General features: G+C 65.3%; 119 protein-coding genes, 4 tRNA genes and 1 pseudogene (2 of these 124 running past the window's edge). 77 read left to right on the forward strand and 47 right to left on the reverse strand.

From position 1 onward, the window contains the following. Positions 1-434, forward strand: partial view of an amino acid permease gene (locus tag ACR65K_RS01400; protein WP_440151057.1) — the end only. It extends 1,132 nt beyond the left edge of the window; 434 of the gene's 1,566 nt are visible here — the last part of the coding sequence; its start codon lies beyond the left edge, outside the window; the stop codon is at positions 432-434. A gap of 135 nt (positions 435-569) precedes the next feature. Here the strand turns inward: ACR65K_RS01400 and ACR65K_RS01405 are convergent, their stop codons facing one another. From ACR65K_RS01405 to ACR65K_RS01415, 3 genes are all read right to left on the reverse strand, one after another. Continuing rightward, positions 570-1,205, reverse strand: a complete 636-nt coding sequence (locus ACR65K_RS01405; protein ID WP_440151058.1) for a DUF2461 domain-containing protein — start codon at positions 1,203-1,205, stop codon at positions 570-572. A gap of 149 nt (positions 1,206-1,354) precedes the next feature. Continuing rightward, positions 1,355-2,851: a catalase gene (locus tag ACR65K_RS01410; RefSeq protein WP_056329529.1), complete on the reverse strand. Its 1,497-nt coding sequence runs from the start codon at positions 2,849-2,851 to the stop codon at positions 1,355-1,357. 7 nt (positions 2,852-2,858) lie between these two features. Continuing rightward, the gene (locus ACR65K_RS01415; RefSeq protein WP_056329532.1) at positions 2,859-3,344 is read right to left on the reverse strand and encodes a Fur family transcriptional regulator; all 486 of its coding nucleotides are present in this window, start codon (positions 3,342-3,344) and stop codon (positions 2,859-2,861) included. 80 nt (positions 3,345-3,424) lie between these two features. On the opposite strand from ACR65K_RS01415, the gene ACR65K_RS01420 reads away from it, so the two are divergent. Together ACR65K_RS01420 and htpX are read left to right on the forward strand one after the other, a co-directional pair. Beyond that, positions 3,425-4,696 (forward strand): MFS transporter, encoded by a 1,272-nt coding sequence (locus ACR65K_RS01420; RefSeq protein ID WP_056329533.1) that lies wholly within the window; start codon positions 3,425-3,427, stop codon positions 4,694-4,696. Positions 4,697-4,724: 28 nt separating this feature from the next. Beyond that, complete coding sequence (htpX, locus tag ACR65K_RS01425) at positions 4,725-5,591, forward strand: zinc metalloprotease HtpX (RefSeq protein WP_056329536.1); 867 nt, start codon at positions 4,725-4,727, stop codon at positions 5,589-5,591. An 18-nt stretch (positions 5,592-5,609) separates the two neighbouring features. Here htpX and efeB read toward each other — a convergent pair whose 3' ends face one another. The 4 genes from efeB to ACR65K_RS01445 form a co-directional block, all read right to left on the reverse strand. After that, the gene (gene efeB / locus ACR65K_RS01430) at positions 5,610-6,986 is read right to left on the reverse strand and encodes an iron uptake transporter deferrochelatase/peroxidase subunit (RefSeq protein ID WP_440151059.1); all 1,377 of its coding nucleotides are present in this window, start codon (positions 6,984-6,986) and stop codon (positions 5,610-5,612) included. After that, positions 6,983-8,179: an iron uptake system protein EfeO gene (gene efeO, locus ACR65K_RS01435; RefSeq protein WP_440151060.1), complete on the reverse strand. Its 1,197-nt coding sequence runs from the start codon at positions 8,177-8,179 to the stop codon at positions 6,983-6,985. The genes efeB and efeO overlap by 4 nt, the downstream gene beginning before the upstream one ends. A gap of 37 nt (positions 8,180-8,216) precedes the next feature. Continuing rightward, positions 8,217-9,077, reverse strand: coding sequence for an iron uptake transporter permease EfeU (efeU, locus tag ACR65K_RS01440; RefSeq protein ID WP_440151062.1), 861 nt, complete (start codon positions 9,075-9,077; stop codon positions 8,217-8,219). Positions 9,078-9,313: 236 nt separating this feature from the next. Next, positions 9,314-9,805: a YajQ family cyclic di-GMP-binding protein gene (locus ACR65K_RS01445; protein WP_056329547.1), complete on the reverse strand. Its 492-nt coding sequence runs from the start codon at positions 9,803-9,805 to the stop codon at positions 9,314-9,316. Positions 9,806-9,991: 186 nt separating this feature from the next. Here ACR65K_RS01445 and ACR65K_RS01450 point away from each other — a divergent pair, with 186 nt between their 5' ends. The 3 genes from ACR65K_RS01450 to ACR65K_RS01460 all read left to right on the forward strand — a co-directional run bounded on the left by ACR65K_RS01450 (position 9,992) and on the right by ACR65K_RS01460 (position 11,122). Next, positions 9,992-10,246, forward strand: a complete 255-nt coding sequence (locus ACR65K_RS01450; RefSeq protein WP_056329550.1) for a hypothetical protein — start codon at positions 9,992-9,994, stop codon at positions 10,244-10,246. A gap of 168 nt (positions 10,247-10,414) precedes the next feature. Then, positions 10,415-10,496: transfer RNA gene (locus ACR65K_RS01455), tRNA-Tyr, on the forward strand. 200 nt (positions 10,497-10,696) lie between these two features. Next, positions 10,697-11,122: a CBS domain-containing protein gene (locus ACR65K_RS01460; protein ID WP_056329552.1), complete on the forward strand. Its 426-nt coding sequence runs from the start codon at positions 10,697-10,699 to the stop codon at positions 11,120-11,122. Between the two features lie 90 nt (positions 11,123-11,212). On the opposite strand, the gene ACR65K_RS01465 is transcribed toward ACR65K_RS01460, so the two are convergent. Next, positions 11,213-12,226 carry a LysM peptidoglycan-binding domain-containing protein gene (locus ACR65K_RS01465; protein ID WP_440151064.1) on the reverse strand — a complete coding sequence of 338 codons (1,014 nt, stop codon included), beginning with the start codon at positions 12,224-12,226 and terminating at the stop codon, positions 11,213-11,215. A gap of 342 nt (positions 12,227-12,568) precedes the next feature. Beyond that, positions 12,569-13,303, reverse strand: coding sequence for a potassium channel family protein (locus ACR65K_RS01470; protein ID WP_056329558.1), 735 nt, complete (start codon positions 13,301-13,303; stop codon positions 12,569-12,571). Positions 13,304-13,374: 71 nt separating this feature from the next. On the opposite strand from ACR65K_RS01470, the gene ACR65K_RS01475 reads away from it, so the two are divergent. Together ACR65K_RS01475 and ACR65K_RS01480 are read left to right on the forward strand one after the other, a co-directional pair. Beyond that, positions 13,375-13,929 carry an acyl-CoA thioesterase gene (locus ACR65K_RS01475; RefSeq protein ID WP_056329562.1) on the forward strand — a complete coding sequence of 185 codons (555 nt, stop codon included), beginning with the start codon at positions 13,375-13,377 and terminating at the stop codon, positions 13,927-13,929. A 93-nt stretch (positions 13,930-14,022) separates the two neighbouring features. Continuing rightward, a complete protein-coding gene (locus ACR65K_RS01480; protein WP_056329565.1) occupies positions 14,023-14,457 on the forward strand; it encodes a thioredoxin family protein in 435 nt (144 codons plus the stop codon). Positions 14,458-14,526: 69 nt separating this feature from the next. Here ACR65K_RS01480 and ACR65K_RS01485 read toward each other — a convergent pair whose 3' ends face one another. Continuing rightward, on the reverse strand, positions 14,527-14,805 hold the full coding sequence (locus ACR65K_RS01485; RefSeq protein WP_056329568.1) for a putative quinol monooxygenase: 279 nt from the start codon (positions 14,803-14,805) through the stop codon (positions 14,527-14,529). Between the two features lie 103 nt (positions 14,806-14,908). On the opposite strand from ACR65K_RS01485, the gene ACR65K_RS01490 reads away from it, so the two are divergent. After that, the gene (locus ACR65K_RS01490; protein ID WP_056329572.1) at positions 14,909-16,585 is read left to right on the forward strand and encodes an AMP-binding protein; all 1,677 of its coding nucleotides are present in this window, start codon (positions 14,909-14,911) and stop codon (positions 16,583-16,585) included. Here ACR65K_RS01490 and ACR65K_RS01495 read toward each other — a convergent pair. Next, the gene (locus ACR65K_RS01495) at positions 16,582-17,181 is read right to left on the reverse strand and encodes a hypothetical protein (RefSeq protein WP_440151068.1); all 600 of its coding nucleotides are present in this window, start codon (positions 17,179-17,181) and stop codon (positions 16,582-16,584) included. The genes ACR65K_RS01490 and ACR65K_RS01495 overlap by 4 nt on opposite strands. Before the next feature lie 110 nt (positions 17,182-17,291). Continuing rightward, on the reverse strand, positions 17,292-18,275 hold the full coding sequence (locus ACR65K_RS01500) for a DNA-3-methyladenine glycosylase family protein (protein WP_056329577.1): 984 nt from the start codon (positions 18,273-18,275) through the stop codon (positions 17,292-17,294). A gap of 190 nt (positions 18,276-18,465) precedes the next feature. On the opposite strand from ACR65K_RS01500, the gene ACR65K_RS01505 reads away from it, so the two are divergent. Beyond that, entirely contained in the window at positions 18,466-18,870 is a 405-nt protein-coding gene (locus tag ACR65K_RS01505) for a VOC family protein (protein WP_056329580.1), read from the forward strand. A gap of 17 nt (positions 18,871-18,887) precedes the next feature. Here ACR65K_RS01505 and ACR65K_RS01510 read toward each other — a convergent pair whose 3' ends face one another. Then, positions 18,888-20,075 carry an ArsB/NhaD family transporter gene (locus ACR65K_RS01510; protein WP_440151070.1) on the reverse strand — a complete coding sequence of 396 codons (1,188 nt, stop codon included), beginning with the start codon at positions 20,073-20,075 and terminating at the stop codon, positions 18,888-18,890. 59 nt (positions 20,076-20,134) lie between these two features. Here ACR65K_RS01510 and ACR65K_RS01515 point away from each other — a divergent pair, with 59 nt between their 5' ends. The 6 genes from ACR65K_RS01515 (at position 20,135) to ACR65K_RS01540 (ending at position 26,339) form a co-directional block, all read left to right on the forward strand. Beyond that, the gene (locus tag ACR65K_RS01515; RefSeq protein WP_440151072.1) at positions 20,135-21,520 is read left to right on the forward strand and encodes a cystathionine beta-synthase; all 1,386 of its coding nucleotides are present in this window, start codon (positions 20,135-20,137) and stop codon (positions 21,518-21,520) included. A 27-nt stretch (positions 21,521-21,547) separates the two neighbouring features. Then, complete coding sequence (locus ACR65K_RS01520; RefSeq protein WP_056329588.1) at positions 21,548-22,711, forward strand: cystathionine gamma-synthase; 1,164 nt, start codon at positions 21,548-21,550, stop codon at positions 22,709-22,711. A gap of 111 nt (positions 22,712-22,822) precedes the next feature. Continuing rightward, positions 22,823-23,329: a winged helix-turn-helix transcriptional regulator gene (locus ACR65K_RS01525; protein ID WP_056329592.1), complete on the forward strand. Its 507-nt coding sequence runs from the start codon at positions 22,823-22,825 to the stop codon at positions 23,327-23,329. Between the two features lie 26 nt (positions 23,330-23,355). Next, positions 23,356-24,699, forward strand: coding sequence for an MFS transporter (locus tag ACR65K_RS01530; protein ID WP_440151455.1), 1,344 nt, complete (start codon positions 23,356-23,358; stop codon positions 24,697-24,699). A gap of 25 nt (positions 24,700-24,724) precedes the next feature. Continuing rightward, positions 24,725-25,495, forward strand: a complete 771-nt coding sequence (locus ACR65K_RS01535; RefSeq protein ID WP_056329599.1) for an SDR family oxidoreductase — start codon at positions 24,725-24,727, stop codon at positions 25,493-25,495. Positions 25,496-25,541: 46 nt separating this feature from the next. Continuing rightward, entirely contained in the window at positions 25,542-26,339 is a 798-nt protein-coding gene (locus ACR65K_RS01540; protein ID WP_056329602.1) for an alpha/beta fold hydrolase, read from the forward strand. Between the two features lie 14 nt (positions 26,340-26,353). On the opposite strand, the gene ACR65K_RS01545 is transcribed toward ACR65K_RS01540, so the two are convergent. The 4 genes from ACR65K_RS01545 to ACR65K_RS01560 are packed head-to-tail and all read right to left on the reverse strand — an operon-like array spanning position 26,354 to position 30,898. After that, the gene (locus ACR65K_RS01545; RefSeq protein ID WP_440151076.1) at positions 26,354-27,544 is read right to left on the reverse strand and encodes an acyl-CoA dehydrogenase family protein; all 1,191 of its coding nucleotides are present in this window, start codon (positions 27,542-27,544) and stop codon (positions 26,354-26,356) included. Further along, entirely contained in the window at positions 27,541-29,034 is a 1,494-nt protein-coding gene (locus tag ACR65K_RS01550; RefSeq protein WP_056334049.1) for an APC family permease, read from the reverse strand. Before ACR65K_RS01550 ends, ACR65K_RS01545 begins: the two co-directional genes overlap by 4 nt. Positions 29,035-29,047: 13 nt before the next feature. Continuing rightward, complete coding sequence (locus ACR65K_RS01555) at positions 29,048-30,259, reverse strand: glutathionylspermidine synthase family protein (RefSeq protein ID WP_440151078.1); 1,212 nt, start codon at positions 30,257-30,259, stop codon at positions 29,048-29,050. A gap of 3 nt (positions 30,260-30,262) precedes the next feature. Beyond that, positions 30,263-30,898, reverse strand: coding sequence for a Tat pathway signal protein (locus ACR65K_RS01560; RefSeq protein WP_440151080.1), 636 nt, complete (start codon positions 30,896-30,898; stop codon positions 30,263-30,265). A 178-nt stretch (positions 30,899-31,076) separates the two neighbouring features. Between ACR65K_RS01560 and ACR65K_RS01565 the strand changes: the two genes are divergently transcribed. The 4 genes from ACR65K_RS01565 to ACR65K_RS01580 all read left to right on the forward strand — a co-directional run bounded on the left by ACR65K_RS01565 (position 31,077) and on the right by ACR65K_RS01580 (position 34,732). Further along, on the forward strand, positions 31,077-31,730 hold the full coding sequence (locus ACR65K_RS01565; RefSeq protein WP_440151082.1) for an MOSC domain-containing protein: 654 nt from the start codon (positions 31,077-31,079) through the stop codon (positions 31,728-31,730). A gap of 395 nt (positions 31,731-32,125) precedes the next feature. Continuing rightward, on the forward strand, positions 32,126-34,228 hold the full coding sequence (locus ACR65K_RS01570) for a DEAD/DEAH box helicase (RefSeq protein ID WP_440151084.1): 2,103 nt from the start codon (positions 32,126-32,128) through the stop codon (positions 34,226-34,228). 298 nt (positions 34,229-34,526) lie between these two features. Beyond that, positions 34,527-34,598: transfer RNA gene (locus ACR65K_RS01575), tRNA-Thr, on the forward strand. 60 nt (positions 34,599-34,658) lie between these two features. Next, positions 34,659-34,732 (forward strand) — tRNA-Met (locus tag ACR65K_RS01580). An 80-nt stretch (positions 34,733-34,812) separates the two neighbouring features. Here ACR65K_RS01580 and ACR65K_RS01585 read toward each other — a convergent pair. Next, positions 34,813-35,202, reverse strand: a complete 390-nt coding sequence (locus ACR65K_RS01585; protein WP_440151086.1) for an SHOCT domain-containing protein — start codon at positions 35,200-35,202, stop codon at positions 34,813-34,815. A gap of 111 nt (positions 35,203-35,313) precedes the next feature. Between ACR65K_RS01585 and yidC the strand changes: the two genes are divergently transcribed. Continuing rightward, positions 35,314-36,111 (forward strand): membrane protein insertase YidC, encoded by a 798-nt coding sequence (gene yidC / locus ACR65K_RS01590; protein ID WP_440151088.1) that lies wholly within the window; start codon positions 35,314-35,316, stop codon positions 36,109-36,111. A gap of 22 nt (positions 36,112-36,133) precedes the next feature. After that, positions 36,134-36,688 (forward strand): dihydrofolate reductase family protein, encoded by a 555-nt coding sequence (locus tag ACR65K_RS01595; protein WP_440151090.1) that lies wholly within the window; start codon positions 36,134-36,136, stop codon positions 36,686-36,688. Here the strand turns inward: ACR65K_RS01595 and ACR65K_RS01600 are convergent. The 4 genes and pseudogenes from ACR65K_RS01600 to narY all read right to left on the reverse strand — a co-directional run. Beyond that, the gene (locus ACR65K_RS01600) at positions 36,673-37,893 is read right to left on the reverse strand and encodes an MFS transporter (protein WP_440151092.1); all 1,221 of its coding nucleotides are present in this window, start codon (positions 37,891-37,893) and stop codon (positions 36,673-36,675) included. The genes ACR65K_RS01595 and ACR65K_RS01600 overlap by 16 nt on opposite strands. Before the next feature lie 39 nt (positions 37,894-37,932). Further along, complete coding sequence (gene narI / locus ACR65K_RS01605; RefSeq protein ID WP_440151094.1) at positions 37,933-38,730, reverse strand: respiratory nitrate reductase subunit gamma; 798 nt, start codon at positions 38,728-38,730, stop codon at positions 37,933-37,935. A 2-nt stretch (positions 38,731-38,732) separates the two neighbouring features. Then, the gene (gene narJ, locus ACR65K_RS01610; RefSeq protein ID WP_440151095.1) at positions 38,733-39,353 is read right to left on the reverse strand and encodes a nitrate reductase molybdenum cofactor assembly chaperone; all 621 of its coding nucleotides are present in this window, start codon (positions 39,351-39,353) and stop codon (positions 38,733-38,735) included. Next, positions 39,350-39,982, reverse strand: a pseudogene (gene narY, locus ACR65K_RS01615) (nitrate reductase subunit beta); the annotation flags it as partial. The gene narJ and the pseudogene narY, both read right to left, overlap by 4 nt. A 160-nt stretch (positions 39,983-40,142) precedes the next feature. On the opposite strand from narY, the gene ACR65K_RS01620 reads away from it, so the two are divergent. Continuing rightward, positions 40,143-40,367 (forward strand): DUF3188 domain-containing protein, encoded by a 225-nt coding sequence (locus ACR65K_RS01620; protein ID WP_142117274.1) that lies wholly within the window; start codon positions 40,143-40,145, stop codon positions 40,365-40,367. Here the strand turns inward: ACR65K_RS01620 and ACR65K_RS01625 are convergent. Together ACR65K_RS01625 and ACR65K_RS01630 are read right to left on the reverse strand one after the other, a co-directional pair. Continuing rightward, a complete protein-coding gene (locus tag ACR65K_RS01625; protein ID WP_440151098.1) occupies positions 40,357-42,054 on the reverse strand; it encodes a SulP family inorganic anion transporter in 1,698 nt (565 codons plus the stop codon). The two genes, ACR65K_RS01620 and ACR65K_RS01625, sit on opposite strands and share 11 nt — an antisense overlap. Continuing rightward, complete coding sequence (locus tag ACR65K_RS01630) at positions 42,051-42,431, reverse strand: ArsR/SmtB family transcription factor (protein ID WP_440151099.1); 381 nt, start codon at positions 42,429-42,431, stop codon at positions 42,051-42,053. Before ACR65K_RS01630 ends, ACR65K_RS01625 begins: the two co-directional genes overlap by 4 nt. A gap of 96 nt (positions 42,432-42,527) precedes the next feature. On the opposite strand from ACR65K_RS01630, the gene ACR65K_RS01635 reads away from it, so the two are divergent. The 6 genes from ACR65K_RS01635 (at position 42,528) to ACR65K_RS01660 (ending at position 48,073) form a co-directional block, all read left to right on the forward strand. Next, the gene (locus tag ACR65K_RS01635; RefSeq protein ID WP_056334108.1) at positions 42,528-42,989 is read left to right on the forward strand and encodes an FAS1-like dehydratase domain-containing protein; all 462 of its coding nucleotides are present in this window, start codon (positions 42,528-42,530) and stop codon (positions 42,987-42,989) included. 2 nt (positions 42,990-42,991) lie between these two features. Then, positions 42,992-43,429: a MaoC family dehydratase gene (locus tag ACR65K_RS01640; protein WP_440151101.1), complete on the forward strand. Its 438-nt coding sequence runs from the start codon at positions 42,992-42,994 to the stop codon at positions 43,427-43,429. A gap of 10 nt (positions 43,430-43,439) precedes the next feature. Next, positions 43,440-44,711 (forward strand): MFS transporter, encoded by a 1,272-nt coding sequence (locus tag ACR65K_RS01645; protein WP_440151103.1) that lies wholly within the window; start codon positions 43,440-43,442, stop codon positions 44,709-44,711. Positions 44,712-44,733: 22 nt separating this feature from the next. Next, positions 44,734-45,801, forward strand: a complete 1,068-nt coding sequence (locus tag ACR65K_RS01650) for a UDP-N-acetylmuramate dehydrogenase (protein WP_440151105.1) — start codon at positions 44,734-44,736, stop codon at positions 45,799-45,801. Between the two features lie 38 nt (positions 45,802-45,839). After that, complete coding sequence (locus tag ACR65K_RS01655; RefSeq protein ID WP_440151107.1) at positions 45,840-46,943, forward strand: winged helix DNA-binding domain-containing protein; 1,104 nt, start codon at positions 45,840-45,842, stop codon at positions 46,941-46,943. Between the two features lie 155 nt (positions 46,944-47,098). Then, a complete protein-coding gene (locus ACR65K_RS01660; protein WP_440151109.1) occupies positions 47,099-48,073 on the forward strand; it encodes a type IV toxin-antitoxin system AbiEi family antitoxin domain-containing protein in 975 nt (324 codons plus the stop codon). 59 nt (positions 48,074-48,132) lie between these two features. On the opposite strand, the gene asd is transcribed toward ACR65K_RS01660, so the two are convergent. The 14 genes from asd to ACR65K_RS01730 all read right to left on the reverse strand — a co-directional run bounded on the left by asd (position 48,133) and on the right by ACR65K_RS01730 (position 60,926). Continuing rightward, positions 48,133-49,263: an aspartate-semialdehyde dehydrogenase gene (asd, locus tag ACR65K_RS01665; RefSeq protein WP_440151111.1), complete on the reverse strand. Its 1,131-nt coding sequence runs from the start codon at positions 49,261-49,263 to the stop codon at positions 48,133-48,135. Positions 49,264-49,389: 126 nt separating this feature from the next. Further along, entirely contained in the window at positions 49,390-49,905 is a 516-nt protein-coding gene (locus ACR65K_RS01670; RefSeq protein WP_056334130.1) for a hypothetical protein, read from the reverse strand. Positions 49,906-50,416: 511 nt separating this feature from the next. Next, a complete protein-coding gene (locus ACR65K_RS01675) occupies positions 50,417-50,824 on the reverse strand; it encodes a hypothetical protein (protein WP_440151113.1) in 408 nt (135 codons plus the stop codon). Between the two features lie 136 nt (positions 50,825-50,960). Continuing rightward, entirely contained in the window at positions 50,961-51,446 is a 486-nt protein-coding gene (locus ACR65K_RS01680) for a hypothetical protein (protein WP_056334135.1), read from the reverse strand. Then, positions 51,439-52,080, reverse strand: a complete 642-nt coding sequence (locus tag ACR65K_RS01685) for a hypothetical protein (protein WP_440151115.1) — start codon at positions 52,078-52,080, stop codon at positions 51,439-51,441. The genes ACR65K_RS01680 and ACR65K_RS01685 overlap by 8 nt, the downstream gene beginning before the upstream one ends. 30 nt (positions 52,081-52,110) lie before the next feature. After that, positions 52,111-53,085, reverse strand: a complete 975-nt coding sequence (locus ACR65K_RS01690; protein ID WP_440151117.1) for a hypothetical protein — start codon at positions 53,083-53,085, stop codon at positions 52,111-52,113. Between the two features lie 113 nt (positions 53,086-53,198). Next, the gene (locus ACR65K_RS01695) at positions 53,199-53,417 is read right to left on the reverse strand and encodes an NF038396 family protein (RefSeq protein ID WP_440151119.1); all 219 of its coding nucleotides are present in this window, start codon (positions 53,415-53,417) and stop codon (positions 53,199-53,201) included. Positions 53,418-53,421: 4 nt separating this feature from the next. Continuing rightward, positions 53,422-54,006: a dihydrofolate reductase gene (locus ACR65K_RS01700; RefSeq protein WP_440151121.1), complete on the reverse strand. Its 585-nt coding sequence runs from the start codon at positions 54,004-54,006 to the stop codon at positions 53,422-53,424. After that, positions 54,003-54,806: a thymidylate synthase gene (locus ACR65K_RS01705; RefSeq protein ID WP_440151123.1), complete on the reverse strand. Its 804-nt coding sequence runs from the start codon at positions 54,804-54,806 to the stop codon at positions 54,003-54,005. Before ACR65K_RS01705 ends, ACR65K_RS01700 begins: the two co-directional genes overlap by 4 nt. 67 nt (positions 54,807-54,873) lie before the next feature. Beyond that, on the reverse strand, positions 54,874-55,659 hold the full coding sequence (locus ACR65K_RS01710; protein WP_440151125.1) for a hypothetical protein: 786 nt from the start codon (positions 55,657-55,659) through the stop codon (positions 54,874-54,876). Positions 55,660-55,866: 207 nt separating this feature from the next. Further along, the gene (locus tag ACR65K_RS01715) at positions 55,867-56,835 is read right to left on the reverse strand and encodes an NUDIX hydrolase (protein WP_056334158.1); all 969 of its coding nucleotides are present in this window, start codon (positions 56,833-56,835) and stop codon (positions 55,867-55,869) included. A gap of 9 nt (positions 56,836-56,844) precedes the next feature. Continuing rightward, positions 56,845-59,094, reverse strand: coding sequence for an RNA degradosome polyphosphate kinase (locus tag ACR65K_RS01720; protein ID WP_440151128.1), 2,250 nt, complete (start codon positions 59,092-59,094; stop codon positions 56,845-56,847). A 130-nt stretch (positions 59,095-59,224) separates the two neighbouring features. After that, complete coding sequence (mshD, locus tag ACR65K_RS01725; RefSeq protein WP_440151130.1) at positions 59,225-60,193, reverse strand: mycothiol synthase; 969 nt, start codon at positions 60,191-60,193, stop codon at positions 59,225-59,227. A 34-nt stretch (positions 60,194-60,227) separates the two neighbouring features. Then, entirely contained in the window at positions 60,228-60,926 is a 699-nt protein-coding gene (locus ACR65K_RS01730; RefSeq protein ID WP_018769102.1) for a winged helix-turn-helix transcriptional regulator, read from the reverse strand. A gap of 339 nt (positions 60,927-61,265) precedes the next feature. Between ACR65K_RS01730 and ACR65K_RS01735 the strand changes: the two genes are divergently transcribed. The 6 genes from ACR65K_RS01735 to ACR65K_RS01760 all read left to right on the forward strand — a co-directional run bounded on the left by ACR65K_RS01735 (position 61,266) and on the right by ACR65K_RS01760 (position 66,694). Beyond that, positions 61,266-62,033 carry a permease gene (locus tag ACR65K_RS01735; protein ID WP_440151133.1) on the forward strand — a complete coding sequence of 256 codons (768 nt, stop codon included), beginning with the start codon at positions 61,266-61,268 and terminating at the stop codon, positions 62,031-62,033. 173 nt (positions 62,034-62,206) lie between these two features. Next, on the forward strand, positions 62,207-62,815 hold the full coding sequence (locus ACR65K_RS01740; protein WP_056334169.1) for a nitrobindin family protein: 609 nt from the start codon (positions 62,207-62,209) through the stop codon (positions 62,813-62,815). Between the two features lie 36 nt (positions 62,816-62,851). Next, a complete protein-coding gene (locus ACR65K_RS01745) occupies positions 62,852-63,586 on the forward strand; it encodes a flavodoxin family protein (RefSeq protein WP_440151135.1) in 735 nt (244 codons plus the stop codon). Positions 63,587-63,608: 22 nt separating this feature from the next. Continuing rightward, positions 63,609-64,691 (forward strand): CAF17-like 4Fe-4S cluster assembly/insertion protein YgfZ, encoded by a 1,083-nt coding sequence (gene ygfZ, locus ACR65K_RS01750; protein ID WP_440151136.1) that lies wholly within the window; start codon positions 63,609-63,611, stop codon positions 64,689-64,691. Continuing rightward, on the forward strand, positions 64,691-65,122 hold the full coding sequence (locus ACR65K_RS01755; protein WP_056334178.1) for an ankyrin repeat domain-containing protein: 432 nt from the start codon (positions 64,691-64,693) through the stop codon (positions 65,120-65,122). The genes ygfZ and ACR65K_RS01755 overlap by 1 nt, the downstream gene beginning before the upstream one ends. Positions 65,123-65,170: 48 nt before the next feature. Beyond that, on the forward strand, positions 65,171-66,694 hold the full coding sequence (locus ACR65K_RS01760) for a DHA2 family efflux MFS transporter permease subunit (RefSeq protein WP_440151137.1): 1,524 nt from the start codon (positions 65,171-65,173) through the stop codon (positions 66,692-66,694). Here the strand turns inward: ACR65K_RS01760 and ACR65K_RS01765 are convergent. The 5 genes from ACR65K_RS01765 to ACR65K_RS01785 all read right to left on the reverse strand — a co-directional run bounded on the left by ACR65K_RS01765 (position 66,656) and on the right by ACR65K_RS01785 (position 70,883). After that, positions 66,656-67,372 (reverse strand): GNAT family N-acetyltransferase, encoded by a 717-nt coding sequence (locus tag ACR65K_RS01765; RefSeq protein ID WP_440151138.1) that lies wholly within the window; start codon positions 67,370-67,372, stop codon positions 66,656-66,658. The genes ACR65K_RS01760 and ACR65K_RS01765 overlap by 39 nt on opposite strands. 27 nt (positions 67,373-67,399) lie before the next feature. Then, the gene (locus ACR65K_RS01770; RefSeq protein WP_056334189.1) at positions 67,400-68,425 is read right to left on the reverse strand and encodes an ATP-dependent 6-phosphofructokinase; all 1,026 of its coding nucleotides are present in this window, start codon (positions 68,423-68,425) and stop codon (positions 67,400-67,402) included. A 213-nt stretch (positions 68,426-68,638) separates the two neighbouring features. Then, on the reverse strand, positions 68,639-68,890 hold the full coding sequence (locus ACR65K_RS01775) for a PspC domain-containing protein (protein ID WP_056334192.1): 252 nt from the start codon (positions 68,888-68,890) through the stop codon (positions 68,639-68,641). Positions 68,891-68,893: 3 nt separating this feature from the next. Next, positions 68,894-69,151 carry a hypothetical protein gene (locus tag ACR65K_RS01780; RefSeq protein ID WP_056334195.1) on the reverse strand — a complete coding sequence of 86 codons (258 nt, stop codon included), beginning with the start codon at positions 69,149-69,151 and terminating at the stop codon, positions 68,894-68,896. Between the two features lies 1 nt (position 69,152). Next, on the reverse strand, positions 69,153-70,883 hold the full coding sequence (locus tag ACR65K_RS01785) for a PspC domain-containing protein (RefSeq protein WP_440151141.1): 1,731 nt from the start codon (positions 70,881-70,883) through the stop codon (positions 69,153-69,155). A 125-nt stretch (positions 70,884-71,008) separates the two neighbouring features. On the opposite strand from ACR65K_RS01785, the gene ACR65K_RS01790 reads away from it, so the two are divergent. Both ACR65K_RS01790 and ACR65K_RS01795 read left to right on the forward strand, forming a co-directional pair. Next, positions 71,009-72,370 (forward strand): ATP-binding protein, encoded by a 1,362-nt coding sequence (locus ACR65K_RS01790; RefSeq protein WP_440151142.1) that lies wholly within the window; start codon positions 71,009-71,011, stop codon positions 72,368-72,370. Beyond that, positions 72,367-73,056, forward strand: coding sequence for a LuxR C-terminal-related transcriptional regulator (locus ACR65K_RS01795; protein WP_440151143.1), 690 nt, complete (start codon positions 72,367-72,369; stop codon positions 73,054-73,056). The genes ACR65K_RS01790 and ACR65K_RS01795 overlap by 4 nt, the downstream gene beginning before the upstream one ends. 137 nt (positions 73,057-73,193) lie before the next feature. Here the strand turns inward: ACR65K_RS01795 and ACR65K_RS01800 are convergent, their stop codons facing one another. Continuing rightward, positions 73,194-74,411, reverse strand: a complete 1,218-nt coding sequence (locus tag ACR65K_RS01800) for a pyridoxal phosphate-dependent aminotransferase (protein WP_440151144.1) — start codon at positions 74,409-74,411, stop codon at positions 73,194-73,196. A 276-nt stretch (positions 74,412-74,687) separates the two neighbouring features. On the opposite strand from ACR65K_RS01800, the gene ACR65K_RS01805 reads away from it, so the two are divergent. From ACR65K_RS01805 to rplL, 9 genes are all read left to right on the forward strand, one after another. Further along, positions 74,688-74,760, forward strand: a tRNA-Trp gene (locus ACR65K_RS01805). A gap of 82 nt (positions 74,761-74,842) precedes the next feature. Next, a complete protein-coding gene (secE, locus tag ACR65K_RS01810; protein WP_056334214.1) occupies positions 74,843-75,127 on the forward strand; it encodes a preprotein translocase subunit SecE in 285 nt (94 codons plus the stop codon). A gap of 115 nt (positions 75,128-75,242) precedes the next feature. Continuing rightward, entirely contained in the window at positions 75,243-76,061 is an 819-nt protein-coding gene (gene nusG / locus ACR65K_RS01815; protein ID WP_056334217.1) for a transcription termination/antitermination protein NusG, read from the forward strand. A 128-nt stretch (positions 76,062-76,189) separates the two neighbouring features. Next, positions 76,190-76,621, forward strand: coding sequence for a 50S ribosomal protein L11 (gene rplK, locus ACR65K_RS01820; protein WP_003803853.1), 432 nt, complete (start codon positions 76,190-76,192; stop codon positions 76,619-76,621). Positions 76,622-76,799: 178 nt separating this feature from the next. Beyond that, entirely contained in the window at positions 76,800-77,507 is a 708-nt protein-coding gene (gene rplA / locus ACR65K_RS01825) for a 50S ribosomal protein L1 (protein ID WP_056334219.1), read from the forward strand. A gap of 115 nt (positions 77,508-77,622) precedes the next feature. Then, a complete protein-coding gene (locus tag ACR65K_RS01830; RefSeq protein ID WP_440151145.1) occupies positions 77,623-78,777 on the forward strand; it encodes a GNAT family N-acetyltransferase in 1,155 nt (384 codons plus the stop codon). A 7-nt stretch (positions 78,778-78,784) separates the two neighbouring features. Further along, complete coding sequence (locus tag ACR65K_RS01835; protein WP_440151146.1) at positions 78,785-79,903, forward strand: GNAT family N-acetyltransferase; 1,119 nt, start codon at positions 78,785-78,787, stop codon at positions 79,901-79,903. 297 nt (positions 79,904-80,200) lie between these two features. After that, positions 80,201-80,782 carry a 50S ribosomal protein L10 gene (rplJ, locus tag ACR65K_RS01840; protein WP_018769122.1) on the forward strand — a complete coding sequence of 194 codons (582 nt, stop codon included), beginning with the start codon at positions 80,201-80,203 and terminating at the stop codon, positions 80,780-80,782. Between the two features lie 77 nt (positions 80,783-80,859). Continuing rightward, complete coding sequence (rplL, locus tag ACR65K_RS01845; RefSeq protein ID WP_018769123.1) at positions 80,860-81,237, forward strand: 50S ribosomal protein L7/L12; 378 nt, start codon at positions 80,860-80,862, stop codon at positions 81,235-81,237. A 91-nt stretch (positions 81,238-81,328) separates the two neighbouring features. Here the strand turns inward: rplL and ACR65K_RS01850 are convergent, their stop codons facing one another. Then, positions 81,329-81,826, reverse strand: coding sequence for an aminoacyl-tRNA deacylase (locus ACR65K_RS01850; RefSeq protein WP_056334227.1), 498 nt, complete (start codon positions 81,824-81,826; stop codon positions 81,329-81,331). Continuing rightward, a complete protein-coding gene (locus ACR65K_RS01855) occupies positions 81,826-83,025 on the reverse strand; it encodes an acetyl-CoA C-acetyltransferase (protein WP_440151147.1) in 1,200 nt (399 codons plus the stop codon). Before ACR65K_RS01855 ends, ACR65K_RS01850 begins: the two co-directional genes overlap by 1 nt. Positions 83,026-83,246: 221 nt before the next feature. Between ACR65K_RS01855 and ACR65K_RS01860 the strand changes: the two genes are divergently transcribed. From ACR65K_RS01860 to ACR65K_RS01900, 9 genes are all read left to right on the forward strand, one after another. Then, positions 83,247-83,735 carry a hypothetical protein gene (locus ACR65K_RS01860; RefSeq protein WP_440151148.1) on the forward strand — a complete coding sequence of 163 codons (489 nt, stop codon included), beginning with the start codon at positions 83,247-83,249 and terminating at the stop codon, positions 83,733-83,735. 323 nt (positions 83,736-84,058) lie between these two features. Beyond that, the gene (gene rpoB, locus ACR65K_RS01865; RefSeq protein ID WP_018760463.1) at positions 84,059-87,568 is read left to right on the forward strand and encodes a DNA-directed RNA polymerase subunit beta; all 3,510 of its coding nucleotides are present in this window, start codon (positions 84,059-84,061) and stop codon (positions 87,566-87,568) included. Positions 87,569-87,672: 104 nt separating this feature from the next. Then, positions 87,673-91,572, forward strand: a complete 3,900-nt coding sequence (locus ACR65K_RS01870) for a DNA-directed RNA polymerase subunit beta' (protein ID WP_056334239.1) — start codon at positions 87,673-87,675, stop codon at positions 91,570-91,572. Between the two features lie 397 nt (positions 91,573-91,969). Then, entirely contained in the window at positions 91,970-92,344 is a 375-nt protein-coding gene (rpsL, locus tag ACR65K_RS01875; RefSeq protein WP_009358312.1) for a 30S ribosomal protein S12, read from the forward strand. Between the two features lies 1 nt (position 92,345). Continuing rightward, the gene (gene rpsG, locus ACR65K_RS01880; RefSeq protein WP_003803829.1) at positions 92,346-92,816 is read left to right on the forward strand and encodes a 30S ribosomal protein S7; all 471 of its coding nucleotides are present in this window, start codon (positions 92,346-92,348) and stop codon (positions 92,814-92,816) included. A gap of 69 nt (positions 92,817-92,885) precedes the next feature. Continuing rightward, a complete protein-coding gene (gene fusA / locus ACR65K_RS01885; protein WP_142117238.1) occupies positions 92,886-95,000 on the forward strand; it encodes an elongation factor G in 2,115 nt (704 codons plus the stop codon). Positions 95,001-95,256: 256 nt separating this feature from the next. Further along, positions 95,257-96,447: an elongation factor Tu gene (gene tuf / locus ACR65K_RS01890; RefSeq protein ID WP_056334246.1), complete on the forward strand. Its 1,191-nt coding sequence runs from the start codon at positions 95,257-95,259 to the stop codon at positions 96,445-96,447. 102 nt (positions 96,448-96,549) lie between these two features. After that, on the forward strand, positions 96,550-96,675 hold the full coding sequence (locus tag ACR65K_RS01895; RefSeq protein WP_440151149.1) for a hypothetical protein: 126 nt from the start codon (positions 96,550-96,552) through the stop codon (positions 96,673-96,675). Positions 96,676-96,780: 105 nt separating this feature from the next. Next, entirely contained in the window at positions 96,781-98,031 is a 1,251-nt protein-coding gene (locus ACR65K_RS01900) for an Nramp family divalent metal transporter (RefSeq protein WP_056334247.1), read from the forward strand. 36 nt (positions 98,032-98,067) lie between these two features. Here the strand turns inward: ACR65K_RS01900 and ACR65K_RS01905 are convergent, their stop codons facing one another. After that, on the reverse strand, positions 98,068-99,504 hold the full coding sequence (locus ACR65K_RS01905; protein ID WP_440151150.1) for a GH1 family beta-glucosidase: 1,437 nt from the start codon (positions 99,502-99,504) through the stop codon (positions 98,068-98,070). A gap of 407 nt (positions 99,505-99,911) precedes the next feature. Between ACR65K_RS01905 and rpsJ the strand changes: the two genes are divergently transcribed. The 22 genes from rpsJ to ACR65K_RS02015 form a co-directional block, all read left to right on the forward strand. Next, the gene (rpsJ, locus tag ACR65K_RS01910; protein ID WP_003803825.1) at positions 99,912-100,220 is read left to right on the forward strand and encodes a 30S ribosomal protein S10; all 309 of its coding nucleotides are present in this window, start codon (positions 99,912-99,914) and stop codon (positions 100,218-100,220) included. A gap of 17 nt (positions 100,221-100,237) precedes the next feature. Continuing rightward, positions 100,238-100,888, forward strand: coding sequence for a 50S ribosomal protein L3 (gene rplC, locus ACR65K_RS01915; protein ID WP_013601833.1), 651 nt, complete (start codon positions 100,238-100,240; stop codon positions 100,886-100,888). Positions 100,889-100,892: 4 nt separating this feature from the next. Further along, complete coding sequence (gene rplD, locus ACR65K_RS01920; protein WP_440151151.1) at positions 100,893-101,513, forward strand: 50S ribosomal protein L4; 621 nt, start codon at positions 100,893-100,895, stop codon at positions 101,511-101,513. Then, positions 101,510-101,815: a 50S ribosomal protein L23 gene (gene rplW, locus ACR65K_RS01925; protein WP_011692807.1), complete on the forward strand. Its 306-nt coding sequence runs from the start codon at positions 101,510-101,512 to the stop codon at positions 101,813-101,815. The genes rplD and rplW overlap by 4 nt, the downstream gene beginning before the upstream one ends. 29 nt (positions 101,816-101,844) lie before the next feature. Further along, positions 101,845-102,684, forward strand: a complete 840-nt coding sequence (gene rplB / locus ACR65K_RS01930; RefSeq protein ID WP_026264302.1) for a 50S ribosomal protein L2 — start codon at positions 101,845-101,847, stop codon at positions 102,682-102,684. 12 nt (positions 102,685-102,696) lie between these two features. After that, positions 102,697-102,978, forward strand: a complete 282-nt coding sequence (rpsS, locus tag ACR65K_RS01935) for a 30S ribosomal protein S19 (protein WP_003803803.1) — start codon at positions 102,697-102,699, stop codon at positions 102,976-102,978. A gap of 38 nt (positions 102,979-103,016) precedes the next feature. Continuing rightward, positions 103,017-103,382 (forward strand): 50S ribosomal protein L22, encoded by a 366-nt coding sequence (gene rplV, locus ACR65K_RS01940; protein ID WP_009358304.1) that lies wholly within the window; start codon positions 103,017-103,019, stop codon positions 103,380-103,382. Continuing rightward, the gene (rpsC, locus tag ACR65K_RS01945) at positions 103,383-104,213 is read left to right on the forward strand and encodes a 30S ribosomal protein S3 (protein WP_056334253.1); all 831 of its coding nucleotides are present in this window, start codon (positions 103,383-103,385) and stop codon (positions 104,211-104,213) included. It begins immediately after the preceding gene. Further along, entirely contained in the window at positions 104,214-104,630 is a 417-nt protein-coding gene (gene rplP, locus ACR65K_RS01950) for a 50S ribosomal protein L16 (protein ID WP_015937848.1), read from the forward strand. A 2-nt stretch (positions 104,631-104,632) separates the two neighbouring features. After that, the gene (gene rpmC, locus ACR65K_RS01955) at positions 104,633-104,962 is read left to right on the forward strand and encodes a 50S ribosomal protein L29 (RefSeq protein WP_018769136.1); all 330 of its coding nucleotides are present in this window, start codon (positions 104,633-104,635) and stop codon (positions 104,960-104,962) included. Further along, positions 104,959-105,264, forward strand: coding sequence for a 30S ribosomal protein S17 (rpsQ, locus tag ACR65K_RS01960; protein ID WP_018769137.1), 306 nt, complete (start codon positions 104,959-104,961; stop codon positions 105,262-105,264). The genes rpmC and rpsQ overlap by 4 nt, the downstream gene beginning before the upstream one ends. Positions 105,265-106,071: 807 nt before the next feature. Then, complete coding sequence (gene rplN / locus ACR65K_RS01965) at positions 106,072-106,440, forward strand: 50S ribosomal protein L14 (RefSeq protein ID WP_003803789.1); 369 nt, start codon at positions 106,072-106,074, stop codon at positions 106,438-106,440. Positions 106,441-106,443: 3 nt separating this feature from the next. Continuing rightward, positions 106,444-106,806 carry a 50S ribosomal protein L24 gene (gene rplX / locus ACR65K_RS01970; protein WP_015937845.1) on the forward strand — a complete coding sequence of 121 codons (363 nt, stop codon included), beginning with the start codon at positions 106,444-106,446 and terminating at the stop codon, positions 106,804-106,806. Next, positions 106,806-107,387, forward strand: a complete 582-nt coding sequence (gene rplE / locus ACR65K_RS01975; RefSeq protein ID WP_110541323.1) for a 50S ribosomal protein L5 — start codon at positions 106,806-106,808, stop codon at positions 107,385-107,387. The genes rplX and rplE overlap by 1 nt, the downstream gene beginning before the upstream one ends. An 82-nt stretch (positions 107,388-107,469) precedes the next feature. Beyond that, positions 107,470-107,868: a 30S ribosomal protein S8 gene (gene rpsH, locus ACR65K_RS01980; RefSeq protein ID WP_018769139.1), complete on the forward strand. Its 399-nt coding sequence runs from the start codon at positions 107,470-107,472 to the stop codon at positions 107,866-107,868. An 18-nt stretch (positions 107,869-107,886) separates the two neighbouring features. After that, the gene (gene rplF, locus ACR65K_RS01985; RefSeq protein WP_056334264.1) at positions 107,887-108,423 is read left to right on the forward strand and encodes a 50S ribosomal protein L6; all 537 of its coding nucleotides are present in this window, start codon (positions 107,887-107,889) and stop codon (positions 108,421-108,423) included. Positions 108,424-108,425: 2 nt separating this feature from the next. Further along, on the forward strand, positions 108,426-108,809 hold the full coding sequence (rplR, locus tag ACR65K_RS01990) for a 50S ribosomal protein L18 (RefSeq protein WP_056334267.1): 384 nt from the start codon (positions 108,426-108,428) through the stop codon (positions 108,807-108,809). Continuing rightward, positions 108,806-109,522, forward strand: coding sequence for a 30S ribosomal protein S5 (gene rpsE / locus ACR65K_RS01995; protein ID WP_142032007.1), 717 nt, complete (start codon positions 108,806-108,808; stop codon positions 109,520-109,522). Before rplR ends, rpsE begins: the two co-directional genes overlap by 4 nt. A gap of 2 nt (positions 109,523-109,524) precedes the next feature. Further along, positions 109,525-109,731, forward strand: coding sequence for a 50S ribosomal protein L30 (gene rpmD, locus ACR65K_RS02000; protein WP_009358731.1), 207 nt, complete (start codon positions 109,525-109,527; stop codon positions 109,729-109,731). Continuing rightward, positions 109,732-110,217, forward strand: a complete 486-nt coding sequence (gene rplO / locus ACR65K_RS02005) for a 50S ribosomal protein L15 (protein WP_440151152.1) — start codon at positions 109,732-109,734, stop codon at positions 110,215-110,217. Positions 110,218-110,427: 210 nt separating this feature from the next. Continuing rightward, a complete protein-coding gene (secY, locus tag ACR65K_RS02010) occupies positions 110,428-111,738 on the forward strand; it encodes a preprotein translocase subunit SecY (protein ID WP_056334276.1) in 1,311 nt (436 codons plus the stop codon). Positions 111,739-111,743: 5 nt separating this feature from the next. Continuing rightward, positions 111,744-111,852, forward strand: the 5' end (the start) of a protein-coding gene (locus ACR65K_RS02015) for an adenylate kinase (protein WP_200830555.1). 461 nt of this gene lie beyond the right edge of the window; 109 of the gene's 570 nt are visible here — the first part of the coding sequence; it begins with the start codon at positions 111,744-111,746; the stop codon falls past the right edge of the window.

Genomic DNA, 111,852 nt, shown 5'->3' on the forward strand with positions numbered 1-111,852 from the left:
CGGCGCGCCTCCAGATCATCTGCGGCGCCGCAGTTGCCCTGGTGGCAGGCCTCACCAATGTGGACCTGCTCGAGGAAATGATCAACATCGGTACGCTGTCCGCGTTCGTGGTGGTCAGCCTGGGCATCCTGGTGCTCCGCAGGAAGCGCCCGGACCTGAAGCCCGCTTTCCGCGTCCCGTTCGGCAAGGTGCTGCCCATCGTTTCCGCAGTGCTCTGCCTGTACCTCATGACCAACCTGGCTGTGGAGACCTGGATCTTCTTCGCCATCTGGCTGGTCATCGGCCTGGCGATCTACTTCGCCTACGGACAGCGGCACTCCCGGCTCAACGAGCGCTTCGCCGAAGCCAGCGTGTCCGTCAACGGCGCACCCGCTGCAGCCAGGACCGAAGCAGCCGCCGAGCGTGACGACGAGGACGAGCTGAGCCGCACCTGACGGCCCGCCGCTCTACGCTGTTGAGCTGCCCGCCCGGCTTCTGCCGGGCGGGCAGCCGCGTTTAAGAGCAACCTGTGTTTCCTGCGGTTCCTGTTTTCAGCGGCTCTGGTACCCGCGGGTCTTGGTTCCGGTGATTCAGGGCGCCGCATGCCGGCCCACCCATTCAATGAGCGGACGGAGCTGCCGCCACCTGCCTGCGATTTCCTCCGCGGCTGCTTCCGTGGAAATCCACTCCGCACGGCCCAGGTGGGACCCGCTGTACAGGGTCTTGTACTTGAGGAGTTCTGCCCGTGGATGGTCCCTGTCGAAGCCGCGGGGAACGGTCTTGAGTTTCTCCCCGTCAATACTGAAGCCGGCCGCAGTAATGGCGTCCACAATCTCCTGCAGCGCTGCGCCGTTTCCCGAGGCATCGGCCGCAGCCCGGAACCTGGCCAGTTGCGCCGGCGTATGGGAGCGGTAGCCGCCTCCCACCAGCAGCCCGTCCGCACTGACCTGCAGGTAGTAGCCCACGCCTTCCTGCCGGGTGGCGAAGGCGCCCTGTGCCGTTTTGTAGGGTGACTTGTCCTGCGAGAAGCGGACGTCACGGTAGGGGCGGAACAGCCTGGCAGGGCCAAACTCGGGCTCAAGCTGCGCGAGGAGCAGGGCCAGGGGTTCCCTGACTGCCCTGTCATAGGTGTCCTTGTGCGCAAGCCACCACTCGCGGTTGTTGTTGTCCTCCAGTTCCTCATAGAACCGGAAGGCTTCCGGGGGAATGCCTGAAAAAGTGTCCATGAACGGAGCCTAGGACGGGCGCGGAGAGCGGGACAGGGGCCCAGGGCCGTATGTGCAAAAAGACAGTGTGTGCAAAAAGTGCCGGGACCGAAAAAACCACCCCGCTGCGGAAACCGTGGCGGGGTGGTCTTTCAGTTCAAGCGGCAGGGTCAGCCGATCTTGTTGGCGGCCTCTGCGTCGGAGGTCGGTGCGGACGGAGCAGCGACCGCACCAAGGTTGGCGCGCAGCTTGGCGCCGAGTTCGGCGTCAACGTTGGTCCAGTACTGGATGGCGCGTTCCTTGATATCGGAGCGCTTCACGCCGCCCACGGCACCGGTGATGGTTTCCAGGAAGCGGGCCTTTTCACCTTCGTTGTAAACCTCGCGGTACAGCGCGCCGGCCTGGACGAAGTCGCCGTCCTCGGCGTGGAGGGAGTGCGCGGCGAGGGTCAGCTCGCCGTCGTTCTCCCAGCCGCCGGCGGTGTTCTGCGGCTCAACGGCGGCCGGGCCGCCGAAGGTGTTGGGGGCGTAGACCGGGACCGAGGGGGCGTTGAACAGGAAGCGTCCCTGGCCGTCCTGGCTGTAGTTGTTGACCTGGTTCCTGGGCTGGTTCACCGGGATCTGCGCGTGGTTGGTCCCCACGCGGTAGCGGTGTGCGTCCGCGTAGGAGAAGATGCGGGCCTGCAGCATCTTGTCCGGCGAGGCTGCGATGCCGGGCACGAAATTCGACGGCGCGAACGTGGCCTGTTCGATCTGCGCGAAGTAGTTCTCCGGGTTCTTGTTCAGCTCCATGGTGCCCACGTTGATCAGGGGGTAGTCCGCGTGCGGCCACACCTTGGTCAGGTCGAACGGGTTGAAGCGGTAGGTCTTGGCGTCCTCGTACGGCATGACCTGGACATGCAGGTCCCACGACGGGAAGTTGCCGGCTTCGATGTTCTCGGACAGGTCGCGGATATAGAAGTCCGCGTCGGATCCGGCAAGCTGTTCGGCCTGTTCGGAGCTCATGGAGTTCACGCCCTGATTGGACTTGAAGTGGTACTTGACCCAGAAGCGCTCGCCCTCGGCGTTGATCCACTGGTAGGTGTGCGAGCCGTAGCCCTGCATTTCACGCCAGGAGGCGGGCAGGCCGCGGTCACCCATCAGCCAGGTGACCTGGTGGGCGGACTCGGGGGACAGGGTCCAGAAGTCCCACTGCATGTCCGCGTCGCGCAGGTGCGTGCCCGGCAGGCGCTTCTGGGAGTGGATGAAGTCCGGGAACTTGATGCCGTCGCGGATGAAGAAGACGGGGGTGTTGTTGCCCACGAGGTCGTAGTTGCCCTCGGAGGTGTAGAACTTCACGGCGAACCCGCGGGGATCACGCCAGGTGTCCGGGGAGCCGTTCTCGCCGGCCACGGAGGAGAAGCGGATCAGCATGTCGGTCTCGACGCCAGGCTGCAGGAACGCGGCCTTGGTGTACTTGGAGATGTCCTCGGTGGTCTTGAACGTGCCGAATGCACCGCCGCCCTTGGCGTGCACTACGCGCTCCGGAACCCGCTCGCGGTTGAACTGGGCGAGCTTCTCAACGAGGTAGTGGTCGGTCAGGATGATGGCACCATCGGCACCAACTGACTTCGAGTGAGCGTCGGATGTAACCGGCGCACCTGACTGGGTTGTGGAAACGGCAGTCATTGTTCTCCTATTTCTCTTTTTCTTGCGAGGGACTGTGGGAAGGAAGTTTCTGGGCCTGCTGGCAGTCCTGGCAGATGCCCTGGTACATGACATCCGCGATCTGGATGGTCATGGGCTTGGCGTCCGGGTTCCAGTGGGGCGTGAGGCAGGGGGCGTGTCCGACGGCGCAGTCCACGTCCTCCACGCGTCCGCAGCTGATGCAGATGGCGTGGTGGTGGTTGTCGCCCACGCGCGTTTCATACAGGGCGGGGGAGTGCGGCGGTTCGAAGCGGCGCAGCATGTGCAGGTCCGTCAGGTCGCCGAGGACAACGTAGACGGACTGGGCCGTCAGTTCCGGCAGTTCGGCCCGGGCGGCGGCAAGGATGCTTTCGGCAGGGGAGTGCGGGTGGCGTTCGACGGCGGCCAGCACAGCCAGCCGCTGCTTGGTCACCCTGCGGCCGTGGGCGCGCAGGGCTGCAGCCCACGCTTCCTGGCCGTCAAAGTGCTCCGTCATGGCTCCATTGAAACACTTATTTTTAGCAACTCACAATAAGGCGCGGCTTACCTCATCGTGTCGGCCATTACTGTTACGGAGTGGGGAAATTACTTGCCGATGTCACACCGCTCAGGGAAAGCCCCGCATTCCGCCGGCTGTGGCTCGGATCGGCAGTGTCCGCCGTCGGCAGCCAACTCACCCTGGTGGCCGTAAGCCTCGAGGTCTACCGGCTGACGCAGGACAGCTTCTATGTGGGCCTGCTCGGCATCTTCGCACTGGTTCCCCTGGTCATCGGGGGATTGATGGGCGGCTCCATCGCCGACGCCCACGACCGCAGGCGCATTGCCCTGCTGGCCACCACCGTGCTGTGGCTGACCACCGGCCTGATCGCCCTGCAGGCCTGGGCGCAGCTGGGCAACGTGTGGCTGCTGTACCTGCTGGTGGCGCTGCAAAGCGGGGCCCAGGCCATCAACCAGCCGGCCCGCAGCGCCATCATCCCCATGCTCATCCGCAAGGAACTCCTGCCGGCCGCCAACGCGCTGAGCATGCTGTCCCTGGGCCTTGCCATGACGGCAGGGCCGCTGCTGGCAGGCCTGCTGGTGGCGTGGCTCGGATTCGGCTGGACCTACACCATCGACTTCGTAAGCTTCGCCTTCGTCCTGTGGGCGGTCTACCGGCTGCCGCCCATGGCTCCCACCGGGGGCCACAGGAAGGCGGGGATCCGCTCCGTCATAGAGGGTTTCCGGTTCCTCGGCACCCGCCCCAACCTGCGCATGACCTTCATCATCGACCTCGTGGCCATGATCCTTGCCCAGCCTCGGGCGCTGCTGCCCGCCGTCGCGGCCCTCATGATCGGCGGCGGCGAGGCAACTGTGGGCATCCTGCTGGCCTGCACCGCCGTCGGCGCGTTCCTGGCCGGCCTGTTCTCCGGGCCGCTGGGCAGCGTGCGCCGCCAAGGGACCGCCGTCGTGGTTTCCGTGATGGGCTGGGGCGCCTCCATCGGGGCCTTCGGCCTGGTGGTGCTGCTGGCCGGCCCCGCGCCGGGAGGAGCGGTGACGCTGTGGCTCCTGCCCGCGGCCATCTGCTGCGCCCTGGCCGGCATCGCCGACTCCATCAGCAGCGTCTTCCGCAACACCATCCTGCAGGCCGCAGCCCCGGACCACCTCCGCGGACGGCTGCAGGGCGTGTTCATCGTGGTGGTGGCCGGCGGCCCCCGGATCGGGGACCTGCTGGCCGGCGGCGCCACCAGGATTCTAAATGAGGGCTGGGTCCTGCTGATGGGTGGAGTACTGTGCATCGCAGGGGCGTGGCTGGCGGCGAAACTGCAGCCGGGATTCCGGGCGTACGATGCGAGGAACCCGGTACCTTAGCGGGCCGTTCCCTTATTGAGGAGGAAACGTGCACAAACACCACAACGGACTGAAGACCGCAGCACTGTTCGGGGTGCTGTGGGCGGTGCTGCTGGGCCTCGGCGGGCTCATCGGGGTGGGCACCCGCAGTTCCGCACCCATCTGGATCATGGCCCTGATCGGCGTCGGCACCACCTTCTACGGCTACTGGAACAGCGACAAGATTGCCATCAGGTCCATGCAGGCCTTCCCGGTGTCCGAAGCCCAGGCGCCACAGCTCTACCAGATTGTCCGCGAGCTTTCGATGCGCGCCAACCAGCCCATGCCGCGCATCTATGTGTCGCCCACCATGAACCCCAACGCGTTCGCCACCGGCCGCAACCCGCAAAACGCAGCCGTTTGCTGCACCGAGGGCATCCTGCAGCTCCTGGACACCCGCGAGCTCCGCGGCGTCCTGGGGCACGAACTCATGCACGTCTATAACAGGGACATCCTCACCTCGTCCGTGGCTGCCGCCGTCGCCGGCGTGATCACCTCGGTGGGGCAGATGCTGCTGTTCTTCGGCGGCGGTGACCGGCGCAACGCCAACCCCCTGGCCATGATCGCCATGGCCCTGCTGGCCCCGTTCGCGGCGTCGCTGATCCAGATGGCCATCTCCCGCACCAGGGAGTACGACGCCGACGAGGACGGTTCGCAGCTCACCGGCGATCCGCTGGCGCTCGCCTCAGCCCTGGCCAAGATTGAGCGCGGCGTCAGCATTGCGCCGCTGCCGCATGACCAGCGGCTGGTCAACGCCTCGCACCTAATGATCGCCAACCCGTTCCGCGGCGGTGCCATGAACAAGCTGTTCGCCACTCACCCGCCCATGCGGGACCGGATCGCCCGGCTGGAACGGCTGGCCGGCCGGCAGCCGTAGCAATCCAGGGCGCACGCCCTAGGTGAAGAGGCCTTCGCCGATGTAGCCGCCCGGCTTCACCCCGCCGGGGACGGCGAAGAGACCCGAGCCGGTGTGCTTCAGGTACTCGACGGCCAGCGTGTCGCCTTTCGCCATGGCCAGCTGCATGGGGACGTAATGCGTCCGAGGATCGGTGACGAAAGCGATGAAGAACAGCCCGGCGTCGAGATGGCCAACGCCGTCCGAACCATCCGTGTAGTTGTAGCCCCGGCGCAGCATCTGCACGCCGTTGTTGTGGCTGGGGTGGGCCATCCGGACATGCGAGTCCAGCGGAATGAGGGGTTTGCCGCCCCTGCCCTGCCGGTTAAAGTCGGGGCTTGTGAACTCCTCGCCGCCGGACAGCGGGGCTCCCGTGCCCTTGGTCCGGCCCACCAGTGCCTCCTGCTCGCCCAGTGAGGTGCGGTCCCAGATTTCGATGTGCATCCGGATCCGGCGGGCCACCAGGTAGCTGCCGCCGGCCATCCAGGCGTCCTGGGGCCGCGCGGCCTGGGCCCACACGTGCTGGTCCAGCAGTTGCTCATCCTCGACCTTGAGGTTGTTGGTGCCGTCCTTGAAGCCGAACAGGTTCCGCGGGGTCTGCTGCGCTCGGGAGGTGGATGATGTCCGGCCGAAGCCCAGCTGTGACCAGCGGACCCGCACCTTCCCGAACCCGATCCTGGCCAGGTTCCGGATGGCGTGCACCGCCACCTGCGGGTCATCCGCGCAGGCCTGGACCACAAGGTCACCGCCGCTGCGCCCGGGGTCCAGGTCATCGCCGGGAAAATGCGGCAGGTCGATCAGCGCCTCGGGCCGGCGGCCGGCCAGGCCGAAACGGGCCGCACCGTCCTTTTCGAAGAGGGCCGCCCCGAAACCGAAGGTCAGGGTCAGCTTTCCGGCATCCAGGTCCAGCGCCTCCCCGGTGTCTTCCGGCGGCGCGCCGTACGGCCCGTCCAAGGCACCCGTTGCCCCGGCCGGACGGCCCTGCGTCAGGGCTTCCGCAGCCTCGGTCCAGTCCTTGAGCAGCTGGATCAGTTCGTCCCGCTTGGTGGTGGTGACGTCGAACGCTGCCATGTGCAGGCGGTCCTGGGCAGCCGTGGTGATGCCTGCCTGGTGGTCGCCGTGGAAGGGGACCACCAGGGTGTCTGCAGCCGCGGGCGCGGCGGAGGCGGCCACGGCGTCGTGGCCCAGGAAGCCGGCAGCCAGGCCGGCGGCGGCGCCGCCCAATCCGGCGATGCCAAACAGGCCGCGCCTGCTCAGGCGCGCTCCCGCCGTCGGCTGTTCCCTGTCCCTGCCATCAAGCGGCGGGTCAGTGGAAACGGCGGATCCGGCCGCCCGGGAGGCTTCGGGCGGCCGGCCACCAAACGGGCACCCGGTCACAGGACCACGGCCGCCGTCAGCCGGGACAGCGGTTCCCCGAGCGCGTCCACCAGTGACGCGAGCCGCTGGACCTGTTCGGTGGCCAGCTTGTCGTAGGAGGTGAAACCGGAGCCCTGGGCATGGGTGGCAAGCTCGTCCTGCAGGGCGGCGAACTTCTCCTCCAGGGAGGCGGCCAAGGCAGCGTCCTTCTGCTGGAGGGCGGGCTTGAGGTTCTCAAAGGCGATGCGGGCGCCGTCCACGTTCGCCTGGAAGTCCCAGAGGTCGGTGTGGGACCAGATTTCCTCTTCCCCGGTCACCTTTCCCGTGGCCACCTCGTCCAGCAGTTCCTTTGCGCCGTTGCCCAGCGCGTCCGCGGTGAACTCCAGGGTCTTGGTGCGCTCCACCAGGTCCTTGGTGTCGGCCACCATGCGGTCGGCGATGCCGGACCGTTCGGCCGCAGTCATGGCGGTGTACTCCGCCGGCGGGAAGAGGTCCTTTTCGGCGCGGTGCCAGCCGGTCCATTCCTGGCCCGGTTCAAGGTCTGCCTCGCGGGCGTCGAGCTGCGGGTCCAGGTCCCCGAAGGACTCTGCCACGGGCTCAATCCGTTCCCAGTGCTGGCGCGTTGCGGCGTACAGGTCACGGGCCTGCGCGGTGTCGCCTGCCGCGAAAGCCGCGGCAAACTTCTCCGTGCCGCTGAGCAGCTGCTCGCTTTGGTCCTTCACATAGGACGCGTACTGGGCGGTGGCAGTGTCCAGGAGATGCTGGAAGTCCGCGTCTGCCGTGGGCTGGTTTCCGGACTGGGTGACCTCCAGGGCGCCCCTGATGCCGTCGCCCTCCATGCCGGGCTTGCACGCCGTGGTGTAGGTGCCGGCCGGGGCGGTGACCACCAAATTGCGGGTCAGGCCCGGGCCGATGTTCTCCACCTCGCCCAGGATGCGCAGGCCGTCCGACGCCAGGAGGTAGAACTCCGTGACTTCCGTGCCCTCATTCTTTACCGAGAAGTTGAGGTTGCCGCTGGGCACGCGGCCGGTGGACACCTTGCACGCAGTGTTGGAGCTGACAACCTCGATGGCTCCTCCCGAGGTATCTGCCGCCTTGGTGTTGTCCGTGCAGCCGGCAAGGAGCAGCGGGACGGCCACGACGGCGGCAGCGAGGCCGGCGGGCCTGTTTCGGAAAGCGTGGCGGGGTTTTTGGGGCAGGGAAAAGCCGGGCATGGGGAAGTCCTTTGAGTGCGGGGCGGGGATGAGGGGGTCAGACGGCCGCTGCGGCCTTGACGGCAGCTTTGGTGCCGGAAGCGGCGGGGCCGGCTGGGGCTTTGCGGTTGGTGCGCAGGTAGAGGAACAGCACGGGCACCACGTACAGGAGCCACGCGGCAGCTTCCAGCCAGGTGGTGGCCGGGGAGAAATTGAGTGTGCCCTTGAGCAGGGTGCCGTACCAGGACGACGGCGGGACCGCGCCGCTGATATCGAACGCCAGGGAGTGCAGCCCCGGAAGGAGACGGGCCTCCTGGAGATCGTGGATGCCGTAGGACAGGACGCCACCGGCGATGACGATCAGGGCCGCGCCCGTCCAGGTGAAGAAGCGGGAGAGGTTGACCTTGAGGACGCCGCGGTGCAGCAGGTAGCCCAGGCCGGCGGCAACTGCCAGGCCCAGCAGGGCGCCGACCAGCGGCTGGGTGGATTCGCCGGTGGCCTTGGCCGCAGCCCAGAGGAAGAGCGCTGTTTCCAGTCCTTCACGTCCCACGGCAATGGCGGCCACCACTGCCAGGCCCCAGCCCGCTCCGTCCGCGGATCTGTCAACGCGTGATTTTAGGTCGCTTCCCAGGGTCCGGGCGGTGCGTGCCATCCAGAAGACCATCCAGGTCACCAGGCCGACGGCGACGATGGACAGGCCTCCGCCAATCGCCTCCTGCGCCTCAAAGGTCAGCCCCTTGGGGCCGAAGGTCAGGAGGGCACCAAAACCAACGGAGACCACCACTGCCGCCGCAACGCCCGCCCACAGCCGGGGGAGGAGGTGGTGGCGGTCCGTCTTGGCCAGGTATGCCATGAGAAGGACTACCACCAGGGTGGCTTCGAGTCCTTCGCGCAGGCCGATCAGGAAGTTGGCAGTCATGGATGTTCTTTCGCTCAGGTAAGCCTTACTTAGGCAGGCCTAAGGAAGAGGTTACCCGCCGCGCGCTATTACGCAAACTAAACGTGCGGTAATTGCGTGCAGGTTACAGGGCCGCCTTTGCGCGTCCATGATTGGCCGCGATACGCAAAAGGCTGGCGCACCCCATGTGTGGGGCGCGCCAGCCTGTAACTGCAGCGAAAAGCACTTTGGGTGCCGAAGATGGCGGCGGTGGAAGGCTAACTGCGGAAGTTCACAAACTGCAGATCGGCTTCCTCGAAGTCCTTCAGCAGCGCCATCACAGCCTGCAGGTCATCACGGGACTTGGAGGAAACCCGCAGTTCATCACCCTGGATTTGGGACTTCACGGACTTGGGGCCCTCGTCGCGGATGAGCTTGTTGATCTTCTTTGCCAGGTCCTGGGCGATGCCTTCCTTAATGGATGCCTCCAGGCGGAACTCCTTGCCCGAAGCGTACGGCTCGCCGGCGTCCAGGGACTTCAGCGAAATTCCGCGGCGGATCAGTTTGGACTGCAGCACGTCCAGGACCGCCAGGACGCGCTCCTCGGAGTTGGCCTTCATGAGGATCTTCTCGCCGCTGAAGTCCACCTCGGCGCCGACGCCCTTGAAGTCGTAGCGCTGGGCGAGTTCCTTCTGGGCCTGGTTGAGGGCGTTGGCCACTTCCTGCTTGTCCACTTTGCTTACGACGTCGAACGTTGACTCGCCTGCCATGACTCTCCTTTGTTGATGGGAGCCCTGTGCGGGGACAGGGCCTGGATCACTGCCATCCAGCCTAGTACGGATGCCCCGGGGGATGGGGGCCGCGCATTCACAGTTCCCTCTCAGCGGACGCATCGGCGGAATGAAGGAGCGCCGGCGAGAGTTGGAGTAGATGTACCGCAGCCTGAAGGGAACACCATGCACCGCAAAGCCGCCCGCTACGTCACCCGGACCACCACGGCAGCGGCCGGGGCGGTGGCCACCGCGGCAACCTCGGTGGCGGCGGCAGCAGTGGCCGCCTCCATCATCTTCAGCCCCGCGGCGGATGCGTCCTCCCGCATGGACGGGGTGCGGGCGGACCTGCAGCGGGCGGTGCAACTTAATCAGATCACCGAGGAGCAGGCGCTGAGCTTCGAGGCCAAGCTCGCTGGACGCATCCTGGGCGAGGCGTAAACCCGCCGTTTTTCCGTGCCGTTCCACGGCTTTTGCGGCAGCCCAGGGCCCGATTCGATTCTTCGGCGGAAGTTCTGTAAAGTTGTCTTGCCCGCGGTTACTGAAGCGGAACGGACCGGAAACGGACCCTTTCGAACACTGCATCGGCGGGTACTTCTTTTGAAGTTCGGCAGATTACCCGAGCGGCCAAAGGGGGCTGACTGTAAATCAGCTGGCAACGCCTACGGGGGTTCGAATCCCTCATCTGCCACCCAAGGAAAGCCTCCGGAACCACCAGGTTCCGGAGGCTTTTTCGTGCCCTTTCCACTGTCTCCGCGCCGGCTGCGGAGGCCGCCTGCAAACGGTGCCAAACCGCCGTCGACACCGTGTTGGTGCGGGCGTAGTCTGGCAGAATCGGCGCACCTGCCTCGATGCCCTGCGTCGATAATTCCATCGATGAAGGAGGATTCAATGAGTGCTGTACGCGAATTCATGACCACGGATGCGCGATGTATCCGTGAAAGCGAGTCCCTTGTGGACGCCGCCCGGATGATGATGGACCTCGACTGCGGCGCCCTTCCCATCTGCGGGGATGACGGCAAGTTGAAGGGCATGATCACCGACCGCGACATTGTGCTCAAGTGCGTCGCTGCCGGCCGTGACCCGGGCCAGATGATGGCCCGCGACCTCGCCACCGGCAAGCCGTACTGCGTCGACGCCGACGCCAATGTGGATGCAGCCATCGACATGATGGAAAAGCACCAGATCCGCCGGCTCCCGGTGATCTCCGACCACAAGCTCGTTGGCATCATCAGCCAGGGCGACATCGCACGCAACTACTCCGAACAGCGCGTTGGCGAACTGGTGGAACACATCTCGGAGCGCCACGGGGTGTAGCCCCCGCAGCGCAGCATGGCCTTGTCCGCAGGTCCACCCCTTCAGGGTCCGGACCCGCGGACAAGCTTTGTAAACATCAGCTCACTGCGTTCAGTTCAGTGCGATCAGGAGCATCTGGCTTGTGCCGGGGATGCAGGTCTGCAGGATGGCCCGGGGGAAACCGCCGAAGACCGAAATCACGTCGTTGGTGGTTCCGGGATTGGGGACCGTCCCGCGCCCCGTCGCCGTGAAGGTTCCATAGCCCGGGATGCTGACCGTCTCTCCCACGCCGATTCCGGAGAACCTGGCCCACCCGCCGCAGAAATCGTGCTCCGTGATGAAGAGCGAGTAGCCGTCGTTGGGCGTGTAGTGGATGGGCCCGATGCACGCGTCAACCATGGACTGGCCGCCGGAGCCTGCAACGTAAATGGTCCGGACTGCAGGTGCTGCGGGCACGAAAACCGGTGCCGGTGCCGGTGCTGCAGCGGGAGCCGGAGCGGGTGCAGCGGCGTCAGGGGCAGGCGCCGGAGCCGGAGCCGGCGCAGGTGCGGCCACTGCTACGGGCGGGCCGGTCAGCAGGAGCGTCTGGCCAGGGTAGATGGTGCTGTAGGCGCTGAGCCCATTGGCGGCGAGCATGGCGTTCATGTCCACGCCACGGCTGGCCGCAATCGCCCCCACCGTGTCGCCGGGGGCCACCGTGTACAGGTTGGGGTCACCGCCGGGTTCGGGAATGGGCGCTGGTTCCGGTGCCGGTGCCGGTGCCGGTGCTGGTTCAGCTGGGGCCGGCGCTGCCTCGGCGGCCTGCGCAGCAGCCTGTGCTGCCACCGCCGATACCGCACCTGGATCAGCGGACGCCCCGGGGTCTGTTGCTGGTTCGGCTGCGGCGCTTGGCGACGCCGGTGCGGCGACTTCTGCCACCTGTGCAGCCGCCGTCGTGCCTCCTGTGAAAGCAGCCGGTGCGGCCAGTGCGCCCACGCCCACTGCGGCCACAACGGCCGCCGTGGCCATTCCGGCCCATAACCTGTTGCTGATAAGAGGCCGGCCGGTGTTGAGGTCGGTCCGGGGTTCGTCGGTGGCGAAGCTCCTGCTGATGCCGTCGGGGGAGGGGTGGAAAGGCTGGCTCATGGAATTGGCCCATCTGGGTTCGGTCCAGCCAGGCTGTGCTGCTGCACGCCGGTGCGCCGGACGGATGGAGAAGTCATTGCACCGCCGGCCCCGGCAGTTGCCGGAGCCGCAGGCGGCACAGGTTGGAGGCATCCGCATACCCAGAACATGCGGAGCTCCGCGTGAAGGCAGGAACTTCCGGAAGCCACCCGGGGGACCTGCCAGTGCGTGTTGGTCCTAGGAATCCCGAGTCTAGGAACCGCCCCAAGGGCGGGGCATCAGTAGGAGTTACCCGAGTTTCCGGGGCCGGTACCCGTCTGTGGCGGCGAAGCTACTCATCCGCCGGAGCTCCAATACTTGCTGCTACAGCGTCCGGTGCTCCCGTAGCTCCGCGATCTCCCGGCGCAATGCGGCAATCTCGGCCACCAGTTCGGTCACTTCAACCCGCAGGGGCTCCTCCACGGCCTCTGCCACAGTTTCCGCCGTGTCCTCAACGCGCTGGACCAGCCAGGAGGCAATGGAAGCCGTCACCACGCCCAGCACGGCGATGCCGCTCATCATCAGCGCCGTCGCCACCAGCCGGCCAATAGGCGTTACCGGATACATGTCCCCGTAGCCAACTGTGGTGATGGTGGCGGTGGCCCACCACAGGGCGTCGCCGAAAGTGGTGATTTTGGCCTCCGGCGCCCACTGTTCAACGTCCAGCACCGCCAGCGCGCCGACGAAGACCAGCAGCGCAGCGGAGCCCGCCACATACGTGACCACCCGTCCGCGCAGCGTTTCGCCAACGGTCCGGTGCAGCACTGACAACAACGTCACCAGGCGCAGCAGGCGCAGCGGCCGGAAGAAGGGCAGGGCCACGATCACCAACTCGTGCAAATTCCGGACGAACCACTGCCTTCGGTCTGCTGCCAGCCACAGGTTTGCCGCATAGTCCAGGACGAACACGCACCAGGTCACCCACATGATGGCCTCGAGCCAGTCAGCTCCACTGCCCTCAATCCGGCCGATGACCTGCCAGGCATACGCGCCGAGGAACACCAGTGCCGTCGCCATCAGGGGCCACTCCGCCAGGGCCCGGTAGCGTTGCTGCGTCATGCGGAAAATCCTACGGGGATAGCCGGCAGCACAGCATGCAGAAGAATGTTACCGGCGGGTAACATGAGGGCATGCACCTGCTCCTGAGAACACTGCTCATGCTCGTCCGTTCCGCGCGGCGTCCGCCGCTGACCGTCTGGGACCCGTCATCCCTGCCGCTGCGGGTCCTGCCCACGGACATCGACATTGCCATGCACGTCAACAACGGCATGTACCTGTCCCTGATGGACCTGGGCCGGTTCGACCTCATGGTGCGCAGCGGCGTCTGGACGCGGATGCGCCGCCGCGGCTGGACCCCGGTGGTGTCGGCGGAAACCATCTCCTTCCGCAAATCGCTGCAGCTCTGGCAGCACTACACCATCGAGACCCGCATCATCGGGCTGGACACCAAGGCGATCTTCTTTGAACAGCGCATGGTGGCCGACGGCGAGATTTACGCACGTGCCTACATCGCCACCCGCCTGGTGACCAAGGCCGGCCCGGTCAGCCAGGAGGACATCATGGCCGAGTTCGGGACCCCGCCGGCGGACCTGGTGCTCCCCGAATGGATCCACGAATGGCGCGCCTCCAGCGCCCTCCCCGGCAGCCGCACCCCGGCCCCGCACCTGTGGAATGCCAGCCGCTGAACCCGCGTGCCGGCGTCGTACGTCCCTCTATTCCCGATGACGCGGGGAGCGAACACGGGCGACAGCCGCGGCCGTGGCGCGTAGCGTAGACACATGGCTACCCTCGACATCACAGGTGAACAGTTCGCATCCACGATCGAAGGCAACGATATTGTCCTGGTCGATTTCTGGGCAGAATGGTGCGGCCCCTGCAAGCAGTTCGGCCCCACATACTCAGCAGTTTCCGAGAAGCACCCCGACGTCCTCTTCACCAAGGTGGACACCGAAGCCGAGCAGCAGCTCGCGGCGGAGGCAGGCATCACCTCCATCCCCACCCTGATGGCGTTCCGCGAAAAGGTGCTGGTGTTCTCGCAGCCCGGCGCGCTGAACGCCCAGCAGCTGGAACAGGTGGTGGACGCGGTGAAGGCACTGGACATGGAAGAGGTGCACGCCCATGTGGCCCGCCAGCGTGAGGAAGCGGCCGCCGCGGCCGGCAAGCCTGCCGGCCAGAGCGGCCCGCAGGACGGCACGCAGATCCCCGATTTCTAAGACCCGGTATTAAACAGGAATGCGGGACCTCCCTCTGGAGGTCCCGCATTCTTTGCGTTCAGGGCTGCGTCAGACGCGTTCCACCTTGACCGGTTCGGCCAGCAGCGCGCTCAGCGACTCGTTCAGGTCCTGCACGGCGGTGCCCTTGGAGTGCTTGTCCAGGTCTGCCTCGGACGCCCACTGCTCGGTCAGGACCAGCTTTTCCTCCGTGGCCTCGGTCAGCTCGTAACGGATGCAGCCTTGCTCGTTCACCACCTCATCGATCGCGATTTCCAGGGCCAGCTTGACGCGAAAGAACTCGCCGTCGTTGGGGATGAACGTTGCTATCAGATCAATCGGTGCACTCATGGATTTCACAATACCGGGGCTGCGGGGCCGCCCTGTTGTGTTGCGGCCGTTTCCCCCGCCTGTCCTCCTTCTCCTGCCGGGATCCTGTTGGTAGCGTGCCATCATGCGTGCTTACACAGCCGGGGACACTGACGTCCCGCTCCTGGAGGAAACCATTGGCGCGAACTTTGAGCGCGTGGCCGCGCAGTTCCCCCTCCATGACGCCCTCATTGAGGCCGCTCCGGTGCCGGGCGCCGATGCCCGCCGCTGGAGCTACACCAAGATGAACGACGACGTCGACCGGCTGGCGCGTGCGCTCCTCGCCTTGGGCATCGGCAAGGGGGAGCGGGTGGGCATCTGGAGTCCCAACTGCGCCGAATGGACGCTGCTGCAGTACGCCACCGCCAAGGCCGGCGCCATCCTGGTCAACGTCAACCCGGCCTACCGAAGCCACGAACTCGAATTCGTGGTCAAGCAGAACGGCATGCGCATGCTGTTCACGGCGCCGACGGACGCCAACAGCGACTACGTGGCCATGGCACGCCAGGCCCTGCTGACGTGCCCGGACCTGCGGGAGCTGGTGTTCCTCCCGGACCACGGGCTGGACGGGCTGACGGCCGGAAGCCCCCAAAGCGGCGCCGAACTCACGTACGCCGAACTGCTCAGGCGCGCGGACGACGTCGGCCATGCTGCCCTGAAGGCCCGCATGGCCGAACTCCATCCGCATGATCCCATCAACCTGCAGTACACGTCCGGCACTACGGGATTTCCCAAAGGTGCCACGCTTACGCACCACAACATCCTGAACAACGGCTACGCCATCGGCGAGCTGCTGGGGTACACCGAGCGGGACCGGGTGGTCATCCCCGTGCCGTTCTACCACTGCTTCGGGATGGTGATCGGCAACCTCAATGCCCTCAGCCACGGAGCGGCCACCATCATTCCGGGACGCGGCTTCGCGCCTGCGGCCGCGCTGGAGGCAGTGCAGGACTTCGCCGGGACCTCCCTCTATGGGGTTCCCACCATGTTCATTGCCGAGCTGGCGCTCCCGGACTTTGGCTCCTATGATCTGTCCACGCTGCGCACCGGGGTGATGGCCGGTTCGCTGTGCCCCATCGAGGTGATGAACCGGGTGATTTCGGAGATGCACATGGTGGATGTGGCCATCTGCTACGGCATGACCGAGACCTCGCCCGTCTCCACCATGACCCGCAAGGGCGACACCCTCCAGCAGCGCACCGAGACCGTGGGCAGGACCATGCCACAGCTGGAGAGCCGGATCGTGGACCCTGCCACAGGGGAGGAACTGCAGCGCGGGCAGATCGGCGAGCTCTGCACCCGCGGCTATGCCGTGATGGCAGGGTACTGGAACCAGCCGGACAAGACGGCCGAGGCGATCGACGCCGACGGGTGGATGCATACCGGCGACCTCGCCCGGATGGACGACGACGGGTACGTGGTGGTGGAGGGCCGGATCAAGGACATGGTGATCCGCGGCGGCGAGAACATCTACCCGCGCGAAATCGAGGAGTTCCTCTACACGCACCCCGACATCCAGGACGTGCAGGTGATCGGGGTCCCGGATGCCAGGTACGGCGAGGAACTGATGGCCTGCATCATCCTCAAGCCGGGTGCCGGGCCGCTGGATGCGGGGACGCTCGCGGAGTATTGCCGGGGGCGGCTGGCCCATTACAAGATCCCGCGCTACGTGGAGGTCCGCGAGAGTTTCCCGATGACGGTCTCGGGGAAGATCCGCAAGGTCCAGATGCGCGAGGAAGCAGTGGCCCGGCTGGGGCTCTAGGTGTCCAACCGGCGGCGGCCTGTGCCTGCCCGGCCTGCTCCTGTGCGGACGGCGACGACGGCCAGGACGGCGGCTACAGCCAGCGCCGCCAGGGCCAGGACCGCGCCACCTTCCCACCTGGTCAGGGATGTCAGCGGTGCGGTGCGGGTGCTGCCGCCGGCACTTTCACCGGCGGGAATGTTCCATTCGTCCGGAGCGGGGAAAATTCCGGCGGGCAGCTGCTCCTGCTGGAGTTCCCGCGCGGAGGCGAGCCGCTCCCGGACTTCATCATTTGGGGCAGGCACCACCGCATCCGCTGCCACCGCTGCGGACAAATCCACAAGGTAGGGCTCGCCGTAATACGCCGACGAAGCCACAGACTCCACCCAGGTGCCGGGCGGCGGCTCCACGCCGTGGCGGGAAAAGGCGGCAAGCAGCATCTCCCGGATCTCGTCCAGGCTCTTGCCCTCGGCCTCCCGGGTGACCTCGAAGATGGCCAGCTGGAGCTGCACCTTCTCATCCGCCATGGGGTCCTTGGCGCTGGGGTCCTCTCCGGTGGGATCGACGTCCAACGGCTCCCTGCCGGCCTGGTTCCTGGTGCCTGGGTTGGAGCTCATGGGGATCCTTTCGGTCGTAGTTCAGCAGTCCGCCTGGCTGGACGCGCTTACTGGGGCCGTACCCATTGCCAACCCGGGTCATGCGTTTGTTGCAGGGGGATCCCGGGAGTTCAGTGCCCCCGGTGGTCCTGGATGGTCATCCGCGGGCCGAAGGTGGGTTTCCGGAAGCCCGTTGCCTGGATCATCCGGACCACCCGCTGCCGGTGCCCCCGCCAGGGTTCCAGCAACCGGAGCATCCCGGCGTCGTCCGTCCTGCGTCCGGTCAGCGCGGCCCCCACGTAGGCGGCGAGGTGGTAGTCGCCCACCGAAATCGAGTCCGGGCAGCCGTGGGTTCGCTGCACCACCTCTGCGGCAGTCCAAACCCCGATGCCTGGAATGGCCTGCATCATCCGGGCAGCTTCCGCCGCCGGCAGCGCCGCAAGCCGTTCCAGCGCGACGGCGGAGCGCAGCGCCCGCATAACGGTGGCCGAGCGCTGTGGTCCCACGCCCGCCTTGTGCCACTCCCAGCTGGGAACCTGCAGCCACCGGGCCGCCGTTGGGGCCACCACCAGACCTGCCGGGGTGGACGTTCCGGCCGGGGGAGCCGGGGTGCCGTAGCGGTGCACCAGGTAGCGGTAGGCACGCCGTGCCTCGATGACCGTCACCTTCTGCTCCAGGATGATCGGGACCAGCTGGTCCACCATGCGGCCGCTCGAAGGCAGCCGGACCGCCAGGCTGTGCCGCCGGGCCTCCCGGACCATCCGGGGCAACGTGTCATGGAAGGACGGTTCGTCGAAACCCCGCCAGTCGTCGTCGGCCCCCAGGAGCCGGGGCGCTGCCTCCACCGCGGCCGCGGCGCCGGGGCCCCACGCCTGGATGTCCACCAGGGGCCCGCCTGCTGCGCCGCCTGCAGGGGCGAGCCGCATTGTTGCCGGGCCGGCCGGCGTCGTAAACGCATTCCAGATGACGTCGCCCTGGACGCAGAAGGAAGGATCACTGTTGCCGCGCAGGAGCGGCCCAAGGGTGCGGGAAAGGCTGTAGGGGGCCTCCGGATACCACCGCAGAGACACGTCCGCCGCGGCTGCCAGCCGGGGTGGTGCCTCTGCGATCGTCATGTCTTCCATCGTCCCACGGACCACCGACAGCGGCGCGACAACCATCCGGCAGATAAGCCAGACTTGAGCGGGAATACACCCCGGAAGCAACGGTAGAACGGCCCTAATTTCCCGCCCCGGCAAAACCTACAATCCACACGGCGGTGCGGAACCGACCGCGCCGCAACCAGGAGATGGCAGGAGCGCAGCAATGGGCGGAGTAGTGCATTTCGAGATCCCGGCGGATGACCGGGAACGGGCCAGGAAGTTTTACCAGGAAGCGCTGGACTGGCGGATAGAACCGGTGCCGGGGATGAACTACAGCATGGTCATCACCGCGGACATGGATGACAACGGCCAGCCTGTGGCTGCCGGCGCCATCAACGGCGGGATGATGGCCAGGGAGGGGCAGATCACCCACCCGGTGATCACCGTGGATGTTCCGGACATCAACGCAACGCTTGAGAGGGTAGAGCAGCTGGGCGGGTCGGTGGTCATGCCCAAGAACGAGATTCCCGGCATGGGCTTTACGGCCTATTTCAAGGATTCCGAGGGCAACGTGATGGGGCTCTGGGAGAATCTGCCGGCGGAAGGGGAATCGCGCCTGGATACCTGACTCGTGGTACAGGGGCGCTACGCCATCCCGGACACCAGCCACAGCGCCAGGACGGCCAGCGGCACCGTCAGCACCACGGCCACCAGGCCAGCCAGGGCGAACCCGCCCCACCTGATGGGGACGTTCAGCACGCGCAGCCGCTCATGCCACAGCAGCGTGGCCAGCGAAGCCCATGCGGTCACCAGCGGACCAAGGTTCACCCCGATGAGCAGTGCCGCAAACCTGGCCGGCGATCCTGCCACCGGTTCCAGGGCAAGGTAGGCGGGGAGGTTGTTGGCGGCGTTGGCAGCGCCGGTCCCCAGCGCGGCCAGCTGCAGGAGCGCAGGCAGGCCCTCGCCGGAACCGGCCACACCAGCCAGCAGGGACGTGAGGCCATGGGCGTGCAGTGCCTCCATGAGCATGAACAGGCCCACCGTCAGCATCAGCGGCCGCCAGGGAACCATGGACCACCGCAGGACGGACGGCCGGCGGCGGAGGAAAGCCGCAAGGAGGACGGCCGCGGCTGCCAATGCGGGGTACTGCACCGGAACGCCGGAGACCAGGGCAGGCAGCAGGACCAGGAGCGTGAGCGCGGCAACCTTCAGCAGTTTGGGGTCACGGACCGGATTCGCAGGCTGCGGTGCGTACGTTCCGCGCAGGTCCCGCCGGAACGCCAGCCACAACAGGGCGAGGGGGACCAGCAGGCCAACCAGGGCAGGGGCCCACACCAGCCCCGCAAAACCCCATGGGCTTAACCCCAGCCGGTCCTGGGCCAGGAGGTTGGTCAGGTTGGAAACGGGAAGCAGCAGGGACGCAGTATTGGCCAGCCAGATGCTGGTCAATGCAAACGGCAGCGGCGGGATCCGGGCATGGACGGCCAGGAGGACCACCACGGGCGTCACCAGCACCGCCGTGGTGTCCAGGGACAGGAACACGGTGGCCACCGTGGCCACCGCCACCACCAGGAGCCACAGCAGGAAGACCCGGCCCCGGCCCAGGGCGGCCAGCCGGTCCGTCACCACCCGGAACAGCCCCGCCTCGTCCACCAGCTCGGTCACCAGTGACATGGCCAGCACGAAGGCAAGGATCGGAATGGTCCGCGAAGCGAGTTCGCCGAAGGCGGGGAGGGGGAGAACTCCTAATGCCAGTGTGGCTGTCCCTGCCGTTAGGACGGCGCCGGGCAGCAGGTAGCTCCGGGCGGCTTTCAGCCATGCGAACTGCTTCACCGGCCTATCCTCGCATCCCGGGCAGGGAGCGCCGCGCAGGAAGCGGTAGCTTTGTACCTATGAAGTACGCCCAGTCCATCCTGGACCTCATCGGCAATACCCCGCTCATCAAACTCAACCACGTGACCGAAGGCATCAAAGCCACTGTCCTGGTCAAACTTGAGTACCTGAACCCGGGCGGATCCATCAAGGACCGCATCGCGGCGCAGATGATTGAGGACGCCGAACGCGAAGGCAAACTGAAGCCCGGCGGCACCATCGTTGAGCCCACCTCCGGCAACACCGGCGTGGGCCTTGCCCTGGTGGCGCAGCAGAAGGGCTACAAGTGCATCTTCGTGGTCCCGGACAAGGTGGGCGAGGACAAGCGGGCCGTGCTGCAGGCGTATGGCGCGGAAGTGGTGGTCACCCCCACGTCCGTCCCGCCGGACAGCCCGCAGAGCTACTACGGTGTCTCGGACCGGATCACCCGGGAGACGCCCGGCGCGTACAAGCCGGACCAGTTCTCCAACCCGGCCGCCCCGGGCAGCCACTACAAGACCACCGGCCCGGAGATCTGGCGCGATACGGACGGCTTGGTCACGCACTGCGTCATTGGCGCCGGCACGGGCGGCACCATCACCGGCACCGGCCGGTACCTCAAGGAGGTCTCGGCGGACCGGCCGGAGTCCGACGGCGGCGTGGTCCGGATCATCGGCGCAGACCCCGCGGGCTCGGTCTACTCAGGCGGCACCGGACGGCCCTACTTCGTGGAGGGCGTCGGCGAGGACATGTGGCCGGCCAACTACGACAAGACCATCCCGGACGACGTGATCGCCGTCAGCGACGCCGATTCCTTTGCCATGACCCGCCGCCTGGCCCGGGAAGAAGGACTGCTGGTGGGCGGTTCCTCCGGGATGGCCGTAGTAGCCGCACTCCAGGCGGCGCGGGACCTGCCGGAAAGTGCCGTCGTCGTGGTCATCCTGCCCGACTCCGGCCGCGGCTACCTGGCCAAAATCTTCAATGACCAGTGGATGCGCTCCTACGGTTTCCTCTCCGGCGGCGAGGAAACCTCGGTGGGGGAGGTCATCAAGTCCAAGAACGGCGAACTGCCGGACCTGGTCCACATCCATCCCAACGAGTCGGTCCGGGACGTCATCAACATCATGAACGAGTTCGGCGTCAGCCACATCCCGGTGCTGTCGCAGGAACCGCCCGTGGTCATGGGCGAGGTCCTCGGCGCGGTGGACGAACGCACGCTGACCGGCAAGCTGTTCCGCGGCGAAGCCAAGCTGACGGACAAGATCTCCGAGCACATGGGGCCCAAGCTGCCCGTCATCGGATCGCTGGAAACCATCTCCGCCGCCAGGGAACTGCTGTCCGACACGGACACCCTGATGGTCACGTTCGTGGGTGCGCCGGTTGGAATCCTCACCCGGCACGACCTGCTGGCCTACCTCAGCAACTGATTCTGCGTTACCCGTAAAGGAGCACCCATGCCTGCCTCTGAAAACCAAGGTTTCAACACCCGCGCCGTCCACGCCGGCCAGGAGTTCGAGCCCCGCACCGGAGCCGTGGTTCCGCCGCTGCACTTCAGTTCCACCTACGCCCAGGACGGAATCGGCGGCCTGCGCAGCGGCTACGAATACGGCCGCGGCGGCAACCCCACCCGGGACGCGCTGCAGGTACAGCTCGCGGCGCTGGAACTGGGCACCCACGCCTACAGCTTCAGCTCCGGCCTGGCCGCCGAGGACGCCCTCATCCGCGCGCTCACCCGCCCGGGTGACCACATCGTGCTGGGCAACGACGCCTACGGCGGCACGTACCGGCTGATCAGCCGGGTGCTTGGCGACTGGGGGATCGGCAACACCCCAGTGGACATGGCCAACCTGGACATGGTCCGCGACGCCGTGGCCGCCAACAAAACCCGCTTCCTTTGGGTGGAGACGCCCTCCAACCCGCTGATGAAGATCACCGACATCGCAGCGCTCGCGGACATAGCGCACGACGCCGGGGCCCTCCTGGTGGTCGACAACACCTTCGCGTCCCCCTACCTGCAGACCCCACTCGCCCTGGGCGCCGACGTCGTGGTGCACTCCACCACCAAATACATCGGCGGCCACTCTGACGTGGTGGGCGGCGCCGTGGTGGTGAAGGACGCGGAGCTGGCCGACAAGATCGGCTTCGTCCAGTTCGCCGTGGGTGCCGTGTCCGGCCCGATGGATGCCTTCCTGACCACCCGCGGGCTGAAGACCCTGGGCGTCCGCATGGACCGGCACAGCGAGAACGGCCAGGCCGTGGCCGAGTGGCTGCTGGAACGCCCGGAGGTGGAGGCCGTCCTGTATCCGGGCCTGCCCACCCATCCGGGCCACGAGCTCGCCAAAAAGCAGATGCGGAAGTTCGGCGGCATGGTCTCGGTGCAGTTCAAGGGCGGTGAAGCGGCGGCGCGGAAGGTGGCTGAGTCCACGTCCGTGTTCACCCTCGCGGAGTCCCTGGGCGGCATCGAGTCCCTCATGAACTACCCCTCCGAAATGACCCACGCGTCGGTCAAGGGCACCGAGCTGGCCGTCCCGGTCAACCTGCTCCGCCTGTCCTGCGGCATCGAGGACGTGGAGGACCTGATCGCCGACCTGGACCGGGCCTTCTCCGCCATCCCGTAAACCACCCCCGCGAGATGTCATTTCGCGGCAATGTTCGCAGCCCGGACTGCCGTTAAGTGTTATCTCGCGTAGGGCATGGCTTTCTTGAAGAAAGCCAGCTAGGGTTCCCCTATGCCTCTCCGCTCAAACTGGTCCCAACGCAGCTGCAGCATGGCCCGCGGCCTGGACATCCTTGGCGACCCCTGGTCCATCCTGGTGCTGCGCGAGGTCTTCTTCGGGAACGGGCGCTTCGACGCCATGAAGAGCCGGCTGGAGGTTGCCGACTCGGTGCTCACCAAACGCCTGGCAGGCCTGGTTGAGTCCGGGCTGCTGGCCAGGAAGGCATACGACGACGGCGGCCGCACACGCCAGGAGTATGTGCTCACTCCCAAGGGTGAGGACGCGCTCCCGGTCCTGAACGCGGTCACCATCTGGGCGGAAAAGCACCTGCCCGCGCCCTCGGACCAGGCACACCTGTACGTGATCCATACCGGCTGCGGGGAGCCCACCACCTCGGCAGACACCTGCACCCGGTGTGGCGAAAAGCTGACGGCGGCCAACACCAGCTGGCACAGCCGGTCCAGGTCGGACCAGCCCATCCGGCTGTCCACCGCCTCCGGAACGGGAGCTGCCTCGTGAGCATCCTGCCCGGCGAAGCGGCCGACATTTCATCCCCGGCCCCAAGCAGTTCAGCCCCGGCCCCGGGCACGCAGCCCCAGGGCCCGCGGCGCCGCCTGCATCCCGCCTGGACAGTTGCCGCCGTTGCCTTCCTTGCCCTGGTTGGGGCCGCCGGATTCCGGGCGGCCCCGGGCGTCCTGATGGTTCCGCTCCAGCAGGAGTTCGGCTGGTCCACCACGGTCCTCTCGGCAGCAGTGAGCATCAACCTGGTGCTCTTCGGCCTCACGGCTCCGTTCGCCGCCGCCCTGATGGAACGGTTCGGCATCCGGGCTGTCACGGCAACGGCCCTGGTGCTGATCGGTGCCGGGAGCGCCCTGACGGTGCTGGTGAACCAGTCGTGGCAGATCCTGCTGACCTGGGGGCTGCTGATCGGACTCGGCACCGGCTCCATGGCACTGGTCTTCGCCGCCACCATCGCCAACAACTGGTTTGCGAAAAGCCGGGGACTGGTCATCGGCATCCTGACCGCCGGAAGCGCCGCCGGCCAGTTGGTCTTCCTGCCCTTCATCGCCCTCCTCGCGCAGGATCCAGGGTGGCGGCAGGCTTCCCTGCTGATCGCCGCCGGGGCGCTCGCCGTGGTCCCGCTGGTGCTGAAGTTCCTCAAGAACTCACCCGCCGACGCCGGAGTGCTGCCCTATGGCGCGGAAGAGGTTGAACACCCGGCAGGCTCCGCAAAAGCTCCGGAAGACGGCCCGCGCAGCAACGCCGCCGTCCGGGCCCTCCAGGTCCTTAAACGCGCCAGCAGGGTGCGCACGTTCTGGGCGCTCGCTGCCGGATTCGCCATCTGCGGCGCCACCACCAACGGCCTGATCGGCACCCACTTCATCCCCTCCGCCCATGACCATGGCATGCCGGAAACCACCGCCGCCGGACTGCTCGCCGTCGTCGGAATCTTCGACATCATCGGGACCATCGCCTCAGGCTGGCTGACCGACCGCTTCAACCCCCGCGTCCTGCTCGCCGTCTACTACCAGTTCCGCGGCATCGGCCTGCTGGTGCTCCCGCTGCTGCTGAACGCCGAGGTGCAGCCCAGCATGATCGTGTTCGTGGTGATCTACGGCCTGGACTGGGTGGCCACCGTTCCACCCACGGCCGCCATCTGCCGCGAAACGTTCGGAGCTGACGGCAGCGTGGTTTTCGGTTGGGTCTTCGCGGCCCACCAGCTGGGTGCCGCCGCCGCAGCCATCGCCGCCGGGGTCCTGCGGGATGCCACCGGCCACTACACCTACGCCTGGCTGGGTGCAGCTGCCATGTGCACCATTGCCGCGGTCATCAGTGCCACCATCCGCCGGAACCGCAGTTCACGGGAAGCGGAGCCGGCAGCGGCCTGATCCGGGCCACCGCTAGGCTGGTCCGATGGAACCTGTCACACCCCTCCCTGCCCGCCCCGTTGCCCTGGTCACCGGTGTGGGGCGGCTGGCCGGCATCGGTGCCGGCATTGCCCGGCAACTCGCGGCGGACGGCTGGGACCTGGCGTTGTCCTACTGGGCCGAGTACGACGCCCGCATGCCGTGGGGGAGCGAACCCGAGGACGTGGTCCGCCTCACCGCCGAGCTGGAGGCGATCGGTGCCAAGGTCCATGTCCTGTCAGCTGACCTCCAGGACCCCGGCGTCCCGGACCGGCTCGTGGCGGAGGCCGCACAGCTTGCCGGCCCGCTGCAGGGCCTGGTGCTCAGCCACGCGGAGTCGGTGGATTCAGGCGTGCTGGACACCAGCGTGGAGTCCTTTGACCGGCACTTCGCAGTGAACACCCGCGCCAGCTGGCAGCTGATCGCCGCCTTTGCGCGGCAGGCAACGGACGACGGCGGCGCGATCGTTGCGCTGACCAGTGACCACACAGCGTTCAACCTTCCCTACGGCGCCTCCAAAGGGGCCTTGGACAGGATCGTGGTTGCCGCCGCCCGCGAGCTGGGGCCGCAGGGGATCTCGGCCAACGTCCTCAACCCGGGGCCGGTGGATACCGGCTGGATGACCCCGGAGATCCGCGCGGAACTCAGCGCGCGTCAGCCCACCGGCAGGCTGGGCACCCCGGCCGACGTTGCCGGGACCGTGGCGTTCCTGCTCTCACCCGCGGGTCGTTGGGTCTCCGGCCAGCTGATCAAGGCTGACGGCGGCTTCTCGGCCTGACGTCTGGGCGTAGGCAACAGGCTTCCGCAGTCCTACAATCGCGGATATGGATGCCGTCGAGGTAGCCGGACTCAGGATTGCCTACCAGCGGGCGGGCAACGGGCCACCGCTGATCCTGTTCCACGGTGCCGGCGAGGACAGCAGGATCTGGCGGCACCAGCTGGAGGACCTGTCCAAAGACTTCACGGTGATTGCCTGGGATGCTCCCGGATGCGGTCAGTCCGATGACCCTGCACCCAACCTCTCCGCCCGGGACCTGGGGCTCCTCGCCGTCGGCTTTCTGACGGAAGCTGCGGGCGGGAACGGAAAGCCGCACGTCCTGGGAATGTCCTGGGGCTCCATGGTGGCGCTGGAGTTGTACAAGGGGTACCCGGAGGTCCCAGCATCGTTGCTGCTGGTATCGGCCTATGCCGGCTGGGCAGGATCATTGCCGCCGGAGGAAGTGGATCGCCGGATTGCCATGGTGGAAGCGGAGATCGGCGAGCCGCCGGGCAAGTTCGTTCACGAGTGGCTGCCCACCCTCTTCGCGAAAGACGCCGACCCTGCAGTGGTCGCCGAAATTGCCGCCGTGATGCTTGATGTCCGGCCGGCAAGCCTACGGGCACTGCTCAGCGCCAGCGGACGCGCGGACTACCGCAGCGTCCTGTCGACGATTGCTGTTCCCACGCTTTTGATTCATGGGGAGGAAGACCAGCGCTCACCGCTGTCTGTGGCGCAGGAACTGCACCGGCAGATTCCGGGTGCAGCGTTGACGGTGATTCCCGGTGCCGGACATCTGGTGTTCGCCGAAGCGCCGGAGCAGTTCAACGCCGAGGTTCGGCGCTTCCTGCAGGGTCTCGCCTGAGGCGCACCCGGAAGTCAGTGGAAGGCGTCCAGTCCGGTGATGTGCCGGCCGAGGATCAGGGTGTGCACCTCGTCCGTGCCCTCATACGTGCGGACCGATTCCAGGTTTGCGGCATGCCGCAGCGGTGAGTAATCCGTGGTGATGCCGTTGCCGCCCAGGATGGACCGGGCCTCGCGCGCCACGGCAATCGCCTCCCGGACATTGTTTAGCTTGCCCATGGAAATCTGCTCCGGGCGGATGCTCCCCGCATCCTTCAGCCGGCCCAGGTGCAGGGCCAGCAGGGTGCCTTTCTGGATCTCCACCAGCATGTTCACCAGCTTTTCCTGCGTGAGCTGGTAGCCGGCCAGCGGCTTGCCGAACTGCAGCCGCTCCTGCGAGTACGCCAGCGCGGCCTCATAGGAATCGCGGGCCGCGCCCATGGCACCCCACGCGATGCCATACCGGGCCTCGTTCAGGCAGGTGAACGGGCCGCGCAGCCCCCGCGCTGCCGGCAGCAGGGCCTCGGGACCCAGCCGGACGCCGTCGAACACCACATCACACTGGATCGAGGCGCGCATGGACAGCTTTTGCCGGATGGGCGTGGCGGTCACCCCGGGGGTGCCTGCCGGCACCAGGAAGCCGTGCACGCCGTCGTCCGTCATGGCCCACACCACCATCACGCCGGCCACGGAGGCCAACCCGATCCATCGCTTGGCGCCGTTGAGCACCCAGCCGGCGTCCTCCCCGTTGCCGTCCCGCTCAGCAAAGGTGGCCATGGAGGCGGGATCCGAACCGGCGGTGGGCTCGGTCAGGGCAAAGCACCCGATCACCTCCCCGGCGGCCATCCGGGGCAGCCACTCCTGCTTCTGCTCCTCGGACCCCCAGGTGTGGATGGCCGTCATGGCCAGCGAGCCCTGGACGGACACGAAGGTGCGGATGCCGGAATCGCCGGCCTCCAGTTCCATCGCCGCGAGGCCGTATTCGACGGCGGACCGGCCGGGGCAGCCGTAGCCCTCCAGATGCATGCCCAGGACCCCCAGTTCACCCAGCTCCGGGGCCAGGTCCAGGGGAAAGACGGCGTCGTCATACCACCGGGCGATCTCCGGTTTGATCCGTTGATTGGTGAAGTCACGGACCTTCTGGCGGAGCTCCAGTTCCTCCGCCGAGAGCAGGGAATCGAGGTCCAGCACGTCGGAGGTGCCGGCCGTCATGGCTTCACCTGTCATTTCTTCACCTCGAAGTAGCCGCGGGTGGAGGGCAGGAAACGGCAGACGACGGCGAGGACCACGCCGAGCGCCAGCAGCAGCACGCCGCTCACGAAGGCGCCGCCGACGCCGAAGATCTGGGTGTCGCCGTAGGCCGGGTCCCACATCTGCACCGCCGAGATGAAGAACGCCGCGGTCAGCAGCAGCGCCCCGGCCAGGGGCAGGATGCCGCGGAACCAGAGGTTGCGCACCGATTCCCGCAGCGTTCCACGGAAGTACCAGAAGCAGGCAAAGCCGGTCAGGGCGTAGTAGAACGCGATGAACAGGCTGATGGCACTGATGGAGTCCGCCAGCAGGTTTTCGCTCAGGAAGCTCATGGCCACGTAGTAGGCCGCGGCTGCCCCGCCCATCACCTGGGTTGAAAAACCTGGCGTCTGGTTGCGTGGGTGCACCTCCGCGAACTTTGCCGGCAGTGCACCATGGACACCCATGGAGAGGGTTCCGCGGGCGGTGGGCAGGATGGTGGTCTGGGTGGAGGACAGGACGGACGCCAGAACCGCGACGACGATCAGCCAGCCCCATGGGCCCAGCACCACGTCCTTCATGGCCAGGAAGACATCGTCCTGGTTGGCCTCGTTGCCCAGGCCGATGCCCTCCGAGCCCACGGTGGCGTACATCATCACCAGCAGCCCCACGGAGACATAGATTGCCACCAGGACGAACGCCGAGATCACGGCGCCGCGGCCGGGGGTGGTGGACGGGTTTTCGGTTTCCTCGTTCACGGCAAGGCAGGTGTCCCAGCCCCAGTAGATGAACAGTGCCAGGAGTGCCCCGTGTACTACAGCACCGGGATCGGCGAAGGCGCCGGCGGGGTTGAACCACTCGAGATCGAAGGCCTGCCCTTCCGGCGCACCGCCCACGATCCGCACCACGATGGCCAGCGCAAAGAGGCCCAGCGCAATGTACTGGACATAGGTCAGCACCCGCTGGACGTGCTCGCCGAGGCGGATCCCGCGGTAGTTCACCAGCGTCATGAGGACGATGAACGCCAGCCCTGTGCCGGTGACCAGTACTTTGTTCCCCGCCAGGGACCCGTCGCCCACCAACAGCCACAGATACTGCCCGGCCACCTGTGCCAGGTTGGCCAGGACCACGATGCCGGCAAGTGCCACGCCCCAGCCGCCCAGCCAGCCCGCCCAGGGGCCGAAGGCCCGGCGGGACCAGGTGAAGGTGGTGCCGCAGTCCGGGATGGCGCTGTTGAGCTCACGGAAGGCGTAGGCGATGAACAGGACCGGAATGAAGCCCAGCAGCAGGATCAGGGGAGTGTAGTTGCCGTTAACCGCAACGATGAGACCCAGGGTGGCGGCCAGCGAATACACCGGAGCGGTGGAGGCCAGGCCCAGCATTACCGAGTCGCCAAGGTCAAGGATGCCGGCCCGCAACCCCTTGGCGGGCACAGGGATGCCGGTCCCGCGGCCGGGGCCGCCCGTCGTCGTCATGTCCGTGCTCATGCTGTCACCGGTTTCATAGAACGATTCCTGCCTTGGTGGTATTGGCCACCGCGGAAAGCGGCGCCGGCGCGTCAATGGTGTTGGGGACAAAGCGGCAGAAGTAGTCGGTGACCGGGCCGTCCGATTCGCGGATGCCGCAGCCCACGGACTCGCCGTCCACCACCCACAGGCCCAGGACGGGGTGGTTGCCGTCGAAGTCCGGCAGCGGGTGGTACTGCTGGTAGCACCAGCCCTCGCGGCCGTAGCCTCCGGGCTGTTCCAGGCTGATTCCGTCCGCGTGGATCCGGATGTTGTCGCCTTCGCGGCCGTGGAGGGGCTTGGCCACCCATTCCTTCAGCGGCCCCGGATCGGTGAGGTAGGCGGGCAGCAGGTTGGGATGGTTGGGGTAGAGGTGCCACAGGGCGGCGAGCAGGGCCTTGTTGGAGAGCAGCATTTTCCATGCGGGCTCCACCCATCGCGGGTTGTGCGCCCGCTCCAGGAGGCGGGGCCCGAATTCCTCCTTCATCATCAGCTCCCAGGGGTAGAGCTTGAAGATGGTGCTGATCATGAAGTTGTCCAGGTCCACGAAGCGGTTCAGGTTGGGGTCCCAGCCGATATCGGACATGTTGATCCCAATGGTGGTCCACCCGGCCTGGCCGGCGACGTCGCGCATGTAGGCCGCGGTCATCCAGTCCTCACCTGATTCCTCAACCTCCGAATGGGCAACGTGGAGGGTGCTCATGCCGGTGCGGTACTGGAACTTCTTCCACTGCCGGATCAGGGCTTCATGGATGCCGTTCCATTGATCCTTCTCCGGGTGGACGTCCTGCAGCCAGAACCATTGGGCGACGGCGGCCTCGATGAGTCCGGTGGGGGTGTCGGCGTTGTATTCGAGCATCTTGGCCGGACCGCCCCGGCCGTCGTAGATGAAGTCGAACCGGCCGTACACATCCACGTCGCCGGCCTGCAGCGATTCGGCCGCCAGTTCCAAAGCCTGCGGGCCAATGCCGATGCTGCCCATGGCGCCGGTGGCCAGGAATTTCGCGGCCTCCAGGCACATGCGGTGCATGTCCTCGGCCGCCGCCTCGAGGGTCTCCACCTCGTCCATGGTGAATTCGTAGTACGCGGACTCGTTCCAGTACTCGATCCGGCGCCCGTCATCCATGGTGGTGGTGGAGAACACCAAGCCCTGCTCTTCGATCTTCTGCTTCCAGCCCGGACGCGGCTGGGACAACATCCTCTTCATCCGTCAGCCCCCCGAAACTTTGCCGCCGCCACCGCTTGAGCCGCTTTTGGCGCTCGAGCCGAAACCGCCGCGGCTGACCGTACCGCCCTTGCTGCTGTAGCCGGTGGAGGCCTTGGCCCCGCTGGGGATGGTCCTGGTGTAGTTGGGTGACGTCGACCGGTTCTGGCCGATCGGCGGAACGCTTGCCCCACGGGAGTAGAAGTACCAGGCGTAAATGCCGCCGCTGCGGCCCGCCGAGCTGTCGCAGCTGGTGTCCGCCACGCGCTCGCCGGTTTCGTCGTTGAAGCACACCTGTGCGTATTCGGGGTCGTCCTCGTTGCTGGCCACCACTGCCGTAATGGTTCCGGCCAGGAGTGCCGTGACGCCCAGGCCCACCACCACCGTGCGCCGCTGGGAGCGCTTCTTCCGTGCCGCTGCATCGTTGAGCTGTTTTTCCCGCTCCCGGGCGAACGGGTCAACAGGAGTGACCGGTTCATTGAGGAGGTCGGGGCGCAGGTCCGGCTTGGGGACCTGCCAGGGCGGAGGCTTGGCGGTGCTGCCCCCGGGGGTTTCCGAAGGCACCTGCCCGGAGGCTCCGCCCCGTCCTTTGTCCTGCGTTTTGTTGGGGTCCTCGTTCGGGTCCATGGTGTTTGAATCCACAGCGTCCCCTTCAGTTGTCCACGTGAATTGGGCACAGCGCTGCACCCCCATTGCAATCCTCGGATCAGCGTAATCCCTCTGCCGGGCCGCTGCGAGTAAAACCGCGCTCCAAGGCGGGGGAGAAGTGCCCATGGCAGCAAGGCCGGGAGGCGGCGGGGGAGGACCCTAGACTGATGCCATGGAATCAGGTTCTGTCCTCGCCGTCTGCCGCGTCCACCAATTGATCGGGGACCAGGGAAACGTTGGTGTCACGGCCATCGACAAGCGCCCGGCGAACGGGCCCGTGAAGGTCCACAAGCTGGGCCTGCGCGGCGACATCCAGGCCAACAGGGCGCATCACGGCGGGGAGGACCAGGCCGTCTACGCCTACTCCCAGGCCGACGCCGACTTCTGGGCCGGGAGCCTGGGACGGGAACTGCCGCCGGGCGCCTTCGGCGAGAACCTGCGGGTGTCCGGCATCGAAGCCACCCACGCGGTGATCGGGGAGCGCTGGAAGGTGGGGCCCGACGTCGAACTCGAAGTCACCTCCCCGCGCACCCCCTGCGCCACGTTCCAGCGCCGGATGAAGGAGCCGCAGTGGGTGAAGCGGTTCACCGACGAGGGGCGGGTGGGGACGTACCTGCGCGTCATCCGCACCGGCAGCATCCGGGCCGGCGATCCCATCGAGCGGACCTTCGTGCCGCGGCACGGCATCACCATCGGCAGATGGTTCAGCGCGCCGGACGCGGAAGTCATCAAGGCCCTCCGCAGTGCAGAGGCCGACGGCGAGATCAGGCTCCAGGACGAATACCACACCAAGTTCGGGGTGCTTTTGCGGCGGCTGGGGCAGTAGCACCCCCGCCCTTGGCGGGCTGTGTGCGGAAGGTCACCGCCGCCGTCGGACCCTGAATTGGCGGTCAGTGGCGTCCATCCTTTACACTTGAAACATCCCCCACTCCGGAAATCCCTTATTCCTGCCCAATTTTTGAGGCAGGACTGGCAAGTGTTGGGGCCCGCGCAAGCGATGCGGGCATTTTCATAGGGAGAGCCGGCTAAAGAAAACGCTGTACAGACTGCTGGGATAGCAGCCAAGAGATGCAGCGCGAAGTCCTGCCACGGGATTGCGAAAGCGCCGGACTTCTGTGACCGGCCGGTCAACGTTTGCCCGGCATCATCGGCACGCGTACTGCGGCTCCGCTCACCTCGGGTAGTGCCGCCTGGCCCCCTATGGATGAGGAATATCTCCCTATGCCCGAAAATCAGAACGAAACCACCACCGAAGCAACCGCCGGCATTGAATTCACCGAGCCCGCTGCCCCCGCAGCAGAGGCCCCCGGCGTAACCGCTGAGGCTCCCGAAGCCGCCCCGGCCGTTGCCGCAGCCAAAGCCGAAGAAACCCCGGCACCCAAGGCTGGCGACGACGAAGAAGACGGCGTGCGCTTCGCCGATCTCGGCATCGACGGCCGTGTCCTGGCCGCCCTGCAGGACGTCGGCTACGAAAAGCCGTCCCCCATCCAGGCAGCCACCATCCCGCTGCTGCTCGAAGGCCGCGACGTAGTGGGCCTGGCCCAGACCGGAACCGGTAAGACTGCAGCATTCGCAGTACCGGCACTGTCCCGCCTGGCCGAGCTCCACGACCTCAACGGCCCGTCCCGCAAGACCCAGGCCCTGGTCCTGGCCCCCACCCGTGAGCTTGCCCTCCAGGTGGCTGAGGCGTTCACCTCCTACGCCAAGCACATCGACGACTTCACCGTGCTCCCCGTCTACGGTGGCTCCGCCTACGGCCCGCAGCTCGCCGGGCTGCGCCGCGGCGCCCAGGTGGTTGTCGGTACCCCCGGCCGCGTGATCGACCACATCTCCAAGGGTTCCCTGGACCTGTCCGAGCTCCAGTACCTGGTGCTGGACGAGGCCGACGAAATGCTGCGCATGGGCTTCGCCGAAGACGTGGAGCAGATCTTCCAGCAGACCCCGTCGGACCGCCAGGTTGCACTGTTCTCGGCCACGATGCCGAGCCAGATCCGCCGCATGTCCAAGCAGTACCTGAACAACCCGGCCGAGATCTCCGTCAAGTCCAAGACCACCACCGGCGCCAACACCCGCCAGCGGTACCTGCAGGTCATGGGCCCGCACAAGCTCGATGCCATGACCCGCATCCTCGAGGTGGAAGAGTTCGACGGCGTCATCGCCTTCGTGCGCACCAAGATGGCCACCGAGGACCTGGCTGACAAGCTGAAGTCACGCGGTTTCCAGGCTGCCGCCATCAACGGCGACATCCCGCAGCAGCAGCGTGAGCGCACCGTCGACGCGCTGAAGGAAGGCCGGATCGACATCCTGGTGGCCACCGACGTCGCCGCCCGTGGCCTGGACGTGGAGCGCATCAGCCACGTGGTCAACTACGACATCCCGCACGACACCGAGTCCTACGTGCACCGCATCGGCCGCACGGGCCGCGCGGGCCGCAGCGGTGAGGCCATCCTGTTCATGACGCCGCGTGAGAAGTACCTGCTGCGCGCCATCGAAAAGGCCACCCGCCAGCCGGTGGAGCAGATGCACCTGCCCACCGCAGAGACCGTGAACTCGCTGCGCCTGGGCAAGTTCGCCGAGCGCATCACCGAGACCCTTGAGTCCGAGGACGTCTCGATGTTCCGCGACCTGATCGCTTCCTACGAGGAAGAGCACAAGGTGCCGGCAGCAGAAATCGCTGCGGCACTGGCCGTCATGGCCCAGGGCGGGCAGCCGCTGCTGGTCAAGGAACTGCCGGCTGCTCCCGAGTTCCAGAAGCGCGAACGCTCCAAGGACGGCTTCGGCTCCCGTGGGCCCACCCGTGCGCTGACCGAGGGCAACGCCACCTACCGCATCGCGGTGGGCCGCCGCCAGCGCGTCATGCCCGGCTCCATCGTTGGCGCCATTGCCAACGAGGGCGGCATCTCCTCCGCACAGATCGGCGGCATCGACATCCGCTCGGACCACTCCCTGGTGGAGCTGCCCGCGGACCTGACCGCCGAGCAGCTGCGTGCCCTGTCCCGCACCCGGATCGGCGGCGAGCTGATCCACCTCGAGCTGGACAACGGCCGCAAGCCCTCCGGTGACCGTGGCGCCTACCAGGGCAACCGCGGCGGCGACCGTGGCGGCAACTTCAAGGGCAACGGCGGGTTCAAGAAGGAGTTCCGCAAGAACGACGGCGAGCGGTCCTCCGCCGACCGCGGCGGCCGTTCGTACAGCGAGCGCTCCTTCAGCGACCGTGGCCAGGCCAGCGACTCCCGCTTCGGCGGGCACGGCGATGGCTCCCGCAAGCCCCGCAGCGGCGGCGACAGCGGACACCGCGACTTCAACCGCAAGGGCAAGTGGTAAACCACCCCTTGCGTTGAGGAATTGACGACGGCGATGGGCCGGCTTACGAGCCGGCCCATCGGCGTTTAACTTCAAGAGTGTGGGGCTGGCCACATTCCTGCCCCGAGGCGGTGGTCAGGGGACCTTGGAAGGTGCTTGCCGCCGTCGTCCACTCTGCTGGCGCCAGCCCCTCTAGCCCCGGAATTCCGCGGAAAAAGCCGCTCCCGCGGTCCCCAAAAGCGCGTTGACAGTGGTCCCGAGAGGGCTCTTGGCGCCGATTTGTTGGTGCGTAAATCTTCCGGTAGAGTATTTACTCGTTGCCCCCCTAGCTCAGTGGTAGAGCGCGTTCTTGGTAAGAACGAGGTCACCGGATCGATTCCGGTGGGGGGCTCTGAATGAGGGCCTGCGTCAAGGCGGTTTGACCGGCTTGACGCAGGTTTTTCTCATTCGTGGCGGTGTAGCTCAGTTGGTTAGAGCGCACGACTCATAATCGTGAGGTCGGGAGATCGAGCCTCCCCACCGCTACAGGCTAAGCCCCCGGGTTCCGCAAGGACCCGGGGGCTTTTCTGTTTCCTGGATCCGCAGTAGCTGGGCAGGTGCCCGCGCTAAAGGTCCAGGATGCGGCGCTTGGCAGCGGAGAACTCCTCGGCGGAGAGTGCCCCGCTGGAATAGAGGTCGGCCAGGACAGCAAGTTCAGACGCCACGGAAACGTTCCGGCTGACGTTTGCAGGACCATGCGGCAGCTTGAACCTTCGGAGCAGCCTCGAATGGTCCAGCGTGAGGGTGACCAGAAGTGTTGCGCCGAGAAGGGCAATAAAGATGCCCAGAATGAACGACAGTTGCCCGAACGTGGTTCCCACAACTGTGATGACGACGCCGCTGGCCACCAGGCAAAGGCCCGCCAGCTGCACCGCCGTCCGACCGAGGCGATGATCGCCGTCTCGATATTCCAACAGATAACCGCCGGCCGCCCCTGGAACCGCACGCTCATTCATACGTTTGAGGATAGTCCTGGGAATTCTTCTTGAACATGGGCGCTTCCCGCCGGGGCTTTTCTGTTTCCTGGATCCGCAGTAGCTTGGCAGCAACGTGCGGATGGGGGATCGGTGGACTTTTTCACGGCGGTAATGGAGCCGTTCCGGTGGCTGGTGTCCGCCATCATGGTGTCTTTCCACGACCGGCTCAGTGCCTTGGGTATGCCGGCTGCGGGCGGATGGACCTGGACGCTGTCCATCATCGGGCTGGTGCTGGTCATCCGCGCGGCGCTGATCCCGGTGTTCCTGGCACAGGTGCGGGCCCAGCGCAGGATGCGGCTCCTGCAGCCGGACCTGAAGGAGCTCCAGGACAGGTACAAGGGCAGGACGGACCAGGCGTCGCGGCAGGCCATGGCCCAGGAGCAGATGGCCCTCTACAAAAAACACGGCACCAACCCGTTCTCGGCCTGCCTGCCACTGCTGATCCAGGCGCCGTTCTTCCTGGCGCTCTTCCAGGTGCTGTCAGGAATTTCCAATGCATCGCGCCAGGGTGAAGGCATCGGGGTGATGGGCCACGACCAGGTGGTCCAGTTCGACTCGTCCAGCATCTTCGGGGCGCCGCTGTCAGCTTCGCTGCTCCATGGCGGCGGCGAGCCCACCGCTGTGGCCGTGCTCGCCGTCGTCATGATCCTGGTGATGATTGCCAGCCAGTTCCTGACGCAGAAACTCGTTGCCTCGCGGACCATGGCCGGCCAGGACAGCGGGAGCCCGCTGTTCCGCCAGCAGCAAATCCTTCTGTACGTCCTGCCCGTGGTCTTCGGTGTGGGCGGGGTCTTCTTTCCCCTCGGAGTCCTGGTCTACTGGACAGTCTCCAACCTCTGGACCCTGGGACAGCAGTTTTTGGTCTCACGGGAGCCTATGAGGTCTTGACGTCAGACGGCAGAATGGGCCCATGGCGCAGCTGATCTACTCCGCAATCATGTCCCTCGACGGCTACACGGCGGACAGGGACGGTAACTTCACCTGGTCAGCGCCGGATGAGGAAGTCCATGCCTTCATCAACGACCTGGAGCGGGATGTGGGCACCTACCTGCTGGGGCGGCGGATGTACCAGGTGATGGAGGTGTGGGAAACCATGGGCACGGCCGGGGACCCGCCGGTCATCCAGGACTACGCCCGGATCTGGCAGGGGGCGGACAAAGTGGTGTACTCGACGTCGCTGGACAGCCCCGCTGCACCCCGGACCCGGCTGGAGCGGCAGTTCGTCCCGGCGGCGGTGCAGGACCTGAAGGCCGCTGCGGACAGGAACATCAGCATCGGCGGCCCCACCCTCGCGGCCCACGCCCTCAAGGCAGGCCTCGTGGACGAGTGCCAGTTCTTCATCAACCCGGTTGCCGTGGGCGGCGGCCTGCGTTTCCTCCCGGAGGGGCTGGAGGCAAAGTTCCAACTGCTGGACGAGCGGCGGTTCGGAAACGGGGTGGTGTACCTGCGCTACGGAGCCCGCTGAACCACAGGTGCGCCCGTCCTGGGCTGCACCGCGAAGAGGGTGAACAGCAGTGCCGCCAGGGCCGTGCCTACCAGCAGGAGGAGCCCGATTGAATAGCTGCGTGTTGCAGCGTCATACGTCGCGCCCATGACCAGCGGTGGAAAGTAGCCGCCCAGGCCGCCGGCGGCGCTCACGATGCCGCTGATGCTGCCCACCTTCCCTGCCGGCGACAGGACGCCGACCCAGGCGAAGACGCCGCCGGTCCCAAGGCCCAGTGCGGCCGCCATGGCAACGAACGTGGCACCGGCGGGCACTTCGCCGTCGGGCCGCATGTTCACCACCCAGCCCAGGACCGCGACGGCGGCAAGGGCTGCGATCACCACCGGCTTGGGGCCGAGCTTGTCGGCAAGGACCCCGCCCACCGGACGGGCAAGGACAGCGGCCAGGGCAAAACCGGCGGTCCGGGCGCCCGCGCCGGCGGGATCGAAACTGTAGACGTCCCGCAGATAGGTGGGAAGGTAGGTGGCAAAGGACACGAAACCGCCGAAGACCACGGCGTAGAGGAAGCACATCTTCCAGGTGACGGCCAGCCTGGCGGCGTCAAGGAGTTTGGGCAGCACCGGGGCGTGGTTGGGTGCCCAGTCGGGGGATTCCTTCATGAGGAACCAGACCAGCACCGCCATCACGGCCAGGACAGCGGCGATCAGCAGGTGCGTGGGAAAGTATCCGATCCCGGCGACGAGCCGGGGATTCAGGAACGCCGCCAGTGCCGTTCCGCCCATTCCCGCACCGAAGACGCCGGTGGCGAAGCCGCGGCGGGCCGGTTCATACCAGGCGCTGACGAAGGGGATCCCGACGGCGAACACGGTGCCCGCCACGCCAAGCAGCAGCCCGGCCCCCAGCACCAGCGCGAAGGAGCTGAGGAGCCCGCCGACCGACACCAGGAGCAGGGGAGGGATGGCGGCCAGCAGCACCACGGTGAACATCGCCCGGCCGCCGTATTTGTCGGTCAGGGTGCCCACCACGATCCTGCCCAGTGAACCGACAAACACCGGCATGGCCACGAGGATCCCGGTGGTGGCCGGCGTGAGTTCCAGGTTTTTGGTGTAGAACGCGCCCAGCGTGGCTACGGAGTTCCATGCCCAGAAACCTGCCACGGATGCCGCCGTCGCCAGCGCCAGGTTCAGTGCCCGGCCGGTGCCTGGCGTAGATGTTGTTCCGGCCACTGCCTGCTCCTCACTACGTCATCCAAAACGCACCGCCGGTCAGCGGTTGCGGGTGTCCCTGTCCGGCGTGCCCACGGCGGACCAGCCCCGGCCCTTCGTTTCCCTGTCCCGCGAGCGGTAGACGATGTACGGGCGGAAGAGGTAGTGCAGGGGCGCGGTGAAGGCGTGCACCAGCCGGGTGAACGGCCAGATGACGAACAGCGCCATTCCCACCAGGGTGTGCAGGTGGAAGGAGAACGGCGCAGTGGCCATCGCCGCGATGTCCGGCTGGAAGATGAACAGCGACCGGAACCACGGCGCCACGGTTTCGCGGTAGTTGTGCCCGTGTTCGCCCTCGAAGATGCTGGCCAGCGTGGTCCACAAACCGAAGACGATGGCAGCGGTCAACACCACGTACATGGTCTTGTCGTTCTTGGTGGTGGCCATGAAAACCGGCCCGGTGGTGCGGCGCCGGTAGATCAGCAGCGCAATGCCGCCCAGCGTTGCCACCCCGGCAATGCCGCCCACCAGCAGGGCGTTGAAGTGGTAGAACTCCTGGCTCATCCCCACCGCCTGGGTCCACGCCATCGGAATCACCAGGCCGAAGAAGTGCCCGGCGATGACGGCCAGCAGCCCGAAGTGGAACAGCGGGGAGGCGATCCGCAGGAGCCTGGACTCGTAGAGCTGGGAGGACCTGGTGGTCCAGCCGAACTGGTCGTATTTGTACCGCCAGATGAGCCCTCCCACCAGCACCACCGCCATGACATAGGGCAGGACGCCCCACAGGACGGTGTCCCAGGAGTTAAGGACGACGGCGGCTCCCGGCTCGGTTGCGAGCGCTGCGTTGAGTGCCGGCATGGTTACGACCCCCTGACCGGCAGCAGCCGCGGGTCGTAGGGATCCAGTCCCACGCGTTCGGAGGGTGGACCGTATCCGGCCATGCGCATCACTTCCTGCTCGTCCTGGGGTGACTTTCCGGGCAGGGTGGCGCAGATGGCCGCCAGGATGGCAGCGTGCGGCAGGTTGTCCCGCAGCAGCCCGAGCCGGAGCATTTCCAGGCTGGCCCGGTAGCGCTGCAGCAATGTCCGTCCGGCCGCGGAATCCACCCGAGCGGCGAATTCCAGCACCATGGGCAGGTAGTCGGGCAGCTCCCCGTCCAGGTCCACCAGGACGCCGCTGTTCCGGTAGGCCTCCTTGAACAGGCCCAGCACTTCGCCGCGGCGCCGGGTGTCCCCGTCCGTCCAGTAGCTCAGGTGCAGGGCGTGCCGCCGGCCCAGGTCGAACTCGCGCACGTACTGGGCCTGCAGCTCCATTGGCGGGCTGGTTTCCAGGAGGTCCAGCACCGGTGCGAATGCGGGCAGCGCACCGGGGAATTCGGCCAGCGCGGCACGGACCAGGGGGACCCGCTGCACCAGGTCCTCATCGGGGTAGGACAGGCACCATGCCGCGGCAAGGTAGACCACGTCATCGCGGCGGCTCATGGCTGGTCCTCCGCAGCCGCGAGGGTATCCGGTTCGGGCCCCTTCTCGGGGAAGAGCCCAGGCGGCGCCCCGCGACCGTCCCAGTTCAGCAGGTTCACCCGTCCCCTCAGGCTGGTGCCCGCCGCGATTTCGTCCGTGGTCTGCCGGTCCTTGAGGGCGTTGAACGTGTCCACGGCAACCGGGACGGGCCTGCCGCTCGCCTCACCAAAAGGCGAGGAATCCTGCATGCCCGGGCCGCCGTCGAAATCCAGCGAGCAGCCCATCTCCTCCAGGTCGTGGGCCTGCTCCACGTGTGCCTTGGGGATGACATACCGTTCGTCGTATTTCGCGATGGCCATCAGCCGGTACATCTCGTACATCGTTTGCCCGTCCATGCCCACGGCCTCGGGGATGGATTCGTCCGGATCGTTGCCCAGGCTGATCCCGCGCATGAAGGAGCGCATGGCCGCGAGCTTCCGAAGCACCATGGTGACCCGGTCCGTGTCCCCGGCCGTGAACAGCTCGGCGAGGTATTCCACCGGGATGCGCAGCGCGTCGATGGCGCCGAACAGGTTGCCGTGGTCCTCGCCGTCGTGCCCCTGGTCCCGCAGCAGGTCCACCACCGGGGACAGCGGCGGCACGTACCAGACGTGCTGGCCCGGCTCGATGGCAAGTACGCCGCGTTCGTGGTGAACCTGTCCCAACTGGCCGCCCGGACCATCGCCCTTGGTGAATACGCTTCGGAGGTCCCGGCAGTGCAGGAGTCCTTGTTCTAGCCGGTGCCGCAGGCCTGGACGGTAGACTTGCACGGTGCTGAACGAATTCTGGGCCACCGCGCCAACCCGTTACAAAGTCCTGGTCTTCAGCGCGATGGGACTGATCGCCGTCGGCATCATCCTGAACATCATCGGCAACACCGGCGGCAACCAAACCCTGGCCATGGCCTCCCTGCCGCTGATCGGGCTGGGCCTTGTCCTGCACGTCGTGGGCATCGTGGTCCGCGGCCAGTCGATCCGCAAGAACCTCAGGCGCTAGCTGCTGCGTTCCGCAGGACATGGCTGCGGGCGTGTTCCACGGCATCGGGCAGGTGCTGGAACAGGTGTTTGTGGTGCCGCAGCGAACGGATCACGCCCACGTTGGTCACCAGGTCCAGGTGGTCCGGCCGCACACCCTTGAGCAGGACCGTGATGCCGCGCAGTTCCAGCGCAGCGATGACCTCCACCAGCGCGTGGGCGCCGGTGGCGTCAAGCATCCGCAGCTGCGAGAGCCTGATGATTGCCACCTGGACGTCCTTGACCTGGCTGATCTCCTGGAGGATGCGCTCGGCGGCGCCAAAGAACATCGCCCCGTCCAGCCGAAGGACCGCAATGTGCTCATCGCCGTCGGCGGAAGGCCCGGGGATCGGCTCGCGCTGGACGCCGCTCAGCGAGGCGAATTTCCGCAGCGCGAAGAGCGCCGCCGCGGCCAGCCCGATCTGGATGGCCACGATCAGGTCGAAGGCCACGGTGATGATGGCCGTGAGAACGAAGACTGCGGCGTCTGCCCGGGTGGAACGCAGGATGGCGGCAACGGTGCGCCGGGAAACCATCCGTGTTGCGGTGACCATCAGGATCCCTCCCAGTGCTGCCAGCGGAATGCGGCTGACCATTCCGGACGCCAGGTAGGTGATGGCCAGCAACACGACGGCGTGAACGGCTGCGGCAAGGCGCGTCCGGGCCCCGGAACGTACATTGACCGCGGTCCTGGCGATGGCTCCGGTGGCGGGCATGCCGCCAAACAGTCCGGCGGCGATGGAAGCCAGGCCCTGGCCGGTCAGCTCACGGTCCGGGCTGTAGGGTCCGGTGGGCCTGCCGTCGGGGCCGGCCATCCCCGCGGCCACCCGGGCTGAGAGCAGTGATTCGATGGCGGCAAGGACGGCGATTGCCACCGCGGGCATGGCAAGGCTGCCCAAGGTGGCCACGTCCACGGCGGGCATTGCCGGCGCGGGAAGGGAATGGGGCAGCGCACCGATCCGCGGAACATCCAGCTGCAGGAGTTCGGCCGACGCCGTGGCCAGGAGGACCGCCACCAGGCTGGCCGGAAGGGCCCGGAACAGCTTTTGCAGCAGGACCATCACGACGGCGACCATCACCACGAGCGCCAGCGTCAGCAGGACAGTGGGCGCCTGCGCGGCTAAGGCAGCTTCAACGGCGGCGACCACAGTGTTGTGTCCCGGGACGCCGGACGTGCCCGTGGCGAGTGGAACCTGCTGGAGGAAGATAATGGCCGCGATCCCCAGCGTGAAGCCCTCCACTACCGGCCAGGGGATGAAGGCGACGGCCCGGCCCAGGCCGCTGAATCCCATGACGCAGACCAGCAGCCCCGCCATCAGGGAGAGCGGGGCCACGCTGCCCGGGCCGTGGACGGCCACGACGGGTGCCAGGACCACCACCATGGCGCCGGTGGGGCCCGAAACCTGCACGGAGGACCCACCCATGAGGGCTGCCACCATGCCGGCCACGATGGCGGTGATAAGCCCGGCCTCGGCGCCCACTCCGGAGCTCACCCCGAACGCGAGGGCCAAAGGCAGGGCGACAATGCCCACGGTGATGCCGGCCAGCAGGTCACTGCGCCACGAGGAGCGAAGGCCGGCGTAATCCTGCCGGGACGGGAGGAGCCTTGTAAGCCTCTGGGCGGCCCTGACAGTGGCGCGTCCGGTGTCAGCGGCGGAGGTGGCCGTCACGAGGCTGATTCGCGGGAGAGGTGCTCCGCCGGCAGCTGCTGTGCAAGCCGGAGCTGTTCGTTCGATTCGGACAGGCTGTCCAGGAGGAAGGTCCGGGCGATGGCGAGCAGCTCCGAAACCCCCGGGTGCGCCAGTTGGTATGTCACTGCGTTGGCGGTGCGCACCGAGGTCACCACCTTGTGCCTGCGCAGGGTGGCCAGGTGCTGGGAGAGGTGCGAGGCTTCAAGCCCGGTCTCCGCCAGAAGGTAGCTGACGGCCGCAGTTTCCTGCGGGGCGGCGGCCAGCAGTTCAAGGATCCGGATACGTGCCGGGTGCGCCAGGCCCTTGAACAGATTGGCCTTGATCTCGTACAGCGGCGCTTGGGCGGAAGACAGCAAGGGAGTGGCTCCTGGGCTGATTGATGAAATGATGAAACCATCATATCAGTGGGTTGCACAACGTGTCCCGGCTGCGCCGGGGATAGGCTGGAATCCATGACTATCAATCCGGATCTGCAGGGCCGAAGCTACCCTGCCGCAGAGGTGTACGACGTTGGCCGCGAGAAAATCCGCGAGTTCGCCCGCGCGGTCAAAGCCACCAACCCTGCACACTTCGACGTCGATGCAGCCACGGCCCTGGGCCACACGGACCTGGTGGCACCCCCCACCTTCGCCATCATCATTGCCCAGCGGGCCGACGCCCAGCTCATCGAGGATCCGGACGCCGGCATCGACTTCTCCCGGGTGGTGCACGCGGACCAGCGCTTCACCCACCACCGGCCCATCGTTGCCGGCGACCGCCTCGTCGCGGAACTCCACGTGGACGGCGTCCGGGCCATGGGCGGCGGCGCCATGATCACCACACGCTCGGAGATCTTCGCCCTCGGTTCCGGCGACGCCCGCGAACCGGTCACCACCACCACGTCATCCATCCTGGTCCGCGGAGAGGGACAGTAACCATGAGCCCCACCTTCAATGAACTGAGCGCCGGCCAGGAAATCGGCAGCCGCACCATCGAGGTCACCCGCACCGACCTGGTCAAGTACGCCGGAGCATCCGGCGACTTCAACCCCATCCACTGGAACGAGGCCTTCGCCACCGGCGTGGAGTTGCCCGGCGTCATCGCGCACGGCATGTTCACCATGGGCTCAGCCGTGCAGCTCGTCACTGACTGGGCAGGGGACCCGGGCGCCGTCGTGGACTTCCAGACCCGCTTCACCAAGCCCGTCCTGGTCACCGACACCACCGGAACCCCGGAGCCCGGCGCCACCATCGAGGTCAGCGGCACCATCGGAAAGCTCGACGCCGATGCAGGCACCGCCCGCGTCGACCTCACCGTTGTCTCGGCCGGGCAAAAAGTCCTGATGAAGGCCCAGGCCGTCGTCAAGCTGTCCTGAGCCCGCACCCTTGAGCGCAGGCACCGGAATCGAGGCCACGTCCCTCCAGGTCAGGCACTGGCGGAACGCCGTGGTGGTGGCCTACACAGCAAGCGGCCTGGCCTTCGCCTCCTGGGTGTCCCGGCTGCCCGCCATCCGGGACGCGCTGGACCTCAGCCCGGGCACCGTCGGGGTCATCCTGCTCTGCATGACGCTGGGTTCCTTCGCCTCCGTTTCCGCCTCCGGCCTTATCGTCCTGCGGCTGGGGTCCAAGAGGACCATCCGCACCGGCAGCATCATGGCCGGTGTCGGCCTGCTGACGGCGGGTTTTGGCACAACCGTGCTGTCAAGCCCTGTCGCAACCGCTGTCGGCCTGGCCATCATCGGCCTGGGAACGGGGAGTTGGAACACTGCCTCCAATGTGGAGGGTGCGGCAGTCGAGCGTGCGGTGGGCCGGCACATCATGCCGCGGCTTCATGGCGCCTTCAGTCTGGGGACCGTGGCTGGCGCGGGACTGGGTGCCGCTGCGGCTGCTGCGTCCGTGCCCGTGTTCTGGCACCTTGCTGCGGCAGGAACGGTGGTGGCCGTATCCGTGGCGACGGCGGCGTCCTGGTTCCGTGCCGACATCACCACGGCAGCGGAGCGGACCTACACCCCGGACAACTTTGAAGACCCCACCACGGGCCCTATTCCCGTGATCCACGCTGGAAGCCCGTCTGACGCGCCCCTGGACAACAAGCGCAGGATCGCCCAGGCGTGGCGGGACCGCCGGACGCTGCTGCTGGGCGTCCTGGTGCTCGGCCTCGCCCTGGCCGAAGGCGCTGCCGGAGACTGGGTGGCCCTTGCGCTGGCGGACAGCCACGGGCAGAGCGATGCCGCCGGTGCTGCCGGCTATGGGCTGTTTGTCACGTTCATGACCATCGGCCGGTTCGCCGGGACGGTGGTGCTGGACCGATTTGGCCGTGTGCCCGTCATGCGCTGGTGTGCCGCCCTGGCGGTCGTGGGTCTGGCAGTGTTCGTCTTCGCCCCCGCGCCGTGGCTCGCCTATGTGGGGCTGGCGGCCTGGGGCCTGGGCGCATCCCTGGGCTTCCCGGTGGGCATGTCCGCCGCGGCCGACGACCCTGCCAAGGCCGCGGCCCGGGTGTCGGTGGTGTCCACCATCGGCTACGGCGCGTTCCTGTGCGGGCCCCCGCTGCTCGGCCTGCTGGCCGAACACGTGGGGATCCTGCACTCACTCCTTGCGGTGATGGTGATGCTCGCCGTGAGCTTCGCGCTGTCCCCGGTGGCCCGGAAGGCCGGCTAGCTTTCCCTAGTATTGTTGACGGGTGACTCCCACACTGCTTTCCTCCCTGACCACCTCCGCCGTCGGCGGTCCTGCCGGCAAATTCATCGAGGCCCGGACCGAGGCAGAGATCATCGATGCCGTGCGGACCGCGGATGCTGCCGGCGAGCAGGTGCTGATCATCAGCGGCGGGTCCAACCTCCTGGTGTCCGACGACGGATTCCCCGGGACCGTCGTGAAGATCGCCTCGGAGGGGTTCACGGTCAACGCGGAGGACTCGTGTGGGGGAGTGGCAGTGGTGGTGCAGGCCGGCCACAACTGGGACAAGCTCGTGGAGCACGCCGTCCGGCACGCCTGGTCCGGAATCGAGGCCTTGTCCGGCATCCCCGGTTCCACCGGTGCCACCCCGGTCCAGAACGTGGGTGCGTACGGCGCCGAAGTGTCCCAGACCATCGCGGCCGTCCGCACCTGGGACCGCGAACGCAACGCCGTCCAAACGTTCACCAACTCGGAGCTGAAGTTCGGCTACCGCGACTCCATCCTCAAGCGCACCACGGTCAACGGCTCACCCCGGTATGTGGTCCTCACCGTGGAGTTCCAGTTGCCGTTGGGGCGGATGAGTGCGCCCGTCCGATACGCCGAACTGGCCCGCTCCCTGGGCGTGGAGGTGGGCAAGCGTGCCTACGCCAATGACGTCCGCCGGGAAGTGCTCCGGCTGCGCGCCTCCAAGGGCATGGTGTGGGATGGCGCCGACCGCGATACCTATTCCACCGGTTCCTTCTTCACCAACCCCATCGTCTCGGCGGACGTGGCAGACACGCTGCCGGAATCGGCGCCGCGCTATCCGGCGGGCCAGGACGGACGGGTGAAACTTTCCGCGGCGTGGCTGATCGACCAGGCAGGGTTCGGCAAGGGCTTTGGCCTGGAACCGGAAGGAGTGGCCGGCGGCCGCGCATCCCTGTCCACCAAGCACACGCTGGCCATCACCAACCGTGGCTCCGCCAGCGCCGCCGACATGGTGGCCGTGGCACGCGAGGTACGCGCCGGCGTCGAACGCCGCTTCGGCATCCAGCTGCACCCGGAGCCGCTGCTCATCGGACTGGACCTCTAGCCGTCCCGCCAGGGCCGTACCAGGCCTAGGATGGGCGCATGGCTGCATCTGGTTCCCCGCGTGACCGCAGGATGATCGGCAGGCTCCGGTTGGCCTCACAAAGGCTGGCCGGGGAGGGTGCCACCTCAGTAGCGGGGCTGGTCCGGTGGATGACAGCAATGCAGGCGCAGGATCTGCCGGCAGCCCTCTGGGCAGTGGGGGTGCGGGTGCCCGGTGCGGGGATTTCCGACGTCCGTGCCGCCATCGATTCCGGGACTGTGGTCCGGTCCTGGCCCATGCGGGGAACACTGCACCTCGTTGCCCCCGAGGACCTGCGCTGGATGCTTGACCTCACCGCCGAACGGCTCACCAGGAGCATCGCGGCCAGGCACCGGCAACTGGAAATCACCTGGACTGATGTTGAGAAGGCGCGCGACCTGGCCCTGGACCGGATCCTGGCTGACGGTCCGGTCAGCCGTCCCGGGCTGTTCAAGGTCTTCGAGGCCGGCGGCCAGCCCACGCAGGGCCAGCGCGGCATCCATCTCCTGGGTACGCTATGCAGGCACGGCTGGCTGGTTCCGGGGCCGCTCTCCGGCAACCAGCAGCTGATCGCGGCTTTCGACGAGTGGATCCCGGAGTCCCGCCGGATGGAGCGCCAGGAAGCCATTGCCGAGTTTGCGCTGCGCTACTTCCGGAGCCATGGTCCGGCCACCCTGCGCGACTTCGCCTGGTGGACGCAGCTGCCGCTGACCGAGGTCCGCGCCGCGTTCCAGCACGTCCGGCACCAGCTGGTGGAGCTCGAGATCGAGGGCACCAGCTACTGGCTCTCACCGGACGTGGCCGCGCTCCTGGATTCCGGAGTCCCCGGCGGCCGCTCCCTTCACCTCCTGCCCGGATTCGATGAGTTCGTCCTCGGCTACACGGACCGGACGCCCGTCCTGGCACCGGAGCATTTCGACCTGATTGTGCCGGGCGGCAACGGCGTCTTCAAGAAGACGGTCGTTGCGGCGGGGAAGGTGGTGGGCGCCTGGGCGCTCCAGGGCACGGGCCGTGGTGCCGCCGTCGTCCCCGAACTCTTCGATGGGACCAAGCCCATGGGCCCGGCAGCCCAGGCAGCCCTCACCAAGGCCGCTCACCGGTACATAACGTTCCTGGCAACCTGAGCCCTTCCCCTACCTCCCCGCATAACCGGCCCTGCACCGCATAACCGGTGTGGGCCCGCAACGCTTATGCTTGCCAGGGCCGCTCGTCTTCCTGGCAGTCCACATAGGGACGAGAGCGGCTGTCGCCAGTCCAAGAGACCAGCCACCCTTGAACGATGAAAGCCGATGCAGTGCGTGCCCTCGTTGACGATCGCTGGCCTGAGCGAGCTGTGGCCTCAACATCACAGTTGGCCGCCGCGGGGCTGGACGACCGCTTGCTGACGGCGGCCGTCAAGAGTGGTGCCCTGCTCCGCTTGCGGCGGGGAGCGTACGTCCGGGCTGCGTACTGGAACAGGATCAAACCGTGGGATCGGGACCAGCTGAGAATCATGGCGCATTTCGAGTCCACCTCGGGGCTGGCCCGGTATAGCCACGTGAGTGCAGCAAGGCTGCATGGCTTCCATGTATGGAACGCCGGATCCCTGGTGCACGTGACAACGCAGTATTCCAATTCGAGTGCCAGCGCGGGCAAGGACGTCCAGACCCACCGCCTCCCGCTCCCAGAAATTGAGTGCACTTCGTTATGGACGCCCGATGGACAGGAGATCATGACCACTGCCGTCGAAAGAACCGTCCTGGACTGCGCCCGGATCCTGCCCCTCGACAAGGCTGCTGTCATCGGCGATCATGCACTCCACAAAGGCGCTTCAATGGCCTCGATGCGGCGTTTGCTGGAAGAGAGCCCGGTCACCCGCGGGGGCAGGCGTGCCTTAGACCTGCTGGATGTTCTGGATGGGCGGTCGGAATCAGCGGGGGAGACACGGACCAGGCTGCTGCTCCGCTCATTCGGTTTGGGCACATTTAAGCCTCAGGTCGAGATCATGACTACTGCGGGCCTGTTCCGGGCAGACTTCGCCGACGCGGAAGCCCGGGTGGCGATCGAATTCGACGGCGCCGTCAAATACATGGACCATAAACCCACACAGGAAGTGCTGCTCGCGGAGCGCTGGCGGGAAAATGCCTTGGTGGAGGCAGGATGGCGTGTCTTCAGGCTGCAATGGAACCACCTGGACCGGCCGGGGGAGCTCCGCGCGCGGCTGGCAGCGTTCCTTGGATATCCCGAAACGCAAAAGCGGCCCCGGCCCGCATAACCGGCGCTGGGCGGCAGCGGTTATGCGGGCAAGGGCCGCTCGTGGGGCAGCTGTACGGGTTACAGGTTGCCGGTGGCGATGTTGAGCATGCGGCGCAGCGGCTCGGCGGCGCCCCAGAGGAGCTGGTCGCCCACGGTGAAAGCGCTGATGTACTGCGGGCCCATTTCCATCTTGCGGATGCGGCCCACCGGGATGTCCAGGGTGCCTGAAGCCGCAACCGGGGTCAGCTCGGCCATGGAGGCTTCCTTGGTGTTCGGAACCACCTTGGCCCACTGGTTGTCCTCGTCCAGCAGCTTCTCGATCTCGGCGACGGACAGGTCCTCGCGGAGCTTGAGCGTCAGTGCCTGCGAGTGCGAGCGCATGGCGCCGATGCGGACGCAGAGGCCGTCCATGATCACGCGGTTTTCCTCTGAGGTGCCCAGGATCTTGTTGGTCTCCACCCCGGCCTTCCACTCTTCCTTGGACTGTCCGTTGCCCAGGTCGGCGTCGATCCAGGGGATCAGGGAGCCGGCCAGGGGGACGCCGAACTGGGTGGCGTCGATGTCCGTGCGCTGGTGGGCCAGGACCTTGCGGTCGATGTCCAGGATGGCCGACGCGGGATCGTCCAGTTCGGTGCTGACCTCGGCGTTGAGCGTCCCGAACTGGCTGAGCAGCTCGCGCATGTGCCGGGCGCCGCCGCCGGAAGCTGCCTGGTAGGTCATGGAAGTGCCCCACTCCACCAGGCCGTTCTTGAACAGGCCGCCAAGGCCCATGAGCATGCACGAGACGGTGCAGTTGCCGCCGATGAAGTCCTTGGTGCCGTTCACCAGGCCCTTGTCGATGACGTCGCGGTTGATGGGGTCCAGCACGATGATCGAGTCGTCGTTCATGCGCAGGGTGGAGGCGGCGTCGATCCAGAGGCCGTCCCAGCCGCGGCTGCGCAGTTCGCCGTGGACCTGCTTGGTGTAGTCGCCGCCCTGGGCGGTGACGATAATGGGCAGCTTGGCCAGCGTGTCGACGTCGAACGCGTTCTCGAGCTTGCCGGCGCCTTCAGCGAAGGAAGGCGCGGCACCTCCCGCGTTGGAGGTGGAGAAGAACACCGGGTTGATGTTGGCGAAGTCGCCCTCGTCCTGCATGCGCTGCATGAGGACGGAACCGACCATGCCGCGCCATCCGACCAGGCCGACGGAAGGGGTAGCTGCTGTAGTCATTGGACTATTTTAGACGGCGCGACCGGAAGGGCGCAGTCGGTTACGTCACGCCCGGGCAGGGCACCGAGAAGGTCCGACGGCGGCACACACCTGAGCGGTGAGCGGCGGCGCGCTCGGAGCTATAGATCAAGTCCTCGGCTCCTCTGTTGGCGGTGGAGTGGGTGGAGCGTCGCCCGGGAACGGACGCGTACTGTCTGGGAAGTTTTCGCGGGTGATGGCGATGTGTGGCGGATTTGATTCGAACCAGGCCCGTGCCTGGTCATCGGTAAGGGCAAAACGCGGTTTCGGCAATCCTTTCAGCTTGCGCTTCTTGGTCGCCCGCAACTCGCGGCGTAGGTTGCCGATTCCCAAGAGCCAGCCTCCTGTGAAGAGGACCGTCCCCAGCAGTCCGAAAATGACAAGGATTAGATTGAGGCTGGCAAGTGCAATGATCAGCATCAGGGGTGCGCCGAGGGCCGGAATGGTCATGAGGGCTGTCACGACAACGAGCCCTGTTGTCGTGTGCACCGAGTAGTTTCCGGATGGCTGGGAGCCGCCGATGCCCCATTCGTCTTTCGTATACGCGTGGACCGTGCGCTCCATGCCGGTTGCGTAGAAGTACGGCCGATCCACAAGTAGCTTCTGTACGGCAGGATCGATCACCCTAGGTGACTCGCGCTTCATCGGGAAGCCGCAGGCGGCCGGAGCCTGTCCGGAGAATCACTGATTGACATGTCCTGCTCCAGGTTCCGGTGTATCGCGTTCCTTGCGCAGCTTCTTGGCCCGGTACTCGTCCCTTGCCAAGCCAAAGGTGTACCAAGCCCCGAAACCACCCAGGCCAATTGCAAACAATGCGCCCCATTCGGGGCCGTGCCCTGCCTGAAGGAGGCGAGGAACAGCACCGTAGAGCCAAGGAACATGAGACCCAGAAAGGCGGACACAATTCCCATGCCCCACCATGTCCGGATCTGCGCCTGGCCTCGCCCCGGCGAAAAACCGATCTCGTCCCCCGGGATAGCTGTGCAGTTCCCCTGTATTGGTCCTGCGCAGAACGCGCTTCTCACCCCGGGCAAGCGCGGCCTTATGCTCGGCGTACACCACGTCGTTCCGCCGCTCCCGGTAGTCGTTTTGCATCACGATCAACTCCGATCCCGCTGCTCTTGGGCCAAAGTATTCACCAGTCCTTCAGGCTCGAACGGCGCGTAGGAGGTTCCAGTGTCTTCCCTGCTGCCTTCCGTAAATGTGTGGCTTTGCGTTCCTTGAAGTAGTAACCCCATGATGTCGGCACAAGGAAAAGTACAACGGCGCAGCTGATAATAAATTGCACCCAGTCGGTGACGCCCTCACCCGTGAGGAGAATGATGGCGGCCCCAACCACAACTGCCGAGAACACCGAGATCAAAATAGCAAGGAAGAGCAGACCGCCCGCGGAATTGATGGGTTTGACGGCACTGCCGACGTCGCCCTTGTAGACCCCGTATTCCTCGGCCGTGAGTCCCTGCTTCGCGGCTTCCAGTTCCACCTGCTGCTCGTAGTAACCCTTTCGCCGGGCGCGCCGAGGTTCGGGTGCGTTGTGGTTCATCGGAATCTCCCTTCTGGCCTGTCGGCACCTAGCGCGGGGGCGTAACCGACAAGAGATCGGTTGTACGAATAAGGGAATCAGGGGCGTTGCTAATTGACCAGTTGAATGATTACTGAGGAAGGAAATGCATGGCAGCTCATGGCAGTTCACTTGGAAAGGGACGACGGCTGTTAGGGAAATTTTCCCGGGTGATCTCCAGCGTCCCTGGCCGTTCTTCAAACCACGCCCGCGCCTGATCATCCGTGACTTGGTACAAAGGCTTGGGAAGTCCACGCGTCCGCCGTAGCTTTCGTGCCCGAAGTTCGTCGCGGATTGAGCCCAGCGTGTAGAACCAGCCGCCCGTGAAGAGGACCGTGCAGACAAGGCACAGCAGAAAGACTCCGATATTCAGGTAGATAACCCCAATGATCATCCAGATTGGGGCAAGTATGGCAGGGACTGTTAAGAGCACCTCAATCAGGGTCAGTACCACCAGGCTGTGGGCCGGATTGTTGGAACTGTAGGCCGACGAACCGCCCAAACCCCACTCCTCGGGAGTGTAGGCGTTGATGATGTCGTCTTTGCCGTACCCGTAGTAGTAGGTGCGCAGGCGCTTGACGCTCTTCTGAACATTCTCAGTCATCGGTCAGGGGCGATCCGGTTCGAAATGAAAGTAAGGAATGGCGGAGGCCAGCTTCGCTGAGAGGCGCGGTGGCGGGACCGACGTTGTCACCGTGAACAGCCGCGCAAACCCACCCTTCCGTTTCCTGACGCACGAGGAGCCCATACTGCCCTTCAGGGCCGCTGGTCCTCAGACGCACACCACCTTCTGGATGCGTTGCCAGATGATCCCGAACCAGGTACGACTGTGCGGCCTCAGCGGAGGTGGCAGGATCTTGGGGCAGAACAAACCAGGCCTGCATTGTTCGTGGCTGGAACAACAGCTTTGTGCGGTCCGATTCGATCTGTAACACAGTGTCGCCCAAGACTGCGGATTGCAGGAGATCGATCTGCGTCCACCGTGCGGCCTTGGCCAAGGTATAAGCAACAACATCCACCTGGGGCGTGAATGACAGCTCAGACCCAGCTGTGGCGGAGGCCATGCCGCGTGCCACGAGAGATGACAGTCCGGCTCTGATCATTTCCAGATCGGTGCTCTCATCCTTGAGGCGCAGCCAATTAGCGCTCTCGGTAGCAGCTGCAGTGTTCTGGAGCTGGAGGATGTATGCCATCTCAGCAATGCCGAAACCTATGGAATTGTCTTCCGGTACGGTCACAGTAAGTCTTCCTTCATCTCTTGGTTTCTGCTAGAAACCGAAAAAGTCTTTGACGCCGTCGCCGATGTCAGAGGTAACGTCTTCGGCAAAGTCTCCAAAGGCGTCGAAGCCTTGATCAATTGCGTCTTTCGCGCCCGGAACCAATTCAACGGCAGCCCAGGCGCCACCGATCACCATACAGCTCACGCCGATTGGCCCCGGAACGAAGGAGCCAGCACCGATGAGAGTCTTCAGTCCGGATCTGACGGCGTCCCCGGTCTCGCCTTCACGGATTGCGTTGACGCTGTCGAGCCCGTCCAGGGCCACGCCTATCCCACCAAGAAGGTTTCCGGGGGCGTTCAACGCCCGCAACTGAGACCTCCCCAGGGATTCTGCGCCAACTCCCCGGGCTACTTCTACGAGGTCGCCAAATCTTCCGCTGACGAGGTTCAGGGTGCCTGAAAAGGCGCCGCGGAGTTCATCTGCGGCAGCCGAGTTTTTCCAGAGTTCTTTGCTCCAGATTGCACGCCAGTCACTTGAGAGAATCTCGTCGTGCGTGCTGGCGAACTGTTGGATATCCCGGAGCCCGAGGGGAGCACCCTTTATGCCCAGTACACCGTTGTAGGCATCCCAACCCTTCCGGAATGGGGAATCTCCTTCAGCGATCCACTCGGGGCCCCAAGGAACGAATGACGTGGCCGGGCCGCCCGCGGGGCCGCCGTGGGCTACACGCTCTCCGTCGAATCCAAGCGCGTCGGTGCTGGCCTTCTCCTGCTCGTCGGCGTTCTTCAGCAGGACCTTCGACTCCTGCTGGAGCCGGGTGACCGTCTGCTGAAGAAGGGTGCGGTGGTTGCTGTTCCAGTCAGAGCGGAAGCGCTGGGCGTCCGCGCCCTTCCACGCCGGATTGTTGTTGATCTGGCTGCTCAGCTGCGTCGACTGCTGTTGCAGCAGGTCCGCGATCTTGCTGAACTGCTGCGCCAGGGTGCGCAGTTGTTCGACGTCGGCACCCCACAAAGTTCCTGCCACCAGGATTCCCCCCAATATTTATCCCGCAGCAGTTCAGAGTGCTGCGGGCCCCAGCCTAAGGCAGGATCACCACTGCCGCGATGGGTTGTCCTGCCCATGCACGGCAATACGCGCTAGCTCCGGTCCGACTCCTCCAGCACGGCTGCCTTCCGCGCCCGCAGGGCAAAGAACGCGCCAAAGGCGAAGACCTGGGTGACCACCACCAGCACGATGGCACCCGCGATCTTGTTGCCGCCCAGGATCATGGTCAGCCCCACGATCGCGGACAGCAGCGCCAGCAGCGGCAGCAGCATGTAGCCCAGCACGAACAGGGTTTCGGGTTTCTTCAGCATGTTCCTAGCCCTCGGTCCGTGACCATTTGGTGAATCGGTAGCGCGTGCCGTTGGCGGCGGTCAGCCAACCGTCCGGCGGGACGGAGGCGGAGGCCTCCCAACTGGGGCCAAGATCCGGGGCGAACGTGTCACCGTCGGCCTTCACGTCGATGGTGGTGACCACCGCTACGTTGGCGAGGTCCGTGGACTGGCGGAACACGTCACCGCCGCCCAGGATCCACACCGTCTCGCCGCCGTCGACAAACTGCGACTCAAGGAGCGCGTCATCCAGGGAAGGAACCACGACGGCGCCCTCCGCCTCAGGCGTGCTGGCCCAGCTTTCCTGCCGGGTGATGACGATGTTCGTCCGGCCGGGCAGGGGACGGTACTTGTCCGGGAAGGACAGCCAGGTCTTGCGGCCCATGATGACCGGGTGCCCGGTGGTCAGCCGGGTGAAGTGCTTGAGGTCCTCGGGCAGGTGCCAGGGCATGTCCCCGTCCTTGCCGATGACGCCGTCGGAGGTCTGCGCCCAGACCAGTCCGACACCGGTGATGGAGGCAGCCAGTTCCTCCGTGAAGGACTGCGGATCGGTGAAGTTCTCGGTGCTCATACGGCGATCGGCGCCTTGATGGTGGGGTGGTGCTGGTAGCCCACCACTTCAAAGTCCTCCAGCGTGTAGTCGAAGATCGATGCCGGCTTTCGGGTGATCTTCAGCTGGGGGTAGTCATACGGCTCGCGTTCCAGCTGCTTGAGGACCTGGTCCATGTGGTTCTCGTAGATGTGGACGTCGCCGCCGGTCCACACGAACTCGCCGGGCTCAAGCCCCACCTGCTGGGCCACCATGCAGGTGAGCAGCGCGTAGGAGGCGATGTTGAACGGCACGCCCAGGAACATGTCGGCGGACCGCTGGTACAGCTGGCAGGAGAGCTTGCCGTTGGCCACGTAGAACTGGAAGAACGCGTGGCACGGCGGCAGCGCCATGTCGTTGAGCTCGGCCACGTTCCAGGCGGAGACCATGTGCCGCCGGGAGTCCGGGTTGGACTTCAGGTTCTCGATGAGTTCGGCGATCTGGTCGATGTGGCCTCCGTCAGGGGTGGGCCAGCTGCGCCACTGGACGCCATAGACGGGGCCAAGATCGCCGTCCTCGTCAGCCCATTCATTCCAGATGGTGACGCCCTGGTCCTGCATCCACTTGATGTTGGTTTCGCCGCGCAGGAACCACAGGAGTTCAACTGCCACGGACTTGAAGTGGACCCGCTTGGTGGTGATCAGCGGGAAGCTCTTGGCCAGGTCAAACCGCATCTGGCGGCCGAAAACGCTGGTGGTTCCGGTTCCCGTGCGGTCCGATTTATGGGTGCCGGAGGCCAGGACATCGCGCAGGAGGTCTTCATAAGGCGTTGGGATGCTCACGCCCCAAGTCTACTGGCTGGCCGTTGGGAAACGCCGGGTGCCCCGCGGCCGGACGTCCCTACGGGGGTCACGACGTGGCGGGCTGGGCCGCGGTGGGTGCGTCAAAACGTTTCCCACTTGGGCCTTCCAGCCTGGGAGGGGGCCAGCACAGCATCAACAGCAGGACCGCCAGGTTCAGCAGGCCTGCCGGATTCATCCAACTTGTGTGTCCGAGGGCGGGATCCGGTCGAGCCGCGTGGTTGCCGGCAATTGCCGCCAGGCCGGAGGCAACGGTGGCAACAGTCCGGAGCAGCCGGTTCATGGTGATGGCCCGGAGGAGGCCATCCTGCAGTGGAGTGAGTCCGGTCAACGCCCGGCGGCGGGTAATCAGGACCAGGACAACCAGGGTTCCAGCCGCCAGCACCACCAGGGCACCGCCGAGATAACCTGCCAGCTCCGCGCCGGGAATTCGGCCTTCCCCGCCCGCGGTCGAATAGCCGCCGTTGCCGTCCGGCTTTGACTCATAGGGAAGAGGGGCGAAGCCCGGCACGGTGGATGTCCACAGAATCTGCGCGGCGGACCCTCCGAAGATGGCCAGGACGGTCCAACCGAGCCTGTGTGGAAGAAAATCCCGGACCCGCCGCGGGTTTTCGGATTGTTGAGGGGTTACGACGCCCCTGGGGTAGCTGAATTGCCCCAAAGTATGAACGGCCAGCCAGCCAAGAACCGGCCACACAAGGGTGGCCGGGATGTCCACAGGCGCAGTGCCACCGGGGGACACCGGGAGGATCCCGGCATTGGCTGCCGGCAACAGCGAACTTGCCAGCCAGCCAACCAGGCCGATCCAGAAGGCATGCCGGGACGCCTGTGCCACGCGGTCACTCCCACTGCCTCCCCGCATAAGGGACCGGAGCAGGAAATAAACACCGCCCGCAAACAGGAACGGCCACAGGAGAACCATCGGTGGTACATCGTTGACAACAGCGATTGCGGCAGCCTGCACGTTATCCCCCCAGAACGGTGCGTCGTGCCCCTAAGTCAATGCCCGGAAGAGCCCTAGGTCAAGCTGGGAGGACCGCGCCTAGTCGTCGAAGGGCTTGAACTGCTCCACCGCCACAACCCGTTTCCTCCCGCCGCTGGCCACGTGGCACACCACCACTTCGCCGGGGGACAGGTAGGGTTCCTTGGCTGGCAGCAGCCGCGTCAGGTGAGAGGGCATGTGCTCCGCCAGCTGCTTGAGGACGGTGGGCAGCGCGGGCCGGTGCGTGCAGACAACCACGGGCCGCTGCTTGTCGAAAAGCGATTCGATGACGGCGGCCGTCTTCTTCGGACTGCGCTGGTGCTTGTGCTCCGTCAGGCCTTCCGCCAGCTTCACCTTTGCTCCCGTGGCCCGTGCGTAGGGGGCCACGGTGGCGACGCACCGCAGCCACGGGCTGGTGACCACCCGCATGGGCTTCCATGCCTGCAGGAGCCGGCCCACGGCCTGAGCCTGCCGGGTGCCGGTGGCAGCGAGCGGACGCTCGCCCTCCGCCTTGCTCCAGGACGAGCGTGGCTTGGCTTTGGCGTGGCGGAGCACCAGCAGCGGCCAGGTGTCCAGCGTGCCCCGTTCGTGCGCGTCACGCAGGTATTCAAGAGGGACGACGTCGGAGGGGTTGGACAGCAGGCGGGCCGCCTTTTCGGGGGCGCACCACATGACGCTGTCCACTTCCTTGCCGTCCGGAACCAGGGTGTTGCCGTTGACCTTGACCGCCCAGTAGTAGACCACCTTGAGGCCGGACGAAACGTGGTAGTGGATGGGCGGCAGGGGGATCCCAAGCGGCGCCCGGAGGCCGATCTCCTCCCACACCTCACGCACGGCGCATTCCGGGACGGTCTCGCCGTCGTCAATTTTCCCTTTAGGCCAGGACCAGTCGTCGTAGCGCGGCCGGTGGATCAACGCCACCTCAAGGCCGTCCTTGTTGACCCGCCAGGGGATGGCGCCCGCAGCGGTTACGGCGACGGGTTCCCCCGGGTGGTCAGTCTGGTCAGCTACGAGTGCATCGCTCGACAACGCGGCTGCCTATCGCCGGCTCAGGCTGCGTTGACGCGGCCGGGACGCCAACAGCCAGGATTGGACGTCTTCCAGCGGCTTCCCGTCCTCGGACAGGTGGTGCCGGGTCCAGCGGCCCTCGTTGTCAAGGTGCCAGCTGGACGTTTCCGGTGCCATGTACCGCTTCAGGAGGTCAAGGACGTAGGTGATGTCGTCCGCGCTGGTCAGCTGGACCAGTGCCTCTACCCTGCGGTCCAGGTTGCGGTGCATCATGTCGGCCGAGCCGATGTACACCACGGGGTCCCCGCCGTTGGCGAAGGCGAACACCCGCGAGTGCTCCAGGAACCGGCCCAGGATGGAGCGGACCGTGATGTTTTCGCTCAAACCGGGAACGCCGGGGCGCAGCGAACAGATTCCACGCACCACCACATCCACCTTGACCCCTGCCTGCGAGGCGCGGTAGAGCGAGTCAATGATGGCCTCATCCACCATGGAGTTCACCTTGATCTGCACCTGCCCGGGCACACCCGCCCGGGCGTTGCGGATCTCGGTCTCGATCCGGTCGATCAGCCCGGACCGGACGGAACGGGGCGCCACCAGGAGCCGCTTGAAGGTGGACTTGGGGGCGTAGCCGGAAAGCTGGTTGAACAGCTTGGACAGGTCCTCGCCCACCTGTTCGTTCGCAGTCAGCAGGCCCAGGTCCTCGTAGTACCGGGCGGTCCGGGGGTGGTAGTTGCCGGTGCCGATGTGGCAGTAGCGGCGGAGCCCGTCCACTTCCTGCCGGACCACCAGGGAAAGCTTGCAGTGCGTCTTCAGCCCGACGATGCCGTAGACCACATGCACGCCGGCCTGCTCCAGTTTGCGGGCCCAGGAGATATTGGCCTGCTCGTCGAACCGTGCCTTGATCTCCACGAGGGCCAGGACCTGCTTGCCGGCCTCGGCGGCGTCGATCAGGGCATCGACGATGGGGGAGTCGCCCGAGGTGCGGTACAGGGTCTGCTTGATGGCCTGCACCTTGGGGTCCGCCGCAGCCTGTTCCAGGAACGCCTGAACGGATGTGGAGAACGAATCGTACGGGTGGTGCAGCAGGATGTCGCGGCGGCGCATGGCGGCAAACACGTTCGCCGCCTTGGAGGTTTCCGACTCATTCAGGTACCGCGAGGTGTGCGGGACATGCTTGGGGTAGTGCAGGTCCGCCCGGTCGATGGCGGCGATGACTGACAGGCCCCTGAGGTCCAGCGGCGCAGGCACCGAGTACACCTCTGACTCCTCCACCCCCAGCTCGCGGATCAGCAGCGCGCGGATGTTGGGGTTGATGTCGTTGGTGACCTCAAGCCTCACAGGCGGGCCGAAGCGCCGGCGCAGCAGTTCCTTCTCCAGTGCCTGCAGGAGGTTCTCAGCGTCGTCCTCCTCCACTTCCACGTCCTCGTTGCGTGTGACGCGGAAGGTGTGGTGCTCCAGGACCTCCATGCCCGGGAACAGCTTGTCCAGGTGGACGGCGATGACTTCCTCGAGCGCGATGAACCGGGCCACCCGGCCGGGGATTGCGCCGGCGCGCGGACCGTCAATGGAGATGAGGCGCGGCAGCTGGTCCGGGACCTTGACGCGGGCGAAGAGTTCCTTGTCGCTGATCGGGTTCCGGACCACCACGGCAAGGTTCAGCGACAGGCCGGAGATGTAGGGGAAGGGGTGGGCGGGGTCAACGGCCAAGGGGGTGAGGATGGGGAAGACTTTTTCCGCGAACATCACGCTCAGCTGCTGCTTGGCGGCGTCGTCCAGTTCGTCCCAGTGCATCAGGTGGATGTGCTCGTAGGCCAGGGCGGGGCGGATCTGGTCGGCGTAGACCTGGGCGTGCCGTTCCTGGAGCCGGTGGGCTTCCTCGCTGATCCGTTCCAGTACCTCGACAGGGCTGAGGCCGGCGGGTGAGGGGACGGCGAGGCCCGTGGCGATCCGGCGCTTGAGGCCGGCCACGCGGACCATGAAGAACTCGTCCAGGTTGGAGGCGAAGATGGAGAGGAAGCTGACGCGTTCCAGCAGGTGCAGGGTGGGGTCCTCGGCCAGCTCCAGCACGCGGGAATTGAAGGCGAGCCAGCTCAGCTCACGGTCCAGGAACCGGTCCGGCCGGATGTCGCCTTCCGGCTGCAGGTTCGGGGCGAATTCCGGAATGTCGATGCGGTCCTGGGTGGCCCTGGACGCCGGGACTTCGGAGGAGCCGAAGCGCGCCCGGACGGGCACCGCAACTTCCTGGGACGTAGCTGTTCCGGAGGGTTCCGGGTTCATGGCTTCTCCTTTAGCTTGCGCTTTGGTGCCGGCGCTTCCGCCCCGCGCGGTTCCCTTTCAACCTTACAAGCATTCACCTGCCCCACGGCCCTTGTTTTACACCCGCAGGGGATCGGTGTGGCTGCCCTGCCTACCCTGCCGCCGGCCCATACATGACGTCCATGTCCCAGCGCGTGAAACCGAGCCGCCGGTACAGGGCGACAGCGGCGGTATTGTCTGCATCCACATAGAGCATGACGCCCTTCAGCCCGCAGTCCCGGAGGTGCTTGATGCCGGCGATGGTCAGGGCCTTGCCCAGGCCCATGCCCTGGGCTTCCGGCGTCACGCCCACCACATACACCTCGCCGATCGCAGGGTGCGTGCCGTGCCGCGGGTGGACCTTGGTCCAGTGGTAACCCAGCAGGCGGCCGTCCCGGTCCTCCGCCAGGAAGAATCCCGCGGGATCAAACCAGTCCTCCGCCATGCGCGCCTCGAGGTCGGCCCGGGTCAGGTTCCCCTGCTCGGGATGGTGGGCGAAGGCTGCCCTGTTGGCGGCCAGCCAGGCGTCCTCGTCCTTGCCCGGCACGAAGGGGCGGATGGCCACCCCGTCCGGGAGGCCGGCGTCGGGAAGCTCCGCGCCCGCCGTCGTCATCCGCATCTTCCACAACTCGCGCACCGGCGCGTAGCCGTAGCGCGCCGCCAGGTCGGCGGCGGCCTCGTGGTTGCCGTGGGACCAGGCGTTCAGCCCGTCAAAGCCCCGGACTTCCTTGAGGGCGCCGACCAGCCGGTCCGCGACTCCCTGGTTCCGGTAGGAGGGGTGGACGGCGATTTCCAGGATGCCGTGGCCGTCCGGTTCCTCAACCACGACGGCGAACCCCGCCAGGTCCTGTCCGGTGGCCGGATCTGAGTCCTCGTCGGGTGCATAGAGGGCCAGCGTCAGCAGCGCGTGCCCGGCGGAGTCCCCGGCCCGCATGGTCACCATGCTCTGCTCGGAAATGGAAGGGTTTCCATCCGATTCCTCAGCTGCCGCCAGGAGGTCGCGGCAGTCCTTGAGGAGTTGCTGGTCAACTCCGCCCCGGACGACATGGACGGGCCACTTCTGCGGATGCGCTGGAGTCATGAGCCAAGGCTATACGTCAATGGCGGGCCGGGGCTCAGGCCTCGGTGAGTTCGTCTTCCTGCTGCCGGACCAGGGTGAGGCGGTAGCCAACGTTCCTGACCGTGCTGATCAGGTTCTCGTGGTCCGCGCCGAGTTTGGCGCGGAGGCGCCGGACGTGGACGTCCACGGTGCGGGTACCGCCGTAGTAGTCGTAGCCCCAGACCTCGGTGAGCAGTTGCTGGCGGGTGAAAACGCGGCCGGGATGCTGGGCCAGGTATTTCAGGAGTTCGAACTCCTTGAAGGTGAGGTTCAGCGGGGCACCGTTGACCCGCGCCGTGTAGCTTGCCTCGTCGATGATGACGCCGGCCGCACGGATCTCGCTCGGGGCATCTTCCTGCTCGGGCACGGCCCGGGCAACGGAGAGGCGGATACGCGCCTCCACTTCGGCGGGTCCGGCGGAGTCGAGGACGATGTCGTCCACAGCCCACGCCGAGGAGACGGCGGCCATGCCGCCTTCGGTCAGGATCAGGACCAGGGGAGCGCTGAGTCCGGTGGCCTTCAGGAGCTGGGTGAGCGAACGGGCACCCACCAGGTCCTTGCGGGCATCCAGCAGGACGATGTCGCAGGGGTCCGTCTCAAGGAGGGCCGTGGGCTCGGCAGGGAGGATATGGACCCGGTGGTTCAGCAATTCGAGGGCAGGCAGGATGTCCACCGAAGAACCGGTGCTGTTGGTCAGTAACAGGATGTGCGACATTGTTCCTCCAAGGGCCGTCCGCGCATCATTGGGCGACTGAACCGGATTCTCACCGGCCGGTACGGGCTTCCTGCACGAGGTTCCCAGCCGTCAGCACGCCGCCGGCCAGCCACCTCAGCAGGGAGCGTAGCTGAACCTTGAGTATACCCGGCGGCCTCCTCCAGGCCACAGATTCAAGCCGCGGACAGGCACGTTTTGCGACATAAGCGGTTCACATAAGGCAGGATTGAAGCAGGGCGGACCAGCCCTGCCACGAGGGGGCGGACCAGCCTTCCGGCCGACGCCAGGATGGGAAAACAGCGCAGTGAGTGCACCGACGAACCACAGGCCGGGCCCCGCATGACGGCGGAACTGCAGGCACCCGTGCGTTCGCTTGGTTCCTGGACCATCGGTGTCATTGGGATCGCGGGCCTCATCGCCATCATCGCCGGGGTCTACGCGTCTCCTGAAGCGCTCGTCGCCGTCGGCATCCTCATTGCCGCCGCGGTGGGCGTCGGGTGGCCGCACTTCCTGCGCATCCCCGCCAAGAAGACCCTCGCCGCCGTCATCGCCCTTCCGGGCGCGGGCGCTGCCGTGGCCGCCGGCGTGACACCGGCGCCGGGCTACCTGGACTGGACACCGGCATTCGTGGCGCTGGGAATGATGGCGGTCTTCGTGGTGCAGCTGGTCCGCGGCACGGGCCAGGCCCAACGGCTGGAGTCCACACTCGGATGCTGCGCCGGCGTCCTGCTCTCATGCCTGGGAGCAGGCTGGGTTGCCGGTGCCCGGTTCAACGGGGTCCGCGAGATGCTGCTGGTGGCGGCCGTCAGCGCGGCCGTGGCCCTGCTCGCCGGCCTGATCCGCTGGCCTGACAGCATCATTGCGCCACTGGGCATTGTGCTCGCAGGCCTGGCGGGGCCGCTGGCCGGACTGGTCCTGTCGGACATCGCGGTCCTGCCCGCCGCCGTCTTCGGAGTGGTGGTAGGCGCGGTCCTGGCAAGCTTCCGCAGGCTGGCCACGCTGCGCGGCGCCCCGCTGAATTTTCCAGCCGCCCTGAGCATGGGCCTCGCCCCGGTTTCTGCGGTGGGATCCCTTGCGTACTTCATAGACAAACTACTCATCTACTAACGGGTTAGGATGGCACCATGTCCGTACTTGCTTTTGAAATCTTCTTCCTTGTCCTGCTCGGCATCGCGAGCCTGTCCATGGCCTGGTTCGCCGGTTTCGTGGTCTACCGCCTCTTCAAGGGCCAGAAGTAGCCACCCCTTTTCCGGAGCCAGCCGTATCTCGAGGTAATACCAATGCCCATTGAGATTCCTACAGATCTGACCCCTGAACTCGTCCCCCTTTCATGGCTCATTGGTGAGTGGGAGGGCCGCGGCCGGCTGGGCAGCGGCGACGAGGACTCGGAGCACTTCCTGCAGCACGTCTCCTTCACCCACAACGGCCTGCCGTACCTCCAGTACCGAGCCGAAAGCTGGTTGACCGACGACGAGGGCACGCGCCTGCGGCCGCTCACCGTCGAGACCGGCTTCTGGGCGCTGGAGCGCAAGCAGCTGGATGCCGACGGCGGCCCCGGCCTGGTGCCGGCCGACATCGTCCCGGTGCTGAAGAGCGCCGACGAAGTGGAAGCGCTGCGCAACAAGGACGGCGGCTTCGACATCTCGGTGTCCATCGCCCACCCCGGCGGAATCACGGAGCTGTACTACGGCCAGATCAAGGGCCCCCAGATCCAGTTGACCACCGACATGGTGATGCGTGGCAGCCACTCCAAGGAGTACAGCGCGGCCACCCGGATCTTCGGCCTGGTGGACGGCAACCTGCTGTGGCGGTGGGACGTGGCAACAGGGGGAGAGGGCGGCAGCGGCCTCGAAGCCCACGCCTCCGCGTTCCTGCACAGAGTCTCCTGACACAACAAGAGTCTCCTGACCTGGAAAGGGCTCCTCGTGGAAGACGGCACGGAACAAACGGGGAAGCCCGGCGGCTACGGCGGCCTCAAAGCCGTCTTCTTCAACGGCACCCTGAAGAAGTCGCCGCAGACGTCCAACACGGACGGCCTGATCGCCATCAGCCGCGGCATCATGGAAAAACAGGGTGTCAGCACCACGGTGATCCGCACCGTGGACCACGACATCGCCAGCGGTGTCTACCCTGACATGACCCAGCACGGATGGGCCACCGACGAATGGCCGGCGCTCTATCCCGCCGTCAAGGAAGCCGACATCCTGGTGGTGGCGGGCCCCATCTGGCTGGGCGACAACTCGTCACAGACCAAGAAACTCATCGAGCGCCTCTACGCCCATTCCGGTGAGCTGAACAGCAATGGGCAGTGGGCGTTCTATCCCAAGGTGGGCGGCTGCCTGATCACCGGCAACGAGGACGGCATCAAGCACTGTTCCATGAACATCCTCTACAGCCTGCAGCACATCGGCTTCAGCATCCCGCCCCAGGCCGACGCCGGCTGGATCGGCCCGGTTGGTCCCGGCCCGAGCTACCTGGATGAAGGCTCCGGCGGGCCGGAGACCGACTTCACCAACCGCAACACAACCTTCATGACCTGGAACCTCCTGCACCTGGCAAAGATCCTGAAGAATGCGGGCGGCTACCCCGCCTACGGCAACCTGCCCAACGAATGGAACGCCGGAACCCATTTCGATTTCGAAAACCCGGAATACCGTTAGCCTTCAAGGACTTCTACTTCATATGACTACTCCCAGCCCTTTGTTGTCGCGCCCCGGCGCTGTCGAGGCGGGCGGCCCTGACGCAGGAGTCGCCGCCCACTACGGCGAGCCCCTGCGCGAGCAGCGCGCACTCGCTGCCGGAACCGCCGTCGTCGATCTTTCCCACCGCGGCGTGGTCACCGTCACCGGGCCGGACCGGCTGAACTGGCTAAACACCCTGTCCTCGCAACAGGTGGCAGCGCTGAAGCCGGGGGAGTCCAGCGAACTGCTGCTCCTCAGCGTCCAGGGCCGCATCGACTTTGACGCCCGGGTGGTTGACGACGGCGAAACCACCTGGCTGATAGTCGAGGCCGCCGAAGCAGCGCCGCTGGCTGAGTACCTTAACCGGATGAAGTTCATGCTGCGGGTTGAGATCGCCGACGTTTCGGCAGACTGGGCCGTCGTGGGCAGCACCAGTGCCGTCCCCGAGTGGTCCGGCCGCCTTGCCTGGCAGGACCCGTGGCCGCACGTGTCTGCCGGCGGATACTCCTACGCCACCGTCTCCGAGGAGAACCACCCGGGCCTGGAGCGCCCCTGGTTCGAGTACCTCATCCCCGCAGCGGAGCTGGAGGAAGCCGTTTCCGGGCGCGCGCTGGCCGGTGTGCTCGCCGCCGAAGCCCTGCGCGTCGCCGCGTGGCGGCCACGGATCGGTGCCGAGACGGATGACAAGACCATCCCGCACGAACTGGACCTGCTGCGCACCGCCGTCCACCTGGCCAAGGGCTGCTACAAAGGCCAGGAAACCATCGCCCGGGTCCACAACCTGGGCCATCCGCCCCGCCGGCTGGTGTTCCTGCAGCTGGACGGCTCACAGCACACCCTCCCCGCCGCCGGAAGCCCGGTCATGGCGGGGGAACGGAAAGTCGGGGCGGTTACCTCGGTGGCCCAGCACTATGAGATGGGCCCGGTGGCACTGGCAGTCATAAAGCGTTCCGTGGCACCGGATGAAATACTGACGGTCCTGGACGGCGATGAGCCGTATCCGGCCGTCCAGGAGCTCATTGTCGCCCCGGACGCCGGCCAGGTGGTGGGGCGCCAGACAGGATTCCTGAAAGGGCCACGCTGATGACCGAACACACCGGGACCACGCCTGCGGGCGCCGGAACCCAGCCCGCGGAAGGGCACGACGACGACGCGCTGGCTTTGGCGCAGACTCTCTTTCAGGCGGCGCGGGAAGGAAGCGATGAGCTGCTGGGTGCCTACCTGGACGCCGGGGTTCCCGCTACCCTGACCAACTCCGCCGGTGATTCCCTGCTCATGCTGGCCGCCTACCACGGCCACACCGGCACCGTTGGGCTGCTTCTGCAGCACGGCGCCGACGCCAACACCGCCAACGACCGCGGCCAGACCCCGCTGGCAGGTGCGGCCTTCAAGGGCTACACGGACGTGGCCCGCGTCCTGCTGGGCGCCGGCGCGGATCCGGATGCCGGTGCGCCGTCGGCCCGGGCGGCAGCGCAAATGTTCGCCCGCACGGAGATCCTGGACCTGCTGGGCTAGCTTCACCCGGGTTCCGCCCGGCACAAAAAACTCCTGAAGGAAGACCGAGTGGAAAACGTAGAAAAGCCCTGGCCGGCACTGTGGTCCCTGGTGATCGGGTTCTTCATGATCCTGATCGACACCACCATCGTGTCCGTGGCCAACCCCCGCATCATGGAGGGCCTGGACGCCGACATCAACTCGGTGATCTGGGTGACCAGCGCGTACCTGCTGGCCTACGCCGTCCCGCTGCTCATCACCGGCAGGCTGGGGGACAGGTTCGGGCCCAAGAAGCTCTATCTCTCCGGCCTGGTGGTCTTCACCCTCGCCTCGCTGTGGTGCGGTCTGTCCGGCGACGTCCGGATCCTGATTGCCGCCCGCGTCCTCCAGGGCCTCGGCGCCGCGATGATGACTCCCCAGACCATGGCCGTGATCACCCGGATCTTCCCGCCGGACCGCCGCGGATCAGCCATGGCCGTCTGGGGTGCCACCGCCGGGATGGCAACTCTTGTGGGGCCCATCCTGGGCGGCGTCCTGGTGGACGGCCTGGGCTGGGAGTGGATCTTCTTCATCAACGTGCCCATCGGCGTTGTTGGCTTCATCCTTGCGCTGCGCAACGTTCCGGCACTGAGCACCCACCCGCACAAGTTTGACATTCCCGGCGTGCTGCTGAGCGCCGTGGGGCTCTTCCTGCTGGTGTTCGGGATCCAGGAGGGCGAGACCTACAACTGGGGCACCATCACGGGACCCGTCAGCGTGTGGGGCCTGATCATCGCCGGCATCGTGGTGCTGATCGGCTTCGTCCTGTGGCAGCGGTTCAACAGGGGTGAACCGCTCCTGCCGCTGGGACTGTTCCGGGACCGCAACTTCTCCCTGGCCAATATCGGGATCACCACCGTGGGCTTCACCGTGACCGCCTTCAGCCTGCCGCTGATCTTCTACTACCAGCTGGTCCGGGGCCTCACCCCCACGCAGTCCGCCCTGATGATGGTGCCCATGGCCCTGATCTCCGGTGGGCTGGCCCCCGTGGTGGGCAAGCTGGTGGACCGGGTCAACCCGAAATACATCACCGCCACCGGGCTGGTGCTCATGGCGGTGGCGCTGCTGTGGAACTCGGCCCTGATGCAGCCGGATACGCCCATCCTGCTGTTCCTGCTGCCCAGCGCCGTCCTTGGCTTCGCCAACGCCGGCATCTGGGCCCCGCTCAGCACCACTGCCACCAGGAACCTGCCGCCGCGCCAGGCGGGGGCCGGGTCGGGTGTCTACAACACCACCCGACAGATCGGGGCGGTCTTGGGAAGTGCCGCCATCGCCGTGCTGATCCAGTCCCGGCTCGCCGCCGAGCTTCCCTCAGGCGGACCTGGCGGAGCTGCGGGGGAAGGCCTGGCTATGGGCGGCTCGCTGCCGGAGTTCCTCCATGCAGGATTCTCGACGGCGATGGGCCAGTCCATCCTGCTGCCCGCCGGAGTGATCCTGGTGGGAGCTGCGGTGGCTCTGTTCTTTGCCAAGCCGCAGCCGGTGCAGGGTTGGGGAACGCAGGGGCAGGACCGGGCGTCAGCGAAGGTGGACGCTGGTTTGGATTCCGCCGGCTGAGAGGCCAAGCTGCCTGGCCAGGGCCAGGCAGCCGGTGTTGCTGACGTCCGCACGCCACTGCAGCGTCAGCCCGGCAGCCAAGGCCTCATGGGCCGCGATGGAGCCCGCCAGCGAGCCCAGCCCGCGGCGGCGCCATTCAGGATCCACCAGCACCCCCATGTTCGCCAGCAAGCCTTCCCATTCCCCGTAAGCCCCACAGGCCAAGGGTACCCGCCTGCCGTCCACTTCGTGCACGATGGTGTACCGGTTTTCGAGGTCGGAGAGCCCCACTTCGTTGACGTCGTCCGGCGGGCAGCGGCCTTCCAGCTCGATGGCCTCAGGGTTGCCATGCGAAACCGTCAGTTCCTCGGAGGGCTGCTGAAGCGGCAGGTCGTCGGCGAAGAACAGGGCCGCAGCGCCGAGTCCGTGGCCGCCCTGGTCCCTGGTGAGTTTCAGCAGCGTGACGTGCTGGGCCATCTCCTCGTCAGGGATGTCCGTTGCGGCGTCAATGACGTTCTGAGGCGCCACCAGCGCGGAGCTTCCGAACAACCGCACGAATTCAACGGTCCGGGCCGATTCGTCAGCGCGGACAATCCGTTGGCCCGAAGCCAGGGCGTCACCGAAGGCATCGTCGTCAAGGCCCAGCCGGCGCGCCCATGCCAGCTGGATGATGGCCGCTGAGCCGGGGTCGAGTGTCATGGTCCCAGCCTAGGGCGGCGCGGTGGCTTAGCCGAACAGGACCGCGGCTTCGTCGTAGCGGTTCTGCGGGACGGTCTTCAGCTGGCCCAGGGCCTCCTCGAAGGCGACGTGCCGGATGTCCGTGCCCTTCAATGCCACCATGGTGCCCCAGTAGCCTTCCACCACGGAATCGATGGCGGCCATGCCGAGCCGGGTGGCAAGGACCCGGTCGAAGGCAGAGGGAACGCCGCCGCGCTGGATGTGGCCCAGGATGGTGGCGCGGGTTTCGATGCCGGTCCGGGCCTCCAGTTCGGGGGCGAGTTGGTCTGCGATGCCGCCAAGGCGGGGGCGGCCGAAGGTGTCCAGGCCACGCTCGGAGTGGGGGCTTTCCATGTGCTCGGGGACGAAGCCTTCGGCCACCACCACCAGGGGCGCGCGGCCACGGGCGTGGGCCTCGTTCACCCATTCGGTGATCTGCTCGATGCTGACCTTCTGCTCCGGGATGAGGATTGCGTGCGCGCCTGCCGCCATGCCGGCGTGCAGGGCGATCCAGCCCACGTGCCGGCCCATCACTTCGGCGATCATGCAGCGGTGGTGGGACTCGCCCGTGGTGCGGAGCCGGTCGATGGCCTCGGTGGCGATCTGCACGGCGGTGTCGAACCCGAAGGTGTAGTCGGTGGCGTCAAGGTCGTTGTCAACCGTCTTGGGGACGCCCACGATCTTGAGTCCGGCGTCCGTCAGGCGCTTGGCGGCTGCGAGGGTTCCCTCACCGCCGATCGCGATGATGGCGTCGATGCCCAGCCGGTCCATATGGGCCTTGATGGCCTCCGGGCCGCCGCCGTTCTCGAAGGGGTTGGTGCGGGAGGTGCCCAGGATGGTGCCGCCCTGCTTGGCGATGCCGCGGACCATGGTGCGGGGGATGTCGATGATGTCCCCCTCCACCACGCCCCGCCAGCCGTCGCGGAATCCGACGAATTCCTGGCCGTGGACGGCAATGCCTTTCAGCACGGCGCCGCGGATCACGGCGTTCAATCCGGGGCAGTCGCCACCGCTGGTGAGGATTCCAATTTTCATGTTCGCTCAAATCCTGGAGAGAAGGTTTACGGGCAGAGCGCCACGCTGAGCTCACCTAGAAGTGTAGTGGGGTGTGTGGGGTACGACACAAACCGGTTACATGGGGTGGCGTTGGTGCAGGGACAGCCCGGGAATGGGAAAGGCTCCCGATTTCGTGGATTGTCCGCGAAATCAGGAGCCTTGGGCCTGGTCAGTGGGCCGGGCCAGTGGTGGTCAGTTAAGCGACCGCCGGTCCAGGAACGTCTGGAGCACGATCTCGTTCCGCTGGTCCGGGAGGATCACCCAGGCAAGGAGGTAGAAGACGAATGCCGGGCCTGGCAGCAGGGCGAAGAGCAGGAAGGCGATGCGGACAAAGGCAACGTCCACGTTGAGCTTGGCAGCTATGCCGCCGCAGACTCCGCCGAGCCACCGCTCCGGGCCGCGCTGCAGGCCTAGGCCCCTGACGATGCTGAAGAACTTATCCATGGCTCAAGACTTCCTTGTCGTTGGTTCGTTGTCACGTTTCCGGGCTGAAAGCAGGCCGCCAACCACCAGGGCTACTCCGGCGCCGATCATAAGCCCGATCAGGACGTACGTGCCGTTGAGGGTCACGATGCCCAGCTGCGCCACGATGATCAGTGCGGCCAGCGCCAGGACGATCAGTCCCCACACCACCGTCCCCACCCTGGGAGGTGCCGTTTCGGTGGTGTCCCGGTCCGCCGTCGTCGGAATGTTGCTGTTGTCCATGTCAGTTGCCTTCCTGGATTGTGACGTTGCTGAACGTGCCGTCGATCCGTACCACCAGGTGGTTGCCGGGCCTGTCCGCGTTGTAGCTGCTTTCGCGGGTGGTGGTGCCGCCGCGCTGGCCGGTTGCCTCGTTCAGGTTTCCCATGGTCATGTCCGCCTTGATGTCAACGGGCACGTTTTGCGGGATCACGACGGTTACGTTGCTGGCAGTGATGTCCAGGGGAACCACGACGTCGGATGTCAGCGGGGCGGTGGGGGAGAGGTCCGTGAGGTCCACGGTTCCCCGCCCTGCGGTGATGTCGATGCCGCCGCGCGCCTCCTCGATGCTGGCCGGGTTCCAGTCCACCTGCTGGAAACGCATCCGGCCATCGTCCAGCGTGTTGTAGATGCCGCCGGTCACCAGTGCGATCACGGCAAAGAGGCTCAGGACGCCGGAGGTCCGGCCGCGGAAGCCCGCAAGCAGGATGCCCAGGCCCAGGACTGCTGCCGCACTGGCCCACACAATGGCGTTGGCGGAGCCGCCCAGATCGATGATGTTTGCCGCGTCGAGCGCCTTGAGACCGCCGCCCACCAGCAGGGCAGACCCGGTTGCGATGGCAACGGCGGGGGCGCCGGGGCCGGCGGGCCGGGGCTTTTGCGGCCGCGGTGGAACCCACGGTGCGGGGTAGCTGCTGCCGCCGGGGACTCCGCTGCCGGGGCCGCCTGCACCAGGTCCGCCCGGGACTGTGCTGCCGGGGCCCATGCCAACAGGGCTACCTCCGCCGGAAGTGCCGTGGCCGTAGGTGCCGGTGCCGGTACCACTGATGGGGCCGCTGTAGTTGGGTGTCGCAGGAAATCCCGGTCCGGACCCTGCTGCGGTGCCTGTGCCCGTGCCTGCCGAGGTGCCTGCAGAGAATGATGAGGTGTATTCCCCGGAGGTGTAATCCACGCCTGGGCGTCCCGCCGGGTGGGCCGCACCCGGAGCCGTGGCTGTGTGGCCGGCCATGGTCGGGTGGGCCTTATTGCGCTGGGAGAGGTAGTAGACCAGGTAGATTGCGCCGCCAACCCAGAAAATCGTCCAAAGCAGTCCGCTCAGGCCGTTATGGCTCCAGCCCCAAAAGCCTCCGCCCAGACCGGTGAGCCCCAGCACGGTGGCAATCAGGGAGCCCGTCATGCCGCTGGACCAGCGCCCCGCGCCGGCTTCCTGGACGTGGATCCGGCCGTCCGGTTCCGGGAGGAAGGCCCAGGCCAGGCCGTACAGGAACACACCGATGCCGGCCAGGAGGGTCAGGACAATGAAGACGCCACGGATGATGATCGGGTCCACGTTGAGCCGGTGGGCAATGCCGCTGCAGACTCCGCCGATCCACCGGTCGTTGCCCCGGTAGATGCCGTTGCTGCGGATCCAGCCGAAAAAGTCGGTGGAAGGAGTCGGAGCGGCGGAGCTGCCGGCGAAGGCATAGCCCTGCGGCGGATCAGCGGGATCAATGCCCGGACCGCCGCCCGGACCAGCGCCCGGACCGGCTGAAGGGCCGGCACCCGGTCCGGAGGCGGGGCCGGCCGCAGGGCCCGTGCTGGAGCCTGCATCCGGGTTGGTGCTTGGCCCGGTGCTGCTGCCGGTACCTGGACCGGCTGCGGGGTCCGAAGGCGCTGCGGAGGTGGACGGGAGCGGCTGGGTGGGCCGCTCGCTGTCGGAGCCGGGGAAGGTCCCGGAAGGGTGTTCGTCGTCAGGGGAGGGGATCTGCGAGTTCATACCTCGATCCTCCCGTCCGGCCCCTTTGCCGCTCTACTGGGGGAAACCCTGAACGGCCCCTGACCCGTCCCCGGGATGCGGCCGGATGCGGTCCGGGCAACCCTGATCCATGTTTGGATTGATCCATGACAACCCTCCCGGTGCGCCCGCCCCTGGCGCGGAGCAGCGACCGCGTCATCGCGGGAGTGTGCTCTGGCCTCGCCGCGCACCTGGGCTGGCCGGTCCGTAACGTCCGGGTAGGTATGGTTCTTGCCGCGTTCGCCGGAGGGGCCGGCCTGGTCTTCTACGCCTGGCTCTGGATCATGGTGCCCACCGCGGATGAGGCCGCGCGGCGCAACGCCCGCCGGCCGGCGTCGCCCATTGCTCCCGCCGTAAGCCAGCCCGCGCAGGGTCAGACGTTGCAAGGCCAGCCCATGCGGGAAGCACCGTCCGACGGCGGAACATCCGCAGGTGCCGCCGGACCCGCTGCCTCAGACGGCGCCACGGAATCCCCCTGGTTCCGGGTACGCGGGATGCGGTACGGCAAGGAGATCCTGCTCGGCTGCGGGCTCCTGCTGGTGGCCGGCATCATGATCGCGCAGATGCTGGGCGTGGATGTGTCCCTGGGGACACTCATCCCCGCGGCAGCGGTGCTGGGAGGCGCGTCAATCGCGTGGATGCAGCTGGATGAAACCCGCCGCGCAGGGCTGGTGGATAAGACCAAAGCGGACCAGGCCGGCGGGTGGGGCAGGCTCGCTGCAGGATTGGCGCTGGTGGTGGCCGGGGTCCTGGTAATGGTGTCCGGCTCGGGCTCTTGGGAACAAACCTGGCTGGCCCTGCTGGCTTCCGTGGCCGTCCTGGGCGGCGTGGTGCTGGTCCTGCTGCCGTGGGCGCTGAAGTTTTGGCGGGACCTGGAAACCGAACGGGCCGGCAGGATCCGGGAGACGGAACGGGCGGAAATTGCTGCCCACCTGCACGATTCCGTGCTGCAGACCCTCGCGTTGATCCAGCGGCGCGCGGGCAATGAGCATGACGTCGTCCGGCTTGCCCGCGCCCAGGAACGCGAGCTGCGCGGCTGGCTGTTCCAGGATCCCGGCCGCGAAAGCGGACAGCTTTCAGACCGGATCAAGGCTGTTGCCGCCGAGGTGGAGGACCTGCTTGGCAATCCCGTGGAAGTAGTCACCGTTGGTGATGCCGCCATGACCGAGGCGCACGAGGCCCTGGTCCAGGCAAGCCGGGAGGCGATGCTTAACGCCTCGAGGCACGGCGGTGGAACCGTGTCCGTCTACCTTGAAGCATCGGAAGGCCAGGCCGAGATCTTCATAAAGGACCGGGGACCCGGTTTCCAGCTGGGGGATGTCCCGGCGGACCGGCTTGGCATCAGGGAATCAATCATCGGCAGGATGAAACGGCACGGCGGCTCGGCGGCCATCCTCAGCACGGGCGACGGCACCGAGGTCCGCCTGGGGCTGCCCGCCGCAGCAGAACATGTGGAAGGAAAATCATGAACACCATCCAGGGGACAGCTGCCGGAAGCGCCCGCCCGGCCAACTCCGTGCGGGTTGTCATTGTGGACGACCACGCCATCTTCCGGTCGGGACTCAAAGCGGACCTGGATTCCAGCATCCAGGTGGTGGGTGAGGCTGCCACTGTTGAACAGGCCATCGCCGTGATCGCCCAGCAGCGGCCCGACGTCGTGCTCCTGGATGTCCACCTGCCCGGCGGCCTGGGCGGCGGCGGCCGCGAAGTCATTGCCGGCTCCGCGCCGCTTCTGTCCACCACCCGCTTCCTTGCCTTGAGCGTCTCCGACGCGGCAGAGGACGTGGTGGCCGTGATCCGCGCCGGCGCCCGCGGCTACGTCACCAAGACCATCTCCGGGGCCGAGATCACCGACGCCGTGTTCCGGGTGGCCGGCGGCGACGCCGTCTTCTCCCCGCGCCTTGCCGGGTTCGTCCTGGATGCCTTTGGCACCGCTCCGGCGGATATTGCCGACGACGAGCTGGACAGGCTCTCCGCCCGTGAACTCGAGGTCATGCGCCTCATCGCCCGGGGCTACAGCTACAAGGAGGTGGCCAAGGAGCTCTTCATCAGCATCAAGACCGTGGAGACCCACGTATCAGCGGTACTGCGAAAGCTGCAGCTCTCAAGCCGCCACGAACTGACCAAGTGGGCCGCGGAGCGCCGCCTCCTCTAGCCCAACGCCCGCTCACCTTTGGCAGCTGTTTTCCCAACGCCCGCTCACCTATGACGTTTTAAACAACAACGCCCGCTCACTTTCCTCAAGGAAGTGAGCGGGCGTTGTTGTTTGGGCTGCCGGGAGTGAGCGGGCGTCTACTGGGCCTTGCCCAGGAAGTCCTGCAGGCGCTGGACGCCGGTGGCCAGATCTTCATCACCCAGCGCGTAGGAGAGGCGCAGGTAGCCGGAGGGGCCAAAGGCTTCGCCCGGAACCACTGCCACCTCAACCTCGTCAAGGATAAGCGAGGCCAGCTCGGCGGAGGTCTGCGGCGTTGCGGTGCCGGACGCCGTCGGGAACTCCTTGCCCAGCAGCGCACGCACGTCCGCGTACACGTAGAAGGCGCCCTTCGGCGTCGGGCATTCCACCCCGTCGATCGCGTTCAGGCCGGCGACGATGGCCTTACGGCGGCGGTCGAAGGCAACCTTCATCTCGTCCACCGCGGTCAGCGGGCCCGACACCGCGGCGAGGGCGGCGATCTGCATGATGTTGGAGACATTGGAGGTGGCGTGCGACTGCAGGTTGGTGGCTGCCTTGATGACGTCTGCCGGGCCGATCATCCAGCCCACGCGCCACCCGGTCATGGCGTACGTCTTGGCCACGCCGTTGAGGATTACCACCTTGTCGCCCAGTTCGGGGGCGGCGGTGGCGATCGACGTGAACGGCACGCCGTCGTAGGTCAGGTGCTCGTAGATTTCGTCCGTGACCACCCACAGGCCTTTGGCGGCGGCCCACTTGCCGATCTCCGCCACCTGCTCGGGGGAATAGACGGCGCCGGTGGGGTTCGACGGCGAGACGAACAGCAGGATCTTGGTGCGGTCCGTCACGGCTGCTTCGAGCTGTTCAACCGTCACCAGGTAGTCCTGTTCGGGCCCGGCGAAGACCTCTACGGGGACGCCGCCGGCGAGCCGGATGGCCTCAGGGTACGTCGTCCAGAACGGCGTGGGAACGATCACTTCGTCGCCCGGGTCCACCAGGGTGGCGAAGGTGTTGTACACGGCCTGCTTGCCGCCGTTGGTCACCAGCACCTGGGAGGGGTCCACCTGGTAGCCGGAATCACGCAGCGTCTTCTCCGCAATGGCCTTCTTCAGCTCAGGCAGGCCGCCGGCGGGGGAGTAGCGGTGGTACTTGGGCTGGCCCGCAGCTTCGATGGCCGCCTGCACAATGTAATCCGGGGTGGGGAAGTCGGGTTCGCCCGCGCCGAAACCAATAACGGGCCGGCCAGCTGCCTTCAGCGCCTTGGCCTTGGCATCGACGGCCAGGGTTGCGGATTCGGCAATTGCGGAAATGCGTTGGGAAACGCGGGCGGCAGACATGGCAGGTCCGTTCTTCGCAGGCAGCCGGGAGGCTGGAATGTGGGATTCGACGAGTTCTACTCTATGCTGTTCACCGGACCCTCCGGGGAGCCGGTTTTGATTTATGACTGCCCCGGGCAGCACCTTTCAGGCCGGACTTCGGACGGACCGGGCCAGGCTGGTTTTACCTACGCGAAGTTCTTGCGTAGACTGGTTCACCGGTGTTGAAACACGGATGATGACGTGCGCCCCAGTTCAAGCTGGTGCCTGGTCGTCAGAGAGTGGAATTCACTCCATAGGGTAGTGGCGCAATTGGTAGCGCAGCGGTCTCCAAAACCGCAGGTTGCAGGTTCGAGTCCTGTCTGCCCTGCGCAAGCTGCTCCGGGCGAAAGCCCGGAGCAGGCGCAGCAACCATGGTTCTGATCAGGGCCGGGTAATCCACCATTGCAAAGATGAGCGAGGACCAGGTGACCGAAACAGCTGCCAGCAGCTCCAAGGGCCGCCCAGCTAAGAAGGAAGCCAAGGCAAACTTCTTCGCCCGCATTGCACTTTTTGTCCGCCAGATTATTGGCGAGCTGAAGAAGGTTGTTGCCCCCACCCGCAAGGAACTGATCAACTACACGCTCGTGGTGCTGGTGTTCGTGGCCATCATGATGGTCATCGTCAGCCTGCTGGACATCGGTTTCGGAACCGCTGTCGGCTGGATCTTCGGCGGCACCGGCCCCAAGGACAGCTAAGGCTGCACGGTCCGCAGGCCGCGTGTTTCGCCCGGGAAACCGGAAGGGATGCGCCGGCGTGCGGGATTGAGCCATTTAAATAGGCATGTTAGGCAATGAGGAAGCAGGAGACCAAGTGTCTGAGCAGGAGCTCGAGGTAACCGAGACGGGGCTGGAAGAATCCCCGGACGTCACGGCAGAAGCCGGTGAAGAGTCCGAGGTTGAGTCCTCCACGCCCGAATTCGACGACGCCGCCTCCGACGATGCAGAAGCCGCCGAAGGCGACGCTTCAGACGCTGACGGGGAAGACGAGCCCGCCGACGCCCTTGCCGCCGCGGCAGCAACCGCAGCAGTGGACCCCGCGGAGGAGTTCAAGGCCAAGCTGCGCCGCCAGGAAGGTGACTGGTACGTCATCCACTCCTACGCCGGTTACGAAAACCGCGTGAAGGCCAACCTTGAAACCCGCATCCAGACCCTGGACATGGAAGATTACATCTTCGAAATCCAGGTGCCCATGGAGGAAGTCGTGGAGATCAAGAACGCCCAGCGCAAGGTGATCAACCGCGTCCGCATCCCCGGCTACGTCCTGGTCCGCATGGACCTGACCGACGCTTCCTGGGGCGCCGTCCGCCACACCCCCGGCGTCACCGGCTTCGTGGGCAACGCCCACAACCCGGTCCCGCTGCGCCTGGACGAGGTCTTCTCCATGCTCGCCCCTGTCTTCGAAGAGGAGCAGGCCGAAAAGGGCAAGCCGGTCAACAAGCAGAACCAGGCTCCCGTGGCCGTCGATTTCGAGGTCGGCGAGTCCGTCATCGTCAAGGAAGGCCCCTTCGAGACCCTTCCCGCCACGATCTCCGAGATCAAGCCTGAGTCCCAGACCCTCGTGGTGCTGGTCTCCATCTTCGAGCGCGAAACGCCCGTCACCCTGGCGTTCAACCAGGTCACCAAGATCTGAGAATCCTAGAATTCGTCCCGGCGCCGCCTGCTTAGCGGCACCGGAACGGCCGGCCGCCTCGCCATGGCGGCCACAAACCTGAGGCACGCTCCTGTGCCCCAGGACGTTATTGAGAGAAGGACCCTACATTGGCTCCCAAGAAGAAGGTCACCGGCCTCATCAAGCTGCAGATCCAGGCAGGTGCCGCCAACCCGGCCCCGCCGATCGGTCCTGCGCTTGGCCAGCACGGTGTCAACATCATGGAATTCTGCAAGGCGTACAACGCTGCGACGGAAGCCCAGCGCGGAAACGTCATCCCCGTGGAAATCACGGTCTACGAGGACCGTTCCTTCACGTTCATCACCAAGACCCCGCCGGCTGCAGAACTCATCAAGAAGGCTGCAGGCGTCGCCAAGGGTTCAGCAACCCCGCACACCGTCAAGGTTGCCAAGCTGACCCAGGCCCAGGTCAACGAGATCGCCTCCACCAAAATGGAAGACCTCAACGCCACCAGCCTCGAAGGCGCAGCGAAGATCATCGCCGGCACCGCCCGCTCCATGGGCATCACCGTCGAGGGCTAATATCCCTTTCCGCTGTCCAGCGTCAGGCTAATTGACGACGACGGGCGGCACCGCCGGGACACCGGCACCAAACAATTGAAATGTTGGTCATCCGGGCCGGATAACGAACCGGATCACCGACTGTGGCAGGGCCCAGCGCGGTCCGCAGACCACAACTGCACAAGGAGAAATAAGCAGCATGGCAAAGCGCAGCAAAGCATATGAGGCAGCAGCCGCCAAGATCGACGCGGAGAAGCACTACGCACCGTTCGAGGCAGTAACGCTGGCCAAGGACACCAACCCGTCCAAGTTCGACGCCACGGTTGAGGTTGCCTTCCGCCTGGGCGTTGACCCCCGCAAGGCTGACCAGATGGTCCGCGGAACGGTCAACCTGCCCCACGGCACCGGTAAGACCGCCCGCGTCCTGGTCTTCGCCACGGGCGACAAGGCTGAAGCCGCAATCGCAGCCGGCGCCGACTTCGTTGGTTCCGACGACCTGATCGAAAAGATCGCAGCCGGCTGGACCGACTTCGACGCCGCCGTTGCCACCCCTGACCTCATGGGCAAGGTTGGCCGCCTCGGTAAGGTCCTGGGTCCGCGTAACCTGATGCCGAACCCGAAGACGGGCACCGTGACCCCCGACGTCACCAAGGCCGTCAACGACATCAAGGGTGGAAAGATCGACTTCCGCGTCGACAAGCACTCCAACCTGCACTTCATCATCGGCAAGGTTTCCTTCGACGCCGTCAAGCTGGCTGAGAACTACGCAGCAGCACTGGAAGAGGTGCTTCGCCTGAAGCCGTCCGCTTCCAAGGGCCGCTACATCCAGAAGGCCACCGTGGCCACCACGTTCGGCCCGGGCATCTCCGTTGATCCCAACGTCACCAAGGTGCTCACCGACGCATAGTCGTTGAAAGAAGTTCCCGCACCGGATTGATTCCGGCGCAACCGAAGACCGTCCTGGCGCATCAGCGCCGGGACGGTCTTCTTTTTTGTCCGCCCTCTTTGCCTAAGCTGGCTGCATGGACTGGACCGAGCCGACTGAACCAGCGCCAATTCCTGGCCCCGATGGTTTGGCGATTGCCGCCGTCGGCCTTCCGCCGGGAGGGGACCCGGGCAGCCGTGGGGACAGTGGCGCCGCCGGACTGTCCCCGGATTTCCTGGCCTGCCAGGCCATGAAGGAGGCCCACGCCGTGGCTGTCTGGGGAAACCTGGAGCGTTGCGCCACCGTGGCCGAGGCGCTGGAGTTCTGGCGTGGGAGCCGGTATGAGGAGCGGCATCTGTTCCTGGCACGGATCGGCCCGGAACCCGTGGGGCTGTGTTCCGTCACGTTGCCCCTGCGGGAGAACCTGGCCACCGCAGGAATTGATGTCCTGGTGGTTCCCCAATGGCGGCGCAGGGGAGTGGGGCGCGCCCTGCTGGACCACGCCGAAGCGATGGCGCGGACTCACGGCAGGTCCTCCCTCGACGCCTTCCATGAACTGCCGCTCGACGCGGTGCAGGCCGGTTCGCAACTGGTCCCCGCCGGTTCCGGGGCGGGTGGACTGCCGCTGGATGACCCGGCCACCGCATTCGCACTGGCCGCCGGCTACCGGCTGGAACAGGTGGAGCGTTCCAGCCGGCTGGAGCTTCCACTTCCGGAAGGACTGCTCGACCGGCTCGAGTCTGATGCGCTTGCCCGTGCAGGGGACTATGTGCTCACGGGCTGGGACGGACGCTGCCCGGAATCGCTCGTCGCCGCTTATGCCGGGCTGCGGGCGCGAATGAGCACTGATGCCCCTACCGCAGGTATGGATTGGGAGCGCGAGGACTGGGACGAAGACCGCGTGCGTGACGATGAGTTGGCGCTGGCCAGGGGCGGTGTTGAGTCGTCGGTGGCGGCGGCCCTGCGCCGCCGGACCGGTGAGCTGGTGGCCTACACCGTCCTGACCTGGCGGCCGCTGGTGCCCGAGTCGTTGATGCAGCAGGACACTTTGGTGGCGGAGGAGCACCGCGGTCACCGGCTGGGCATGCTGGTCAAGGCGGCCAACCTCCGCCGCGCGCAGGAAAAGTGGCCCCGGGCGCGCTCGGTCCTCACATGGAATGCCAGCGAAAACCAGCATATGCTGGCGATAAATACCGCACTTGGATTCAGGCCCGCTGGCTATGAAGGTGAGTGGCAGAAACGGCTGGGATGATGCCCGAATGGCAATAGACGTAAAGATCGAACAGCTATGGATCCCCGACTCACTGGACACCCCCGACGCAGCGGACTTCCTCGCCGCCGTCGAAGTGGGCCGCAAGGTACGGATGCAGACGTGGGGCAGCGACGACCTGGCCTACGGTCCGCTGGAGAAGCTGCTTGAGTTCGCGGACCCCTATGAGCGCCAGCTGATCCTCGTGGCCAAGGTGGACGGCGTCATCGTTGGAACGGTCGACATTGCGCTGCCGCTGACGGACCACCTGGACCTCGCCGAGCTCACCCTGGACATCCTGCCTGAATTCCAGCGGCAGGGCGTGGGCCGTCGGCTCCTGGAGGCCGCCGAACAGCTGGCCAGGGGGGAAGGCCGCACCATGATCCTGGTGGACACCAACCATCCCGGCGCATCCCTGCACGAGTTTGAAAAAGCCCAGCTGGTCCCCGGCTCCGGCCAGGGGTTCGTGCCGCTGGAGAGCCGCGAGGTGGAGTTCGCCCAGAAGACCGGCTACACGCTGCAGCACATTGAACAGTTCAGTTCCTGCCTGCTGCCCCTGGATACCAAGCTGGTGGCCGACCTCCAGGCAGAGGCCGATGAAGCGAACAATGGACGGTACCGGCTGCACCACTGGACCGACCGCTGTCCGGAACGCTGGCTGGAGGCCGTTGCCGTCCTGGAAAACCAGGCGGGGGCCGAACTTGACCCGTCGCTGGACGCGCCCGTGGAGCAGGAGATGGTGTTCGACGGCGGTCTGCTGCGGGAAGCGGAGGACGTCGCCATCGCGCAGGGCCGCAGAACGGTGGTCACCGCCGTCGAGCACATTGCCACCGGAGCCCTGGTGGGCCTGACCACTATCACAGTGCTGGCGCACCGCGCCGACGTCGTCTTCCAGGACGATACCCTGGTGCTGCAGGAACACCGCGGCAACAAACTGGGCCTGCTGATCAAGGTGGCCAACATGGAGCGGCTCAGCGAACAGTTCCCGGACGCCCGCATCATATACACCTGGAACGCGCCGGAGAACCGGTACCTCCTGACCGTTAACCGGCAGCTCGGATTCCAGACGGCCGGCGTGACCGGGATCTGGCAAAAGGAGCTTCCCACGCTGCATACCAGCACCAGTTGAGTGCCCGATTTGGTGGAGCGGCAACGCCTCGCGTAAGCTGGGGGTACCAAAGACCGTCGGTTGTTGGAAATCCACTCTCCTGAACATGGCTCAACTCTGCAGTTGTGCGCTGGAGGCCACAGTGGCTTTCCGGACGAAGGACCCTCAACGCAGGGCGGCCGGCGCAGGTGAACGAAGCAAAGTTCCACGGCACAGCCGTGTTGAGCCAAGCCCCGTGCATCTGCGCGGGGCGTTTTTAGTTTTAGCTCTCTTGAGCGGGGACCGTCGAATACCGGCACTATCCCCGGAAGGAGGGTTATGGCAACGCCTACCAAGGTTTCAGCAGTAGCTGAGATCACTAACGATTTCAAGGAATCGAACGCCGCTGTCCTGACCGAATACCGCGGGCTCACCGTTGCACAGCTCAAGCAGCTGCGTGTTTCTCTCGGCCAGGACACCAAGTTCGCGGTCGTCAAGAACACCCTGACCGCCATTGCAGCCAAGGAAGCCGGCGTCGAAGCATTCGACGGCCAGCTTGCCGGCCCCACTGCAATCGCGTTCATCAAGGGTGACGCAGTTGCCGCTGCCAAGAGCCTGACGGATTTTGCCAAGGCCAACAAGCAGCTGGTCATCAAGACCGGTTACTTCGAGGGCAAGGCGCTGGACGCCACCGAGGTTGCCGCACTTGCTGCCCTCGAGTCCCGTGAGCTGCAGCTCGCCAAGGTTGCAGGTGTCCTCAAGGCACCCGCCGCCGCAGCCGCACGCATCATCGACGCACTGCGCCTCAAGCTTGAAGAAGAGAACGGTGCACCGGCAGCTGCCGAAGCGCCCGCCGCTGAAGAAGCCCCTGCCGCTGAAGCTGAAGCTGCCGCTGAAGCTCCCGCTGCCGAAGAGAACTAATTCTCTTACCCCCACCAGACTCCGGTGCCCGTCCGGCCACGCGCTGTTCGGACACCACAACAGGAAGGACGCCTACCATGGCGAAGCTCAGCAACGAAGAGCTCATTGAAGCTTTCAAGGAACTGACCATCATCGAGCTCTCCGAGTTCGTCAAGCTCTTCGAAGAGACCTTCGAAGTTACCGCCGCTGCTGTTGCAGTTGCCGGCCCCGCCGGTGGCGGAGCTGCTGAAGAGGTTGAAGAGAAGACCGACTTCGACGTCATCCTCGAAGCTGCCGGTGACAAGAAGATCGCAGTCATCAAGGAAGTTCGCGCCATCACCTCCCTCGGCCTCAAGGAAGCCAAGGACCTGGTTGACGGTGCCCCCAAGGCTGTCCTCGAAGGCGCCAACAAGGAAGCTGCCGAGAAGGCCAAGGAGCAGCTCGAGGCTGCAGGCGCTACCGTTACCCTCAAGTAACAACGCCTTTTCCTTCGGAAACCCCGTCCACTCCGGTGGGCGGGGTTTCCTGCTTTAAGCAGCAGTCCAGCTGTACGCGGCGCTCCTCTGCTTAGGCGGGATCGCTGATGTCCGCCACCACTGCTTCCAGGGCTGCGGTGAGGGCGTCGGCGTCGACGAAGGCGCTGTAGCCGTGGGCGCCTGCTCCCATGGAGATCCGGCGCCCGGTGATCGTCGCGTCGGCATAGACCGGCCAGGCGGTGGTGCTCCCCAACGGGGTGATGGTGCCCCGTTCGTAACCGGTGGCCTCCAGTGCGGTATCGGCGGGCGGGAGGGACAGCTTGTTGACTCCCACCAGGGCCCGGAGCTTGGGCCAGGAGATCTGCCGGTCGCCCGGGATCAGGGCGAACAGGAAGGTCCCGTCCTTGTGCTTGACCACCAGGGACTTGACGATGTCGCCTGGGCTGATGCCCAGGATGCCGGCGGCCTCTTCAAGGCTTCTTGCGGCGGGGCGCTCCACCACGTCAACCTGCAGGCCCCGGGCCGCGGCGTCGGCCAGGAAGCGTTCCCGTCCGACGCCGTCCGTCCCGTTTCGGGTTGGGCCCGCCATCAGTCGCGGTACAGCAGGAGGGCTTCGCCCTGCCCGCCCCCGCCGCAGAGGGACACCGCGGCCTTGCCGGTTCCGCGCCGTTTCAGCTCATGGGCGGCATGGGCCGCAAGCCGTGCCCCCGATGCCCCGATCGGGTGTCCCAGGGCGATGGCCCCGCCGTGGATGTTGCACTTCTCCAGGGGGTAGTTCAGGTCCTTGAGGGACTGCACGGCCACGGAGCCGAAGGCCTCGTTGATCTCGATGAAGTCAAGGTCCGCGGTGCTCCACCCGGCCTTGCCCAGGGCGTTCATGATGGCGTTTGACGGCTGGGAATGCAGGGAGTTGTCAGGGCCAGCCACCTGCCCCGGCTTTCCCACCACGGCCAGGTACTCCAGTCCGTGCTCCTCCGCATAGCCGCGGGATGCGAGCACCAGGGCGGCTGCGCCGTCGGACAGGGGTGAGGAGTTGCCGGCGGTGATGGTTCCGTCGGTCACGAACGCTGCCCGGAGGCCGGCCAGCGACTCAACCGAGGTGTTCGGGCGCACGCCTTCGTCGGTGTCCACCACAAAGGGATCACCCTTACGCTGCTTGACGCTGATGGGTGCGATCTCGCCGTCGAACGTTCCGTTCTTTGCCGCCAGCGCCGCGCGCTGGTGGGACTGCGCCGCAACGTTGTCCTGGGAGGTGCGGTCGATGCCGAGCGTGAGGTTGCGGGTCTCGGTGGACAGGCCCATGGACTGCCCGTCAAAAGCGTCGGTCAGCCCGTCATGGGCGGCAGCGTCCAGCGCCTGGATGGAGCCGTACGTCCACCCCTGGCGGGAACCCGGGAGCAGGTGCGGCGCGCGGCTCATGGATTCCTGGCCGCCTGCCACCACCACGGCGGCCTCGCCGGCGCGGATCATCCGCGCAGCATCGATCACGGCAGTCAGGCCGGACAGGCACACCTTGTTGACCGTCACCGAGGGAACGTTCCATCCGATGCCGGCGCCGACGGCGCTCTGCCGCGCGGGATTCTGCCCGGCTCCTGCCTGCAGGACCTGGCCCATGATCACGGCCTCCACGTCACCGGCGTCGACGCCGCTCGATTCCAGGGCGGCCCTGATGGCGTGCGCGCCGAGGTCCACTGCAGTAAGGCTGGACAGTTGGCCGTTGATCCGGCCCTGCGGAGTCCGCGCTGCCCCAAGGATGACAACGTCATTGCTGTCAGGAGAGTTGCCCATGGTTACCACTTTCAATCCGGTTCCGGTGTAAGCCACCAAGGCTATCGTGAGCCTGGTCACCCATCTATTCAAACGCTGGACGCGTTATGTGCATTCCTCAGGGGCAGGGGAGAGGTCCCCATCGCCGGGGTTATGCGCGACGGCGGCCGCTTGCGTAGGGTGGACGGCGAGGCTTTGCAGGGGGACGCAAGGTCAGCGGCCCGGACGGACGGAGAGAGAACGTGAAGAAGGCCTTTACCGCAGGGGTCATCGCCGCCACGGCCGCACTGACCGGCGGCGTGCTGGCAGGTTGCTCGGTGTCCACGCCGGCGCCGGCAGAATCGGTGAAGACGACGGCGTCCCCGGCGTCGACGCCGGACGCAGCCGCAAGCCCTGCAGCCGGCGGCGGCACCGCAAGCCAGGGCGCCAAGGCAGCCGGAACCCGGGAAGCCTGCGAACTCTTCAACAAACTGGTAGTGGATTACGCTGCAGTTTCACCCACCGACTCCAAGGGCTATGAGGACGTCTACCTGAAGGCCCAGGACGCCAAGGACAGGGTGACCGGGGACCTGCAGGGCCTGTTCGCCTCCCTGGGCCTGCTGGCCATCGACCACTCAGCCGCTGCAGAGTCCGGCGGCAAGCCGGCCCGGGAATCCCAGGACGCGGTCCGGGACGCTGTCTTCGCAAACTCCGCGGCCTGCACGGCGGAGGGCGTAACGCTGCGGCTCTAGCAGGCGCAAGTGCAGGAGCCGGAAGGCTGCTGCGGAAGTCCCCAAAATCAAGTGCTTGCAATCCGGCCGGAAGTGGGGTAGACACGTAGGTTGTTTTGCCGTATCGTAGATATTTGCGTCTTCCCTGTTTACCTTCAGCCTTCATATAGCGGTGGGCTTTGCCTGGCAGCTGGCAATCAACGTGCCGTAACAACGGTCACAGCATAGTCAGTTCAGGCCCCGGGTCATATAGCGGAACCGGATGGTAGCGCTGCGGAGTCACTCCGTAGGGTGCACAGCGGGGGAGATCTGAAAACGCCTGAAGGTCTGTGGAAGGATCCCTCTTGGTCGCCTCGAGCACCTCTAATAACGAAACCGCTAACACTGCCGACAGCACTGATGGTGCCACTCGCCGGCTCTCATTCGCAAAGATTCACGAACCTCTTGACGTTCCGAATCTGCTTGCCCTGCAGACGGACAGCTTTGACTGGCTGGTCGGCAATGAGCGCTGGCAGGCACGCGTGGCAAAGGCTGTCGAAGAAAACGATCTCAGCGTCGCCACCACGTCCGGCCTGTCGGACATCTTTGAAGAGATCTCCCCGATCGAGGATTTCCAGGGCACCATGTCCCTGAGCTTCTCCGATCCGGAGTTCGCTGACCCCAAGTACACCATGGCCGAGTGCAAGGACCGGGACGCAACGTACTCGGCTCCGCTGTACGTCAAGGCCGAGTTCATGAACAACAACACGGGCGAAATCAAGCAGCAGACCGTGTTCATGGGTGACTTCCCGCTGATGACCGAGAAGGGCACCTTCGTCGTCAACGGCACCGAGCGTGTCGTCGTCTCCCAGCTGGTCCGTTCGCCGGGCGCCTACTTCGAGCGCGCCGCCGACAAGACCAGTGACAAGGACATCTTCACCGCGAAGATCATCCCGTCCCGCGGTGCGTGGTTCGAGCTCGAGATCGACAAGCGTGACCAGGTCGGTGTCCGCCTCGACCGCAAGCGCAAGCAGTCCGTCACCGTGCTGCTGAAGGCCCTTGGCTGGACCGAAGGCCAGATCCTCGAAGAGTTCGGCCAGTACGACTCCATGAGGGCAACCCTGGAGAAGGACGCCACCGAAACCCGCGAAGACGCCCTGCTGGACATCTACCGCAAGCTGCGTCCGGGCGAGCCGCCCACCGTCGAGGCTGCCCAGTCCCTGCTGGACAACCTGTACTTCAACTCCAAGCGCTACGATCTGGCCAAGGTTGGCCGCTACAAGATCAACCGCAAGCTTGGCATCGACCGCTCCCTTGGCGACAAGGAAGCCTCTGTCCTGCACGTTGAAGACATCGTGGCCATGATCAAGTTCCTCGTCGCGCTGCACGCCGGCGAGAAGACCATCAAGGGCACCCGCGATGGCCAGGAAGTGGATCTGCGCGTCGAGATCGACGACATCGACCACTTCGGCAACCGCCGCATCCGCGCCGTCGGCGAGCTCATCGAGAACCAGGTCCGCACCGGCCTGTCCCGAATGGAGCGCGTTGTCCGCGAGCGTATGACCACCCAGGACGTCGAGGCCATCACGCCGCAGACCCTGATCAACATCCGCCCCGTCGTTGCTGCCATCAAGGAGTTCTTCGGAACTTCCCAGCTGTCGCAGTTCATGGACCAGAACAACCCGCTCTCGGGCCTGACCCACAAGCGCCGCCTGTCGGCCCTTGGCCCCGGTGGTCTGTCCCGTGACCGCGCCGGCATGGAAGTCCGTGACGTGCACCCGTCCCACTACGGACGTATGTGCCCCATCGAAACCCCTGAAGGCCCCAACATTGGCCTAATCGGTTCGCTGGCATCCTACGGACGCATCAACCCGTTCGGCTTCATCGAGACCCCGTACCGCCTGGTCAAGGACGGCGTCGTGTCCGACGACGTCCAGTACCTGACAGCCGACGACGAGGCCGAGGTCCTGATCGCCCAGGCCAACGCGCCGCTGGACGAGAACAACAAGTTCGCTGAAGACACCGTCCTGGTCCGTGCCCGTGGTGGTGGAGGCGAGCCCGTCCTCGTTCCCGCTGCGGATGTCGAGTTCATGGACGTCTCCCCGCGCCAGATGGTGTCCGTGGCTACCGCCCTGATCCCGTTCCTGGAGCACGACGACGCCAACCGCGCACTCATGGGTGCCAACATGCAGCGCCAGGCTGTGCCGCTGGTCCGTTCCGAGGCTCCGTTCGTGGGCACCGGCATGGAGCGCGCCGCCGCCGTCGACGCCGGTGACGTTGTCATCGCCAAGAAGGCCGGTGTGGTCACCGAGGTTTCCGCCGAGCTCGTCATCATGCTCAACGACGACGGCACCGAGACCAACTACCGCATCAACAAGTTCGCCCGGTCCAACCAGGGCAACTGCTACAACCACCGTGTCCTGGTGAACGAAGGCCAGCGCCTGGAAGTTGGCGGCATCATCGCCGACGGCCCGGCAACGGACCAGGGTGAACTCGCACTGGGCAAGAACCTGCTCGTGGCATTCATGTCATGGGAAGGCCACAACTTCGAGGACGCCATCATCCTCTCGCAGCGCATCGTTGCCGAGGACGTCCTTTCCTCCATCCACATCGAGGAGCACGAAATCGATGCCCGCGACACCAAGCTTGGTGCCGAGGAAATCACCCGTGACATCCCCAACGTGTCCGAGGAAGTCCTGGCCGGCCTGGACGAGCGCGGCATCATCCACATCGGTGCCGAGGTTGAAGCAGGGGACATCCTGGTTGGAAAGGTCACCCCGAAGGGTGAAACCGAACTGACCCCGGAAGAGCGCCTGCTGCGCGCCATCTTCGGCGAGAAGTCCCGCGAAGTCCGCGACACCTCCCTGAAGGTGCCCCACGGCGAGTCCGGCACCGTCATCGGCGTGCGCGTCTTCGACCGCGACAACGATGACGAGCTGCCTCCGGGCGTGAACCAGCTGGTCCGCGTCTACGTGGCCGCCAAGCGCAAGATCACCGACGGCGACAAGCTCGCCGGCCGCCACGGCAACAAGGGTGTTATCTCCAAGATCCTCCCCGTTGAGGACATGCCCTTCCTTGCCGACGGCACCCCCGTTGACATCGTCCTGAACCCGCTGGGTGTTCCGGGCCGTATGAACGTGGGCCAGGTGCTCGAAACCCACCTTGGCTGGGTTGCCAAGACCGGTTGGAAGATCGAGGGCGAGCCCGAGTGGGTCAAGCAGCTGCCGAACCTGCCGCGCGAAAGTGGTCCCACCACTGTTGCAACGCCGGTGTTCGACGGTGCCCGCGAAGAGGAAATCACGGGCTTGCTGGATTCCACCAACGTGACCCGCGACGGTGACCGCCTGATCAACTCCTCCGGCAAGACCCGCCTGTTTGACGGCCGCTCCGGCGAGCCGTTCCCGGATCCGATCTCGGTCGGCTACATGTACATCCTGAAGCTCCACCACCTGGTGGACGACAAGATCCACGCACGCTCCACCGGCCCGTACTCCATGATCACGCAGCAGCCGCTGGGTGGTAAGGCACAGTTCGGTGGCCAGCGCTTCGGTGAAATGGAAGTGTGGGCGCTCGAAGCTTACGGCGCCGCCTACACGCTCCAGGAACTCCTCACGATCAAGTCGGATGACATCCACGGCCGCGTGAAGGTCTACGAAGCGATCGTCAAGGGCGAGAACATCCCCGAGCCGGGCGTTCCCGAATCCTTCAAGGTCTTGATCAAGGAAATGCAGTCGCTGTGCCTGAACGTGGAAGTTCTTTCCACGGACGGAACCACAATTGAAATGCGTGACTCTGATGACGCAGTCTTCACGGCTGCGGAGGAACTGGGCATCGATCTGTCTCGCGCAGAGCCCAGCTCCGTAGAAGAGGTCTAGCAGGCGGTTGACGACGGCGGGTGACCACCCGCCGTCGTACGCCCCCTCCCTCATCCCGCACCTAAGACTTCAGAATTTAGAGAACAAGAGAGAACAGGGACCATATGTCCAGCGAATCCTCCTTCGGCCTCATGCAGATCGGCCTCGCCACCGCGGAAGACATCCGCGGCTGGTCGTACGGCGAGGTTAAGAAGCCGGAAACCATCAACTACCGCACGCTCAAGCCCGAGAAGGACGGCCTCTTCTGCGAGAAGATCTTCGGCCCGTCCCGGGACTGGGAATGCTACTGCGGCAAGTACAAGCGCGTGCGCTTCAAGGGCATCATCTGTGAGCGCTGTGGCGTTGAAGTCACCCGCGCCAAGGTCCGCCGTGAGCGCATGGGCCACATCGAACTGGCCGCACCTGTAACCCACATCTGGTACTTCAAGGGTGTTCCGTCCCGCCTGGGCTACCTCCTTGACCTGGCTCCGAAGGACCTCGAAAAGGTCATCTACTTCGCTGCCTACATGATCACCAGCGTCGACGAGGCTGCCCGCCACGAGGAACTGCCCAACCTGCAGGTTGAGCACGACATCGAGAAGAAGCAGCTGATCGACAACCGCGACGCCGACATCGCCGCAATCGCCCGCGACCTCGAAGGCGAAATCGCACGCCTCGAGGGCGAAGGCGCCAAGGCTGCCGACAAGAAGAAGGCCCGCGACTCCGCCGACCGCCAGATGGCCAACGTGCGCAAGCGTGCCGACGCCGACATCGAGCGGCTCGAGCAGGTCTGGGACCGCTTCAAGAACCTCAAGGTCGCCGACCTCGAAGGTGACGAAGGCCTGTACCGCGAGCTGCGCGACCGCTACGGCATGTACTTCGAAGGCTCCATGGGTGCCGAAGCCATCAAGAAGCGCCTTGAGAACTTCGACATGCAGGCCGAGTCCGACCTGCTGCGCGACGTCATCGCCAACGGCAAGGGCCAGCGCAAGACCCGTGCCCTCAAGCGCCTGAAGGTGGTCAACGCGTTCCTGACCACCAACAACAGCCCGCTTGGCATGGTCCTGGACGCCGTCCCGGTGATCCCGCCGGAACTGCGCCCCATGGTCCAGCTGGACGGTGGCCGCTTCGCGACCTCCGACCTCAACGACCTGTACCGCCGCGTGATCAACCGCAACAACCGCCTCAAGCGCCTGCTTGACCTGGGTGCTCCGGAGATCATCGTCAACAACGAGAAGCGCATGCTTCAGGAAGCTGTTGACAGCCTCTTCGACAACGGCCGCCGTGGCCGTCCGGTCACCGGACCGGGCAACCGTCCGCTGAAGTCCCTGAGCGACATGCTCAAGGGCAAGCAGGGCCGTTTCCGCCAGAACCTCCTCGGCAAGCGCGTCGACTACTCCGGCCGTTCGGTCATCGTCGTCGGCCCGCAGCTGAAGCTGCACCAGTGCGGCCTGCCCAAGCAGATGGCCCTGGAGCTCTTCAAGCCGTTCGTGATGAAGCGCCTGGTTGACCTCAACCACGCCCAGAACATCAAGTCGGCCAAGCGCATGGTTGAGCGCTACCGTCCGCAGGTCTGGGACGTGCTGGAAGAGATCATCACCGAACACCCGGTGCTGCTCAACCGTGCACCTACCCTGCACCGCCTGGGTATCCAGGCGTTCGAGCCGCAGCTTGTTGAAGGCAAGGCAATCCAGCTTCACCCGCTGGTTTGTGGCGCCTTCAACGCCGACTTCGATGGCGACCAGATGGCAGTGCACCTGCCGCTGAGCCCCGAGGCCCAGGCTGAGGCCCGCATCCTGATGCTGTCCTCGAACAACATCCTGAAGCCCTCTGACGGACGTCCGGTCACCCTGCCCTCGCAGGATATGATCATCGGCCTGTACCACCTGACCACCAAGCGGAAGGGGTCAGCCGGCGAAGGCCGCATCTTCGGTTCGGTTTCGGAAGCCATCATGGCGTTCGACGCCCGCGAGCTGCACCTGAACTCGCAGGTCAAGATCCGCCTCGAGGGTTTCGTGCCCTACGCCGGCTGGGAAGCTCCCGAAGGCTGGGAGCCGGGTCAGCCCGCGCTCGTCCAGACCTCCCTGGGCCAGGTTCTCTTCAACGAGACCCTGCCCGAGGACTACCCCTGGGTTGAGGCTGTTGCCGACAAGGGCGAACTGTCCCGCATCGTCAACGACCTCGCCGAGCGTTACCCGAAGGTTGTCACCGCCGCAACGCTGGACAACCTGAAGGATGCCGGTTTCTACTGGGCCACGCGTTCGGGCGTCACCGTCGCCATCTCCGACATCGAGGTCCCGGCTGCCAAGCCGGAAATCCTTGCCGGGTACGAGGAGCGGGCCGCCAAGATCCAGGGCCAGTACGACAAGGGCCTGATCGACGACGACGAGCGCCGCCAGGAACTGATCGAGATCTGGAACAAGGCCACCAACGACATCGCCTCGGTGATGCGTGAGAGCCTGTCCCCGATGAACACCATCAACCGCATGGTGTCCTCGGGTGCACGTGGTAACTGGATGCAGGTCCGACAGATCGCGGGTATCCGTGGCCTGGTGGCCAACCCGAAGGGTGAGATCATCCCGCGCCCCATCAAGTCCTCCTACCGTGAGGGCCTGTCGGTGCTGGAATACTTCATCGCCACGCACGGTGCCCGTAAGGGTCTGGCCGATACCGCCCTGCGTACCGCCAACTCGGGTTACCTGACCCGTCGTCTGGTGGACGTCTCGCAGGATGTTATCGTTCGTGAAGAGGACTGCGGCACCGAACGTGGCCTGGTCACGCCGATCGCCGTCGCCGACTCCAACGGTGAGCTCGTCCTGGACGAGAACGTCGAGAACAGCGCGTACGCACGTACGCTGGCCGTCGACGTCGTTGACTCCGAGGGCAACGTCCTCGCAGCAGCCGGGACCGACTGCGGCGACGTCGTTATCGACGAGCTCTTCAAGGCAGGCATCACCGAGGTCAAGGTCCGCTCCGTACTCACCTGTGAGTCCAGCGTCGGCACCTGCGCCCTGTGCTACGGCCGTTCGCTGGCCACCGGAAAGACCGTGGACATCGGTGAGGCCGTGGGCATCATCGCCGCACAGTCCATCGGTGAACCCGGTACCCAGCTGACCATGCGTACGTTCCACACCGGTGGTGCTGTGTCCGCCGGCGGTGGCGACGACATCACCCAGGGTCTGCCCCGTATCCAGGAGCTCTTCGAAGCCCGTACTCCCAAGGGTGTTGCCCCGATTGCTGAAGCAGCCGGCCGCATCACCATTGAAGAGTCCGAGCGCCAGATGCGCCTGGTCATCACCCCGGATGACGGAACGGAAGAGATCGCTTACCCGGTCCTGCGCCGTTCACGCCTGCTGATCGAAGACGGCGACCACGTCTCCGTTGGACAGAAGCTGATCAACGGCCCGGTGGACCCCAAGCAGGTCCTGCGCATCATGGGTCCGCGTGCGGCACAGAAGTTCCTGGTGGACGAAGTCCAGGGCGTGTACCGCAGCCAGGGCATCGGTATCCACGACAAGCACGTCGAGGTTATCGTCCGCCAAATGCTGCGCCGCGTCACGGTCATCGAGTCCGGCGAATCGGACCTGCTGCCCGGCGAGCTCGCCGAGCGCAGCCGGTTCGAGGACGCCAACCGCCGCGTTGTGTCCGAGGGCAAGACTCCGGCTTCCGGACGTCCTGAGCTCATGGGCATCACCAAGGCGTCGCTGGCCACCGAGTCCTGGCTGTCCGCAGCTTCCTTCCAGGAGACCACCCGCGTCCTGACGCAGGCGGCCATGGAAGGCAAGAGCGATCCGCTGCTGGGCCTGAAGGAAAACGTCATCATCGGTAAGCTGATCCCGGCCGGCACGGGCCTCCCGCGCTACACCGAGGTCACCGTGGAGCCCACTGAGGAAGCAAAGGCCAACCTGTTCACCGGCCCCAGCGCATTCAGTGACTTCTCGTACGACACCCTGGGCGGTGACGGAGCTCCCGAGTTCCACGCCATCCCGCTGGATGACTACGACCTGGGCAACGACTTCCGGTAACCAACTCCGGTAGAGCCTTACAAAGGGATGGTCCCGCACCGCAAGGTGGGGGACCATCCCGCTTTAACCCAAGGGGGAGGGGCCCCGATTAAGGCATGGAGCCCGTCCATGCTAGACTTGTTACCAATTGTTATTGTGGCAGTGGATGAGAGCGCCGGTTTTAGCTGAAAGGCTGGGCCAGAGCGACGTTTCCGGTTTGCAGGGTTCTTGTGCAACGTATGCCACATTTTTGCATGCCTAGGGACTTGTTCGACACCAGTCGCCCCCGGGGATGCGATCCGACTATTAAGGCTTCGCCTTCGCCGCCCTGGAGATCTTCTTCAAGGCCCGGGCGGCGGGGCAACGCAACAGGAGAGTGGCCGGAAACAGCCACTCCGGAAAAACGGAGAACACGAGAGTGCCTACGATTAACCAGCTGGTCCGCAAGGGCCGCACGCCTAAGGTCTCAAAGACCAAGGCTCCCGCGCTTAAGGGCAGCCCCATGCGCCGCGGTGTCTGCACCCGCGTCTACACCACCACCCCGAAGAAGCCGAACTCGGCTCTGCGCAAGGTGGCCCGTGTGCGCCTCAACGGCGGCGTGGAAGTTACCGCCTACATCCCCGGTGTTGGCCACAACCTGCAGGAGCACTCCATTGTGCTCGTTCGCGGTGGTCGTGTTAAGGACCTCCCGGGTGTCCGCTACAAGATCGTCCGTGGCGCCCTCGATACCCAGGGTGTGAAGAACCGTAAGCAGGCCCGCAGCCGCTACGGCGCAAAGATGGAGAAGAAGTAATATGCCTCGCAAGGGTCCGGCCCCCAAGCGGCCGCTCGTTTCGGATCCGGTATACGGTTCCCCGCTGGTAACCCAGCTCATCAACAAGGTGCTCGTTGACGGCAAGAAGTCCACGGCAGAGCGCATTGTCTACGGTGCACTCGAAGGCGCACGCGCCAAGTCCGGCGGCGATCCCGTTGCAGCCCTGAAGAAGGCCATGGACAACGTCAAGCCTTCGCTCGAGGTTCGCTCCCGCCGCGTCGGTGGCGCCACCTACCAGGTTCCGGTTGAGGTCAAGCCGGGCCGCTCCACCGCACTCGCCCTGCGCTGGCTGGTTGGCTACTCCAAGGCCCGCCGTGAAAAGACGATGACCGAGCGCCTCCAGAACGAAATCCTGGATGCCTCCAACGGTCTCGGTGCCGCTGTGAAGCGTCGCGAAGACACCCACAAGATGGCCGAGTCCAACAAGGCCTTCGCACACTACCGCTGGTAATACTCCCCGGACGCCGCCGGCTCGATCGAGCCGGCGGCGAACGCGTAGTCCATCCCAAAAGGAGACCCCGTGGCACAGGACGTGCTTACCGACCTTAGTAAGGTCCGCAATATCGGCATCATGGCCCACATTGATGCCGGCAAGACCACCACAACCGAGCGCATCCTGTTCTACACGGGTGTGAACCACAAGATCGGCGAAACGCACGACGGCGCTTCGACCACCGACTGGATGGAACAGGAAAAGGAACGCGGCATCACCATCACGTCTGCCGCCGTGACCTGCTTCTGGGAAAACAACCAGATCAACATCATCGACACCCCGGGCCACGTGGACTTCACGGTTGAGGTAGAGCGCTCCCTGCGCGTCCTCGACGGTGCAGTTGCCGTGTTCGACGGCAAGGAAGGTGTTGAGCCGCAGTCTGAGACCGTTTGGCGCCAGGCTGACAAGTACAACGTTCCGCGTATCTGCTTCGTCAACAAGATGGACAAGCTGGGCGCTGACTTCTACTTCACCGTAGACACCATCATCAGCCGCCTCGGTGCCAAGCCGCTGGTCATGCAGCTGCCCATCGGTGCCGAGAACGACTTCATCGGCGTCGTGGACCTGCTCTACATGCGCGCTCTGGTGTGGCCCGGCGATGCCAAGGGTGACGTCACCATGGGTGCCAAGTACGAGATCCGTGAGATCCCGGCTGACCTCCAGGAAAAGGCCGAGGAGTACCGCGCGAACCTCGTCGAGACCGTCGCAGAGTCCTCCGAGGAACTCATGGAGAAGTACCTCGAGGGTGAAGAGATCTCGATCGACGAGCTCAAGGCCGGCATCCGCAAGATGACCATCAACTCCGAGCTGTACCCGATCTTCTGTGGTTCCGCCTTCAAGAACCGCGGCGTTCAGCCCATGCTCGATGCAGTTGTGGACTACCTGCCCAACCCGCTCGACGTCCCCCCGATGGTCGGCCACGATCCCCGCGACGAAGAGAAGGAACTGACCCGCAAGCCTTCTTCCGAAGAGCCGTTCTCCGCACTGGCCTTCAAGATTGCTGCGCACCCCTTCTTCGGCCAGCTCACCTTCATCCGCGTGTACTCCGGTCACGTTGAGGCAGGCGCCCAGGTGGTCAACTCCACCAAGGGCAAGAAGGAGCGCATCGGCAAGCTCTTCCAGATGCACGCCAACAAGGAAATGCCTGTTGAGGGCGCTACCGCCGGCCACATCTACGCAGCGATCGGTCTGAAGGACACCACCACAGGCGATACCCTGTGCGACTCCGCCAACCAGATCGTCCTCGAGTCCATGAGCTTCCCGGAGCCCGTGATCTCGGTTGCCATCGAGCCGAACACCAAGGGTGACCAGGAGAAGCTCTCCACGGCCATCCAGAAGCTCTCCGCTGAGGACCCCACCTTCCAGGTGTCCCTCAACGAAGACACCGGCCAGACCATCATCGCCGGCATGGGCGAGCTCCACCTGGACATCCTGGTGGACCGCATGCGCCGCGAATTCAAGGTCGAGGCCAACGTGGGCAAGCCCCAGGTCGCCTACCGCGAAACCATCAAGCGTGCTGTCGAACGCCACGACTACACGCACAAGAAGCAGACCGGTGGTTCGGGTCAGTTCGCAAAGATCCAGATTGCCATCGAGCCGCTGGACACCGCCGAGGGCGAGCTGTACGAGTTCGAGAACAAGGTCACCGGTGGCCGCGTTCCGCGCGAGTACATCCCGTCTGTTGACGCGGGCATCCAGGACGCACTGAACGACGGCGTCCTGGCGGGTTACCCGGTTGTCGGCATCAAGGCCACGCTGATCGACGGCGCGTACCACGATGTTGACTCCTCGGAAATGGCCTTCAAGATCGCCGGCCGTATGGCTTTCAAGGAAGCTGCACGCAAGGCGAACCCGGTCCTGCTCGAACCGCTGATGGATGTCGAGGTCCGCACCCCTGAGGAATACATGGGTGAAGTTATCGGTGACCTCAACTCCCGCCGTGGCCAGATGCAGTCCATGGAAGATGCACAGGGCGTCAAGGTCATCCGTGCGCACGTTCCGCTGTCCGGCATGTTCGGCTACATCGGTGACCTGCGCTCCAAGACCCAGGGCCGCGCTGTGTACTCCATGACGTTCAACAGCTACGCCGAGGTCCCGAAGGCTGTTGCCGACGAGATCATCCAGAAGTCCCGCGGCGAGTAGTCCCCGGACTGCTCAAAGCAACAAACTCGGGTGCGCTTGCCGGCAACGGAAAGCACAGCCTGTGCAGGAGGCCGGGCCCATCGGATTCATCCGGCAGCCGGTCCGGCCCCTGCACGAACAGGATCCTGGGACTAGTATTAGTTCCTGAATCTGCAATTTCACCAAACCAAAGCCCCCCAAGTAGACTTACCTGAGTTTCTGCCGCGACAAGAGCGGCAGGAGGGTACGTCATTTGAAAACGTTCTAGGAGGAACCTGTGGCAAAGGCAAAGTTCGAGCGGACTAAGCCGCACGTCAACATCGGCACCATTGGTCACGTTGACCACGGTAAGACGACGCTGACGGCCGCCATTTCCAAGGTGCTGTACGACAAGTACCCGGATCTCAACGAGAAGCGCGACTTCGCGTCGATCGACTCTGCTCCCGAAGAGCGTCAGCGTGGCATTACCATCAACATCTCCCACGTGGAGTACCAGACCGAAAAGCGCCACTACGCACACGTAGACGCCCCGGGTCACGCTGACTACATCAAGAACATGATCACCGGTGCTGCCCAGATGGACGGCGCAATCCTCGTGGTTGCTGCTACCGACGGCCCCATGGCACAGACCCGCGAGCACGTTCTGCTCGCCCGCCAGGTTGGTGTTCCCTACCTGCTGGTCGCCCTGAACAAGGCCGACATGGTTGACGATGAGGAACTGCTGGACCTCGTTGAAATGGAAGTTCGTGAGCTCCTGAGCTCGCAGGGCTTCGATGGTGACGAAGCTCCCGTGGTCCGCGTTTCCGGCCTGAAGGCCCTGGAAGGCGACCCCGAGTGGGTCAAGTCCGTTGAGGACCTGATGGCTGCAGTCGACGAGTCCGTTCCGGACCCCGTACGTGACCGCGACAAGCCGTTCCTGATGCCGATCGAAGACGTCTTCACCATCACCGGCCGTGGCACCGTAGTTACGGGCCGCGCCGAGCGTGGAACCCTCGCCATCAACTCCGAGGTCGAGATCGTCGGCATCCGCCCGGTCCAGAAGACCACGGTTACCGGTATCGAGATGTTCCACAAGCAGCTCGACGAAGCATGGGCCGGCGAGAACTGTGGCCTCCTGCTCCGCGGTCTGAAGCGCGACGATGTCGAGCGTGGCCAGGTTGTCGTCAAGCCGGGTTCCATCACCCCGCACACCGACTTCGAGGCCAACGTCTACATCCTCTCCAAGGACGAAGGCGGACGTCACAACCCGTTCTACTCCAACTACCGCCCGCAGTTCTACTTCCGTACCACGGACGTAACCGGCGTTATCACCCTGCCCGAGGGCACGGAAATGGTTATGCCTGGCGACAACACTGAGATGACCGTTGCGCTCATCCAGCCGATCGCTATGGAAGAGGGCCTCGGCTTCGCTATCCGCGAAGGCGGCCGCACCGTTGGTTCGGGACGTGTCACCAAGATCATCAAGTAATACTTGCTGAACTGAAAGAACAGCCCCGCTGCAGTAGCAGCGGGGCTGTTCTTTTTCGTTAACAGGCCACTGATACTGTTGCAGCACTGAAAGGAGATCATCATGGGATGGCTTATCTTCCTGATCATCGCGGTTGCCGTTGTAGCCGGCGTGCTCTGGACCCGCAAATATTTCCGGCATGAGATTGACCGCGCCAAGCGGATCAACAGGTCAAACAAGAACCAGTAGCAGGGACAGCCGCCACATGCCGGTAGGCCTTATTCCTACTTTTCGGTATACCTAAATTCGCGGTATCCTCGTTGTATCGACGCCCGCAACGACGAGGACTACGTGATGGCTGTTTCAACAATGACGGCGGAACCCGCCACCACCAGGCTCTGGTCGCGCCTGCTGCTGCTCGGACCCGCGTTCGTGGCCGCCATTGCGTATGTGGACCCGGGCAACGTGGCCGCGAACCTGACCGCGGGCGCCAGCTTCGGGTACCTCCTGGTGTGGGTCCTTGTGGCTGCCAACGGGATGGCCGTGCTGATCCAGTACCAGTCCGCCAAGCTCGGGCTCGCCACTGGCATGAGCCTGCCGGAGATACTCGGCCAGCGCCTTGGCACGCGCCGCCGCCGCGCCTACTGGGTTCAGGCTGAGATCGTTGCCGGAGCCACGGACATGGCCGAAGTCATCGGCGGGGCAGTGGCCCTCAACCTGCTGTTCGGCCTGCCCCTGCTGACCGGCGGAGTCATCATCGGGCTGGCGTCCATGCTCCTGCTGACACTGCAGTCGCACCGCAGCCAAAAGTCCTTCGAATTTGCCATCCTCACCCTGCTGGGCGTGATTGCGGTCGGGTTCGTTTCGGGCCTCTTCGTCGCACCGCCGGACGCCGGGGGAGCCCTGGCCGGGCTGGTGCCCCGCTTCGAGGGAACCGATACGGTACTGCTCGCGGCGAGCATGCTCGGTGCCACCGTCATGCCGCACGCCATCTACCTGCATTCGGCCCTGGCCCGAGACCGCCATGGCTTCTCGGAGGACCCGGCCGTCAGGACCCGCCTGATCCGGACCACCCGCGTGGACGTCGCCGGCGCTTTGCTGCTGGCCGGCGTCGTCAATATCGCCATGCTGCTGCTGGCTGCCTCCAGCCTTCGGGGCGTGGAGGGAACCGACACCATCGCCGGTGCCCACGCTGCGGTGACGTCCGCGCTCGGGCCAGTGATCGGCGTCGTCTTCGCGGTGGGCCTCCTGGCATCCGGCCTGGCATCCACATCGGTGGGATGCTACGCGGGTGCCACCATCATGGGCGGCCTGCTGAAGGTGCGGATTCCGTTGCTGGCCCGCCGGACGGTCACCTTGATTCCCGCGCTGGCGGTCCTCGGCGCCGGCATCGAACCCACGCTGGCTTTGGTCCTCAGCCAGGTTCTCCTGAGTTTCGGCATTCCGTTCGCCCTGATTCCATTGATCCGGCTCACCGGCAGCCGCAAGGTGATGGGGGTCCACGCCGACTCGAAGCCGCTTCGGATCGCCGGATGGACCAGTGCCACCCTGATCGTCGGCCTGAACTGCGTCCTGATTTTCCTCACGGTGGTGGGACAGGGGTAGCAGCGGGGACCCGGGGCCGGCGCGCCCCGCCGTGCACTACGCCCGGCGGTGGCTCCGTGCCCTGGACAACGCCTGGTACCAGTAGAAGGACCGCTTGGGACTCCGCTCCTGCGTCTCGAAGTCCACGTGCACCAGTCCAAAGCGCTGCGAGTAGCCTGCTGCCCACTCGAAGTTGTCCATCAGCGTCCAGACGTAGTAGCCCCGGAGGTCAACGCCCTCGGCCTTGCCGCCAGGAGCGGTGGCATCCAGTGCCGCTCCCAGATGCGCGGCCAGGTACTCCACCCGGTCGGTGTCCTCAAGTGTTCCGGCAACACGGTCGGGTTCAGGGAAGCTGGCACCGCCCTCGGTAATGTAAACCGGCGGGAGGGCCTCCCCGTACCGGTCCCGCATTTCCTGCAGCAGGATTCCCAAATGGTCCGGCGCCACCGGCCAGCCGAATCCGGTGCTGCCAAACTCCGCGTAGCCCACCTCATGGAAGGGCAGCTTGGCCACTTCCTTGTGCATATCCGCAGGCATCGGCGTGATGCCCGGGCCCAGGGCCACCTTGACCGGGAAATAGTAGTTGAGCCCGTAGAAGTCCAACGGCTGGTGGATGGTGCGGAGGTCGGCATCGGAGATTTTTCCGAGGGAACGCAGCCAGGGCTTCGCGTACAAGGGCAAGGTGGGGTACCGGCCCAGCAGGACGGGGTCGGCGTAGATCCTGTTGGCCAGCAGGTCGTACAGATGGGCCACCAGTCGGTCGCCGATCTTCCGGCTGGCGGGCCGGACGGGCGAGTGCAGGTTGGTCAGGCCGATGCCCCCCAAAACTCCGGCCGCCCGCAGCGCCTGTACACCGAGCCCGTGAGCCAGGAGTTGGTGGTGGATGGACGGAAGGGCGTTAAACATCAAGCGGCGCCCGGGGGCATGCACGCCCAGGGCATATCCGTTCAAGGTGACCGAAACAGGTTCGTTAAGGGTGACCCACTGCGCCACCCGGTCACCGAACCGTTCGCCGGCGGCCCTGGCGTACTCGCCAAACCGCTCTGCCGTCTCCCGGTTCAGCCAGCCGCCACGGTGTTCCAGGGGCAACGGAGTGTCCCAGTGGTAGAGCGTTGCCATGGGGGAGATGCCGGCTTCGAGGAGCTGGTCGATCAGCCGGTCGTAGAAGTCCAGGCCCTCCGCATTGAAGCCGCCCCGACCGTCGGGTTGGATACGCGGCCAGGAGAGCGAGAACCGGTAGGAGTCGACGCCCAGCTCCTTGAGCAGTGCCACATCCTCCGGGAACCTGTTGTAGTGGTCGCAGGCCACGGCGGGGGAGTGGCCGTCCTGGATGGCGCCAGGCTTTTCCGCAAAGGCGTCCCAGCCAGATGGTCCACGGCCACCGGACTTGAGCGCGCCTTCGATCTGGAACGCCGCCGCCGCGACGCCAAGAGTGAACGACGGCGGCACGCGTCCGGCCAGTTCCGTCACCGATTCAGTGCCTTCGAGGGTCATGCCCCTATCATCCAGCGCGTTCCTGTCCCCGGCAATGGGCTGCAATGGCCCTTGACCAGGCCGGACCGGGAGCCGATTCGCATCTGCCACGGATTTCCGGCATACTAGATGAGTTGTTCAAGCGCTTCTTCGCGTCCCGATCCGGATAATGCCGGGTGCAGGGTCCAAGCTGAAGACCAAACATAACCCACCCCAATGGAATTGCGGATTTGTATGCGTGTTCAGCGCGACACGCCCGACCGCGGGGGTCGGTTGCGCCGGCAGGTTGAGGAACCCGGAGTCATCCGGATTCAGCTTGTGCGGCGGATGGTGGTTACGACCTCAAATGCTTCGGCAGCCATACAACGAGTAAGTGAACAGGGCAGCCCTAAACCGGGGAAGCACAGACTGAAAGAGAGTCAGGCGACATGGCGGGACAAAAAATCCGCATCCGGCTGAAGTCATACGACCACGAGGTCATTGACGTTTCAGCACGGAAGATCGTTGAGACGGTCACGCGCGCAGGCGCAACGGTAGTAGGCCCCGTGCCGCTGCCGACGGAGAAGAACGTGTACTGCGTGATCCGCTCTCCGCACAAGTACAAGGACAGCCGCGAGCACTTTGAAATGCGCACGCACAAGCGTCTTATCGACATCATCGATCCCACGCCGAAGGCTGTCGACTCGCTCATGCGTCTCGACCTGCCGGCTGACGTGAACATCGAAATCAAGCTGTAGGGAGGTGCTGAGAAACTATGACCGCAACCCGTAACGTAAAGGGCCTGCTGGGCACGAAGCTCGGCATGACCCAGGTCTGGGACGAGAACAACAAGCTCATCCCCGTCACTGTGGTCCAGGCAGACTCGAACGTCATCACCCAGCTGCGCAATGCAGAAGCTGATGGCTACGTCGCCGTTCAGATCGGCTACGGCCAGATCGATCCCCGCAAGGTCACCAAGCCGCTGGCTGGTCACTTTGAAAAGGCAGGCGTCACGCCTCGCCGCCACGTCGTCGAACTCCGTACCGCAGATGCTGCCGAGTACGAGCTGGGCCAGGAGCTCTCCGTAGAGGTCTTCGAAGCCGGCCAGAAGATCGACGTCATCGGCACCACCAAGGGTAAGGGCTTCGCCGGTGTTATGAAGCGTCACGGCTTCCACGGTGTTGGAGCTTCCCACGGTGCCCACAAGAACCACCGTAAGCCCGGTTCAATCGGTGGCGCATCCACCCCGAGCCGCGTCTTCAAGGGCATGAAAATGGCCGGCCGCATGGGCGCCGTTCGTCACACCACGCTGAACCTCACGGTCCACGCGGTTGACGTCGAGAAGTCGCTGCTCCTTATCAAGGGTGCCGTTCCCGGCGCCCGCGGCCAGGTCGTCCTCGTACGCACCGCCGTGAAGGGAGCCTAATCCAATGGCTAACACTGTCCAGGTTGACCTGCCTGCAGAGATCTTCGACGTTCAGACCAACGTGCCGCTGCTGCACCAGGTTGTCGTTGCCCAGCTCGCTGCTGCCCGCCAGGGAACCCACAAGACCAAGACCCGCGCTGAAGTTTCCGGTGCAGGACGCAAGCCGTTCAAGCAGAAGGGCACCGGCCGCGCCCGTCAGGGTTCAATCCGTGCTCCGCACATGACCGGCGGTGGCATTGTCCACGGTCCCACCCCGCGTGACTACAGCCAGCGCACCCCCAAGAAGATGATTGCTGCTGCACTGCGCGGCGCACTGTCTGACCGGGCACGCAACGGTCGTATCCACGTTGTCGCAGAACTGGTTGAAGGCACCAAGCCCTCCGCCAAGACCGCACTGGCAACGCTCCGCGGTTTTTCCGACCGCAAGAACCTGCTGGTCGTCATCGAGCGCGATAACGATGTTGCCGCACTGTCCGTGCGCAACCTCGCCGGCGTTCACGTTCTGTACGTAGACCAGCTGAACACCTACGACGTTCTCGTCTCTGATGACGTTGTCTTCACCAAGGCTGCCTACGACGCATTCGTTGCCGCTAAGGCAGCTAAGAACGAGGAGGATGCCAAGTGAGTGCAGCCACCATCAAGGATCCCCGCGACGTCGTGCTTGCACCCGTCGTGTCGGAAAAGAGCTACGGCCTGATCGACGAGGGCAAGTACACCTTCCTGGTGGACCCCCGTTCGAACAAGACCGAGATCAAGCTGGCCGTGGAGAAGATCTTCTCCGTCAAGGTCGAATCGATCAACACCATCAACCGTGCCGGTAAGCGCAAGCGCACCAAATTCGGATGGGGTACCCGCAAGAACACCAAGCGTGCGATTGTCACCCTCAAAGAAGGCACCATCGACATCTTCGGCGGTCCGCTCGCGTAGCGGAGACCACTTTAACGAGGAAATAAATTATGGGAATCCGTAAGTACAAGCCGACTACCCCGGGCCGTCGTGGCTCGAGCGTAGCGGACTTCATCGAAATTACGCGGTCGACGCCGGAAAAGTCGTTGGTACGTCCGCTGCCCAAAAAGGGCGGCCGTAACAACACCGGTAAGATCACCACCCGTCACAAGGGTGGTGGACACAAGCGCCAGTACCGTCTGATCGACTTCCGTCGCCACGACAAGGACGGCGTCAACGCCCGCGTTGCCGAAATCGAGTACGATCCGAACCGCACGGCTCGCATCGCCCTCCTGCACTACGTTGATGGCACCAAGCGTTACATCATCGCTCCCAACAAGCTCTCCCAGGGTGACGTTGTAGAGGCAGGTGCCGGTGCTGACATCAAGCCCGGTAACAACCTCCCGCTGCTCAACATCCCGGTGGGTACCGTCATCCACGCAGTGGAGCTGCGTCCCGGCGGTGGCGCCAAGATGGGCCGCTCCGCCGGCGCATCGATCCAGCTTGTTGCCAAGGAAGGCCGCTTCGCCCAGCTGCGCCTGCCTTCCGGCGAAATCCGCAACGTTGACGTGCGCTGCCGCGCAACCGTCGGCGAGGTGGGCAACGCCGAGCAGTCGAACATCAACTGGGGCAAGGCCGGCCGTATGCGGTGGAAGGGCGTTCGCCCGACCGTCCGTGGTGTTGCCATGAACCCGGTTGACCACCCGCACGGTGGTGGCGAGGGTAAGACGTCCGGTGGACGTAACCCCGTCAACCCGAACGGTAAGCGGGAAGGCCGCACCCGCCGCCCCAACAAAGAGAGCGACAAGCTTATTGTGCGTCGCCGTCGTACTGGCAAGAACAAGCGATAGGAGCCTGGACACATGCCACGCAGCCTGAAAAAAGGTCCTTTCGTTGACCAGCACCTCTTTGTGAAGGTAGCCAGGGAAAACGAAAAGGGCACCAAGAACGTCATCAAGACCTGGTCCCGCCGTTCGATGATCATCCCCGACATGCTCGGGCACACGATCGCCGTGCACGACGGACGCAAGCACATCCCGGTGTTTGTCACTGAGTCGATGGTCGGGCACAAGCTCGGCGAATTCGCTCCCACGCGGACATTCCGCGGCCATGTCAAGGACGACCGTAAGGGCAAGCGCCGCTAGGCGCCTGCGTTTACGTCAAAGACGAGAGAAGGAAAGCAATGGAAGCCAAGGCAATTGCGCGCCACATCCGCGTAACGCCTATGAAGGCCCGGCGCGTCGTCAACCTTGTTCGTGGATTGCAAGCGAATGAGGCTCTGGCAATTCTGAAGTTTGCCCCCCAGGCAGCTTCGGAGCCGGTATTCAAGGTAGTTCAGTCGGCAATCTCCAACGCCCGGGTCCTCGCGGACCGCGACGGCGTGGCGTTTGACGAAGGCGACCTCATCATCAGCGAAGCGTTTGTTGATGAAGGCCCGACCATGAAGCGGTTCCAGCCGCGTGCCCAGGGTCGTGCATTTCAGATCAAGAAGCGCACCAGCCACATCACCGTGGTAGTCGCTACCCCGGAGAAAGAGGAGGCTCGCTAAGTGGGACAGAAAGTAAACCCGCACGGGTTCCGACTCGGCATCACCACCGATCACGTATCGCACTGGTTCGCTGACAGCACCAAGGCCGGCCAGCGGTACAAGGACTTCGTTCGCGAAGACATCCGCATCCGCCAGCTCATGTCCACGGGCATGGAGCGCGCCGGTATCGCCAAGGTCGAAATCGAGCGCACCCGTGACCGTGTCCGCGTGGACATCCACACGGCCCGTCCCGGCATCGTCATCGGCCGCCGTGGAGCAGAAGCAGACCGCATCCGCGGCGAGCTCGAAAAGCTCACCGGCAAGCAGGTCCAGCTGAACATCCTCGAGGTCAAGAACCCCGAGATGGAAGCCCAGCTTGTGGCCCAGGGCGTTGCAGAGCAGCTGACTTCCCGCGTGGCGTTCCGCCGTGCGATGAAGAAGGCCATGCAGTCCGCACAGCGTGCAGGTGCCAAGGGCATCCGTATCGCCTGCTCGGGCCGCCTGGGTGGCGCTGAAATGTCCCGCTCGGAGTTCTACCGCGAAGGCCGTGTGCCCCTGCACACCCTCCGCGCGAACATCGACTACGGCTTCTACGAAGCCAAGACCACCTTCGGCCGCATCGGTGTGAAGGTTTGGATCTACAAGGGTGACGTCACCGCCAAGGAACTGGCCGCACAGGCTGCTGCCGCACCGTCCCGCGGTAACCGTGGCGACCGTCCCGGCCGCCCGGGTGGCGCTGACCGCGGTGACCGCCGTCGTCGCAACGACCGCCCGGCCGCTGACGCAGCTCCTGCTGCCGAGGCACCGGCAGCTGAAGCAGCACCTGCTGCTGTAGAAGGAGGACAGGCTTAAATGCTTATCCCACGTCGAGTCAAGCACCGTAAGCAGCACCACCCGGGTCGTTCCGGCGCTGCCACGGGCGGCACCGAGGTCTCGTTCGGTGAGTGGGGTATCCAGGCACTGAGCCCGGCATACGTCACCAACCGTCAGATCGAGTCCGCTCGTATCGCGATGACCCGCCACATCAAGCGTGGCGGTAAGGTCTGGATCAACATCTACCCGGACCGTCCCCTGACCAAGAAGCCGGCCGAAACCCGCATGGGTTCCGGTAAGGGTTCACCGGAATGGTGGGTCGCCAACGTAAAGCCGGGCCGGGTTCTCTTCGAACTCTCCGGTGTCAATGAAGAGGTAGCTCGCGAGGCCCTGCGCCTGGCAATCCACAAGCTGCCGTTGAAGGCACGCATTGTGCGTCGCGAAGGTGGTGAGTAGAAATGGCAGTAGGATCCAAGGATCTGGCTCCCGCACAGCTGGACGGTTTCGACAACGAGCGTCTCGTTGAAGAACTCCGCAAGGCCAAGGAAGAGCTGTTCAACCTGCGTTTCCAGTCCGCCACCGGACAGCTGGAGAACCACGGTCGCCTGCGCGCGGTAAAGAAGGACATCGCCCGCATCTACACCGTTCTCCGCGAACGCGAGCTGGGCATTCGTGCCGAGGTTGCCGCACCGGTTGTGGAAGCCAAGGAAGAAAAGAAGTCCAAGAAGGCTTCAACCAAGAAGGCCGACAAGGCTGAAAAGGCTGAGACCGAGGAGGACGCCAAGTGAGTGAAAAGGACCAGAACGTGACCGAAACTGCTACCGCAGCCAAGGCTGGGCAGCGCGGTTACCGCAAGACCCGTCGCGGCTACGTGGTCTCCGACAAGATGGAAAAGACCATCGTTGTCGAGGTTGAAGACCGCGTGAAGCACGCACTGTACGGCAAGGTCATCCGCCGCACCTCCAAGGTCAAGGCGCACGACGAAGAGAACACCGCCGGCATCGGCGACCTCGTAGTCATCGCCGAGACCCGTCCGCTGTCCGCCACCAAGAACTGGCGGCTCGTGGAAATCCTCGAGAAGGCCAAGTAGCACCTGCTGCTTAGCTGTTGCCCCTGCTCCCTTCCGGGAGCGGGGGCTTCCTCGTTTAACGCACGCGTCACGCCCGGCAGGTTTTCGCCTGGGCGGACGACGGCGGGACTTGGCTTTGCGGGGGAGCGGCACCTCGGGTGGGCCGAAAGGCTGCCCTGCGTGACGCCGTCGTGCACCCCACACAAACGCCCGCTCACTTCTGACGCCTTTTCCTGGGACGCCCGCTCATGTCTGGCGAGGGTTCCCCCGACGCCCGCTCACTTTCCTGCCATAACTCTTAAAAAGCGGAATTGATGTGAGCGGGCGCTGGGTTGGGGGCTGCCAAATGTGAGCGGGCGTTGGGTTGGGGGCTGCCAAATGTGAGCGGGCGTTGGGTTGGGGGCTGCCAAATGTGAGCGGGCGGACGACGGCGGGGCGCGGGTTGGCGGGGGAGTGGCACCCCGGGGTGCGCCGAAAGACTGCCGTGCGTGACGCCGTCGTCCAACTTGCAGGCACGCCCTTCCGTCTTGCAGGGCAGGGGACGGTGGTGATATGGGGGCTGGCGGAAAACGTGCTAGGATATTGAGTTTGTATGGCGCCTTTCGCGCGCCATCATCAACCTCGTAAACAAGCGTGCCACAGCATAGTGCCCCTGTGCGTCCGGGATCCGTCCCGGACCGGGTGGGAGCAACTGCTTCTGGCACGGGCGTTTAGGCCTGGTCTGGCAAAATCCAGGCAGGTCAAGAGACACCCCGATCAACCGTTCCGCAAGGCTCATTCCGTAGCAAGACCACGGCCTGAGAACCGGCGCGACGCAAGGAGTAAATAGTGATTCAGCAGGAGTCGCGACTGAAGGTCGCCGACAACACGGGTGCTAAGGAAATCCTTACCATTCGCGTTCTCGGTGGATCCGGCCGTCGCTACGCAGGCATTGGTGACGTCATTGTCGCCACCGTCAAGGATGCAATCCCGGGCGGCAACGTAAAGAAGGGCGATGTGGTTAAGGCCGTCATCGTCCGTACCAAGAAGGAACGCCGCCGTGCGGATGGTTCCTACATCAAGTTTGACGAGAACGCAGCTGTGATCCTGAAGAACGACGGTGACCCCCGCGGTACCCGTATCTTCGGACCGGTTGGTCGTGAACTGCGTGACAAGAAGTTCATGAAGATCGTTTCTCTGGCTCCGGAGGTGCTCTAGTCCATGGCTGCAAAGATCAAGAAGGGTGACCTGGTTCAGGTCATCACTGGCGCCAAGGCTGAGCGCGGCGGCGACCGCGGCAAGCAGGGCAAGGTTCTGCGCGTATTCACCGACACCAACCGAGTGCTGGTTGAGGGTATCAACCGCGTCACCAAGCACACCCGTGTTGGACAGTCGCAGCGCGGCACCAAGACCGGCGGCATCGAGGTCGTAGAGGCCCCGATCCACATTTCCAACGTGGCCCTGGTTGACCCGTCGACCAAGAAGCCGACCCGCGTGGGCTTCCGCCTCGACACCGTGGAGAAGAACGGCGTCAAGAAGACCGTTCGCATCCGCGTGTCCAAGAGCTCCGGGAAGGACATCTAATGACTGAGACTCTCGAGACTCCGGCAACGAAGATCGTTCCTCGTCTGAAGACCAAGTACGCCGAAACCATCAAGGGCCAGCTCCAGGATGAGTTCAAGTACGCCAACGTGAACCAGGTTCCCCGTCTGGTCAAGGTTGTTGTGAACATGGGTGTTGGAGATGCCGCCAAGGACTCCAAGCTGATCGACGGCGCCGTCCGCGACCTCACCCAGATCACCGGTCAGAAGCCGCAGGTTACCAAGGCCCGCAAGTCGATCGCACAGTTCAAGCTGCGCGAAGGCATGCCCATCGGTGCACACGCAACCCTGCGTGGCGACCGTATGTGGGAATTTGTGGACCGCCTGGTCACCCTGGCACTGCCCCGTATCCGCGACTTCCGCGGCCTCAGCGGCAAGCAGTTCGATGGCAACGGCAACTACACCTTCGGTCTGACCGAGCAGGTTATGTTCCACGAAATCGACCAGGACAAGATCGACCGCGTCCGCGGTATGGACATCACGGTCGTCACCACCGCCAAGACCGACGACGAAGGCCGCGCGCTGCTCAAGGCGCTTGGTTTCCCGTTCAAAACCGAAGCTTAATTAACTACGTAAAAGGTCCGGCCGCTCCGCTCCGTCAAGGACGGAACGGCGGAAACCGTTACGAGGAAGGGCATGAGCCCACATGACAATGACAGATCCTGTCGCAGATATGCTTACGCGCCTGCGTAACGCAAACTCGGCATACCACGACTCCGTGTCTATGCCTTACAGCAAGCTCAAGGCACGCGTTGCCGACATCCTCAAGGCCGAAGGTTTCATCGCCGGCTGGAAGGAAGAGGACGCTGAGGTTGGCAAGAAGCTGACCCTCGAACTCAAGTTCGGTCCGAACCGCGAGCGTTCCATCGCCGGTGTACGCCGCATCTCCAAGCCGGGTCTCCGCGTTTACGCGAAGTCCACCAACCTGCCTCACGTGCTCGGTGGCCTGGGTATCGCAATCCTGTCCACCTCTTCCGGCCTCCTGACTGACAAGCAGGCCGGCAAGAAGGGCGTGGGCGGCGAAGTCCTCGCGTACGTCTGGTAACGGGAAAGGAAGAGAATAATGTCACGTATTGGACGTCTCCCCATCACCGTTCCTGCCGGCGTTGAGGTCAAGGTTGACGGCTCTGTCGTCAGCGTCAAGGGTTCCAAGGGCGAGCTGAGCCACACTGTGGCCAGCCCGATCGAGGTTGCCCTGGACGAGAACACCCTGACCGTCAGCCGCCCGAACGACGAGCGCGCCTCCCGTTCACTCCACGGCCTGACCCGCACCCTGATCGCCAACATGATCCAGGGCGTCACCGCAGGCTACGAGAAGAAGCTTGAAATCGTTGGTACCGGTTACCGCGTTCAGGCCAAGGGATCTGACCTTGAGTTCGCTCTCGGCTTCAGCCACCCGGTCAGCGTTGCAGCTCCGGCCGGCATCACCTTTGCAGTAGAGGGACCGACCAAGCTCTCTGTCTCAGGTATCAATAAGCAGCAGGTCGGCGAAGTTGCTGCCAACATTCGTAAGCTGCGGAAGCCTGACCCGTACAAGGGCAAGGGCATCCGTTACGCCGGCGAAGTCATCCGCCGCAAGGTCGGAAAGGCTGGTAAGTAACCATGGCCATCTCCATTAACAAGAAGCGTACGAACAAGAGCAAGGCTGCTGCCCGCAGCCGCCGCCAGCTTCGTATCCGCAAGCGCATTTCCGGTACGGCTGTCCGCCCCCGCCTGGTGGTCAACCGCTCCGCACGCCACGTATTTGTCCAGGTTGTCGATGACAGCATTGGCCAGACCGTAGCAAGCGCATCCACCCTGGAAGCCGACCTTCGTGCATTCGACGGTGACAAGACCGCCAAGGCCAAGCGCGTTGGCGAGCTCGTTGCCGAACGTGCCAAGGCTGCCGGCGTCGAGGCTGTCGTGTTCGACCGTGGTGGCAACAAGTACCACGGCCGCATTGCCGCCGTCGCCGACGGTGCACGCGAAGGTGGGCTGTCACTGTGACCGAAGCAAACAACGAAAAGGACACTGTGTCTGCAGATCAGAAGGCCCCCGAGGCCGCCGCTGCTGAGACCACTGCCCCCGCTGCCGAGGACCGCCGTGGTGGCGCCCGTCGCGGCGAGCGTGGCGACCGCGGCCAGGGCCGCGGCGACCGCGGTGGCCGTGGCGGCCGCGACGGTGGCCGTGAAGCCGAAAAGAACCAGTTCGTAGAGCGCGTTGTCACCATCAACCGCGTTTCCAAGGTCGTCAAGGGTGGTCGTCGCTTCAGCTTCACCGCACTGGTCGTCGTTGGTGACGGTAACGGCATGGTCGGCGTGGGCTACGGCAAGGCCAAGGAAGTTCCCGCTGCTATCGCCAAGGGCGTTGAAGAGGCCAAGAAGTCCTTCTTCCGCGTTCCCCGCGTTGGCAACACCATCCCGCACCGCGTTCAGGGTGAAGCCGCTGCCGGCGTCGTAATGCTGCGTCCGGCTTCCGCCGGTACCGGTGTTATCGCCGGCGGTCCGGTCCGTGCAGTACTGGAGTGCGTGGGCATCCACGACATCCTCTCCAAGTCGCTCGGTTCCTCCAACGCCATCAACATCGTTCACGCGACCGTTGATGCACTGAAGCGCCTCGAAGAGCCGGCAGCAGTGGCAGCACGCCGCGGCCTGCCGCTGGACGAGATCGCTCCGGCTGCACTGGTGAAGGCTCTCCTGGCTCCGAAGGCAGGTGTTTAGTCATGGCTAAGAACCTGGTCCCCTCCGACGCCCAGTTGGAGATCACTCAGATCAAGTCCGCCATTGGCGGCAAGCAGAACCAGCGCGACACCCTGCGGTCCCTCGGCCTGAAGCGGATCGGACACACCGTTGTCCGCACCGCCGATGCCGTGACCGTTGGCATGCTCAACACGGTTCCGCACCTGGTAAAGGTAGAGGAGGCGAAGTAAATGGCAGAGAACACTGCTGATAAGGCACAGGCTGCTGACAAGCAGAACGCCCTGAAGGTTCACCACCTGCGTCCCGCTCCGGGTGCCAAGACCGCCAAGACCCGTGTTGGTCGTGGTGAGGCATCCAAGGGTAAGACCGCCGGTCGCGGTACCAAGGGTACTGCTGCCCGCTACCAGGTGAAGGCTGGCTTTGCCGGCGGCCAGCTGCCGCTGCACATGCGCCTGCCGAAGCTGCGTGGCTTCAAGAACCCGTTCCGGGTTGAGTTCCAGGTTGTAAACCTGGACAAGCTCAGCGAGCTGTTCCCGGAAGGTGGCGCAGTCACCGTGGAGAACCTGGTCGAAAAGGGTGCCGTTCGCAAGAACCAGCCCGTCAAGGTGCTGGGCACCGGCGACATCACCGTCAAGGTTGACGTCACCGCCCACGCATTCTCGGCCAGTGCCGCTGAAAAGATTGCTGCAGCAGGCGGAAGCACCACCGCCCTCTAAGGGACGGCGCCAGCTGTTGAACTCCCGGTATCCATGGGCTAAGGCCCCGGATACCGGGAGTTCTCCATATCCGCCGGACGTATTTTTCCCGCCTTCCGGCGCATGGGCGCCGGCACGGATTGTTCGCACGGCACATTGAACCGTTAGACTCGGTTGTCGGGATTTATCAAGTTCCGCCACCCCACTCTTATTGACACCACAGGAGGACGCTTGCTTAGCGCATTTGGCCGGGCCTTTCGCACGCCTGATCTGCGACGCAAGTTGTTGTTCACGCTGGGAATCATCACCATATTCCGCTTGGGTGCTTTCATTCCCTCGCCAGGTGTGAACTACCAGAATGTCCAGCAATGCTTGCAGAACGGTCAGACCGCCGGCGGGCTGTACCAGCTCGTTAACCTCTTCAGCGGCGGTGCGCTGCTCCAGGTGTCCATCTTCGCCCTGGGCATCATGCCCTACATCACGGCGAGCATCATCGTGCAGCTGCTCCGGGTGGTCATTCCCCGGTTCCAGCAGCTCTACGAAGAGGGAGCGTCGGGCCAGTCCAAGCTGACCCAGTACACCCGCTACCTCACCATTGCGCTGGGCCTGCTCAACGCCACCACCCTGGTATCGCTGGCCCGCTCCGGGCAGTTGCTTCCCGGCTGCCAGCTTCCGATCATCCCGGATACCAGCATCATCACCACCATCCTGATCATCATCACGCTGACGGCCGGCACGGGCCTGATCATGTGGATGGGCGAGCTCGTCACGGAGAAGGGCGTGGGCAACGGCATGTCGCTGCTCATCTTCACCTCCATCGCCGCGCAGTTCCCCACCTCGCTGGGTGCCATCTGGACCTCGCAGGGTCCCGGGACGTTCTTCATCGTCCTGGCCGTGGGCCTGCTCACCGTGGCACTGGTGGTCTTCGTGGAGCAGTCGCAGCGGCGCGTTCCCGTCCAGTACGCCAAGCGGATGATCGGCCGGCGCACCGTGGGCGGCACCAGCACCTACATTCCCATCAAAGTGAACATGGCCGGCGTCATTCCGGTGATCTTCGCTTCCTCCATGCTCTACCTTCCCGGGCTGATCGCTCAGTTCAACCAGCCCCGGAACGGCGAGCCAATGCAACCGTGGGTTGAATGGATCAACAACAACCTCACCCGCGGTGACCACCCGATCTATATGGCGGTTTACTTCGTCCTGATCGTGTTCTTCACCTACTTCTACGTCGCGATTACCTTCAACCCTGAAGAAGTCTCAGACAACATGAAGAAGTACGGCGGCTTCATTCCAGGTATCCGCGCCGGCAGGCCGACCGCTGACTACCTGCAGTACGTGCTCTCACGGATCACCCTGCCCGGCGCCCTCTACCTGGGCTTCGTGGCACTGATCCCGCTGGTCGCACTGGTACTGATCAACGCGAACCAGAACTTCCCGTTCGGTGGCACCTCGATCCTGATCATGGTGGGCGTTGGTTTGGAGACCGTAAAGCAGATTGATGCGCAGCTACAACAACGTCACTACGAAGGGCTTTTGCGATGACGAGAATGCTGATTATTGGACCTCCCGGTTCCGGAAAAGGAACGCAGGCAGAGCGGATCTCAGAACGCCTCGGCGTTGTGGCCATCTCTACCGGCGACATCTTCCGTGCCAACG

The sequence above is a fragment of the Arthrobacter sp. SAFR-179 genome (genome assembly GCF_059414945.1).

Bases quoted from the DNA above. Each gene is read 5' to 3' on its own strand.
- ACR65K_RS01405 (WP_440151058.1), bottom strand. From the start codon at position 1,205: ATGGACACTTTTTCAGGCATTCCCCCGGAAGCCTTCCGGTTCTATGAG.
- ACR65K_RS01410 (WP_056329529.1), bottom strand. From the start codon at position 2,851: ATGACTGCCGTTTCCACAACCCAGTCAGGTGCGCCGGTTACATCCGAC.
- ACR65K_RS01415 (WP_056329532.1), bottom strand. From the start codon at position 3,344: ATGACGGAGCACTTTGACGGCCAGGAAGCGTGGGCTGCAGCCCTGCGC.
- efeO (WP_440151060.1), bottom strand. From the start codon at position 8,179: ATGCCCGGCTTTTCCCTGCCCCAAAAACCCCGCCACGCTTTCCGAAAC.
- efeU (WP_440151062.1), bottom strand. From the start codon at position 9,077: ATGACTGCCAACTTCCTGATCGGCCTGCGCGAAGGACTCGAAGCCACC.
- ACR65K_RS01445 (WP_056329547.1), bottom strand. From the start codon at position 9,805: ATGGCAGGCGAGTCAACGTTCGACGTCGTAAGCAAAGTGGACAAGCAG.
- ACR65K_RS01450 (WP_056329550.1), top strand. From the start codon at position 9,992: ATGCACCGCAAAGCCGCCCGCTACGTCACCCGGACCACCACGGCAGCG.
- ACR65K_RS01460 (WP_056329552.1), top strand. From the start codon at position 10,697: ATGAGTGCTGTACGCGAATTCATGACCACGGATGCGCGATGTATCCGT.
- ACR65K_RS01465 (WP_440151064.1), bottom strand. From the start codon at position 12,226: ATGAGCCAGCCTTTCCACCCCTCCCCCGACGGCATCAGCAGGAGCTTC.
- ACR65K_RS01470 (WP_056329558.1), bottom strand. From the start codon at position 13,303: ATGACGCAGCAACGCTACCGGGCCCTGGCGGAGTGGCCCCTGATGGCG.
- ACR65K_RS01475 (WP_056329562.1), top strand. From the start codon at position 13,375: ATGCACCTGCTCCTGAGAACACTGCTCATGCTCGTCCGTTCCGCGCGG.
- ACR65K_RS01480 (WP_056329565.1), top strand. From the start codon at position 14,023: ATGGCTACCCTCGACATCACAGGTGAACAGTTCGCATCCACGATCGAA.
- ACR65K_RS01485 (WP_056329568.1), bottom strand. From the start codon at position 14,805: ATGAGTGCACCGATTGATCTGATAGCAACGTTCATCCCCAACGACGGC.
- ACR65K_RS01490 (WP_056329572.1), top strand. From the start codon at position 14,909: ATGCGTGCTTACACAGCCGGGGACACTGACGTCCCGCTCCTGGAGGAA.
- ACR65K_RS01495 (WP_440151068.1), bottom strand. From the start codon at position 17,181: ATGAGCTCCAACCCAGGCACCAGGAACCAGGCCGGCAGGGAGCCGTTG.
- ACR65K_RS01500 (WP_056329577.1), bottom strand. From the start codon at position 18,275: ATGACGATCGCAGAGGCACCACCCCGGCTGGCAGCCGCGGCGGACGTG.
- ACR65K_RS01505 (WP_056329580.1), top strand. From the start codon at position 18,466: ATGGGCGGAGTAGTGCATTTCGAGATCCCGGCGGATGACCGGGAACGG.
- ACR65K_RS01515 (WP_440151072.1), top strand. From the start codon at position 20,135: ATGAAGTACGCCCAGTCCATCCTGGACCTCATCGGCAATACCCCGCTC.
- ACR65K_RS01520 (WP_056329588.1), top strand. From the start codon at position 21,548: ATGCCTGCCTCTGAAAACCAAGGTTTCAACACCCGCGCCGTCCACGCC.
- ACR65K_RS01525 (WP_056329592.1), top strand. From the start codon at position 22,823: ATGCCTCTCCGCTCAAACTGGTCCCAACGCAGCTGCAGCATGGCCCGC.
- ACR65K_RS01535 (WP_056329599.1), top strand. From the start codon at position 24,725: ATGGAACCTGTCACACCCCTCCCTGCCCGCCCCGTTGCCCTGGTCACC.
- ACR65K_RS01540 (WP_056329602.1), top strand. From the start codon at position 25,542: ATGGATGCCGTCGAGGTAGCCGGACTCAGGATTGCCTACCAGCGGGCG.
- ACR65K_RS01545 (WP_440151076.1), bottom strand. From the start codon at position 27,544: ATGACAGGTGAAGCCATGACGGCCGGCACCTCCGACGTGCTGGACCTC.
- ACR65K_RS01550 (WP_056334049.1), bottom strand. From the start codon at position 29,034: ATGAGCACGGACATGACGACGACGGGCGGCCCCGGCCGCGGGACCGGC.
- ACR65K_RS01555 (WP_440151078.1), bottom strand. From the start codon at position 30,259: ATGAAGAGGATGTTGTCCCAGCCGCGTCCGGGCTGGAAGCAGAAGATC.
- ACR65K_RS01565 (WP_440151082.1), top strand. From the start codon at position 31,077: ATGGAATCAGGTTCTGTCCTCGCCGTCTGCCGCGTCCACCAATTGATC.
- ACR65K_RS01570 (WP_440151084.1), top strand. From the start codon at position 32,126: ATGCCCGAAAATCAGAACGAAACCACCACCGAAGCAACCGCCGGCATT.
- ACR65K_RS01585 (WP_440151086.1), bottom strand. From the start codon at position 35,202: ATGAATGAGCGTGCGGTTCCAGGGGCGGCCGGCGGTTATCTGTTGGAA.
- ACR65K_RS01595 (WP_440151090.1), top strand. From the start codon at position 36,134: ATGGCGCAGCTGATCTACTCCGCAATCATGTCCCTCGACGGCTACACG.
- narI (WP_440151094.1), bottom strand. From the start codon at position 38,730: ATGCCGGCACTCAACGCAGCGCTCGCAACCGAGCCGGGAGCCGCCGTC.
- narJ (WP_440151095.1), bottom strand. From the start codon at position 39,353: ATGAGCCGCCGCGATGACGTGGTCTACCTTGCCGCGGCATGGTGCCTG.
- ACR65K_RS01635 (WP_056334108.1), top strand. From the start codon at position 42,528: ATGACTATCAATCCGGATCTGCAGGGCCGAAGCTACCCTGCCGCAGAG.
- ACR65K_RS01640 (WP_440151101.1), top strand. From the start codon at position 42,992: ATGAGCCCCACCTTCAATGAACTGAGCGCCGGCCAGGAAATCGGCAGC.
- ACR65K_RS01655 (WP_440151107.1), top strand. From the start codon at position 45,840: ATGGCTGCATCTGGTTCCCCGCGTGACCGCAGGATGATCGGCAGGCTC.
- ACR65K_RS01660 (WP_440151109.1), top strand. From the start codon at position 47,099: ATGAAAGCCGATGCAGTGCGTGCCCTCGTTGACGATCGCTGGCCTGAG.
- asd (WP_440151111.1), bottom strand. From the start codon at position 49,263: ATGACTACAGCAGCTACCCCTTCCGTCGGCCTGGTCGGATGGCGCGGC.
- ACR65K_RS01675 (WP_440151113.1), bottom strand. From the start codon at position 50,824: ATGAACCACAACGCACCCGAACCTCGGCGCGCCCGGCGAAAGGGTTAC.
- ACR65K_RS01680 (WP_056334135.1), bottom strand. From the start codon at position 51,446: ATGACTGAGAATGTTCAGAAGAGCGTCAAGCGCCTGCGCACCTACTAC.
- ACR65K_RS01695 (WP_440151119.1), bottom strand. From the start codon at position 53,417: ATGCTGAAGAAACCCGAAACCCTGTTCGTGCTGGGCTACATGCTGCTG.
- ACR65K_RS01700 (WP_440151121.1), bottom strand. From the start codon at position 54,006: ATGAGCACCGAGAACTTCACCGATCCGCAGTCCTTCACGGAGGAACTG.
- ACR65K_RS01720 (WP_440151128.1), bottom strand. From the start codon at position 59,094: ATGAACCCGGAACCCTCCGGAACAGCTACGTCCCAGGAAGTTGCGGTG.
- mshD (WP_440151130.1), bottom strand. From the start codon at position 60,193: ATGACTCCAGCGCATCCGCAGAAGTGGCCCGTCCATGTCGTCCGGGGC.
- ACR65K_RS01730 (WP_018769102.1), bottom strand. From the start codon at position 60,926: ATGTCGCACATCCTGTTACTGACCAACAGCACCGGTTCTTCGGTGGAC.
- ACR65K_RS01735 (WP_440151133.1), top strand. From the start codon at position 61,266: ATGACGGCGGAACTGCAGGCACCCGTGCGTTCGCTTGGTTCCTGGACC.
- ACR65K_RS01740 (WP_056334169.1), top strand. From the start codon at position 62,207: ATGCCCATTGAGATTCCTACAGATCTGACCCCTGAACTCGTCCCCCTT.
- ygfZ (WP_440151136.1), top strand. From the start codon at position 63,609: ATGACTACTCCCAGCCCTTTGTTGTCGCGCCCCGGCGCTGTCGAGGCG.
- ACR65K_RS01755 (WP_056334178.1), top strand. From the start codon at position 64,691: ATGACCGAACACACCGGGACCACGCCTGCGGGCGCCGGAACCCAGCCC.
- ACR65K_RS01765 (WP_440151138.1), bottom strand. From the start codon at position 67,372: ATGACACTCGACCCCGGCTCAGCGGCCATCATCCAGCTGGCATGGGCG.
- ACR65K_RS01770 (WP_056334189.1), bottom strand. From the start codon at position 68,425: ATGAAAATTGGAATCCTCACCAGCGGTGGCGACTGCCCCGGATTGAAC.
- ACR65K_RS01775 (WP_056334192.1), bottom strand. From the start codon at position 68,890: ATGGATAAGTTCTTCAGCATCGTCAGGGGCCTAGGCCTGCAGCGCGGC.
- ACR65K_RS01780 (WP_056334195.1), bottom strand. From the start codon at position 69,151: ATGGACAACAGCAACATTCCGACGACGGCGGACCGGGACACCACCGAA.
- ACR65K_RS01785 (WP_440151141.1), bottom strand. From the start codon at position 70,883: ATGAACTCGCAGATCCCCTCCCCTGACGACGAACACCCTTCCGGGACC.
- ACR65K_RS01790 (WP_440151142.1), top strand. From the start codon at position 71,009: ATGACAACCCTCCCGGTGCGCCCGCCCCTGGCGCGGAGCAGCGACCGC.
- ACR65K_RS01795 (WP_440151143.1), top strand. From the start codon at position 72,367: ATGAACACCATCCAGGGGACAGCTGCCGGAAGCGCCCGCCCGGCCAAC.
- ACR65K_RS01800 (WP_440151144.1), bottom strand. From the start codon at position 74,411: ATGTCTGCCGCCCGCGTTTCCCAACGCATTTCCGCAATTGCCGAATCC.
- secE (WP_056334214.1), top strand. From the start codon at position 74,843: ATGAGCGAGGACCAGGTGACCGAAACAGCTGCCAGCAGCTCCAAGGGC.
- rplA (WP_056334219.1), top strand. From the start codon at position 76,800: ATGGCAAAGCGCAGCAAAGCATATGAGGCAGCAGCCGCCAAGATCGAC.
- ACR65K_RS01830 (WP_440151145.1), top strand. From the start codon at position 77,623: ATGGACTGGACCGAGCCGACTGAACCAGCGCCAATTCCTGGCCCCGAT.
- ACR65K_RS01835 (WP_440151146.1), top strand. From the start codon at position 78,785: ATGGCAATAGACGTAAAGATCGAACAGCTATGGATCCCCGACTCACTG.
- rplJ (WP_018769122.1), top strand. From the start codon at position 80,201: ATGGCAACGCCTACCAAGGTTTCAGCAGTAGCTGAGATCACTAACGAT.
- rplL (WP_018769123.1), top strand. From the start codon at position 80,860: ATGGCGAAGCTCAGCAACGAAGAGCTCATTGAAGCTTTCAAGGAACTG.
- ACR65K_RS01850 (WP_056334227.1), bottom strand. From the start codon at position 81,826: ATGGCGGGCCCAACCCGAAACGGGACGGACGGCGTCGGACGGGAACGC.
- ACR65K_RS01855 (WP_440151147.1), bottom strand. From the start codon at position 83,025: ATGGGCAACTCTCCTGACAGCAATGACGTTGTCATCCTTGGGGCAGCG.
- ACR65K_RS01870 (WP_056334239.1), top strand. From the start codon at position 87,673: ATGTCCAGCGAATCCTCCTTCGGCCTCATGCAGATCGGCCTCGCCACC.
- rpsG (WP_003803829.1), top strand. From the start codon at position 92,346: ATGCCTCGCAAGGGTCCGGCCCCCAAGCGGCCGCTCGTTTCGGATCCG.
- ACR65K_RS01895 (WP_440151149.1), top strand. From the start codon at position 96,550: ATGGGATGGCTTATCTTCCTGATCATCGCGGTTGCCGTTGTAGCCGGC.
- ACR65K_RS01900 (WP_056334247.1), top strand. From the start codon at position 96,781: ATGGCTGTTTCAACAATGACGGCGGAACCCGCCACCACCAGGCTCTGG.
- ACR65K_RS01905 (WP_440151150.1), bottom strand. From the start codon at position 99,504: ATGACCCTCGAAGGCACTGAATCGGTGACGGAACTGGCCGGACGCGTG.
- rpsJ (WP_003803825.1), top strand. From the start codon at position 99,912: ATGGCGGGACAAAAAATCCGCATCCGGCTGAAGTCATACGACCACGAG.
- rplC (WP_013601833.1), top strand. From the start codon at position 100,238: ATGACCGCAACCCGTAACGTAAAGGGCCTGCTGGGCACGAAGCTCGGC.
- rplD (WP_440151151.1), top strand. From the start codon at position 100,893: ATGGCTAACACTGTCCAGGTTGACCTGCCTGCAGAGATCTTCGACGTT.
- rplB (WP_026264302.1), top strand. From the start codon at position 101,845: ATGGGAATCCGTAAGTACAAGCCGACTACCCCGGGCCGTCGTGGCTCG.
- rpsS (WP_003803803.1), top strand. From the start codon at position 102,697: ATGCCACGCAGCCTGAAAAAAGGTCCTTTCGTTGACCAGCACCTCTTT.
- rplV (WP_009358304.1), top strand. From the start codon at position 103,017: ATGGAAGCCAAGGCAATTGCGCGCCACATCCGCGTAACGCCTATGAAG.
- rplP (WP_015937848.1), top strand. From the start codon at position 104,214: ATGCTTATCCCACGTCGAGTCAAGCACCGTAAGCAGCACCACCCGGGT.
- rpmC (WP_018769136.1), top strand. From the start codon at position 104,633: ATGGCAGTAGGATCCAAGGATCTGGCTCCCGCACAGCTGGACGGTTTC.
- rplX (WP_015937845.1), top strand. From the start codon at position 106,444: ATGGCTGCAAAGATCAAGAAGGGTGACCTGGTTCAGGTCATCACTGGC.
- rplE (WP_110541323.1), top strand. From the start codon at position 106,806: ATGACTGAGACTCTCGAGACTCCGGCAACGAAGATCGTTCCTCGTCTG.
- rpsH (WP_018769139.1), top strand. From the start codon at position 107,470: ATGACAATGACAGATCCTGTCGCAGATATGCTTACGCGCCTGCGTAAC.
- rplF (WP_056334264.1), top strand. From the start codon at position 107,887: ATGTCACGTATTGGACGTCTCCCCATCACCGTTCCTGCCGGCGTTGAG.
- rplR (WP_056334267.1), top strand. From the start codon at position 108,426: ATGGCCATCTCCATTAACAAGAAGCGTACGAACAAGAGCAAGGCTGCT.
- rpmD (WP_009358731.1), top strand. From the start codon at position 109,525: ATGGCTAAGAACCTGGTCCCCTCCGACGCCCAGTTGGAGATCACTCAG.
- rplO (WP_440151152.1), top strand. From the start codon at position 109,732: ATGGCAGAGAACACTGCTGATAAGGCACAGGCTGCTGACAAGCAGAAC.